Origin of the sequence: Microbulbifer weihaiensis (assembly GCF_048323715.1) — a bacterium.
In the GTDB taxonomy this organism is placed as follows: domain Bacteria; phylum Pseudomonadota; class Gammaproteobacteria; order Pseudomonadales; family Cellvibrionaceae; genus Microbulbifer.
The window spans coordinates 286,942-398,728 of sequence record NZ_JBLWFL010000004.1 but is presented as its reverse complement, the minus strand read 5'-3'; the positions used below and the strand labels follow the sequence as shown (position 1 = coordinate 398,728).

Annotated in this window: 93 protein-coding genes, 2 rRNA genes and 1 pseudogene (1 of these 96 cut by a window edge); 56 read left to right on the top strand and 40 right to left on the bottom strand. The window is 56.3% G+C overall.

Annotated features, from left to right (window positions below; all coding sequences use genetic code 11):
* Positions 1–295 precede the first annotated feature (295 nt).
* Positions 296–3,175: ribosomal RNA gene (locus tag ACNKU7_RS06375) — 23S ribosomal RNA — on the top strand.
* A 192-nt stretch (positions 3,176–3,367) separates the two neighbouring features.
* Positions 3,368–3,483: ribosomal RNA gene (gene rrf, locus ACNKU7_RS06370) — 5S ribosomal RNA — on the top strand.
* 578 nt (positions 3,484–4,061) lie between these two features.
* On the opposite strand, the gene ACNKU7_RS06365 is transcribed toward rrf, so the two are convergent.
* Entirely contained in the window at positions 4,062–5,423 is a 1,362-nt protein-coding gene (locus ACNKU7_RS06365) for a Na+/H+ antiporter NhaC family protein (RefSeq protein ID WP_418296130.1), read from the bottom strand.
* 208 nt (positions 5,424–5,631) lie between these two features.
* On the opposite strand from ACNKU7_RS06365, the gene ACNKU7_RS06360 reads away from it, so the two are divergent.
* The 7 genes from ACNKU7_RS06360 to ACNKU7_RS06330 all read left to right on the top strand — a co-directional run bounded on the left by ACNKU7_RS06360 (position 5,632) and on the right by ACNKU7_RS06330 (position 14,738).
* A complete protein-coding gene (locus ACNKU7_RS06360) occupies positions 5,632–7,008 on the top strand; it encodes an SLC13 family permease (protein WP_418296129.1) in 1,377 nt (458 codons plus the stop codon).
* A 72-nt stretch (positions 7,009–7,080) separates the two neighbouring features.
* Positions 7,081–7,959: a MaoC family dehydratase gene (locus ACNKU7_RS06355; protein WP_418296128.1), complete on the top strand. Its 879-nt coding sequence runs from the start codon at positions 7,081–7,083 to the stop codon at positions 7,957–7,959.
* A 55-nt stretch (positions 7,960–8,014) separates the two neighbouring features.
* The gene (locus tag ACNKU7_RS06350) at positions 8,015–8,683 is read left to right on the top strand and encodes a DNA-3-methyladenine glycosylase I (protein ID WP_418296127.1); all 669 of its coding nucleotides are present in this window, start codon (positions 8,015–8,017) and stop codon (positions 8,681–8,683) included.
* Positions 8,684–8,796: 113 nt separating this feature from the next.
* Positions 8,797–10,314 carry a flavin-containing monooxygenase gene (locus tag ACNKU7_RS06345; RefSeq protein ID WP_418296126.1) on the top strand — a complete coding sequence of 506 codons (1,518 nt, stop codon included), beginning with the start codon at positions 8,797–8,799 and terminating at the stop codon, positions 10,312–10,314.
* 3 nt (positions 10,315–10,317) lie between these two features.
* Complete coding sequence (locus tag ACNKU7_RS06340) at positions 10,318–11,205, top strand: dienelactone hydrolase family protein (protein ID WP_418296125.1); 888 nt, start codon at positions 10,318–10,320, stop codon at positions 11,203–11,205.
* Positions 11,206–11,595: 390 nt separating this feature from the next.
* Positions 11,596–13,986 carry a DUF305 domain-containing protein gene (locus ACNKU7_RS06335; RefSeq protein WP_418296124.1) on the top strand — a complete coding sequence of 797 codons (2,391 nt, stop codon included), beginning with the start codon at positions 11,596–11,598 and terminating at the stop codon, positions 13,984–13,986.
* Between the two features lie 110 nt (positions 13,987–14,096).
* Complete coding sequence (locus ACNKU7_RS06330) at positions 14,097–14,738, top strand: SOS response-associated peptidase family protein (RefSeq protein ID WP_418296123.1); 642 nt, start codon at positions 14,097–14,099, stop codon at positions 14,736–14,738.
* Positions 14,739–14,798: 60 nt separating this feature from the next.
* On the opposite strand, the gene ACNKU7_RS06325 is transcribed toward ACNKU7_RS06330, so the two are convergent.
* The 3 genes from ACNKU7_RS06325 to ACNKU7_RS06315 form a co-directional block, all read right to left on the bottom strand.
* Positions 14,799–14,975, bottom strand: coding sequence for a PLDc N-terminal domain-containing protein (locus tag ACNKU7_RS06325; RefSeq protein ID WP_418296122.1), 177 nt, complete (start codon positions 14,973–14,975; stop codon positions 14,799–14,801).
* A gap of 337 nt (positions 14,976–15,312) precedes the next feature.
* Positions 15,313–15,642: a hypothetical protein gene (locus tag ACNKU7_RS06320; RefSeq protein WP_418296121.1), complete on the bottom strand. Its 330-nt coding sequence runs from the start codon at positions 15,640–15,642 to the stop codon at positions 15,313–15,315.
* Positions 15,643–15,768: 126 nt separating this feature from the next.
* Entirely contained in the window at positions 15,769–16,155 is a 387-nt protein-coding gene (locus ACNKU7_RS06315; protein ID WP_418296120.1) for a DUF2750 domain-containing protein, read from the bottom strand.
* Between the two features lie 307 nt (positions 16,156–16,462).
* On the opposite strand from ACNKU7_RS06315, the gene ACNKU7_RS06310 reads away from it, so the two are divergent.
* A complete protein-coding gene (locus tag ACNKU7_RS06310; protein WP_418296119.1) occupies positions 16,463–17,425 on the top strand; it encodes a DUF4862 family protein in 963 nt (320 codons plus the stop codon).
* Between the two features lie 94 nt (positions 17,426–17,519).
* Here ACNKU7_RS06310 and ACNKU7_RS06305 read toward each other — a convergent pair whose 3' ends face one another.
* On the bottom strand, positions 17,520–18,386 hold the full coding sequence (locus ACNKU7_RS06305) for an alpha/beta hydrolase (RefSeq protein ID WP_418296118.1): 867 nt from the start codon (positions 18,384–18,386) through the stop codon (positions 17,520–17,522).
* A gap of 85 nt (positions 18,387–18,471) precedes the next feature.
* Positions 18,472–18,999 (bottom strand): GNAT family N-acetyltransferase, encoded by a 528-nt coding sequence (locus tag ACNKU7_RS06300; RefSeq protein WP_418296117.1) that lies wholly within the window; start codon positions 18,997–18,999, stop codon positions 18,472–18,474.
* A 327-nt stretch (positions 19,000–19,326) separates the two neighbouring features.
* On the opposite strand from ACNKU7_RS06300, the gene ACNKU7_RS06295 reads away from it, so the two are divergent.
* On the top strand, positions 19,327–19,725 hold the full coding sequence (locus ACNKU7_RS06295) for a GFA family protein (RefSeq protein ID WP_418296116.1): 399 nt from the start codon (positions 19,327–19,329) through the stop codon (positions 19,723–19,725).
* Between the two features lie 1,334 nt (positions 19,726–21,059).
* Positions 21,060–22,820: a S8 family serine peptidase gene (locus ACNKU7_RS06290; protein WP_418296115.1), complete on the top strand. Its 1,761-nt coding sequence runs from the start codon at positions 21,060–21,062 to the stop codon at positions 22,818–22,820.
* A gap of 100 nt (positions 22,821–22,920) precedes the next feature.
* Here the strand turns inward: ACNKU7_RS06290 and ccoG are convergent, their stop codons facing one another.
* Positions 22,921–24,330, bottom strand: coding sequence for a cytochrome c oxidase accessory protein CcoG (gene ccoG, locus ACNKU7_RS06285; RefSeq protein ID WP_418296114.1), 1,410 nt, complete (start codon positions 24,328–24,330; stop codon positions 22,921–22,923).
* A gap of 114 nt (positions 24,331–24,444) precedes the next feature.
* Between ccoG and ACNKU7_RS06280 the strand changes: the two genes are divergently transcribed.
* The 3 genes from ACNKU7_RS06280 (at position 24,445) to ACNKU7_RS06270 (ending at position 28,541) form a co-directional block, all read left to right on the top strand.
* Positions 24,445–25,851, top strand: a complete 1,407-nt coding sequence (locus ACNKU7_RS06280) for an aminotransferase-like domain-containing protein (protein ID WP_418296113.1) — start codon at positions 24,445–24,447, stop codon at positions 25,849–25,851.
* Positions 25,852–26,025: 174 nt separating this feature from the next.
* A complete protein-coding gene (locus ACNKU7_RS06275; protein ID WP_418296112.1) occupies positions 26,026–27,834 on the top strand; it encodes a cation:proton antiporter in 1,809 nt (602 codons plus the stop codon).
* A 272-nt stretch (positions 27,835–28,106) separates the two neighbouring features.
* The gene (locus tag ACNKU7_RS06270) at positions 28,107–28,541 is read left to right on the top strand and encodes a TerB family tellurite resistance protein (RefSeq protein WP_418296111.1); all 435 of its coding nucleotides are present in this window, start codon (positions 28,107–28,109) and stop codon (positions 28,539–28,541) included.
* Positions 28,542–28,625: 84 nt separating this feature from the next.
* Here the strand turns inward: ACNKU7_RS06270 and ACNKU7_RS06265 are convergent, their stop codons facing one another.
* Both ACNKU7_RS06265 and ACNKU7_RS06260 read right to left on the bottom strand, forming a co-directional pair.
* Positions 28,626–29,201 (bottom strand): NlpC/P60 family protein, encoded by a 576-nt coding sequence (locus tag ACNKU7_RS06265; RefSeq protein WP_418296110.1) that lies wholly within the window; start codon positions 29,199–29,201, stop codon positions 28,626–28,628.
* Between the two features lie 130 nt (positions 29,202–29,331).
* The gene (locus ACNKU7_RS06260; RefSeq protein ID WP_418296109.1) at positions 29,332–29,949 is read right to left on the bottom strand and encodes an SOUL family heme-binding protein; all 618 of its coding nucleotides are present in this window, start codon (positions 29,947–29,949) and stop codon (positions 29,332–29,334) included.
* A 227-nt stretch (positions 29,950–30,176) separates the two neighbouring features.
* Here ACNKU7_RS06260 and ACNKU7_RS06255 point away from each other — a divergent pair, with 227 nt between their 5' ends.
* Both ACNKU7_RS06255 and ACNKU7_RS06250 read left to right on the top strand, forming a co-directional pair.
* Positions 30,177–30,695: a BLUF domain-containing protein gene (locus ACNKU7_RS06255; protein ID WP_418296108.1), complete on the top strand. Its 519-nt coding sequence runs from the start codon at positions 30,177–30,179 to the stop codon at positions 30,693–30,695.
* Positions 30,696–30,993: 298 nt separating this feature from the next.
* Entirely contained in the window at positions 30,994–32,181 is a 1,188-nt protein-coding gene (locus ACNKU7_RS06250; protein ID WP_418296107.1) for a PilT/PilU family type 4a pilus ATPase, read from the top strand.
* Between the two features lie 111 nt (positions 32,182–32,292).
* On the opposite strand, the gene ACNKU7_RS06245 is transcribed toward ACNKU7_RS06250, so the two are convergent.
* Positions 32,293–32,973, bottom strand: coding sequence for a zinc metallopeptidase (locus ACNKU7_RS06245; RefSeq protein ID WP_418296106.1), 681 nt, complete (start codon positions 32,971–32,973; stop codon positions 32,293–32,295).
* Positions 32,974–33,202: 229 nt separating this feature from the next.
* On the opposite strand from ACNKU7_RS06245, the gene ACNKU7_RS06240 reads away from it, so the two are divergent.
* Entirely contained in the window at positions 33,203–34,132 is a 930-nt protein-coding gene (locus ACNKU7_RS06240) for an SGNH/GDSL hydrolase family protein (RefSeq protein WP_418296105.1), read from the top strand.
* Positions 34,133–34,214: 82 nt separating this feature from the next.
* On the opposite strand, the gene ACNKU7_RS06235 is transcribed toward ACNKU7_RS06240, so the two are convergent.
* Positions 34,215–35,822, bottom strand: a complete 1,608-nt coding sequence (locus tag ACNKU7_RS06235) for a thioredoxin domain-containing protein (RefSeq protein WP_418296104.1) — start codon at positions 35,820–35,822, stop codon at positions 34,215–34,217.
* A gap of 492 nt (positions 35,823–36,314) precedes the next feature.
* On the opposite strand from ACNKU7_RS06235, the gene ACNKU7_RS06230 reads away from it, so the two are divergent.
* Positions 36,315–38,246 carry a MutS-related protein gene (locus ACNKU7_RS06230; RefSeq protein ID WP_418296103.1) on the top strand — a complete coding sequence of 644 codons (1,932 nt, stop codon included), beginning with the start codon at positions 36,315–36,317 and terminating at the stop codon, positions 38,244–38,246.
* 177 nt (positions 38,247–38,423) lie between these two features.
* On the opposite strand, the gene ACNKU7_RS06225 is transcribed toward ACNKU7_RS06230, so the two are convergent.
* Together ACNKU7_RS06225 and ACNKU7_RS06220 are read right to left on the bottom strand one after the other, a co-directional pair.
* Complete coding sequence (locus tag ACNKU7_RS06225) at positions 38,424–39,380, bottom strand: glutathione S-transferase family protein (RefSeq protein WP_418296102.1); 957 nt, start codon at positions 39,378–39,380, stop codon at positions 38,424–38,426.
* A gap of 66 nt (positions 39,381–39,446) precedes the next feature.
* Entirely contained in the window at positions 39,447–39,938 is a 492-nt protein-coding gene (locus ACNKU7_RS06220) for a DoxX family protein (protein WP_418296101.1), read from the bottom strand.
* Positions 39,939–40,080: 142 nt separating this feature from the next.
* Here ACNKU7_RS06220 and ACNKU7_RS06215 point away from each other — a divergent pair, with 142 nt between their 5' ends.
* Positions 40,081–40,992, top strand: coding sequence for a LysR family transcriptional regulator (locus ACNKU7_RS06215; protein ID WP_418296100.1), 912 nt, complete (start codon positions 40,081–40,083; stop codon positions 40,990–40,992).
* Between the two features lie 51 nt (positions 40,993–41,043).
* Here ACNKU7_RS06215 and ACNKU7_RS06210 read toward each other — a convergent pair whose 3' ends face one another.
* The 6 genes from ACNKU7_RS06210 to ACNKU7_RS06185 form a co-directional block, all read right to left on the bottom strand.
* Positions 41,044–42,093: an oxidoreductase gene (locus ACNKU7_RS06210; RefSeq protein WP_418296099.1), complete on the bottom strand. Its 1,050-nt coding sequence runs from the start codon at positions 42,091–42,093 to the stop codon at positions 41,044–41,046.
* 235 nt (positions 42,094–42,328) lie between these two features.
* Positions 42,329–42,631, bottom strand: coding sequence for a hypothetical protein (locus ACNKU7_RS06205; protein WP_418296098.1), 303 nt, complete (start codon positions 42,629–42,631; stop codon positions 42,329–42,331).
* 163 nt (positions 42,632–42,794) lie between these two features.
* On the bottom strand, positions 42,795–42,962 hold the full coding sequence (locus ACNKU7_RS06200) for a hypothetical protein (RefSeq protein WP_418296097.1): 168 nt from the start codon (positions 42,960–42,962) through the stop codon (positions 42,795–42,797).
* Between the two features lie 832 nt (positions 42,963–43,794).
* Positions 43,795–45,450 (bottom strand): LTA synthase family protein, encoded by a 1,656-nt coding sequence (locus tag ACNKU7_RS06195; RefSeq protein ID WP_418296096.1) that lies wholly within the window; start codon positions 45,448–45,450, stop codon positions 43,795–43,797.
* 144 nt (positions 45,451–45,594) lie between these two features.
* Complete coding sequence (locus ACNKU7_RS06190; protein ID WP_418296095.1) at positions 45,595–45,813, bottom strand: hypothetical protein; 219 nt, start codon at positions 45,811–45,813, stop codon at positions 45,595–45,597.
* 2 nt (positions 45,814–45,815) lie between these two features.
* Positions 45,816–45,911 (bottom strand): hypothetical protein, encoded by a 96-nt coding sequence (locus tag ACNKU7_RS06185; protein ID WP_418296094.1) that lies wholly within the window; start codon positions 45,909–45,911, stop codon positions 45,816–45,818.
* 32 nt (positions 45,912–45,943) lie between these two features.
* Here ACNKU7_RS06185 and ACNKU7_RS06180 point away from each other — a divergent pair, with 32 nt between their 5' ends.
* A complete protein-coding gene (locus tag ACNKU7_RS06180) occupies positions 45,944–46,255 on the top strand; it encodes a hypothetical protein (RefSeq protein WP_418296093.1) in 312 nt (103 codons plus the stop codon).
* Positions 46,256–46,271: 16 nt separating this feature from the next.
* Here the strand turns inward: ACNKU7_RS06180 and ACNKU7_RS06175 are convergent, their stop codons facing one another.
* The 9 genes and pseudogenes from ACNKU7_RS06175 to ACNKU7_RS06135 all read right to left on the bottom strand — a co-directional run bounded on the left by ACNKU7_RS06175 (position 46,272) and on the right by ACNKU7_RS06135 (position 53,838).
* Positions 46,272–47,477, bottom strand: a complete 1,206-nt coding sequence (locus ACNKU7_RS06175; RefSeq protein WP_418296092.1) for a DUF805 domain-containing protein — start codon at positions 47,475–47,477, stop codon at positions 46,272–46,274.
* A 963-nt stretch (positions 47,478–48,440) separates the two neighbouring features.
* A pseudogene (locus ACNKU7_RS06170) lies at positions 48,441–49,019 on the bottom strand (alpha/beta hydrolase); the annotation flags it as partial.
* 21 nt (positions 49,020–49,040) lie between these two features.
* Positions 49,041–49,523 carry a YcxB family protein gene (locus tag ACNKU7_RS06165; protein WP_418296091.1) on the bottom strand — a complete coding sequence of 161 codons (483 nt, stop codon included), beginning with the start codon at positions 49,521–49,523 and terminating at the stop codon, positions 49,041–49,043.
* 108 nt (positions 49,524–49,631) lie between these two features.
* On the bottom strand, positions 49,632–50,351 hold the full coding sequence (locus ACNKU7_RS06160) for an NYN domain-containing protein (RefSeq protein ID WP_418296090.1): 720 nt from the start codon (positions 50,349–50,351) through the stop codon (positions 49,632–49,634).
* A 72-nt stretch (positions 50,352–50,423) separates the two neighbouring features.
* Entirely contained in the window at positions 50,424–51,143 is a 720-nt protein-coding gene (locus ACNKU7_RS06155; protein ID WP_418296089.1) for a methyltransferase family protein, read from the bottom strand.
* Between the two features lie 194 nt (positions 51,144–51,337).
* Positions 51,338–51,925 carry a class I SAM-dependent DNA methyltransferase gene (locus ACNKU7_RS06150; RefSeq protein WP_418296088.1) on the bottom strand — a complete coding sequence of 196 codons (588 nt, stop codon included), beginning with the start codon at positions 51,923–51,925 and terminating at the stop codon, positions 51,338–51,340.
* A gap of 21 nt (positions 51,926–51,946) precedes the next feature.
* Positions 51,947–52,177 (bottom strand): NYN domain-containing protein, encoded by a 231-nt coding sequence (locus ACNKU7_RS06145; protein ID WP_418296136.1) that lies wholly within the window; start codon positions 52,175–52,177, stop codon positions 51,947–51,949.
* A 45-nt stretch (positions 52,178–52,222) separates the two neighbouring features.
* Positions 52,223–53,005, bottom strand: a complete 783-nt coding sequence (locus tag ACNKU7_RS06140) for a hypothetical protein (protein WP_418296087.1) — start codon at positions 53,003–53,005, stop codon at positions 52,223–52,225.
* A gap of 332 nt (positions 53,006–53,337) precedes the next feature.
* Entirely contained in the window at positions 53,338–53,838 is a 501-nt protein-coding gene (locus ACNKU7_RS06135; protein WP_418296086.1) for a hypothetical protein, read from the bottom strand.
* Positions 53,839–53,931: 93 nt separating this feature from the next.
* Between ACNKU7_RS06135 and ACNKU7_RS06130 the strand changes: the two genes are divergently transcribed.
* On the top strand, positions 53,932–54,159 hold the full coding sequence (locus ACNKU7_RS06130; protein ID WP_418296085.1) for a hypothetical protein: 228 nt from the start codon (positions 53,932–53,934) through the stop codon (positions 54,157–54,159).
* A gap of 9 nt (positions 54,160–54,168) precedes the next feature.
* Here the strand turns inward: ACNKU7_RS06130 and ACNKU7_RS06125 are convergent, their stop codons facing one another.
* The 5 genes from ACNKU7_RS06125 to ACNKU7_RS06105 form a co-directional block, all read right to left on the bottom strand.
* Entirely contained in the window at positions 54,169–56,103 is a 1,935-nt protein-coding gene (locus ACNKU7_RS06125; protein WP_418296084.1) for a hypothetical protein, read from the bottom strand.
* A gap of 136 nt (positions 56,104–56,239) precedes the next feature.
* Positions 56,240–57,514, bottom strand: coding sequence for a ribonucleotide-diphosphate reductase subunit beta (locus ACNKU7_RS06120; protein WP_418296083.1), 1,275 nt, complete (start codon positions 57,512–57,514; stop codon positions 56,240–56,242).
* A 254-nt stretch (positions 57,515–57,768) separates the two neighbouring features.
* The gene (locus ACNKU7_RS06115) at positions 57,769–60,705 is read right to left on the bottom strand and encodes a ribonucleoside-diphosphate reductase subunit alpha (protein WP_418296082.1); all 2,937 of its coding nucleotides are present in this window, start codon (positions 60,703–60,705) and stop codon (positions 57,769–57,771) included.
* An 844-nt stretch (positions 60,706–61,549) separates the two neighbouring features.
* Complete coding sequence (gene argF, locus ACNKU7_RS06110) at positions 61,550–62,464, bottom strand: ornithine carbamoyltransferase (protein ID WP_418296081.1); 915 nt, start codon at positions 62,462–62,464, stop codon at positions 61,550–61,552.
* Positions 62,465–62,482: 18 nt separating this feature from the next.
* A complete protein-coding gene (locus ACNKU7_RS06105; protein ID WP_418296080.1) occupies positions 62,483–63,670 on the bottom strand; it encodes an aspartate aminotransferase family protein in 1,188 nt (395 codons plus the stop codon).
* Positions 63,671–63,906: 236 nt separating this feature from the next.
* Here ACNKU7_RS06105 and grxD point away from each other — a divergent pair, with 236 nt between their 5' ends.
* Positions 63,907–64,239, top strand: coding sequence for a Grx4 family monothiol glutaredoxin (grxD, locus tag ACNKU7_RS06100; RefSeq protein WP_418296079.1), 333 nt, complete (start codon positions 63,907–63,909; stop codon positions 64,237–64,239).
* Between the two features lie 99 nt (positions 64,240–64,338).
* On the opposite strand, the gene bfr is transcribed toward grxD, so the two are convergent.
* From bfr to ACNKU7_RS06085, 3 genes are all read right to left on the bottom strand, one after another.
* Positions 64,339–64,821 (bottom strand): bacterioferritin, encoded by a 483-nt coding sequence (bfr, locus tag ACNKU7_RS06095; RefSeq protein WP_418296078.1) that lies wholly within the window; start codon positions 64,819–64,821, stop codon positions 64,339–64,341.
* 300 nt (positions 64,822–65,121) lie between these two features.
* On the bottom strand, positions 65,122–66,441 hold the full coding sequence (locus ACNKU7_RS06090; RefSeq protein WP_418296077.1) for a DUF2254 domain-containing protein: 1,320 nt from the start codon (positions 66,439–66,441) through the stop codon (positions 65,122–65,124).
* Positions 66,442–66,625: 184 nt separating this feature from the next.
* A complete protein-coding gene (locus ACNKU7_RS06085; protein WP_105101504.1) occupies positions 66,626–66,838 on the bottom strand; it encodes a bacterioferritin-associated ferredoxin in 213 nt (70 codons plus the stop codon).
* 338 nt (positions 66,839–67,176) lie between these two features.
* On the opposite strand from ACNKU7_RS06085, the gene ACNKU7_RS06080 reads away from it, so the two are divergent.
* The 8 genes from ACNKU7_RS06080 to ACNKU7_RS06045 all read left to right on the top strand — a co-directional run bounded on the left by ACNKU7_RS06080 (position 67,177) and on the right by ACNKU7_RS06045 (position 75,482).
* Complete coding sequence (locus tag ACNKU7_RS06080; protein WP_418296076.1) at positions 67,177–67,779, top strand: peroxiredoxin; 603 nt, start codon at positions 67,177–67,179, stop codon at positions 67,777–67,779.
* Between the two features lie 372 nt (positions 67,780–68,151).
* Entirely contained in the window at positions 68,152–69,327 is a 1,176-nt protein-coding gene (locus ACNKU7_RS06075; RefSeq protein WP_418296075.1) for a serine hydrolase domain-containing protein, read from the top strand.
* Between the two features lie 228 nt (positions 69,328–69,555).
* Entirely contained in the window at positions 69,556–71,472 is a 1,917-nt protein-coding gene (gene htpG / locus ACNKU7_RS06070; protein WP_418296074.1) for a molecular chaperone HtpG, read from the top strand.
* Between the two features lie 289 nt (positions 71,473–71,761).
* Positions 71,762–72,811, top strand: a complete 1,050-nt coding sequence (locus ACNKU7_RS06065; RefSeq protein WP_418296073.1) for an NAD(P)H-dependent glycerol-3-phosphate dehydrogenase — start codon at positions 71,762–71,764, stop codon at positions 72,809–72,811.
* A gap of 48 nt (positions 72,812–72,859) precedes the next feature.
* Positions 72,860–73,138 (top strand): DUF4389 domain-containing protein, encoded by a 279-nt coding sequence (locus ACNKU7_RS06060; protein WP_418296072.1) that lies wholly within the window; start codon positions 72,860–72,862, stop codon positions 73,136–73,138.
* Between the two features lie 90 nt (positions 73,139–73,228).
* The gene (locus ACNKU7_RS06055; RefSeq protein ID WP_418296071.1) at positions 73,229–73,951 is read left to right on the top strand and encodes a DUF4389 domain-containing protein; all 723 of its coding nucleotides are present in this window, start codon (positions 73,229–73,231) and stop codon (positions 73,949–73,951) included.
* A 46-nt stretch (positions 73,952–73,997) separates the two neighbouring features.
* Positions 73,998–74,468 carry a phosphohistidine phosphatase SixA gene (gene sixA, locus ACNKU7_RS06050; RefSeq protein ID WP_418296070.1) on the top strand — a complete coding sequence of 157 codons (471 nt, stop codon included), beginning with the start codon at positions 73,998–74,000 and terminating at the stop codon, positions 74,466–74,468.
* A gap of 141 nt (positions 74,469–74,609) precedes the next feature.
* Positions 74,610–75,482 carry an alpha/beta fold hydrolase gene (locus ACNKU7_RS06045; RefSeq protein WP_418296069.1) on the top strand — a complete coding sequence of 291 codons (873 nt, stop codon included), beginning with the start codon at positions 74,610–74,612 and terminating at the stop codon, positions 75,480–75,482.
* Between the two features lie 70 nt (positions 75,483–75,552).
* Here ACNKU7_RS06045 and ACNKU7_RS06040 read toward each other — a convergent pair whose 3' ends face one another.
* Both ACNKU7_RS06040 and folE read right to left on the bottom strand, forming a co-directional pair.
* On the bottom strand, positions 75,553–75,909 hold the full coding sequence (locus ACNKU7_RS06040) for a 5-carboxymethyl-2-hydroxymuconate Delta-isomerase (RefSeq protein ID WP_418296068.1): 357 nt from the start codon (positions 75,907–75,909) through the stop codon (positions 75,553–75,555).
* Between the two features lie 69 nt (positions 75,910–75,978).
* Entirely contained in the window at positions 75,979–76,518 is a 540-nt protein-coding gene (gene folE, locus ACNKU7_RS06035; RefSeq protein WP_418296067.1) for a GTP cyclohydrolase I FolE, read from the bottom strand.
* Between the two features lie 210 nt (positions 76,519–76,728).
* Between folE and prmB the strand changes: the two genes are divergently transcribed.
* From prmB to ACNKU7_RS06010, 5 genes are all read left to right on the top strand, one after another.
* A complete protein-coding gene (gene prmB, locus ACNKU7_RS06030) occupies positions 76,729–77,661 on the top strand; it encodes a 50S ribosomal protein L3 N(5)-glutamine methyltransferase (RefSeq protein ID WP_418296066.1) in 933 nt (310 codons plus the stop codon).
* A 218-nt stretch (positions 77,662–77,879) separates the two neighbouring features.
* Entirely contained in the window at positions 77,880–78,965 is a 1,086-nt protein-coding gene (gene aroC / locus ACNKU7_RS06025) for a chorismate synthase (protein ID WP_418296065.1), read from the top strand.
* A 273-nt stretch (positions 78,966–79,238) separates the two neighbouring features.
* Positions 79,239–83,129: a hypothetical protein gene (locus ACNKU7_RS06020; RefSeq protein ID WP_418296064.1), complete on the top strand. Its 3,891-nt coding sequence runs from the start codon at positions 79,239–79,241 to the stop codon at positions 83,127–83,129.
* A 60-nt stretch (positions 83,130–83,189) separates the two neighbouring features.
* Positions 83,190–84,146 carry a SurA N-terminal domain-containing protein gene (locus ACNKU7_RS06015; RefSeq protein ID WP_418296063.1) on the top strand — a complete coding sequence of 319 codons (957 nt, stop codon included), beginning with the start codon at positions 83,190–83,192 and terminating at the stop codon, positions 84,144–84,146.
* Positions 84,147–84,229: 83 nt separating this feature from the next.
* Positions 84,230–84,940, top strand: coding sequence for an FKBP-type peptidyl-prolyl cis-trans isomerase N-terminal domain-containing protein (locus ACNKU7_RS06010; protein WP_418296062.1), 711 nt, complete (start codon positions 84,230–84,232; stop codon positions 84,938–84,940).
* Between the two features lie 118 nt (positions 84,941–85,058).
* Here the strand turns inward: ACNKU7_RS06010 and ACNKU7_RS06005 are convergent, their stop codons facing one another.
* Together ACNKU7_RS06005 and ACNKU7_RS06000 are read right to left on the bottom strand one after the other, a co-directional pair.
* Positions 85,059–85,736 carry a TIGR04219 family outer membrane beta-barrel protein gene (locus tag ACNKU7_RS06005; RefSeq protein WP_418296061.1) on the bottom strand — a complete coding sequence of 226 codons (678 nt, stop codon included), beginning with the start codon at positions 85,734–85,736 and terminating at the stop codon, positions 85,059–85,061.
* Between the two features lie 122 nt (positions 85,737–85,858).
* Complete coding sequence (locus ACNKU7_RS06000; protein WP_418296060.1) at positions 85,859–86,737, bottom strand: LysR family transcriptional regulator; 879 nt, start codon at positions 86,735–86,737, stop codon at positions 85,859–85,861.
* 166 nt (positions 86,738–86,903) lie between these two features.
* Between ACNKU7_RS06000 and leuC the strand changes: the two genes are divergently transcribed.
* The 20 genes from leuC to ACNKU7_RS05900 all read left to right on the top strand — a co-directional run.
* Positions 86,904–88,352 (top strand): 3-isopropylmalate dehydratase large subunit, encoded by a 1,449-nt coding sequence (gene leuC / locus ACNKU7_RS05995; protein WP_418296059.1) that lies wholly within the window; start codon positions 86,904–86,906, stop codon positions 88,350–88,352.
* On the top strand, positions 88,352–88,999 hold the full coding sequence (gene leuD, locus ACNKU7_RS05990) for a 3-isopropylmalate dehydratase small subunit (RefSeq protein WP_418296058.1): 648 nt from the start codon (positions 88,352–88,354) through the stop codon (positions 88,997–88,999). Before leuC ends, leuD begins: the two co-directional genes overlap by 1 nt.
* A gap of 405 nt (positions 89,000–89,404) precedes the next feature.
* The gene (gene leuB / locus ACNKU7_RS05985; protein WP_418296057.1) at positions 89,405–90,478 is read left to right on the top strand and encodes a 3-isopropylmalate dehydrogenase; all 1,074 of its coding nucleotides are present in this window, start codon (positions 89,405–89,407) and stop codon (positions 90,476–90,478) included.
* 98 nt (positions 90,479–90,576) lie between these two features.
* Positions 90,577–91,692, top strand: coding sequence for an aspartate-semialdehyde dehydrogenase (gene asd, locus ACNKU7_RS05980; RefSeq protein ID WP_418296056.1), 1,116 nt, complete (start codon positions 90,577–90,579; stop codon positions 91,690–91,692).
* A gap of 157 nt (positions 91,693–91,849) precedes the next feature.
* A complete protein-coding gene (locus ACNKU7_RS05975; RefSeq protein WP_418296055.1) occupies positions 91,850–92,845 on the top strand; it encodes an Asd/ArgC dimerization domain-containing protein in 996 nt (331 codons plus the stop codon).
* Between the two features lie 265 nt (positions 92,846–93,110).
* Positions 93,111–96,164 (top strand): FimV/HubP family polar landmark protein, encoded by a 3,054-nt coding sequence (locus tag ACNKU7_RS05970; RefSeq protein WP_418296054.1) that lies wholly within the window; start codon positions 93,111–93,113, stop codon positions 96,162–96,164.
* Between the two features lie 126 nt (positions 96,165–96,290).
* Positions 96,291–97,172 carry a tRNA pseudouridine(38-40) synthase TruA gene (gene truA, locus ACNKU7_RS05965; RefSeq protein WP_418296053.1) on the top strand — a complete coding sequence of 294 codons (882 nt, stop codon included), beginning with the start codon at positions 96,291–96,293 and terminating at the stop codon, positions 97,170–97,172.
* 164 nt (positions 97,173–97,336) lie between these two features.
* Positions 97,337–97,993, top strand: a complete 657-nt coding sequence (locus ACNKU7_RS05960) for a phosphoribosylanthranilate isomerase (protein ID WP_418296052.1) — start codon at positions 97,337–97,339, stop codon at positions 97,991–97,993.
* Entirely contained in the window at positions 97,990–99,210 is a 1,221-nt protein-coding gene (gene trpB, locus ACNKU7_RS05955; protein ID WP_418296051.1) for a tryptophan synthase subunit beta, read from the top strand. Before ACNKU7_RS05960 ends, trpB begins: the two co-directional genes overlap by 4 nt.
* A 10-nt stretch (positions 99,211–99,220) precedes the next feature.
* Positions 99,221–100,042 (top strand): tryptophan synthase subunit alpha, encoded by an 822-nt coding sequence (gene trpA, locus ACNKU7_RS05950; RefSeq protein ID WP_418296050.1) that lies wholly within the window; start codon positions 99,221–99,223, stop codon positions 100,040–100,042.
* A gap of 202 nt (positions 100,043–100,244) precedes the next feature.
* Positions 100,245–101,099: an acetyl-CoA carboxylase, carboxyltransferase subunit beta gene (accD, locus tag ACNKU7_RS05945; protein ID WP_418296049.1), complete on the top strand. Its 855-nt coding sequence runs from the start codon at positions 100,245–100,247 to the stop codon at positions 101,097–101,099.
* A gap of 90 nt (positions 101,100–101,189) precedes the next feature.
* Complete coding sequence (gene folC / locus ACNKU7_RS05940) at positions 101,190–102,461, top strand: bifunctional tetrahydrofolate synthase/dihydrofolate synthase (protein ID WP_418296048.1); 1,272 nt, start codon at positions 101,190–101,192, stop codon at positions 102,459–102,461.
* Complete coding sequence (locus ACNKU7_RS05935) at positions 102,442–103,161, top strand: SPOR domain-containing protein (RefSeq protein ID WP_418296047.1); 720 nt, start codon at positions 102,442–102,444, stop codon at positions 103,159–103,161. Before folC ends, ACNKU7_RS05935 begins: the two co-directional genes overlap by 20 nt.
* Positions 103,162–103,340: 179 nt before the next feature.
* A complete protein-coding gene (locus ACNKU7_RS05930) occupies positions 103,341–103,838 on the top strand; it encodes a CvpA family protein (protein WP_418296046.1) in 498 nt (165 codons plus the stop codon).
* Between the two features lie 69 nt (positions 103,839–103,907).
* Entirely contained in the window at positions 103,908–105,395 is a 1,488-nt protein-coding gene (purF, locus tag ACNKU7_RS05925; protein ID WP_418296045.1) for an amidophosphoribosyltransferase, read from the top strand.
* 205 nt (positions 105,396–105,600) lie between these two features.
* Positions 105,601–106,785 (top strand): O-succinylhomoserine sulfhydrylase, encoded by a 1,185-nt coding sequence (locus ACNKU7_RS05920; RefSeq protein WP_418296044.1) that lies wholly within the window; start codon positions 105,601–105,603, stop codon positions 106,783–106,785.
* A gap of 308 nt (positions 106,786–107,093) precedes the next feature.
* A complete protein-coding gene (locus ACNKU7_RS05915; RefSeq protein ID WP_418296043.1) occupies positions 107,094–108,005 on the top strand; it encodes an AAA family ATPase in 912 nt (303 codons plus the stop codon).
* Between the two features lie 13 nt (positions 108,006–108,018).
* Entirely contained in the window at positions 108,019–109,029 is a 1,011-nt protein-coding gene (locus ACNKU7_RS05910; RefSeq protein ID WP_418296042.1) for a DUF58 domain-containing protein, read from the top strand.
* Positions 109,026–111,050 carry a transglutaminase TgpA family protein gene (locus ACNKU7_RS05905; protein WP_418296041.1) on the top strand — a complete coding sequence of 675 codons (2,025 nt, stop codon included), beginning with the start codon at positions 109,026–109,028 and terminating at the stop codon, positions 111,048–111,050. Before ACNKU7_RS05910 ends, ACNKU7_RS05905 begins: the two co-directional genes overlap by 4 nt.
* A gap of 173 nt (positions 111,051–111,223) precedes the next feature.
* Positions 111,224–111,787, top strand: partial view of an MFS transporter gene (locus ACNKU7_RS05900; RefSeq protein WP_418296040.1) — the 5' portion only. It continues 690 nt past the right edge of the window; 564 of the gene's 1,254 nt are visible here — the first part of the coding sequence; the start codon lies at positions 111,224–111,226; its stop codon lies off the right edge, out of view.

Here is a 111,787-nt window from a genome sequence, read left to right as displayed (position 1 = left end):
GATCAGAAATCTGATTTCTTTAGCATATTGCTTGAGAGTTCAGCTTCCTGATTTTTACATCAGATGCTCTTTAACAAGGTAAAACAATTTGTAGTAATACACTGCAAGGCGAGGTTAAGTACTAACAATACTTAACATCAATATTGTGTGTCTCTCAAGCACACAATCCGGTGTTTGAATGCTTGGTCGCATTCAAATGCATACAACGTGCAGTTGTACTCGCTTATTGTTGTGGAAACATGACGTAAGCGTTAGTCAATGCGCGTCCAGTCGTTAGTAGTCGTTTGTGTTGTATGGTCAAGCGACTAAGCGTATACGGTGGATGCCTTGGCAGCTGGAGGCGATGAAGGACGTAGGAGCCTGCGAAAAGTCTAGGGGAGCTGGCACACAAGCTTTGATCCTGGAATGTCCGAATGGGGAAACCCACCTGTTTACAGGTATCGCATAGTGAATACATAGCTATGCGAGGCGAACCCGGGGAACTGAAACATCTAAGTACCCGGAGGAAAAGAAATCAACCGAGATTCCCTGAGTAGCGGCGAGCGAAAGGGGACTAGCCCTTAAGCTCTTTATGTCTTAGTGGAAGGATCTGGAAAGTTCCGCGATACAGGGTGATAGCCCCGTACACGAAAAGGCACATTGAGTGAAATCGAGTAGGTCGGGACACGTGTTATCTTGACTGAATATGGGGGGACCATCCTCCAAGGCTAAATACTCCCAGCTGACCGATAGTGAACCAGTACCGTGAGGGAAAGGCGAAAAGAACCCCGGAGAGGGGAGTGAAATAGAACCTGAAACCGTATACGTACAAGCAGTAGGAGCCCTTCGGGGTGACTGCGTACCTTTTGTATAATGGGTCAGCGACTTACTGTCTGTAGCAAGGTTAACCGCATAGGGGAGCCGTAGAGAAATCGAGTCTTAATAGGGCGTTTAGTTGCAGGCAGTAGACCCGAAACCCGGCGATCTATCCATGGGCAGGTTGAAGGTTGAGTAACATCAACTGGAGGACCGAACCCACAAATGTTGAAAAATTTGGGGATGACCTGTGGATCGGAGTGAAAGGCTAATCAAGCCGGGAGATAGCTGGTTCTCCTCGAAAGCTATTTAGGTAGCGCCTCGCGTCTCACCCTCGGGGGTAGAGCACTGTTTGGGCTAGGGGGTCATCCCGACTTACCAACCCCATGCAAACTCCGAATACCGAGGAGTGCAATCGCGGGAGACACACGGCGGGTGCTAACGTCCGTCGTGAAAAGGGAAACAACCCAGACCGCCAGCTAAGGTCCCAAATACCAGTTAAGTGGGAAACGATGTGGGAAGGCCCAGACAGCTAGGAGGTTGGCTTAGAAGCAGCCATCCTTTAAAGAAAGCGTAATAGCTCACTAGTCGAGTCGGCCCGCGCGGAAGATATACCGGGGCTCAAACTGGTAACCGAAGCTGCGGATGCTCTTAGGAGCATGGTAGAGGAGCGTTGTGTAAGCCGCAGAAGGTGGACTGTGAGGTCTGCTGGAGGTATCACAAGTGCGAATGCTGACATGAGTAACGACAAGGGGGGTGAAAAACCTCCCCGCCGGAAGACCAAGGGTTCCTGTCCAACGCTAATCGGGACAGGGTTAGTCGGCCCCTAAGGCGAGGGCGAAAGCCGTAGTCGATGGGAAACAGGTTAATATTCCTGTACTTGCAATTGCTGCGATGGAGTGACGGAGAAGGCTAGGCCAGCATGGCGATTGGTTGTCCATGTTTAAGGTTGTAGGCTGGGGACTTAGGCAAATCCGGGTCCCTAAGGCTGAGAGCTGATGACGAGTCTCTTTTAGAGACGAAGTGGTTGATGCCCTGCTTCCAGGAAAAACTTCTAAGCTTCAGGCAATTGCGAACCGTACTCTAAACCGACACAGGTGGTCAGGTAGAGAATACCAAGGCGCTTGAGAGAACTCTGGTGAAGGAACTAGGCAAAATGGTACCGTAACTTCGGGAGAAGGTACGCCGGTTTTGGTGATGGGACTTGCTCCCTAAGCTGAGGCCGGTCGAAGTGACCAGGTGGCTGCGACTGTTTATTAAAAACATAGCACTCTGCAAACACGTAAGTGGACGTATAGGGTGTGACGCCTGCCCGGTGCCGGAAGGTTAATTGATGGGGTTAGCATTAGCGAAGCTCTTGATCGAAGCCCCGGTAAACGGCGGCCGTAACTATAACGGTCCTAAGGTAGCGAAATTCCTTGTCGGGTAAGTTCCGACCTGCACGAATGGCGTAACGATGGCCACGCTGTCTCCACCAGAGACTCAGTGAAATTGAAATCGCTGTTAAGATGCAGTGTACCCGCGGCTAGACGGAAAGACCCCGTGAACCTTTACTACAGCTTTGCACTGAACTTTGAGCCTACTTGTGTAGGATAGGTGGGAGGCTTTGAAGCAGGAACGCCAGTTCTTGTGGAGCCATCCTTGAAATACCACCCTGGTATGTTTGAGGTTCTAACTCTGGTCCATGATCTGGATCGAGGACAGTGTATGGTGGGTAGTTTGACTGGGGCGGTCTCCTCCCAAAGAGTAACGGAGGAGTACGAAGGTGCACTCAGCATGGTCGGAAATCATGCAATGAGCATAATGGTATAAGTGCGCTTGACTGCGAGTCAGACATGACGAGCAGGTACGAAAGTAGGTCATAGTGATCCGGTGGTTCTGTATGGAAGGGCCATCGCTCAACGGATAAAAGGTACTCCGGGGATAACAGGCTGATACCGCCCAAGAGTTCACATCGACGGCGGTGTTTGGCACCTCGATGTCGGCTCATCACATCCTGGGGCTGAAGCCGGTCCCAAGGGTATGGCTGTTCGCCATTTAAAGTGGTACGCGAGCTGGGTTTAGAACGTCGTGAGACAGTTCGGTCCCTATCTGCCGTGGGCGTTGGAGATTTGAGAAGAGTTGCTCCTAGTACGAGAGGACCGGAGTGAACGAACCTCTGGTGTTCGGGTTGTCACGCCAGTGGCATTGCCCGGTAGCTATGTTCGGACGGGATAACCGCTGAAAGCATCTAAGCGGGAAGCCTCCTTCAAGATGAGATCTCCCTGACTCCTTGAGAGTCCTGAAGGGCCGTGGAAGACTACCACGTTGATAGGCTGGGTGTGGAAGCGTTGTGAGGCGTTGAGCTAACCAGTACTAATTGCCCGTGCGGCTTGACCATACAACAGAGATGGTTACTAACGATTGGGATTGTGTCCCATCGAGAGACGCGCAACTTGCGGTGTATTACTACAGATTGTTTTACCGATTTATTTGGGGTTATCGCCGGTCATCAAAATGACCGAGGCAAACAGCGATAACAGGCAGCGCCGGGCACACGCCCATAAGACCAACGCCAACCCAAGCCAGTTTGCCTGACGACAATAGAGTTGTGGAACCACCTGATCCCTTGCCGAACTCAGAAGTGAAACGCAACATCGCCGATGGTAGTGTGGGGCTTCCCCATGTGAGAGTAGGTCATCGTCAGGTTTTATTCCAAAAGCCCTGATCGCTAACGCGGTCAGGGCTTTTTTCGTTGGGCACATCCCTGTGCCCAACCCTCCGGGCAGCTTCGCTGCGTTGATTTGCTCCAGGCAAATCAATCATGGTAACCGCCGATGACCCGGGCGGCGCTCCGCTACTGTACCGCTTTCGCGGCACGGTCATGGTGATTCGAGCCTGCCGCTCTCACCCTCCGGGCAGCCTGCGGCAGTCCAAACGGCGTTGCCGTTTGTCAGCCATCTAAATAAAAAAAAGGCCACCCAAACGGGTGGCCTTTTTTATTTGGGATGCGGTGAATTACAACTGCCACACAGAGCAACGTGATTGGTCAATCAGCCGCTTGGTACAGAAACATTATCCTGAAGTTCTGAATTCCCCCTGTGCTAATGCGTAAAAGCCCTTTTTCGGCGTTAAGGAAGGTAATCAGGTGGTATAGAAAAGGGGATAAACGACGGGCCGCAAGTGTGAAAATACACAGCGGCCTGTATCACGAAGGGCGTACCAGGTACGGCTATCGATATTTGGGCATACCTGACAGATTCCACCAGGCACGCTCTGCGCCGCAGTTAATCAGCGCCGGGGCCGCTTTTAACCCGCGGCCTGAAGATGCCAAATACAATCGAAACCATCGCAACCAGTCCCAGGAGCCAGCAATACTGGATGCTGCCCGCGAGTGACAGCGGCGATACTTTTGCCAGGGATGAGGCCAGCAGTATCTGTGCTCCGTAGGGAAGTAATCCCTGTACAACACAGGAATAGATATCGAGCAGACTGGCGCTGCGGCGAGGATCCACACCGTAGCGGGATGCTATATCTTTCGCCAATGACCCGCTGAGAAGAATGGCGACGGTGTTATTTGCGGTACAGACATTAGTTATTGCAACGGTGGCGCTGATACTCAACTCACCGGCGCGAACCCGGGATGGGCCTGCCGTGTGCTCAGGGTTTTGTCGGCTGATCCGCTCAATAACACGCGAGAGCCAGTTAAGCCCCCCCTCGGTGCGCATCATGGCACCAAGTCCGCCGATCATGAGAGAGAGAATAAAGATCTCCTGCATGCCCTTGTAGCCTTCGAAGATGTCCTGGGCCAGGCGCGCAATACTGTAGTCTTCCTGCAGCCCCAAACCTACAGCGCCCGCGAGCAGGATTCCGGTGAAAAGTACGAGGAAGACATTAACACCGCAGATGGCGAGGACCAGTACCGCGATATAGGGCAGGACAGGCGCGATTCCATGGGGGACATCCGCGCCACTTCCGACATTTTCCCCTACAGACATGCCTGCGCTCTGGAAATACAGCCACGCGATCGCAATGACGGCGGCGGGCAGGGCAATCAGTAGGTTCATGCGGAACTTGTCGCGCATTGCGACGCCCTGCGTGCGGGTGGCGGCGATGGTGGTGTCGGAGATGATGGACAGGTTGTCACCAAACATGGCCCCACCTACCACCGTCCCGACGGTAACCAGGAGAGCAATGTCTGTCGTATCGGCAATCCCGACGGCGATGGGCGCGATGGCGGCCACAGTGCCCATAGAGGTGCCCATGGCTGTTGCAATAAAGGCGGTGATCAGAAACAGCCCGGGCAATATCAGCGATGGGGGAATCAGGCTGAGTCCAAGACTGACTGTGGCATCCACGCCGCCCACTGCCTTGGCGACGCTCGCAAATGCGCCGGCAAGAAGGTAGATCAGCACCATGGTAATAATGGTTGAGTCGCCAACACCCCGTACGAAGGTGTCAATTCGCTCGTTCAGGCTGCCTTTGGCAAGCAGGATTGCGAGGGCAATGGCCGGCAAAATGGCGACAGGAGCGGGCACCTGGTAAAAGGCCATGTCGGCGCCTTCCGCCTGATACCAAAGCCCTGCGCCCAGAAACAGCAGGAGGAATAGGGCAAGGGGCAGGAGGGCGAGTGGGTTGGCTCTGGACATGGGTACCGCTACTTTGTCGTGTGTTTGGCTAAAGGGCGCGGATTGTAAAAGTCCGTACCAGAAGCAATCAACGATCGATTGGTGATAAACATAGACCGCCATGGCAGGTTCGGCGCAGGGAGTCTCCGGAAAGGTGGAGCCTGGTGGCGTAAATATGGTCAAATCCACCCATCACGTTTTTACCTGCAATCGCCATGGGAAAAGAATAATGACTGTGACGCGGCAGCACTTTCTGGTTTTGGGGCCACTGCTGGCTCTGTCTTTCTACTTCTTATTGTCCTGGCTGGATATGCCCTATCTGCCTGCGGTGACTGCAGCCATAACGTTGCTCACGGTAATCTGGTGGATTACCGAAGCGCTTCCTATTCCTGCGACGTCACTGGTTCCCTTTGTCTTGCTGCCACTTTTCGGGGTGGCCGATCACAAGCTGGTGGCTTCGTCGCTGGGCAGTCACGTGATTCTTTTGCTGATGGGAGCCTTTATGCTCTCTAAAGCACTGGAAAAGAGCGGTGCCCATGAACGGCTTGCCCTGTACATGCTCAAGCTGGTGGGGGTAAACAGCGGTCGCCGCCTGGTGCTTGGATTTATGCTCGCCGCTGGCCTGCTATCCATGTGGATCTCCAATACGGCAACCACACTGATGATGTTGCCGATCGCCCTCGCCATTCTTTCCCATGCGGACAATCAGCGTCTGACCATTGCCCTGATCCTGGGCATAGCCTATGCGGCCAGCCTCGGTGGTGTGGGCAGTCCACTGGGCACGCCACCCAACGTGATCTTTATGGGGATCTACGAGGAAGTTACCGGTACTGAATTCAGCTTTCTCAGCTGGATGAAAGTCGGCTTGCCCGTTGTGTTGGTGACCCTGCCGGTTATGGCGCTGTGGCTGACCCGCAGTGTGCGCCTGGACAAGCCGATCGAACGCCCCCGCGTCGGGGAATGGCGTCCGGAAGAGGTGAGAACACTCGCGGTATTTGCCATCGCGATTTTATTCTGGGTTACACGCAATGAACCATTCGGCGGTTGGAGCCACTGGTTCGGTGTGGAGGGCGCTGGCGACAGCACTGTGGCACTAGGGGCCGTCGTGTTGATGTTCCTGGTTCCCAACGGCAAGGGTGGGCGCTTGCTCGACTGGTCTGCGGCAGAGAGTATTCCGTGGGGGATGCTGTTGCTGTTTGCCGGTGGTATCGCTATCGCAAAAGGATTCGTGGCGTCGGGGCTGAGTGACATGATGGGCGCAGGCCTCTCCTTCCTGACCACAATGCCTCTGTGGTTGATGCTGCTGGTTTTATGCCTGTCGGTGACCTTTCTCACCGAAATTACCAGTAACACTGCAACCGCTACACTCCTGATGCCGATACTGGCGGTAGCCGCCACTTCCGCAGGGTTTGATCCCATGGCGCTGATGATTCCCGCGGCAATGTGTGCAAGTTGTGCCTTTATGCTACCTGTCGCGACCGCGCCCAACGCCATCGCTTACGGCACTGGCAAAATCAGCATTCAGGATATGGCGCGGGAAGGTGCCGTGTTGAGTGTTCTGGCATCGCTGATTATTGCCGCTATCTGTGGCCTGATCTTGGTATAGTCGTCGACCTGTAAACACGCTGCGGTAGTCTTCGTGCTGGAGTTATGCCCTGAGGATATTGGGAAGTAAGTTGTGAAAGCGATTGAGTTGAATTCTGTACCGCCAATGAGCTTGCTGTATCTGCGAGCGTTGACCTCCAGGCGCGGGGCATCGGTTCCCGAGGATATGCAGGCACTAGGTGAGGTATTGCTGCAAGGCCAGCGTATAGACGAGAAACGTTTGCGGGCCTATTGCCGGGTTTGCGGCTTTACCGCGGAACAACAGGTGCCGGCCACTTATCCGTTTGTGCTGGCCGTTCCCCTGCACTTGCAGCTCCTGGTATCGGACGCCTTTCCGTGCAGTGTGCTCGGTGTGGTTCATGTTGCCAATGAAATTACCCAGTACCGTGCCATCAAACCGTCGGAAGCGCTGGACTTTCGCTGTATCCTGAGCGGCGCGAGACCTGCGCGCAGGGGGTTCGAGTTCGAACTTCTGACACAGGTTTCTGTCGCGGGCGAGCTGGTGTGGGAGTGCACTTCGACACTCCTCAGCCGGGACAAGCGCGGGGCATCCCGGGCGCGCCGCAACGAGCGGAAGCCTGACGACCCCATGACGCCGGACGCGGTCATCCCCTGGTTGGTGCCCGCTGATACGGGCCGACGTTATGCCCGGGTGTCTGGTGATAGCAACCCTATCCACCTCTATGCATTGACCGCCAAACTATTTGGTTTCCCGCGAGCAATCGCACACGGTATGTGGACCAAAGCCCGCTGCCTTGCGGAGCTGGAGGAAGCGCTGGACTCGCCATCGTTTGAGCGCGGATTCCGGGTGAGTGTGACTTTCCGGCAACCGGTATTCCTGCCTTCGAAGGTGCAGTTCGAACGTGTGGAAGAAGCGGGCTCGATCAGATTTTCCGTCAGTAAAACGACCGAGCAGAAATTGTATCTGAGCGGCCAGGTGACAGGACTTTGACGGGTGTCCATTGTCCGAAACCCGTAGCCACGCACGCATAGGACCGAGGGCAAGCATGCGCAGTTTTGACGATATTACAGAGCCGGTGATCGACCGTTTCGGAGGTATTGCCGGGCTCAAAAAGCAGCTTACCTTGCCAAAGACCGCCAAGGCCCTGCGCCAGATAGCGGACGAACTCTGGCTGTCGCAAGCATCCAGAGCGGTATTTCAGGCCGGGTTCAACTGGAAAGTAGTGGACGGGAAATGGCCAAGAATTGAGGAGATATTCCACGGTTTTAACCTCAGCTACTGTCGCTTTCTCTCCGATGAGGCCCTGGAAGAAATTTTCAAACAGGACGGGATGATCAAGCACTGGAAGAAAACCAAGTCGATACAGCGCAACGGCGAATTCTTTACGCAGCTCGCCAACGAACACGGCGGACTTGGCAATTATTTTGCTGGCTGGAACACCGGGAATTACGCCGAAAATTTACGTGCGCTGCAAAAAGGTGGTGATCGGCTCGGAGGCAAGACGGCACAGGTGTTCCTGCGCCGGATGGGCGTGGACACCCTCGTCTTTTCCAATGACATGGTGCGCGGGTTGATCAGGGAAGGTGTGGTACAAAAGACACCCTCATCGAAACGGGACTGGGCCGCGTTACAAGAGGCCATAGAGCTGTGGCAGGCGCAATCCGGTCGCAGTCTGAATGAAATTAGCCAGATACTGGCCTACTCGGTCGGTTGAAGGCGGCTGCCGCGCGAGTTAACCTCAAATCGACGTATTCATGAGTCGTGTGGCAACCTGCGTCACACTTCTGATGCACCAATCAAAAATAATAAAAATAAGAGACTATTCCTATGGATCAAATACACATTGATCTACTGATTATCGGCGCGGGCCTGTCCGGTATTGGTATGGCCTGTCATCTGAGCAAAGAGTGCCCGGAACAGGAGTTTGCCATTCTGGAGCGCCGTGAGCGGATTGGCGGAACCTGGGATTTATTTCGCTATCCGGGTATTCGGTCAGATTCCGATATGTTCAGTTTCGGTTTCAAGTTCCGCCCCTGGAACGGGTACAAGGTGCTTGCCGATGGAAGCTCCATTCGCGAGTACATTCAAGATACTGCGCGAGAGTATGGCGTGGAAGAGCGCATCCAGTTTGGTGTGGATCTGCAGGAGGCCAATTGGGACAGCGCGCGTCAGCGTTGGGTGCTCACTGGCTTTCGCGGGGAAAACCGCGAGCCCGTGACCTATACCTGCAATATTCTCGTCAGTTGTACCGGTTGTTACGACTACAGCCAGGGTCACCAGCCAGAGATTCCGGGGCTTGCTTCATTTGATGGTCAAGTGGTGCACCCGCAGCAGTGGCCTGAAGACCTGGATTACAGTGGCAAGCGGGTGGTGGTTATCGGTAGCGGCGCCACTGCGGTAACCCTGGTACCGGCACTGGCCGAATCAGCTGAGCATGTCACCATGCTGCAGCGCTCGCCCACTTACGTACTATCCGTCCCTGCTGAAGACAAGCTATCCGGCTTCCTGAAGAAGTTATTGCCTGAGCGCTGGGTATTCGGGATGGCACGCAGGCGCAACCTGTTTCTGCATCGCCTGATTTTTGACTCGGCCAAGCGCTGGCCACAATTGATCCGCAAACTCATGTTGCGTGGGGTTCGCAAAGCGCTGGCGGGGAGGTCCGATATGCGACATTTTACGCCGCAGTATCAGCCGTGGGATCAGCGTCTGTGTGCGGTACCTGACGGCGACCTGTTTGCGTCGATCAGATCTGGCAAGGCTTCTGTGGTCACCGCTCATATTGAATCGGTCACCCCAACCGGGGTGCGGCTCAAATCCGCAGAGGAAATTCAGGCGGATATCCTTGTCACTGCCACTGGCCTCAAATTACAAGTGTTCGGGGGGATGGCACTGAAGGTCGACAACGAACCGGTAGCGATCAATCGCCGGTTGACCTACAAGGGCGTGCTGATGGAAGGCGTTCCCAATATGGCATGGATCTTCGGTTATACCAATGCTGCCTGGACGCTTAAAGCGGATCTGGCTGCCGGATACCTTTGCCGGTTACTCAAGTACATGAAAACCGACGGCAAAGCGATATTCATGCCGATCGATCGCGAGGGCTGCGCCACCGACGAGTCAGTAATGGCTGCGCTGCAATCCGGTTATGTGGCAAGAGCGAATCACCTGTTGCCACGCCAGGGGCGTAAAGGGCCCTGGCGACTGCTGAACCACTATAAAAAAGACACAAAAATCTTGCTTGAAGATCCGATTGCAGATGGCGTTCTGAATTTTTACCCGCCGCTCGTCGGCCATCAACCTGTCCCTGCGGCACAGATCGCCGCGCAATCCCCTCAGGAGGTGTGAACTATGTGTGATGAGCTGAATAGTAAAGATGCGGAAGCTTATTTTCTTCGTCAGGGTATAAGCCGTCGCACTTTCGGCAGAGTCGGTTTTGGGGCGGCGCTCGCAGCGACCTTGCCATCAGCTGCGCTGGCCGAAGACATAGTCGAGCAAAAAGTCACCGTGCAAACACCTGATGGTGAAGCCGATTGCTACTTTGTTCATCCGGCGAAGGGGCAATATCCAGCGGTGATATTGTGGCCGGATATTTTCGGCATGCGTGCAGCGTTCCGGCAGATGGGCAAACGGCTTGCACAGTCCGGTTACGCTGTACTGGTGGTCAATCCCTATTATCGAACCATGAAGGGGCAGCTGGTGCCGGATACGGCTCCGGTGATTGATTCTGCGCTTCGTGAAAAAATCTGGCCGCAAGCGCGGGAACTGGCTGGCACTCTCTCGCCCGAGACCTGTGTAACGGACGGGCGCGCCTTCATTAAGTATCTCGACGCACAGGCGGCTGTGGACAGTGAGAAGAAAGCGGGTACCATGGGATATTGCATGACCGGCTCCTACACATTCCGCCTGGCCGCCGATATGCCAGCGCGTATTGGTGCTGGTGCATCTTTCCACGGGGGCGGACTGGTTACGGACAAGGCCGATAGCCCCCATCGCCTGGTACCTGAGATCAAGGCCGGGTTTCTGGTAGCGATTGCCGAGAACGACGACGAGCGGCAGCCCGAGGCAAAAACGGCGTTGCGGCAGGCGTTTGATCGCGCCGGTGTCGCTGCGGAAATCGAAGTTTATAGCGGCGCCATGCACGGCTGGTGCCCTCCAGACTCAATGGCATATAACCGCACCCAGGCCGAGCGGGCATGGGAAAGGATGCTGGTGCTGTTCCGTCAAAACCTTGTTTGAGCGGCGCCAGCCAGTAACCGGGGCGATAAGCCCCGGTTTATGAATACCGCGGCAAAGATTGATCGTGCCGGGTTCTGGCGGTATAACTTTGTCCACATGGGGTCGGAGTGGCTCCGATTTTTATCCCTTCCGGTCCAATTCTGATTTTCTGGACTATCAAGCGTTCGCTTGGATTCTGTACCCGGGGTGGTCACTGCAGTGGTGTCAGCCCTATTCAGACAAGTGCTTCAAGATGTGCATTAAGGCACTTTAAACAAGTACTGGCGATGGGCGCGCATGCAGCGCCTGTGTGCCCAAGTTGGAGCGACTCCAATGACAAGACTTCAAAGTTGTATCCGTCGGCTTATCGCAATTGGCGCGGTGAGTACGTGCACATTTAGCGGCTTGGCTGTGGCCGAAGGGGAATCGGTAGCGATTGTGCATCCCGGGGCACCGGGCGAGCCTGTGCGCGAATTGAGTGCTGCTGATGCAATAAAGATCGCGGTTATCAATTATTCCCCTGATGACGTGCGCTTTATGCAGGATATGATCCCGCATCACCACCAGGCATTGCAGATGGCAAAGCTGGTGGGGAAGCGCACCAATAACCCGGAGCTTGTGGATCTCGCCGGGCGCATCGACGTATCACAAAAGGACGAAATTGAATTTATGCAGGGGTGGCTGCGCGAACGGGGCGAAAACGTACCTTCGCCCGAGCACCACCACGGTATGCATACAAGCCACAAAATGGCAGGCATGGCCTCTCCTGAAGACATGAAGAAGCTGGCTGCCGCGTCAGGCAAGGAGTTTGACAGGCTTTTTCTCCAATTGATGATCGCTCACCATGAAGGCGCGGTAAAAATGGTGGAAGAGCTGCAGGAGCGACCAGGCTCTGCCTATGACCCTGCACTGTTTGAATTTACCTCGGATATCAATAACGACCAGACTGCTGAAGTCAAGCGGATGAGCAAGCTCCTGGCAGGGCTGTCGGCGGATCCCAGATCGGGACTGGCCGCGGGCTATGCGGACGCAGGTGAAGCTATTTTCAACTTGAAGCACGAGGGCATATTGCCGAAACCACCGGGCTTCTTTGACCCTGAAAACATCGTAGGCCTGCCACCTGAAAAGGCGGACCAAGACGCAGAGGAAGATGCTGGGAAAGACACGGAAGACGATGGAAAAGAAGCGGCTGAAGAGGAAGGAAAAGAGTGGGATCGCTGGCCATTCATGAGCTTTGCCAACACCGACATCGCATTTTTTGATGATGTGATGGTGGCTGGTAGTTACCATGGTTTCAATATCTATCGGCTGCAGGATACCGGCCTGCCCCAGCAAATCAGTTCGGTGGTGTGTCCCGGCGGGCAGGGCGATGTTTCCGTCGTCGGCAACCTGCTGATTATGTCCGTCGAACAGACCCGAGGACGACTCGACTGCGGTTTGCAGGGCGTCAGCGAAGATGTCAGCAGTGAACGATTCCGCGGACTGCGGATTTTTGATATCAGCGATCTTGAGCGCCCGGTACAAGTTGGTGCCGTGCAGACCTGCCGCGGTTCCCACACGCACTCTGTGGTATCTGGCCCCGGTAAGGATGGCAAAATCATCGTATACAACTCCGGCATTTCTTCGGTGCGGGATGAGGAAGAGATGCCGGGCTGTATCGGCGATATCCCCGGTGATAACCGCACGGCACTGTTTCGTATCGATGTAATCGAAATCCCGGTGAAAGACCCTTCAAAATCGCGAATCGTCAGCAGCCCAACAGTATTTGCCGACCCGGAAACAGGCGCCCTTGCCGGTCTCTGGCGCGGTGGGGATCACGGCGACGAAACCCAGGAAACCTACCGGACAGACCAGTGCCATGACATTACCGTATTTCCAGAGCGCAAAATTGCTGCCGGCGCCTGTTCCGGTAATGGGATACTGTTTGATATTTCAGATCCTCTGAATCCAAAGCGCATCGATGTAGTGACCGATAGCGGTTTTGCCTACTGGCACTCTGCTACCTTCAATAACGATGGTACCAAGGTGATATTCACCGATGAGTGGGGCGGCGGTGCCCGCCCGCGCTGTCGCGCCTATGACCCGCTAGACTGGGGCGCCAACGCCATCTATGACATCAGGGATGGCAAGCTCGAATTTGCCAGCTATTACAAGATGTCGGCACCGCAGAGCGATACCGAAAACTGCGTGGCTCACAACGGCTCAATCGTTCCCGTGCCTGGCCGCGATATCTTTGTGCAGGCCTGGTACCAGGGCGGTATCTCGATGATCGACTTTACCGACTCATCCAATCCCGTTGAAATCGCCTACTTTGACCGGGGGCCGATTGATGAGGAGCATCTGGTGCTCGGGGGATATTGGTCGGTCTACTGGTACAACGGAAAAATATACGGCACCGAAATATCCCGCGGTATTGACGTGTTGTCTTTGCTGCCCAGTGATTACCTGACGGCAAATGAGATTGGTGCGGCTGAGATAGCTGACCAAAACCAGTTGTTTAACCCCCAGCAGCAGTTTCCCGTTACCTGGCCAGATAAGCCAATCGTCGCCAAGGCCTATCTCGACCAGTTACAGCGCAGTCATTCCCTGCCGGAGTCCATGGCGTCGGAGCTGGCAGACGTGTTGTCAAACTCCGCTGCGCTGCTGGATGGGAGTGCCAAAGATTCAAAACTCGCAAATCGGTTGACGGTGTTGGCTTCATCAGCTGAGTTAATAAAATCAACCAATGACGATATGCAGGCTTCAAAGCGCAGTAAGGCATTGACTGAAACAGTACATGGTATCGCCAAGGCACTGAAGTAAGTTATATGGCGTGGGGTAGTGGTTATACCTCGCGCCTTTATCCACTGCTCTGGGGCGGTTCCATAAGGGCCTGAGTAAACTAGGGCCTGGATAAATACCGGATACATGGCATGTGTAGTGTTTTCGATGTCGACGATGATGCGGGTATCGAGCGATTCCTCGAAGAGTATGGTGTACATCATCCTCAGCGAATGATTTTAGGCCGGCGCCGGCGGCCTACTACGCCGGTAAGTATCGTCACGGCGCGCAGCGGTGAGCGGGCCGTGGAAAGTGCTATCTGGCATCTGTACCTGGAGAAGCAGGGCGATGATTGGAAACCGCACAAAAAATACTGGTCTATCAACAGCAACTGGAAAAAACTGGGCCAACGTCCGGAATATCGCAAGTCCCGTTGCCTGATTCCGGCTACCGCCTGGGTGGAAAGCCAGCACGGCAAGAACCCGGTGGAGTTCAGCTTTGGCGAGCCCTTCTTTTTTTGCGGGCTCTATAAAAGCTGGGGTGACATACTGAGCTGCGCCATCATCACACTCGCCGCCCATCCCGATACGGCGAAATATCACGAAAAAAGTTTTCCCATGATTGCGCCAAAAAGCCACGACTTTGTCGAGCAGTGGCTAAATGGCGGGGAAGATACCTTTCAGTTCGAGCCCTACCTGCACCCGGAAACCCGGCTCGGCACAGCCCCCCTTATGGTGCGACCGCTAAGAAAAGCCATGGGTGTTGACTATACGGCGGAGGCGCAGCGGGTTTAGGTCGTGCGTATCGGTGAAACCGGGCACGACTCACTGGCCCGGATCAAATTGCCTTGGCCGCTAGCCGCCTTTACCGCCCGGCCCAGCGAAGAACCAGATGATCAGGCCGACCACGGGTAAAATCAGGATCAACACTATCCAGAGAAGTTTCTTGAGTCCGCTCGCGGAGCTCTGCAGTACCTTGATGATCGCGTAAATATCCGCGATCAGTATGAGTAAGCCCAGAATACCTTCCATTGTTCACCTTCCTTCCTGTTCATGCTCGTGTGATGAATACCAAAGCTAGAGACTTTTGTAGAGCACGGAATGCAGTATGCAAGCGATCGCCATTAATTGGCGGCAGAATCCGTGTTTAAGCGAGCCACGCTCAAAAGCGACATGGGAACGCGTGTCGCTGTTTGCCTACGACTGGTGATCCTGCTGGCCTTCCTCTCTGTGCACAGGTTGAGCGCGCTCAATATCAGGTTGCACGCATCGTAGCCGCAGGATGGGCTCTCTGGTCGTTCAAATCGCCGGAAATTTGATGAGTCCCTACATAAGCTGCTGCGTACGACGCAGTGGAATTCCTGGGTGTTCAGAGCGCAGCGATAACGCCACCCAGCAGCAGGGTGAGGGCAATGGTCAGCAGCCCCTGAATGATGGCGATCAGGATCGCTTTCAGGAAGCCGGTGCCCAGCACCAGCATATAGGCAATCGCGGCGAGGGGAATGGTAATTAGCAGGCCGAGCTCCCGGGTCACCCCTGGAATCATGCCGGCCACAAAATGCTGGATGATCACCGCAAGCAGCAGGGCGAACAGGCAGGAAAACACGCCGGTATTGCGGGCGCCGAGCATGCCCGCCGCCATCTTGAGCGGCAGAACCAGTATCGCCACTACGATGATCAGGAGAATCAGAAATTCCATTTGCCTTCTCTCTGTGTCGCGCGTTTGTCGTGCAGGTTTGTGGTTGTCTCAGGCGGCAAGCGCTTCCCTATGGCATAGACGTGGGCGCTTACCCGGGTGCTATCTTTAACGGCAAGCCCTCACTGATCAAAAGCGCGACAGTTCATCCCGCAGGTCTTGTTGCAGGTCGTCGGGTTCGGTGATCCAGACACTCTTGTCCGCGCCGGGGAATACCCCCACTTCGATGCCATCCTTTGCCAGGCCTGGCAGCCAACGGTTCAAAAACTGGGGCAGGGGGATGCTGTGTGGCTTGAGGTCGTCTTCGGCAGAGGCATAGGCCTCGGCGAATTCGGCGCTGGGCCAGAGTGGCAGGTACTCAAAACCGCCCTGGTCTTCTGAATGCAGCTTGAGGAAGTGCTCCTCACTATTGATCAGGATCCACACTTCACGTTCTTCACCGACCACGTCCAGGAAGTATTCGAAACGGGCTTCGCAGTCCAGTTCCAGGATTGCGTTCAGGTCGTTGTTGCTCATTGTCTGTGTTACTCATGGATACTGATTGGGTAAGCTGCAAGGGTACGCCAGTCCGCAGTCGCAGCCCAATGTTTTCTAGCACCGATACAGTGGGATGGCCAGCCTGCATAGCCAGATGCTGGACGGCGAGTCGGCATGGTGATGTCGCCGCCAGCCCGCGAAGTCAGTCCGCGCATGCCTGTCTCTGGCGTGGCGCGAGGTCGGTAGTGGTAGACTTCGTGGCGGTTCGCGATCTGGTCGTTTTACTTCACTGGCCGGCGGGCTGGCCAGACGGCACTTGATCAATAGGAACAGCTAAGAGAACGCTATGGGTTATTTTGTTGGGGCATATGCTACCGCTCCTGTCACTGAATCCTGGGATCCCACACTCCAGACTGAATTCATGCACGGCCTGAAAGCCATGCCCAATGTTCGGGGCCTGGAACACCCGTTTACCGGGAAACTGCATGCAGAGGATGAAGACTGGTTTCTGGCGAATATCGACCCGCAGTGGGACTTTGTATTCACCGGCATGCCGGGGGTTATGCAGCGGCTGGGTGCTGATGCTGCATTCGGCCTGGCGTCTCCTGTCGAGGCCGGGCGGGAGGCTGCGCTGGCCTTCTATGGGCAGGCGCGTCAGGCAATCTGCAAACTCAATCGCCACCTTGGCCGGCAGGCGGTTACCGCACTCCTGATCCATGCCGCCCCGAGAGTGGCAGAAGGCCACGATCTGGATAGGGCTGCGCTGACGGATTCCTTGCGGACTCTGGCATCCTGGGATTGGGATGGCGCTGAACTGGTCCTTGAACACTGCGACGCCAAAGTGCCCGGCCAGGCCGCCGACAAAGGGTTCGGGTCACTCGAGGCTGAAATCCAGGCCGTCACGGACGCCAACCGCAACGCCACCAATCCGGTGGGCATGTGCGTCAACTGGGGGCGCTCGGCACTGGAGGCTCGAAGTGTTGACGGCCCGGTGGCGCACTTGAAGGCAATGCGCGCGGCAGGCCTATTGAGGGGCATGATGTTTTCCGGTGTGTCCGGGGAGGATAGTCCTTATGGCGTCTGGCGTGATACGCATATGCCACCGGCGCAGGCGTTCGATATTCCTGCGTTTGAGCCCAGTTCGCTACTGACTGAACGAGAGTTCCGTCGGTGTCTGGATATTGCTCAACCAGGGAACCTTGATGTGCTTGGGCTGAAGATCTCGGTGCGCCCACATAGCCTAAGCGTGGATAGGCGCTTGTCATACATTACCGGGGCGCTATCTATCATGGACGAGATAATCGGGTAAGATCGAACGAGAGGGCATCATCCTCTTGTACGAAAATCGTCGGTGAAGCGACATCGTTTCACCGCCTGCCAATTTGCGGTTTATGTACCGGAGGTTATTCAGACCAAGCTTCCCGATACATCCATCGCAAGCCTTTTGCCAGCCCTACGGGATATATCGAGAAGTGATCAGCTCCGCTGCTCACTTCGTCAATAATTTTAATACCCTGGTAATTGCGTGACCGAAGGCGTTGAACAAAGCGCTGGTGGACATCGACAAAGTCGTTGCGCGCGCCATTTTCATGAGTCTCCAGAGCGCCTGTTGCAATGAATATGTTTGCTTTCAGGGACACATGCTGTTTGGCGTACCTTTCCTCTAGCGCAAAGATCATATCATCCTTGTACCACAGAGCTGGACTGGTCAAAATGAAGCCGGAAAACAAGTGGGGCTTGGTAAGTAGTACCCAGGCACCAAATGACCCACCCAAAGAATGGCCGGACAATATCCGTCGCGTTGGATTTGCACGGTAGTTACTTTCTACGAAGGGGATTACTTCCTGTTCGATAAACCTGAGATAGTCAGGTGCGCCTCCGGTCACGTGGTGTGACCAACTTGAATCTTCAACCGGCGTAAGATCTCGAGTTCGACTGGATTTCCCGTCTTCTCCGTGAGCGAAAGATATTCCAACGATTATTGCCTTATCCATGCTGTTATAGTGCGTAACTCCCGCGGCCACCTTGAAGGTATGAGGGCCATCATTGAGGTATAGGGCTGGATATGACACGTCCCGGTTAACTTTTTTGTTGTAGCCAAAGGGGAGCTTTATGTAGATATCGTACGTTCTATCAAGGATCTTTGAGTTGATCGAAAAAACATCGCTATTATGGATGGTAAAGGTATCTGCGGTTTTGGTTGGTGTGTCAGCCGCCAAGGCACTTATAGACATTAGTTGTGCGAAAAGTAAGGCGATAAACCTGGTCATGGATGTAAACACCTTTAACGGGTGGTTAACTGTAGGCGCCGTATTCTTACGTGTTGCATTGTGATCTTTATCTACTTTGGTGGCATTAATCAGAGAAGTACTCCGTTGCCAGAATAGTATAAATCAGGTGGTCGACAAACTTTGAATCTAGCCATTCAGATTGGCGCAATGTCGCTTCGTAAGTAAATCCCAGTCTCTCAGGTATTGCACGGCTTTTGCAATTGCTTGCGGCGCAGGCAATCTGAATTTTGTTTAGCTTAAGCTCCTCGAATCCGATTCCTACCAGTCTCTCTACAGCTTTGGTAGCGATGCCTTTGCCCGTTGCGGATTTTGCCAGCCAGTAAGATATTGTTCCGATTTTGTTTGAGAAATCCAGGTTGTTGAATGCAATAACGCCACAGGTTTTTCCTGAATGTTTTATGGCGAAATACGGTAACCCTGTGGGGGAGTGCTTGATGATTGCAGATTCAACGAATAGTGATATGTCGTCAGCAGATGCAATAGAATCCAGGCAATTGATCCATTTTCTTAAGTAATTCCTGTTTTCTTCGATTACGTTATATAAATCTTGAACATGTCCATGCTCTAAACGCTCCAGAACAATTTCAGACATTGCTGATAGTCCTTTACATTTTATGCTTTGCTTCTGAGGTGGTGTCCGGTATGGAAATTATTATGTTGAAAGCAGTGGGTGTATCTATACATGCTCTTAGTATTGGCGACAATAGCCACTTATCGCTAACTTGATATGATATCAGTTGTTTGGTCTTTCCATAATTGAGCAGGTGGTGGGGTTTGATTGTTTTAGCCTGAATAGGCTCCATTCAATTTAAAAGCTATCTGAAAAAATACGGTTGTCCAGTTCCTGCAAAATCCTAGCTTGTCTATGCTGATCTAGAATGAAAATTCGCTATTAATTTCACAGTGGAGGCGAGGCTTAATGGATATCCACAAGGTACATTGCGACTGCGGATCTGTTGAATTGACCGCCAAAGGGAAGCCCAAAGTGCATGCATATTGTCATTGTGAAGACTGTAGGGAATTGCTTCAGGTTCCCTTCCACTCCGTTTTGGCCTGGGATCCAGAAAAGGTTGAAGTAACGAAGGGGCGGGAGGACCTGGTAGCATTCCAACATCCGCACAAACGAATGCAGCGCATTTTTTGTCAACACTGCGGTGACGTGCTGTACAACACCAATGCGATGGGCTGGAAGTTGATTTCCCAGTTGATGTTCCGGAAATGTAACGAGAATACTCTACCGCAAGCGTTTCAATCCAACGCGCACTTCTTCTATGACCGCCGGCTGATCGATATCGACGACCAGTTGCCGAAGCGTTAGGCGCAGTATGTTCGAGCACGATTGCCACCCAGTGGGTCTTCTACAGGTTGTGCGCCACCGAAGCGTTCGACCTGTTGCTCGGTATTCAAGTGAGTTGTCGCGCGGCGGAAGACCGTGAGATGCTGGTAATTTAAGCTCGACTGTAATCCAGGTTTGAGGTTTGATGCACTCTAAAGTAACGAGCGACCTGATTCGAATACGAATATTGCACGGTCGTTCTGATTTGAAAGTGGTGCGGCGTCTATGCAGGCTGGTGACGATTTTGGCCGGAAAGTTCTCCGCATTTTCAGGTTCGCATGAGTTGGAAATTTGGAAATTTTTTTAACAGTGCGATCAAGTTGTGGCGTCTTCGGTAAAAAAATAGTGCGCACTTTTCATTCTGGTTTTTAGACGCCGTTCCGGTCTTGATGTTTTGATTCGTACAAAGAAAGAAGAGTGGCGGTGCAATCGACTTCTTGCGTTGACAGCGCTATCAATTGGCTCCTATTGTTGGGCCGGTCAGCCAAAAGCTGGCATTTTGGTTCTCAAAAGGAACTTCAGTTTATTGTCGTCCGGCTTCGAAATAGGTGCTTCATAACGTGTATTTTGTGGGGTATCAGGGACCTGGTCTTGGTTTATAGGGCAGGCTCGTTTCGAACTGGATGGGGATGGCTGATGTAAAAATAATATCGGAGAATACTCGTGACCGATTATAAGTCTAATAATAAGTCCAATAGAAAAATCTCGAATTCGGAATGGTTGATTCTGCCCTGTGTATTCCTTTCTGTTTATTCCCCGCGAACCGGATTTGCTTTATTTGAGAGTGGGTGATTATCCTTTTGTAGGTCAAAGCCCGGTTCATTAAGTAAGGCCAGCCAGTATCGTTTTCCTGTTGTAACGGGAATCCATATTCGGTCTTTTCCCGGTCTGTGCGCTGATCCCTGTGTAATTGTTAAACGAAGTGCCTCCCGTTTTCACCCGTTTAATTCGGTTATAGCGTACGTGCCTGCTTACATTTTCAGGCTTATTGGCCTTTCAGGTTTTGCGTATATCCGTAAGAAATTAAATCGCTTCCATATAGAGTTGGTTATGTCATTGCGCCATATCGCCTGGCGTAGTGGTGCCAATTTTCGGTAGCGAGGGCATTTCCCAATTTGCGCGTTTATTTCCGGTCATCGCGATGTATCGGCTGGGTGGTTCGTGCGCTCTGAAAATGCCAAATCCAGATCTCCCATGTGCATACCGCTATGCGCAGAGGGGATGTTGTACCTGCAGTAATAGTAAAGGCCGTGATTGGTTCTGAAGTTAATCGGGGCCAATCCAGATAAATATAAATATTGATGGAGGAAACAAGAATGAAAATAACCGGAAAAACCTTGCTTGCCCTTGTGTTGGCAGGGGGTGTCCCGCTCTCTGGTAATGTGTTTGCTGCGGCGGAAATATTGTCCGTTGATGCGAGTAATGCGATTCCTGACCAGTACATTGTGGTGCTGAAAGATGATGCGCGGATGAATGCCATGAGCACCTCGCAGTTCGTTACTTCGGAGTCCAGCCGGATCGCATCGAATGTGGGTGCACCAGTATTGCATCGCTACGACAAGGCGATACTCGGGTTCTCGGTAAAGGCCACACCGGCACAGATCCAGCAGCTGGCGAAAGACAGTTCCGTTGCCTATATCGAGCAGGATCAGGTGATGTATACCTCAGCCACCCAGTCCCCGGCTACCTGGGGGCTGGATCGCATCGATCAGCGTCAACGCCCGCTGGATAATGCCTACAGCTACGATGGCAGCGGTCGCAACGTTCACGCCTACATCATCGATACCGGTATTCTCAGCTCGCACACCGAGTTTTCCGGGCGCATGGGCAACGGTTTCTCGGGTATCAATGATGGGCGGGGAACGGAAGACTGTAATGGTCACGGCACCCACGTTGCGGGGACGGTAGGTGGCAGCACCTGGGGCGTAGCCAAAGACGTTATCCTGCATCCGGTGCGGGTATTTGGCTGCTCCGGGGAAACCAGCAGTTCCATCATTATTGATGCGGTGAACTGGGTTGCCGGCAATCACGTCAAACCCGCCGTGGCCAATATGAGCCTCGGTGGTGGTGTCTCTACCGCACTCGATTCAGCAGTGCGCGGAGCGGTCAACCGGGGCGTTACCGTCGTGGTTGCCGCGGGCAACGATAATGCGAATGCCTGCAACTATTCTCCGGCCCGCGAAAGCAGTGCCATCACTTTGGCCGCCTCAACTTCGGATGACACCCGCTCGAGTTTCTCTAACTGGGGCTCCTGCGTCGATATTTTCGGTCCGGGGTCGAGCATTACCTCCGCGTGGTGGACAGGCAGTAACGCCACCAATACGATCAGTGGAACATCGATGGCGTCGCCCCACGGTGCCGGCGTAGCGGCGTTGCTGCTTGAGGAAGACCCGGGTGCCTCGCCGTCCACCATTGCCAGCCGCATGATCGGAATGTCCACGAGCGGCCAGATTACGGGGGCCAATGGTTCGCCAAACCGGCTGTTGTTTACGGATCCCAGCGGAGACGGCGGCAGTTCGTCCAGCAGTAGCGGTGGTTCTTCCGGTAGCAGTGGTGGATCGTCCAGCAGCTCCGGCGGGTCTTCCGGCGGCGGTTCCTGCAGTGCCCCGCAGTACGTAGCGGGCACCAGCTACCGCGTTGGTGATGAAGTCCAGAACCAGGGTAACGAGTACAGCTGCGATGTCGCCGGATGGTGCTCTTCTTCTGCGTCATGGGCATATGCGCCGGGCACTGGCCAACATTGGAATACGGCGTGGAGCCATGTGCGCAGTTGCGATGGCAGCAGCTCTTCTGGTGGCAGTTCGTCCGGTGGCAGTTCGTCCGGCGGTAGCTCATCGGGTGGTAGCTCCAGTGGTTCCAGCAGCTCTTCGGGCGGTTCTTCCAGCAGTTCTGGTGGTGGTTCCTGCCCGAATCTGCCGGTTTGGGCTGCCGGCAGTGTCTACACCGGCGGTGACCAGGTACAGCATAATGGCGTGCGCTACGAAGCGAACTGGTGGACTCAGGGCGATGACCCCGCCACCAATAATGGCGGTGCTGGATCCGGTAAACCGTGGACTTCTCTCGGAGCCTGTAACTAGGTTTCTGGGCGTCACGTCCTGACCGCAATGGTTGACGCCACACTCCCGCGAGTCGTGGCGTCAATCTCACAGATAACGGCCCGGCGTTCCTTCGCGCCGTTCAAAATGATCGGGTCAAGAAGGTTGTGTCCTTGGAGACGGACACCAGTTCGCCGGTAAAGGTGAAGGTGAGTTCTGTCGCAGGTTGTGTCTGATTCTGCGCGCAGACACGGTAGGGGAGCCAATAGGCGCTGTCTTCCGTGAGGTCTATCTGTGTGCGGCCAAACAGGGTGAAGTCCCCCTTCCCGGAAATGGATACTTGAATAAAACGTTGTTCCTGGCTGTATCCCTCAACCTTGACCTGATACACGTTACACACCGTGTGTTGATCCACTTTCCTGAACATGGATCCGCGATCGCGCCGTATCTCCACGAGCAGCTGGGTCGTTTCGGTGAAGCCGTACAGTACGGCAGCAAAAGCGAGTGTCATTGCCACCCCGTAGCCTGCCAGACGCGGGCGCAGCAGGCGGCTACTCATCCCGCGTAGCTGCGCTTCTGAGGCGAAGCGAACAAGTCCTTTCGGGCGGTTTAATTTCGACATGACATTGTCGCAGGCATCGATGCAGGCGCCACAATCGATGCAGGCGGCCTGCAATCCGTCCCGGATATCTATGCCGGCCGGGCATACCTGCACGCAGAGCTGGCAGTCGATGCAGTCACCGCTGCTGTCACCACCTTTGCGCTGGTGCGCGCGCGGTTCACCACGCCGCGCGTCATAGCTCACCGTCAGCGTATGGTCGTCGAACATGACCCCCTGAAAGCGGGCGTAAGGGCAGGCATGCAGGCAGATTTTTTCGCGCACCAGCCCGGCATTGAGGTAGGTGAGTCCTGCCATTATCAGAATCCAGCCGGAAACGGCTGCCGATAGATCCAGCTGCATGGCTTGCGAAAAGAGTTCGCGAACCGGAACAAAATACCCGGTGAACGTGAGTGCAGTAGCGAGTGCGAGGAATACCCACAGCAGGTGTTTGGTGGCCCTGCGAGCAAGCCTGTGTGCGGTGAGTGGTTCGAGATCCTGGCGCGCTCTTTTATTGGCCCTTCCCTCCACCAGGTCCTCTATGCGGATAAAGAGCCATGTCCAGATACTCTGAGGACAGGCGAATCCACACCAGACGCGCCCCCAGGCCACCGCGAGGAAAAACAGCAGGCATGCGCTGGCGATCAACAGGCCCGCCAGAAGCGACAGATCCCGCCAGGAGAGCGCATGGCCAAACAGGATGATCTGGTGATGCTCGAATGAAAACAGCAACAGGGGATGGCCATCGAGCTCGACCCACACCAAACCGAAGAAGAGCGCGAGGAGCGGCCAGCTGATATAGCGCCGCAGATTCTGGAACCGTCCCTCGGTCAGGCGCACATGAAATTTGCCACTGCGGGCGGGACTTTGGGCGCAACCTGAGGAAGCCGGTTTCTTATCCGTTGTCATGCCTGGATCCAGCGCTGAATCCTGGATAACGGGAATTTTCTCCATGACATCTCATCCGCTCGGTGATCAACGGCGGCAGATTACGCGCATGCACCCAATAGGTGCAGGCATAAAAAAAATAAATACAATGGGTACAGATTTTGGCTGGGAGTAGGGCTTGTGACAGAAGAATTCCGCTACCTGCGGCTGGAAGCCTGGCTTCTGCAGGGGATCAAGGCACACCGTTGGCGTGAGGGCGAGCGGCTCCCCTCTATCCGGGCCCTGTGTCGGGAGCACGACGTCTCCAAAGCCACGGTGCAGCATGCTCTGCAAAGGCTGGAAGCTCAGGGGCTGGTGGAAGCGCGGCCCAAGTCCGGCCACTTCGTCTCGCGGCAATCGTCCCCGGTAAGGCAGCCTGTCACTCGGGCCCGGATAGAGGCGCCAAGGCCGGTGACGGTCAGCGACCTGCTGCAGGACATTATGCGCAGGAGTGCAGCCTTCGATCTGTTACCACAGCACCCGCCGGGTGATTTGCCTCCGGGGATCGTGGCGCTGAACCGCTCGATCGGGCGCTCGCTCAGGCGTCAGAGCGGGCAGGACTTTCAGTACTACGACGAACCGGCCGGAAGCTTCGAGTTGCGCTCGCAGCTCGCTTTGCATATCGCCCGGCGCGGGGGGCAGGGCGAGCCGGAGGCAATCTGTATAACTTCGGGATGCCAGCATGCCCTGTTCCTTGCCCTTATGGCCTGCTGCGATCGCGGCGACGTGGTGGCGGTGGAATCGCCTGGCTTTTACGGGGTGATGCAGATTATCGAGCAGCTGGGCCTGCGGGTGGTGGAAGTGCCGGCCTCCCTTGAAACCGGGATGGATATCGATGCACTTGAAGACGTATTGAAACGCTGGAAGGTCAGGGCCTGTGTGGTTTCCCCCGCGTTCGCCACCCCGGGCGGCGCGTTGATGCCGGCGAGTGCGAAGCAAAGGTTGTTGGCGCTGGCTGAGATTCATGACCTGGCGGTAATTGAAGATGACATATATGCGGATACCGCATTGGGGGTGGTACCGGATCCGCTCAAAGCGTTAGACCGGGATGGGCGCGTGATACTTTGCAGTTCCTTTTCCAAGAGTCTGTCGCGGGATTTGAGGCTGGGCTGGATTTCCGGCGGCCGCTGGCATGCGCGCATCCTCCACCTCAAGCTGATAACGCAACTGTCCAGCAGCCGATTTGTGCAGCGTGGCGTGGCTGAGTTTATCGCCGATGGAAGCTTTTCCGCGCATTTGCGCCGGCTGCGGATTGAGCTGCGAACACGGCGAGACCGACTGATTCAGCTGCTGCATAAATGGCCGGGAAATATCCGGGTGAGTCAGCCTCAGGGCGGCCTTGCAGTTTGGGTGGAGCTGCCCGAGGGGGAGAATACGCTTTCGCTCTATGCGCTGGCGCTACAGCAGGGCGTAGTGATCACACCGGGCCCGCTGTTTTCCGCATCCGGGCAGTTCAAGAATTGCCTGCGAATCAGTTTTGCCCATCCATGGGACAAAGCCCGTGAAGAAGCTCTGAACCGGCTGTCGTCGCTGCTGGCTTCGAAGTAGAAGTGATCGGTTATCAGGCCCGCTGGCGATATAAAAACGATGCCAGCACCAGTGAAGAAGGCAGCGGTAGGTCAGGTGCCAATTTTATGCCGGCAGGGTTTGCGAGTTTCCGGCTGAATCCTCCAGGTGATACTCTGGGGCTTAAATACTTTCCGCAATCGGCTGCTCAGCACTATGGAACAAATCCTCTCGAATCCGATGGCCCTGCTGGTGATGGTGGGCATCGTGTCGATTGCGTGTCAGTACCTCGCCTTCATGCTCAAGCTGCCGGCAATCCTGCCCCTGTTACTGGCAGGACTGGCACTCGGCCCCATTACCGGGGTGCTTGATCCCGACGCACTGTTCGGTGACCTGCTTTTCCCGCTGGTTTCACTGGCGGTTGCGATTATCCTGTTTGAGGGGGCGCTCACCCTCAAGCTTTCCGATATTGCCGGGCACGGCACCATGGTGCGCAATCTGTGCACGTTGGGTGCTCTGGTGACCTGGCTGATCGCCACGCCTGCTGCACACTATATGCTCGGCATGCCGATGCAGCTGGCGGCACTTTTTGGCGCCATTGTTACGGTCACAGGGCCGACGGTCATCGTGCCAATGCTGCGTACGGTGCGTCCCAATAGCCGGATTTCAAACATCCTGCGCTGGGAGGGGATCGTGATCGATCCGATTGGCGCACTGCTGGCCGTACTTGTCTACGAATATATCGTCGCGTCGCAAAGCCCGCTTGAGCACGCACTGGTGATTTTCCTTAAGGTGCTGGCGATTGGTTTCGGGTTAGGTTCGGTGATGGGGTATTTCCTCGGCAGTATGCTGCGGCACAACTGGGTGCCGCATTACCTGCGTAATACCGCCGTGCTCACCCTGATGCTCGGTGCCTATGCCGTGTCCAACCTGATGACCCATGAATCGGGCCTGCTCACAGTCACGGTAATGGGGATCTGGATGGCCAATATGAAAGGCCTGGATGTCGATGACATTCTCGAGTTCAAGGAAACCCTCAGCGTTCTGTTGATTTCCGCGCTGTTCATTCTGCTGGCAGCACGCCTGGAATTTTCCACCCTGACCCAGCTCGGGTGGGGAGCCCTGCTGGTGCTGGGGGCGATCATGTTTGTGGCGCGGCCACTATCGGTATTCCTGTCGTCTCCCGGGGCGGGGCTGAACTGGCGCGAGCTTGCGATGCTCAGCTGGATTGCGCCACGGGGTATCGTTGCCGCTGCGGTATCCGCACTGTTTGCCCTGAAGCTGGATACGCTCGGGCTGCCCAACTCCGAACTGCTGGTGCCGATGGTGTTCCTGGTGATCATCGCCACCGTTGTGTTTCAGAGCCTCACCGCCAAGCCCGTGGCCAAGTTACTGGGCGTTCGCGCTCCCTATCCGAACGGATACCTGCTGTTTGGCGGTGGCAAGTTTGCGCGGATGCTGGCAAAAGACCTGATTGAAAAGGGTGTGCCGGTACGAATTGCCGACACCAACTGGGATGCCATACGCGAGGCGCGTATGGAAAATATCCCCACCTACTACGGCAATCCGATTTCTGAGCATGCCAGCCTGACCCTGGATCTGTCACCGATAGGCAAGGTTCTGGTGCTGTCTCCCTACAAGCAGTTGAACCCTCTGGTGACCTATCACTTCGAGCATGTGCTGGGTAAAGGTGCGGTGCTCGGGCTTGGTCAGGGTGCGCAGGAGGGGCGGGCGAGCCACCAGGTGTCGGAAGAGTATGCAAGAAAGCTGGAGCTGTTTTCAGAGAGCGCAACCTATAGTCGCCTGGCCAGTCTGGTGGCGAAAGGTGCCACTATTCGCACCACGCGGCTGACGGATGCGTTTACCATCGATGACTATAAGGAAACCTACGGCAATCGCGCCACGCGCCTCTACGCGCTGGATCCGCAGGGGAAAATCCATATGTATACGGTTTCCCACGATATTGCGCTCAAGGCAGACTGGCAGTTGGTGAGCCTAATTGCGCCGGAAGAAAGTGCGGAATAATCGGTAATCCTGCTCAGCCCGGTATACCCATCGTCACACGGGCCTCGCCGGTACGTGTCTATCCCGCCCTATGTCCGTGAAATAGCGGAACGCTATTTCAGCTTTCGATCTTTATTGGGATTTGTTATCAGCAGATTTGGGATGGTCGGCTACTATCTAAGCCGGCGATTAGCGCGTTACTTTTGCTAACGCTCGCAGTTCTCAATGGAAGCGACCGGCAGTTGGTCGTCTGCCGACAAGATAATAGATCGACAATGATGGAGAACTCACGGATGGCAATCGTGAATATGGAAAATATCAAGGCGCTGTTCAACAACGAAATCAGTGCGGAGAACAAGCGCCAGGCCCTGAAGGAACTACTGATTCTGGTGTTGGCGCGCGGCTCCCGTGCTGACCTTCACATCCACGAGAGCGAAGTGGCCACGGCGCAAAAGGTAATCAAAGTTTACACCGGTGAGGATATCAGTGCCGCAGAACTGCGCGTTGCGGCGTCATCGGAAATATTTGAAAAGGCGCCGCTAAACAAGCACGTATCGCGGGTTGCCTCGAGTATCGACGGTGCGGACCGCATTATCATCATCCATGCCCTGAAGGAAGTCTTGAAGGCAGACGGCCACGTCCGCCAGACCGAGATTGACTTCTTCAATACCATGGCCGGTGCGCTGAAGCTCAAACCCTCGGAAATTGCCGGAATATCACTCGGCTAAAGTCACCTTCAGCGCCACCTTCAGCGGCGCCCTGAAAAGGGCGCCAATTGGCACATCATCTCTCAGTAGCTGTTCACTTCCGGGTCACGCGTCGCTGCCCAGGTTCAACCGGCGCGCGCGCCAAAAGCGGTTCTTCCAGTAGTAATCGGTCATTTTAGAAATGGTCACGCCTTTCGAGGTGGAGGCGTGGAAGAATTTGCCGTCCTCGATGTAGATACCTACATGGCGATCCCTGCGGCCAGTCTTGAAGAAGACCAGATCGCCCGCGCGCAGCTGGCCGCGTTTGACCGCCTCTCCGGCAAGCGCCTGATACTCGGTTGTGCGGGGCAGCTTGATGCCCAGGTGATCCCGGTAGGTGAGATACACCAGTGCCGAGCAGTCGATGCCGCGCTTGCTCATGCCGCCAAGCTGATACCGGGTTCCTTGCCACTCCCGGTGTTGTCGGTAGAGACTGGCCCGAACGGCCCTGGCGCTTGTAGTGCTCGCTTGCTGGTGCCGTGCGCCTGCCGTTAGTGGTGCTGGGGCGGGCGACACCGCGGGAATAGGTGAAGCCTCCTGTACAGCTATTGCCGTATCTTTTTGCGCCTGCTGATACGGAGCCAGGCTACAACCGGTCGTGGTGGCGATCGCCAAGAGCAGGGAGGGCAGTCTTTTATTCATCTGGGTACAACATCACGATGGCGGCTGGCGTCGAAAACCGGTCGACGGAGGAGTTTGATTTCTTGGGTGGTACCATCGTACCGTTTTGTTCTGAACCTGGGCTGAATACCCGCTGGCTTGTAAGCGAGCCTTATTTGTACTGCACCATGATTTCGTTCCTGCGTAGGAACGGTAGCGTCCATGGCGGGTTATAGCGCGCCAGTTCCGGCCTGCCGATGGGCTTCAGGCCTTTTTCGTTGATCCAGGCTTCCAGCTCCGCGGTTTTTTGCGCGACCTTCTGTGCGCCGGTCAACCCGGAGAAACGAATCACGGCATAGCGGGTTTCCGGAATCTGGCGGAGGGTTACTGCCGCGTTATTGGGGCGGGGCAGGGTGTCCATGGTGTATTGGCTGGGCATGACGAAGGAAACACGCCAGCGTCCGCCACTTTCCTGCAGGCTCACCGGTGCGGTCATACGGATCTTTTCCGAGCTGAGTTCCATGCCCACCGGGGCGGTCATCTGGATCTTCTCGCTGCCGCCGCTCGCCGCCGTGTTGTTGCCAAAGATGTAGTTGGCCAGCAATCGGAATCCCGTACCCGATGCCTCATCCATTGAGCCCGCCACCACTACTTCGGCCACGATCCTGGGCCCGTAAGTGCGCAGCTCGAATGGCGCGGATTGCTCGGTTACAGCGTATTCGGGTTCTTCAATCGCCATCGCATATCCCGCCAGTATTGCCAGAAACGCGCCCAGAAAAAGTCGAGCCATGCCGTGCTCCATCGGTTAGGGCCAGATTCGCCTTCCAGAGTATAGGAGTCGGCAGCAGCGCTTTAGTTTCGCAGGCCATCTGGTCTTCTCTTTTTCCATTGCGCTATTCCCTGTGCACCGCTCCTTATGCTTTTCCACGAAAGCTACTTTGGTCCGGCGCACTGATCTACCGCCGGGATTCCTGCGTATGTTCCTCAATTGAATCCGGGACTTGGCAGGAAATTACGATGAATGAATTGATCAGACTGGTATATGCGAGCAAGGCGGCGTTTCGGGCAGTACCGGTCACGCAGGGGGTCGAGCCATCGGTTGCCCGTATATTGATGCAGAGCCGCCGCAACAACAGCCAGGTCAATATCGGCGGTGTGCTGTACTTCGGAGACGGGTACTTTTTTCAGGCGCTTGAGGGCGATCGCAAGGTGGTCAACCAGGCCTACCAGCGCATCGCCGCAGATCCCCGGCACCGGGAAGTGACCATTTTATCGCTGAAAACTGTGCCGGATCGGCTATTTGCCGACTGGTCCATGAAGTATGTTCCGGTCGAGCAGGCGGTGCGGGCATTTGTACGCGACCGGGGTTATCTGCGCTTTGAGCCGTTGCAGTTCCAGGAAGAGGAAGCCGAAGCCCTGATCAAGCTGTTCCACCAGCAGCGCAGCGGTGAGGCGCCGGATATTGAGAAGAAATCGGGCTGGTTTGGTTTACGTGCGTTGCTGCCCCGCAAATTTGGCGGTTCTGCCGGCAGGTAACCGGATGGAATCTGCTCATCGTCCACTTGCGGAGGCGCGGCGCTGATTAGTGGACACTTACTTCATGTTGAAGATCCTACCGTTGGTTCGCGGCAATTCGAGATTTATCGCCGCGGCAACACGGTGCCAGGTCGCCCGGGGTTTCGGCGGAACGGCGACACCCTCGACAACCCCAAGCGAGTGATTATTTTTTGCTCCTCGTATAGAGTGCGGAATTGCCCGTTTTTTCTTTGCTGCCCATCACAGTTTTGGTTAAGCTTTGCGGCCGATGATTTTCGCGCCAACAGGAACTGTATCGATGGATTTTACCGGCTATCTCCGTGTGCTCGCCAAGAATGATGGCTCTGACCTCTACCTCAGTACCGGTGCACCGCCCTGTGCCAAATTCCAGGGCGTACTCAAGCCCCTGAGCAAAGAACCCCTTGCGCCCGGCGAGATCGAGAAGATCGCCATGGAAATCATGGACGAGGAGCAGCGGGAGGAGTTCAAGCGCGAGCTGGAAATGAATCTGGCAATGACCATCCCCAATGTGGGGCGCTTCCGCATCAATATCTTCTGGCAGCGCAACCAGGTTTCCATCGTTGCACGAAATATCGTCACCGAGATCCCCAAGTTTGATGACCTGAAATTGCCGCCCATCCTCAAGGATGTGGTGATGGCCAAGCGCGGCCTGGTGTTGTTTGTTGGCGGTACCGGTTCCGGTAAATCCACCTCGCTCGCCGCGTTGATTGATCACCGCAACACCAACAGCGGTGGCCATATCATTACCATCGAGGATCCGGTGGAATATGTGCACCGCCACAAGAAGAGTGTAATTAACCAGCGCGAGGTGGGGGTGGACACCCGCAGCTTCCATGCGGCCCTGAAAAACACCCTGCGCCAGGCACCGGACGTGATCCTGATCGGCGAGATCCGCGATCGCGAGACCATGGAGCACGCCATCGCCTTTGCCGAAACCGGCCACCTGGCGATCTCCACCCTGCACGCCAACAACGCCAACCAGGCCCTCGACCGGATCGTGAACTTCTTCCCCGAAGAGCGCCGCCCACAGCTGCTGATGTCGCTGTCACAGAATATCCGCGCGTTCGTGTCCCAGCGCCTGGTGCCCACGGTGGATGGCAAGCGCTGTGCCGCGGTGGAAATCCTGCTGGGTACTCAGACCATCAATGAGCTGATCCTCAAGGGCGAGTTCCACAACATCAAGGAGATGATGGAGAAGTCGGAAAACCTCGGTATGCAGACATTCGATGGTGCGCTGTTCAGGCTTTACGTCGAAGGCCGGATCAGCCACGAAGAGGCGATCAAGAACGCAGACTCGGCCAACAACCTGCGCCTGCGCATCAAAATGTATGAAGAGGGCAAGAAGCCCAAAGTGGTGGCTGCAGAAGCGGATAGCGAGAGTGGAAAAATCGCGAAGGCAGCGGCTGGTTTCGAGCTGTCGCTGGAAGCACTGGACGAGGAAGAAGAGGAGCTGCTGAATTACTGATTGTCCTGCAGTCCATGATAAAAGGGGCCACTTGCTGGCCCCTTTTATGTTTCAAGTTTCATGTCGGAAGGGTTATTGCCTTGTCCCTCCTGCCGTCCGGATTTGTTGTCCCTAGCGAATAAACCGGATCCAGCGCCATAGCCTCAGCACATCCAGCAGTGCTCCCGCCACATAAGTCAGGGCCGCGGCCTTCAATACGCTGTTTGCCGCACCGATCAGGTTCTCCGGCAGGTAGCCTTCTTTGAGTATCGGCAGGGCTTTATTGAAGCTCGCATCAAATTCTTCCGGCAGTATCGCCACGTACATAAGCGCGGAGCTCAGCATGGTGATCACCGCGACTGCGCCCATCCACAAGGCCATCGCCGGGCTCTTGATAGCGAAAGTAAGGATGGGAGCGAAAACCAGGATGCCGGCGCCAATCCGTTTGATCTGGTGGGCGCGTGTCAGGTACCTGTCTCGCAGTTTGGAAACCGGCTCCTCTTTGCAGAACTGGATCGCGTGGCCAATTTCATGCGCCGCAACCGCCACCGCGGTTACCGATTTTCCGTGGTAAATCTCCGGGCTCAGGGCCACGATTTTTTCGCTCGGGGAGTAGTAGTTTTCGTTCGGGTTGGCCTTTACCACCTTTACCCCCTCGAGCTGGTAGCGCTCGATCAGGTGTTCGGCCAGCTCGGCACCAGAGCCGGGCATATCCGCGATTTCCTTTGAGTGCCGCCAAAGAACAAAACGTACCCAGAGTTGCGGGCCGGCAATGAGGGTGACTATGGCCAGGGCGATCAGGATGTAAGGCATGTCTCGATTTGATACTCAGGTAAGGCTGGTGGGCCCAGTCTAACGCTATTTTTACGGCATGCTACACAAGGTATTGAGCGACAGGACTGAGAGTTGAGTCCCAGACTGAAAAATCGGTCATTCGATCCGGGGGGCTACCTCGGCGCGCCATGGTACGACCGTCTAATCTTGCTCCGTTCACCGCGTTAAAAAAAATAAAGTCATAAATACGATGATCGGAGAAAACATCATGCACAAAGCCAGTCTATTTGTTTCCCTCGCTATTGCGTCCGCACTGTGCTCCATACATACCGTAGCAGCACCCGCCAAAGGCACTGCCGCCGGCGACAGTATCACCATGGGGTTTGCCGCGGACTGTACCGGCAATACGTTCTTTACTGGCGGATTTTTCTGCCTGCTGGGTGGAGATCAGCCGGAGCACAGCTGGTTTGACGGCTGGGACAGCAGCGTCAACAGTGTCCACGACAAATACAAGGCCATAGACCCGAATGTCGCGGCCAACAAAAATGCTGCCCGTTCCGGCGCCGAGATGCGCGGCGGTGGTGACAGTTTCAGCGTGCAGGCGGATCGGATCCTGGGCGAAACGCTGGTCGCGGATCATGTGGAAGTGGTGCTTGGGGGCAACGATATCTGCAATCGCGATTGTGTCGATCCGGCCAACTGTTCGGATCCGCTCCTGACCGAGAGCGAGTGGCGCGGCGCCGTGCAGGCGGGGCTCGACAAGCTGGTCAACGGCCTGCCCAGTGGTTCCACTGTCGTGCTCGGGTCGGTGCCGCGGGTGCAGGATCTGCGCGCCGCCGGTATCGCCAAACAGAGCGGTAACTGGCGCGTCAATTGCGAAAGTGTCTGGTCCACCTTCGGTATCTGCCGCATTGCAACCAACGGGGGTACCATGAACGGTGAAACGTTTGCGGTACGCAACGCCGGTATCGAGGCCGCGCAGCGCCTGTACAACGAGGTACTGCAGCAGGAGGCGTCCGCCTATAACGGCACGAATGGTGTCGAGGTGGTGGCGGAATATTCCGGCGCCAACCAGTCCAATGTGGGCACCTTCCAATTCGGTAAAAACGATATCGATGGAGGGGACTGCTTCCACCCCAGCGTGCGCGGGCAGAACACCGTGGCGAACCTGATGTGGAACGGTAACCCGGACAAATAACGCTCGGGCGGTGAACAGGGCTCCTCGCGGAGCCCTTATTTTGGTTCAGGGCAACACCGGTACCTGTCCTTATTCCCCGGCACTAGTCTGACTCATCCTCATCGCCCGTATTGTCCTGGCCTTCCGGCTGCTCGAAATAGCCCTTGTCCTGTACCACGTATTGCACCCGCTGCGGCAGCCCGTTGCGCATAAAGGTCACATCGATCATCTCGCCACTGGTGAGGGCATCCCACAGCTGGTTCTGGCCACTGTGCACCCAGCTATCGTTTACCCGCACCACCACGTCGCCTTCCTCGAAGCCCAGTGCCGTGAAAAACTCGCTGTCGGCGATGCCTTCGAGTCGCAGCAGGTTATGGCCATCCACCACGTGCTCCGCCGGGACGAACTTCTTTTCCAGTTCGGCGCGATTCTGCAATTGCTTCTCCAGCCATTCCTGACCCAGCGGCAGTACCCCGGAAGGCGGGATCAGCTTGCGGGTTTCACCGTCCGGCTGCTCAATACGTCGCATGGTTTCCTCGTCCCGCTGGGTGGTCGTGGTCTTGGGTACCCGCACATAACTGTCGTCGCCACTGTGCAGGGTTAACCGCTCCAGGTGGTCGTTCACCTGCAGGATGACATGGCGCTGGTGCACCCGCTGCAGGCTGACGCCTGGCATCAGCGTGTCGCCGGGGGAAAAGCGGCCAGCCGATGCCTCGCGGATGCGGATCAGTGCCGTGGACTGCTCGGGCTGCGAGGAGACGCTGGTGCCGTTCAGGCGCAATGGCAGATCGGTCTCGGCGATCCCGTTGGCGGACTGGCGCCAGCGGTCGGCATCGGCATGAGGGCTGGATGGATCGTGCCCCAGGCGCTGCAGCTCCTGATCAATCCACATGGCGTAGTGCTCCTGCGTACGCGGGCCTTTGACATAGAGCCCGTTCACAAACACCACCGGCACGCTCTGCAGGCCGAGGGTTCGCGCCAGCGCAGAATCAGCCGCAACCTGATCGCGGTATCGGGCTTCGTCGAGGCAGCGTGTGAACGCGTCCTGCGTATATCCCTGCTGTGATGCCAGCTGGGTGAAGACCTTGTCATCCAGAGCTTTGGCCCGGGTGTAGAGGCCGTCTGCATAGGCCCAGGGCATGCCCTGCTGGCTGGCGCAGTGCATCGCCACCGCCGCTTGCGTACCCTGGCGGTGGTAGTGCATGGGAAAGTCGAAGGGCGCCACGGCTATCCAGCCGGCGTAGCGCTCCAGTAATTCGCGCAACACCAGGTTGGTGGATGCACAGTGCACAGACTGGTAGGAACAGAACACCGCGAGGGTGACGGGGGCCGTGGGATTGCCGCGCAGGGGACGCCCGCCGGTGTCGATTGCGAGCCTGGGAGGCTGGGGGTGGGGGAGCAACCAGTCGACGGTGGCCTGCTCGCCGGTGGCGGCAGGTGAGGAGAGCCTGGCATCCACCATCGACTTCAGGGCATTGAAGCGCAGTTGGTACTCGGCCAGTGCCAGGTCGTGCCGTGCGAGGCGAATTTCTTGATCCACTTCCTGCAGGGTGATTGCGCTGTTGCCGATGCGCGCTACCACCTGGTCGCCACCGGTTTTCGGGGCGGGTACTTCCTGTACATCAGAACCGCAGGCTGTGAGCAGTGCCACCAACAGCATCGGCAGCAGCCGCAGGGCGGGGCGGCAAGGCAGAGAGTCCAGAGTATCCATGGGGTTTGGTCCGCTGGTTATTATTCTGTAGGGAGTTCTATCACAAGGCGTCCGGACTCTCTACCAAGCACTCTGCACCTCGTGCATAGCGGCGCGGAAATTAACATCAAAGTATCAATTGTAATGGTCTGAGAATCACGGACCTGAACCCGGGTCTTAAGGTTTACGCATTCGATAGTGGCATTTAGTGAGCCGGCGGCGTGAACCCATCTTCCCTGGTGTCTGGTTGGGCACTTTCAGCTTGATTCTGGCTTAATGGCATTAAATATTAGATGCAGCGCTATTTAGGTGTGAATTGATAAGTGCTCTGGCGAAGGTTGCCTTATTTATTTGAGGCAGGTATTGCCAGTTGTGATTATGAAGAAATAATTGGGGATAAATAGATGCCGCTTGCAAAAGGTATAGACTGATAAATTACCAGCAAGGTGATATAGATTGTCGGTTTTCCGTCCGTTTTGTTGGCGTTGTTCCATATGGAAATGGGGTTTTTTTATGTTGGCTGGGTTTCTTAACGGCATAGTCTCGAGAGTATTTACACGCAGATATCTTGGCGTTGCACCGAGTTTTCCCGGCGAGACACCTTCTGAGGTGTACTTTTCCAGACGGGAGTATTACCAGGGGGAGTTGGGGAAACTTATTTCGCGTTCTGAAAAACTATCAATTGCGCGCCTGGCTTCATTTTCTTGTTTGTTGTTTTTTTTATTTTCGTTTTTCCTGGGGGATTCGGAAGCTTTTGGTTTTATTGCTTTAATTGGGTTGGTGGTGGCTTCCTTGCTATTGTACGTCTTGTCTGTGTTTTTTTATTCTTCAAATAATAAGAATATTTGTTTACTTGAGAATCTCGTAAAAATAAATACTCAGGGACTTGCGAGAATTCGCAGAGATTGGGCCGCTATTGATCCGGTTTCAGAAGGTATTGAATTTGGTGGTCGGGACGTGAGTGATGATTTGGGATTGTTTGGGGAGGCTTCACTTGCTCAGCTTGTCTGCAATCATTCATCTTCACTCGGCGATCAAAGAGTGGCGGACTGGTTGGAGTTTTGCCCTACATTGGAAGTTATCCGCCTGAGGCAGAAGGCTGTCGCGGAACTTCGGTCTGACATTGACACGGTTCAAAAAATTTCGGCTGCTGGAATAAATCATAGGGAGCGGCAGCCTACCTTGAAAGCCGTGAATGATTGGCTAAAAGGTGAAGTCTTTGTTCCTAAGTCGATCAATGCAGTGGCCGCCGTCAATTGCGCCCTATTATGTTTGGCCTTGGTTATGGTCTTCCTGGAGTTAATACCATTTTTTATGGTGTTTCCTTTTTTTCTGGTTAATGTATTTCTGATTCTGTTCAGCAGGAATGCGTACTCGAAAGCCTTCTCAGAAATGGAGAGGGTCGAGCCTGGTATCCTGGTTGTTCGCGACTTGGTTAAGTTGTTGGGGGATTGCAATTTTTCTAGCGAACTACTGATAAAGGAGCATCAAAGGTTGTTCTCCGGTGATGTAAAGTCGAGCGTTGTATTGGATGATTTTCAGGCGCTTGTTCACAATAGTCGTTTGCGCTTTAACCCTATACCATATGTATTGTTTCAGCTGGTGTTCGCATGGGATGTTAGGGTTTTGCTTAAGGTTAAGGCTTGGCATTCTCGTTTTTCGAGTGACTTGACTAAATGGATAGATGCAATTTCGAATATTGAAGCTTGCAATTCAATAGCTGTGTTGAATTATGAAAACCCCGGTTGGAGTACGCCGCTTTTTTCACATGAGCCCGTAATAGATATTGTAAAGGCTGGGAATCCGCTGTTGGATCCTGAAGTTAATGTCACTAACGATATAAATATTTATCCCCCCAAAAAACTGATAATGATTACCGGGTCAAATATGGCGGGTAAAACAACGTACATGAGGACTTTAGGTTTAAATGTAAAGTTGGCATTACTTGGTGCGAATGTTTGTGCTGAAAAGATGGTCACCGCAAGGTTTGTTGTTTTGACAAGCATGCATGTCAAGGATTCATTGAAAGATGGGGTTTCATATTTCATGGCGGAGCTTGGCAGGGTTAAGGTAATCATCGATGCAGTGAGGAGGGTAAGGTATGGAGAGCCACCCGTTTTATTCCTGCTGGATGAAATCCTGAAGGGGACGAACGGGTCGGAGCGAGAGGTGGCGGTAGTCAGTATCTTGTCAGAGCTTTGTAAGTTTGGAGCATTAGGAGCTCTCACTACGCACGATGTTTCGATTGCTTCTTCAAAATGTTTAGACAAATTTACGAGCCGGATATTTTTTGAAGAAAAGTATACTGATGGATCTGGCATGTTGGATGATGGTTCAGTCTCATTCGATTACAGGGCGAAGCCTGGAATCGTCAAAAATACAAATGCCCTGAAGTTGCTTAATCTGGTGGGTGTAAGAATCTGTGAAGATAGCAGGATCGAGTGAGACAAACATCCGGGGCGTGAATTTTTTGATCCTCTTCTGCAGGGGGCGCAGTTACTGGTGTGTACTAAGAGCTGGTCGCCATTGGTTTTCGGGTAGGGTGCTTTCAGCATCTCAAAACCGCAGGGCGGGGCGGCGTAAAAAGCAGCGCCACGCCAGCCTGCCTGCGCGGGGGATGGCTTAAAGCCAGCCGGGCCCCTGCGGAACAATGCCCGTTGGATTGAGTGCTTTAATCGAATAGTAGCCGGCCTTGATATGCGCAAGGTTTACCGTACCCTGCACGCCCTCTAATGCGAGGATGCGGTGCATATAGCGATGCAGGTTTGGCATTTCCCTGAGCGTATTGCGGTTGCACTTGAACAGGCTGTAATACGCCGCATCAAAGCGCACCAGCGTGACGAACAGGCGAATGTCGGACTCGGTGAGCGTCTCCCCGAACAAAAATGCCCGGCAGTCGTCGAGCCGTGACTCCAATTCATCCAGCGCCGCGAACACACGGGTATAGGCCTCGCTGTAGGCAAATTGCGTGGTGGCAAATCCGGCCTGGTAAACACCGTTGTTCAGGTTGTCGTACAGGTAGCTGTTCAACCCATCGATATCCGCCTGCAGCTCCGCCGGATACAGGTCTGGCCCGCCGGCGGTGGGGGGGACGAGGTGCGAGAAGGCACTGTTGAACATACGCACGATATCCGCTGACTCGTTGTTGACGATGGTTCCCGTCTGCTTGTCCCACAGCACCGGCACCGTTGCGCGCCCGGTAAAATCAGGATCCGCCCGCGTGTAGAGTTCGTGCATGAAACGCGCGTCATTCAGAGGATCATTGTCGCTGCCGCTGAACCCACCGAATCCCCATCCCTGATCGGTGAGCACCGGGTTGACGACCGACACGCCGATCACTTCGGTCAGCCCCTTCAGCTGTCTCGCCATCAATGCACGGCTGGCCCAGGGACAGATATACGCCACGTACAGATGGTAGCGGCCGGGTTCCGCCCGGAATCCGCCGCGTCCGGTAATGCCGGCCGATCCATCCACCGTTACCCAGTTGCGGAAGGATGACGTCTGCCGGATAAAACGGCCGTCGTCATCCGCGTGCTGTACCGGTTGCCAGTTTTCTTTCCAGATACCATTTACCAACATGGTTTCGCCTCGTCTTGATGCAGGGTTTCGCCCCCGGAACCGGGGGCGAAAGAGGAATGGCAATGGTTAGGCCGCGCGGCCCGCAGAGAGCACCGCATCCCGGTCAACGCCTCCGGCGACCACGCTACTCAGGGCATTATCAACGGCGAGTGCACCGCCTCCCTGGATGGCCAGTGCCAGGGTCGCGCCGAACAGCGCCAGCGCGTATTCGTAACCGTTGTTAGTGAGGAAGAAGCCGTTGCTGATATGGGCACTGAAGATCGCCACCAGCATGGTGAGCGCACTCACTGCAGCGGCCGGGCGGGTCAGCAGGCCGAGCACCAGGGCGAGACCGCCAAAGAACTCCGCGCTGCCTGCGAGCAGGGCCATCAGGTAGCCGGGCGCCAGGCCGATGCTCTCCATCCACTGGCCGGTACCTTCCAGACCGTAGCCGCCGAACCAGCCGAACAGCTTCTGCGCGCCGTGGGCGGCGAGGATGATGCCCACCGGTACGCGCAGCGCCAGTACGCCCAGGCCAGCGTTTGAGTCCAAAACCTTGTTGATCAATTGCGTAGTCATAACCGTTCTCCGAGTTGTTGGGTTTGGGCGTGGTGTAGCAACCTCACCAGCTTGGAATGCAGTCTAATCACAACGTTATGACCTATAAATGTGCACCATGTTGATCTACTATCAACAAATTGTTGGGAATAGGGGGCCTCCCGTGGATCGGATAACCGTTTTGAACGCCTTTGTGGCGGTCGCCGACGAGGGCGGCTTTAGCAAGGCCGCAGACAAGCTCGGGCTGTCGAACCAGCTGGTGAGCAAATACGTCGCGCAGCTCGAGGAACACCTCAAGGTGCGCCTGTTCAACCGCACCACGCGGCGTGTGCACCTGACGGAGGAGGGCGAGCAGTGTTATCAGTTTGCGCAGCAGATTCTGGAAAGCCTCCGGGATATGGAGGGCCAGCTGGGGCAGATGCAGAGCGAAGCCCAGGGGCTGCTGCGCATCAGCGCCCCGGTGACCTTTGCCACCCGCCACCTGGCGCCAGTGATCCGGGATTTCAAAAGGGATCACCCGGCCGTCGGCATTGAGCTGCAGCTCAACGACCGCAAGGTGGATGTGGTGGAAGAGGGATTTGATGTGGCGCTGCGGATCGGCAAGCTGAAAAGCTCATCGCTGATTGCCAGGCGACTGGCACCGATACGCCTGGTGGTTTGCGCCGCACCGGAATACCTGCAGCGGGAAGGCGCACCCGAGACCCCGGAAGACTTAAACCCGGCACACTACCTGCGCTACAGCTACCTGGAAAACGGTGCGGGGGAATCCCGCCTGATGACCGCGCTGAAAAGATCCCAGCCTGCCAGTGCCGCAAGCATCTCCAGCAACAATGGCGAAATCCTGATGCAGGCCGCCATTGCCGGAGAAGGCTACGTATTGCAGCCGACGTTTATCGTTGGCGATGCGATCAAATCCGGCAGGCTCCAGGTCATCTTGCCAGAGTTTGCGCCGGAGCCGCTGGCGCTCTACGCGGTGTATCCGCACCGGAAATTACTCGCCACCAAGCTCAGGGTGTTTATTGATTTTATCAGCACCTGTTTTGGTGATCCGCCGTACTGGGATGCGTTTGATTAATTGCCGGTGGCACCAGGCCGGCAGTTGTCTGTACGGGCCTTGCCAGGCGCGCTAAACATCGCCATAAACCTTGACGGTCTGTCCACTGGCGCTGCTTTGCTGCGCCAGGTGGATCAGGCGGATATTCCACAGGGCCTGCTCTGCACTTACCGGTACTTCAGCGCCATCCAGAATCGCACTGGTCAGCTGACGATAGTAATGCTGATAGCCACCGGTTTCGGTCGCGAATGGTGTTCCCGCTTCGGCCGAGTACAGCTGGCCATGGTGCTCCGGACTCTCCTGTGCCCAGTTTGCGTGTACCGGTAGCGTTCCTGCCTTGAGGCGCTCTTCCTGCGGATCCAGGCCGTGTTTGATAAAACTCCCGGCCGTACCCTGTACCTCGAAGCGCAGGTTCGGCGCGGCGCAGAAAGGGCTGCTGCGCAGTACCGCGATATGCTCCGGGTAGTGCAGGGTCAGGTGGAAAAAATCATCCACTTCTGCCTGTGGCCGCAGTGCCTTTACCTGTGCGGTGATCGCAGAGGGTGGGCCGAACAGCTGCAGCGCCTGGTCGAGCATATGGGGCCCCAGGTCGAACAGGATGCCGCCACCCTCCACGTTGGCCTCACGCCAGCGCTTGCGCACCGCGGGGCGGAAGCGGTCGAAATGGCTTTCAAAATAGCGCACATCGCCCAGGCGACTTTCGGCAATAAGTTTCTGTACCGTGAGGAAGTCACCGTCCCAGCGGCGGTTGTGGTACACGCTCAGTACCCGCTGCTGTTGCTTGGCCAGTGCGATCAGTTCCTCTCCCTGTTCGACACGGGTCACGAACGGCTTTTCCAGCACCACATGCTTGCCCTGCTCAAGGGCGAGTCTGGCCAGGGCAAAGTGTACTGCGTTGGGGGCGGTAATGATTACCAGGTCGGCATCTGAGTCCGTCAGCAGGGTTTCTGCCTCCTTATAAACCTCGACCCCGGGGTGCTGTTGCTGCACCTGTTCGCCCTTCGAGGTGCTGACCGCGGTAAAGCGGAAGGGCGCCATGTTCAGGATAAACGGCAGGTGGAAGGTGGTGGCGGAAAAGCCATAGCCGATAAGGGCGGTTTTGATTTCAGTGGTTGCGCGCATGGCGATGTTGCCTCCAATGTCCTGCTGCTTGCGGTATGCGTCTCCAAATAATGGGATGCCTTGTGGCTCTTCGCGGCCCCTACCTGGAGACGGCTCAAACTTCCCCATTTCCTTTAGCAATAATCGCGTTCAACAGATCAGCAGTAAACAGCGATTTTGACCAGTACTGCCGGCCGCCGGGTTTGGCCACCAGGATCAGCCTCAAATCGGTTTCAATAGCCCGCTCGATATCCGGCTACAACAGCACGGTTTGCATATTGGCATTCTGTGTCTGGATACCATCGTCAACTATGGTTAACGTCACTTCGCTACCGGCACGTTTACCCCACATCTGCCGTGTTAACCACCAGACTTGCCGGAATCGAATATGCAGCTGCTCCAGGATCGCCAGGGCGATTAACGCGTAACTGGCGACTTTAGGTTGCTCGGTGAACTGCAGTAACCCTGCACCCGCCCGCCGTAAGCAGTAATGCCGGGAACAGATAGCTGGGCTTGGCGCCGTTCCCATGGGGTAAAGACTGGTCGAAACACTCGGCAAGGTATTCTCGGGATATGGTAAATTGGGTGTTAAACGGTTGCACGAGAGCCGCTGATTGTTTTGGATTGCTTGTCAGGTCTGGAATGCCTTCTCCTGATTAATCTAGATAGATCAGTTTGGGGCTTCCCCAACCCTAACAGGCTGCGTATTCAGTGTCGGTGATCTATATCCCTAGGGGCCAGGTTTCCGGCGGCTCCTGCTTGCCACAGCTCTCTGTGAGATCCAGGGGTTCGAGTGCTGTAGTGTCATCCTGGTGAGGGGCCACATCGAACTGCTCATCTTCGAGGAGGATGCCGTCCTGATGTAGCCTCTGATTGCGTGCACGCATCATTCCAGAAACTGCTCCACCGGCTGCTGCTGGTAGGGCTCAATGATACCCATAACCGCGGTTTAGCAGTAGCGCTGCTGGTCGCCGTATCGGGTCATGCAGGCATAGCGGTTGCGTGCGCGCTGCAGCCTCCGGGACGACCTTGTCGGAATTGGACAGAATGGTATCTGCGGAGCGGTATATGCTGTAGCGGAAAGCGCTGGAAGACTATAAGTGCTTCGCGCGCGCTGGCGTCCCCATCAAGCCAGCCCTCAAAGCTGTTGATGCGATATACGTCGGATCAGTCCCTTCGACGATCACTGCATCGACAACCTGTTCCTCAATCATTTGCCGGGAAATCTGGGCCTGCACTGTATAAAAGTCGTGGGTGCCGTGGCTCCCCTCATCGAGCAGAATGAACTGGTGACTCGCGGCTTTTGCCTGCAGCGTACCATAGTGGCCATAACCGCCGTGAAGGGGGAGGGCGTAGCTGTGCGCAGCTCGCCATATTGCCCTAGTGTCTCCTGGCCCCAGTTTGCGGTCATCGGTAAAAGACCTGCCTTGAGACGATCCTCCGGTGGATTGAGGCCCAATGAGGTCGCTGCGCCTTTACTTATGCGTGATCGCCGTAGGCAGGCCAAACAGCGCAGTGCCTGATCGAGCGCGTGTGGCCCGAAGACGAAAAGAATACTGCCGCAGGCGCGCTACAGCCTCATGCTTAAACTCTGGGCTGTACTTTCCGCGCTGTACTTGCTGCGCTTGGTCATGAACACTCCTTTGGCATGGTGTGCCTCTTTTAAGAAGTGTCCGCAGTAACGGGGTAGAACTCTTGTTGATCTATGGGCTACAGTGCATTTTAGATGCCTCTGCTTTTTGCTAGCTGTTTTATATACTCTTTTTCGAGAGAAGATTTTTTTGGCTCATCCATAATTGGTTTTTTCGTAAGCCTCGCCCATATATTCCATGGTATTTTATAAAATTCAATCGGCTCAAGATCTTGTAGCTTTGAGTTTTCAAATAAAAGAGAAATGTTCATTCTCTCATCGAGGCTATAGATGGAGCTTCCAGTCGGCAAAGCAGGCAGGTGGTCAGATGTAATATATATGATGCTTTCCGGGTCAAGTCTTTGTAGTTCTCTTATGTAATTAGCTAAAGCATCTGTCCGATAATAAAATTGGTTTGAAATTTTTTTGATCGCCTCAATGTTAGTATTTACCTCAATGCGATCTGGGCGATCTTTGAGGTTCCGTCTAAAGGGGATGTGGCCATACATTCCCAGAACATAGTTTATAAAAGGTTTCGCATGGCTTTCCAGTCGATGCGAAACTTTGGATAGGTTGTATCTTAATAAATCGCCATCAAATATTTGTACGTCATTAGGATTCTTCCTGAAGGATTTTGTTTCTTCAAGAAAATCGACAGAGCCAAACCCGATACTCTTGTAGGCATTTCTTGAATTGAAGTAAATTGAGCTGGTAGCTATCGTTGCAAATGCTTCATATCCTTGTTCATTTAGAGAGGAAACAAAGCTTTTCATTGGTTTTCCACCAAGAACATTAAAATCGATAGAGCCAATTTGGGCTAAAGCGGGAAGGCCTACCAATAATTCAAATTCCGCTTGTGCGGTGCCCCCGCCGTACACGGGGGATAGTGTCCTTGAAAAGGTGGCGCCATCAAGAAGATCTGAAAGTGCCGGCGCCAGTGGTGATGTTTTGAACTGGGTCCCTTTTATAAGCCGAGGGTCAATAAAACTTTCTAGTACAATATAGTGAATATTACGCAGGCTATGAATTTCCCCTGGGAATAATTGGGTTTCTGGCCAGGATTGAGCATCTCCAGATATTTCCTCAAAGAGCTTTTGATACTGATCTTCAGTCGACTTGTAGTAAAGGAAGCTGGAAATGCGTCCGTTAAGTTGTACCGTCTTTGCTTCCGAGGAGTGACGTTTGATGATGTAGGGCGAGATTATACTTGGGTTTAGTGTTAATAGAATTGTGCAGGCTGCTAATACTCTAAATATATTTTTCTGAGTGGATCCTGCGTGGCGATCTCCCTTTATATTCTTCGAGAGTAATACTGAAGATAAAACCAAAGTGCCCGCTGTCAGTAGGCTCCCGGTTATTGCTAAATGTGGCGCTGACTCGAGTAGACCGGAAAAGGAGGATATATCCGAGATCCTGGGGAGGCGACCGAGAAAAAAGAATGTCGCGTCAATCAAAATGTATAAAGAAATAATAACGATGGTCGGAGATAAAATTCGAAGAGCTTGACGTTTAATTGTTGAGCAATATAAGGATAGAGTAATTAGTATAACAATTATGGATTCTGGAACGATCGAGGAGTAAAAACTTTCTAAGCCATACCATAGTCTAGGAGCCCAAACTTTAGAGGTGAAGGTGTAAGTTCCCCAGGCGAAAATGGCAATGGATAGCGAGGCCAGACTCCCGACCCATATATTGTCAGGGTTGGGATAAAATAATGTTTTTTCCCGCATGATGATCCATTTTCTCATAAACGTGCCCTTGCAAAGTAGTTGCACTTTCTTGTCAACGCTAGTGGGTAATGGTTGGTACATAAAGTGATTCCATTTTCTCTCTCCGAGCGAGAGTTGGGCCTTCTTGATTTACTTAATTTCCGGCATCTACAGTGTGGGGTGTTATCCTTGTGTTGAAAAAATTTCCATTGGTGTCGCACCATTAAGTACTGGAAGGTTGTTTTTCGTTCCTGACTTACTTTTGCTGCTATAGCGTTTGCGCATCTCGGGGCGGAAGCGGTCGAAATGGCTTTCAAAATAGCGCATGTAGCCCAGCCGACCATCGGCAGTCAGTTTCTGTACCGTCAGGAAGTCCCCGTCCCAGCGGCGTTTGTGGTACACGCTCAGCACCCGCTGCCAATGCGGCCCTGTTCGATACGGGTCACGAAGGGCTTTTCCAGTACTGCACGCTTGCCCTGCTCAAGGGCGAGTTTGGCCAATGCACAGTGTGCGTCGTTGGGGGCGGTAATGATTGCAGGTCGGCATCGCTGTCCGTGAGCAGGGCTTCGGCATCCGCATACACGGCAACATCGGGGTGTTTCGGTCGTACTTGCTCGCCCTTCGAGGTATTGACCGCGGTGAAGCGGAAGGGCGGCAGGTTCAGGATAAACGGCAGGTGGAAGGTGGTGGCGGAAAAACCGTAGCCGATGATGGAGGTTTTGATTTCCGCGGTTTTCGGCATGTTAAGGGCTACCCTGTTTTCCTTGTAGAGCTGTCTATTATTGGTGAGTTTTCTGAAGAACTTAATGGATTCCATATTCGGCCATGCATTGTTGATCAATGATATTAATTTTTATAGATCATTTGGGCGAAGATTTGCCGCCCACTCCGCCTCTTCTTACGAACTCTATTGATTCTGCAGAGATGAAATTGTATTTCCCGGTTTCATCTTCATTCCAGCCTGAAGTGACTACTGCTAGCGCGTTACCATCTTGGTCTATCACAGGTGCACCGCTAAATCCGGCTAATGCGATCGGGTCTTTCAGGGCAATATCGTATGACGCGAACGGTTCCATACCGACAATATCTACAATTTGCGCGGGCCACATCCTCTGCAAACAGTCGGCTTCTGCATATTCACATCCGGCAATGTAGACCAGCTCTCCAATTTGGGGGGGCTGATCTCTGAAGCTCAATATTTTCGCGGGAAAGTCTGGTTGTTCGATTGTATTCAGGGCCAACACGTCGAGATTAGTGCGCCCCATTGCTGGCAGGAAGTTACCTGAAATGCCAATGGAGTTTTCAGGTTGGGTGCGGGGGTGAGCTATCCAGTGTTCTATTGCGTTATCCAGCTCTTGCGGTTCGATCTCTGGCGATACACCTCCTGAATCGCCGATCAAGTGTCTGGCGGTTAGAAGTAGTGGTTTATCATCCGGGCCTGTAACCAAGAAAGCACTCGCGCCATACAATGAAGTATGCCCTTTAAAGGACGCGGCGTTGGTTAGTACGATTTGGGGATAGTCAGTTGGTGCTGATAAGGCGAGCAGTTCGCCAGTTTTAATGGGATCAGCGTATAAAGTTTGATAAATCGTGCTAGCCAATAATCCACTGCCCACCATAAGGCTGATGAGCAGGTTAGCCAAGGCAGGCTTCCACAGGCTCTTGGCAGTGTGCGGTCGGTAATCGTCACCGAAGTTACTGCGGTGTCTATCGTGTGCCGGCAATCCGTACTGGTTTTCGCTTTTGGATCCGGGGACGCAAAGCAGCACTAATAACATTAGTAAGGAAATGTAAGGGATGAAAAGCAACACGATAAGCCACCCAGGGGCGTCAAAGTCGTGGAGCCTTTGTATGGTGGGTGCTGTCACTAAAAGTAGACCAATTACCACTGATAGGCCAGTCAGAATAATGGGTAGTATGCCCAAATCTTGCGCCCGAAGTGTATAACTTATGGCTATTGAGGTTAGTGCAGGGTAGGAAATAATCAGGAAAGGGATAATACTCAGGAAAAGATATTCTTTTCTCGGAAGTCTTCTATTCAGGCTGAGGAAAACGTTTTCATACATTGCTGCAACTCCCTCGCGTGGTTCATATTTTGTAATTGTTTTGGGGAACTTCAGGTCTGTACTCTCAAGATACACTTGACTGATGCATTAAAGCAAAAATTTGAGTTCATGCCTTTAAACATACTGCTGTGAGTGCCCTTTACATTTAATGAGTGTCTTCAGTAGGTCATTGCTACTAGTGGATTACTGTTAAAAATTGCGTTTCTGCTCGATTGCTCGCGTCTCGAAGGAGTCCGCATGTGCGTGTTTAAGACTGATGCTCTTCGAGGTGTAAGCGGTCCTAATAGGTTAGCTTGGTTGTTTATCTATTGGGTGCGGGAGATATGTATTTTAAATTAGCGGGTTAGTATTTATATGTGTTGCTTTAGGTGTCAATTAATTGCTGATTAAGTTGTTATTCTTTCATTTCGATAAATTTATGATTTTTTATCTCAGGTAAATTAAGGATAGTGAAAAAAATTCTCTAAACCTGTCGTAGTTATAATTTAGATGTCGGCTGTTTTATTGATGGTTTTTATCGTAGGAAAAGATAGGTTGAAGGAACTGCGTATAGGGACTGTGGCGGCACTTTTCGGGGATAAAAAGGGTTTGCCTGGATGTGTATAAGCCTGAACTTCAGCAGTGGAGTGGAGTGGAGTGGAGTGGGGAGGGGAGGGGAGCGAGGGAGGGATTGAAATCTCAGAGGGACATATGCTTAATTTTGAATGAGTTGAAGATATTATCCAGGTAGATGGCGTTCTTGCTAACGAAGATGATGAAAGGGAGCGGGAAAAGGCTTTCGATGAATGGATTGATAGGGGCACAAAAGATCAAGGTTGAGTTAGCGGAGTCGCTGTTGCTTAATCAAGCTTGAATTAATAGCAAGTAGATGGTGGTGGCGGTTTTGATTTCGGTGGTTGCGCGCATGGCAATGTTGCCTCCAGTGTAAAGCTGCTTGCGGTATATGTCTCCGAATACCCGGATCTACCTTACATCCTGGTAAATCCAGCGCATACCGTTTTCCATTGTTTCCAGATCTCCGGTGGCGACGAACAGGTTGGCGTTCAATGACCTGTGGTGCTGCGCATATTTTGCTTCGATATCGAAGATGATGTCGTCCTTATACCAGAGAGAAGGGCTGGTCAGAATATAGCCGGAGAACAGCTCCGGCTGCGTGAGCAGAACCCAGGCACCAAACGAGCCGCCGAGCGAGTGGCCGGACAGGATCCGGCGCGATGGGTCTGCGCGGTACTTGCCTTCCACAAACGGGATCAACTCTTCGCGAATAAACTGTAAATAGCCCGGTGCACCACCGGTGGTGTATTTGACCCAGCTGGCATCCCGCTCGGGGGTAAGGTCGCGCACGCGGCTGAACTGGCCATTCTCTCCGTGGGCAAAATCAATGCCTACGACAATGGCCCTGTTGATGCTCTTGAAATGCGTCACCCCGGTGGCGACCTTGAATGTATGTGGTGGATCGTTCAGGTATAGGATCGGATAGGACGCCTTGTTGTGTTCTTCATCGAAGTACCCCGCGGGCACCTTGATGTAAATATCATAGTCGCGGCCGGGCCTGGAGAAGGCTCAAGCTTCCCCACTGGCCTTAGCGATAATCTCGCTCACCAATTCTGCTGGAAACAGCGATTTGGACAGGTACTGCCGGCCGCCGGACCTGGCCACCAGGATCAGCCCCAGATCGGTTTCAATAACGCGCTCGATATCCGGCCACAACAGCGCGGTTTGCGCATGGGCGCTCTGTGTCTGGATGCCATTTTCATCTACGGTCAACGTCACTTCACTACCGGTACCTTTTCCCCACATCTGCCGTGTTAGCCACCAGGCGCGCCGGAAGCGAATATGCAGCAGTTCCAGAATCCCCAGCGCGACCAGCATGTAGCTCACGACCTTGGGTTGCTCGGTGAAGAACAGTAACCCTGCACCCGCGGCAAGAAGCAATGCCGGGAACAGATAGTTGGGCTTGGCGCCTTTCCCATGGGGTAACGACTGGTCGAAACACTCGGCAAGGTATTCGCGGGACAGGGTAAATTGGGTTTTAAACGGTTGCACGGGAGCCACTGGTTGTTTTCGCCTGGTTGTCAGGTTTTACCTTATACCTTCCCGGAGTGATTGTAGATAGGCCATTGCGCCTGTTACTCGACATAGATCACGATGACCCTATCCGCTCTTTTTGCTTCTCCTGATATCCCGGACCAGGTAGGACTTGCCCGAGCCCCGCTTCAATTCGAACAGATCGATGGCCCGGAACAGGCTGCTCAGATTCTTGAAGCCGTAGTTGCGGCAGTCGAAAGATGCCCGGTTGGAAATGTTGGAGCCGACGGCGCCGAGGTCGGCCCAGCCATCGTCGTCCTCGGTGGCCTCAATGGCCTGGCGCAGCAGGGTGATCAGCTTGGCATCCGATTTGATGTTCTTGGGCCTTTCGCCGCTCCCCTCCTTGACCACATCTGCTTTGTCGAGGAACAGGAACTTGGAGCAGGCATTCACGAACGGCGGCGGTGTCTTGCGCTCGCCAAACCCGAGCACCACCTTGCCCTCCGCCAGCGCCCTGGTCACCATCGGGGTAAAGTCACAGTCCGAGGAGATAAAGCACATCACGTCGATGTCTTTGGTGTACATCACATCCATCGCATCGATGACCAGCGCGATATCCGAGGCGTTCTTGCCCTTGGTCAGGTCATACTGCTGCACGGGCTGGATCGCGTGTTCGTGCAGCAGCTCTTCCCAGCCCCTGAGTGAGGGTGACTTCCAGTTGCCGTAGGCCTTGCGGATGGTGACCACGCCGTATTTGGCGACCTCGCTCAGGACATCCTCGAACTTGCCCGCCGGGGCGTTATCCGCATCTATGAATAGGGCAATCTTCTGCTTGATATCGTCCATCTTGCTTCCATGGCTATTCTTCGGTTAGGGCGATTTATGTGTCAAAAATTTGATCTGAGCCTAATTATTTTCTCAGTATATCCCGGGGATCAACCGATAGCGCACGCGTCGTGCATAGTCCTGATAGCCGGGCAATTCATCCTGTAGCGTCTGGTCTTCAAGTGCGGTTCTAATCACCGTGATGATTGTTGCCACCGCCGCAGGAATCAGTGCCCACACCGAGCCCAGCGCAAGAACAATACCGAGCAGCGGAAAAATATTTCCAGCATAACCTGGGTGCCTCACAAACCGGTACGGGCCACTGTCACACACCACGTGCCCTCGATCCGCCCGAATGCACACCACGCTGAAGAAAAAGCGGTTCTCTGTCAGTGCCCATGCCGCGAAAGCGTATCCTAGCGAGATCAAAGTGAAGCCGATCACGATGAGCCATAGCGGGAATTCGGGGGACCAGTGATAGCGATGGTCCAGCCCCGCTACTACAACCATAGGGAACACGAGACTCACCGCCATCAGCGGAGCAAGCACTTTGTCCCAGGCCTTTGCGTTGTGAAAATTTTCACTACTTTGCCGTTCGGCTATCAATCCGGGGTGTCGCTGTTCCGCCCACATGCGCCCCCCTATACCAGCGGCAAAGATCAGCAGGGAATAGAGCCACGCCTGCCACCAACCGAAATCCCCACCGCATATCAGTAAAACCAGCGGGATAAGGAGGTACACCACAACCAATCTGATCCACTGGCGAGGGGATACTGTTTGCGCTGCCTCTTCTTTCACTGGCTTTTCTGACATGTCATTCCCCAAAACTAAACGTGGGTAAGTCTTTCACCTAATGCCCATAGTGGGCGCAGCCGAAGCACAGTGTAGGCTGTCTCGCGGAGGTCGCGCTATTTTGCGGTCTGAGCGCAATAAATGGGGAGCAATCTTTGCGGGATGTTTGTTCTGGTTAGTTCGCTGGAAAATTCTTGCTCAGAGCCCACATTGTCTTATTGATAGGTGCCTGTGCCCATTACAACGTCCATACGGTTTTCGCCCGTTCCCATGGAGAAGGGTAGGGTTACCTGGATGTCGGACAGGCCTGCCTCCCTGAACGCGGCTGCGATGTCCTCGCGGGTAAATCCGGTATCTTCGTTACCGTCCTCCCTCAGCCAGTCCCACTGAACCAGGCGCCCATTGCTATTCAGTAGCTCGGCCAGCAGTCGTACTGTGTCCGTGTAGTTCGGGACAAAAGCGAGTGCGGAAGAAGCGACGATCAGGTCGAACTTGTCCTGCAGTTGCCTGTTCTTGTCGATCAGTTCCCGAGTCAGGCTGGATTGTATGGTAGTAACATTGCCCAGTTGCTTGGCCTCCAGTACGGCAAGCATTTTCCCTGCTGGATCGAGGGCGACGATGCTGCTTGCCAGTGGAGCGAGACGTTCCGTCAGCAGGCCCGTGCCGCAGCCGAAATCCAGGATTCGGGCGCCTTTGCAGTTCAGGGTGTCGGTAAGGGACCGGAAGGCGCGCTCCGAATAGCTGATGACATCGCTATTACTGTCCCATCCTTCGGCATAACTATCCCAGCTGTTGTCGGTCATTACGGGTTACTTCTCCAGTGATCAGTGCGAGCTCAGGGTCGCCGGTAGTCGGTAAAGTGAAGCTATTGGCTCATCTTTGTGTTGGGTGTTTGAACGCCAAAAGTTTGATTTGACCCCAATTATTTTGAGTGAGGGTGACTTCCAGTTGCCATAGGCCTTGCGGATGGTGACCTCCCCGTATTTGGGGACCTCGCTCAGGACATCCTCGAACTTGCCCGCCGGGGCATTATCCGCGTCGATGAATAGGGCAATCTTCTGTTTTATTTCGTCTATCTTACTTCCATGCTTGGTCTGCGGTTAGGGCAATATATGTGTCAAAACTTTACTTTGACCCGAATATTCAGTTATTAATAGTTTGCAGCTGGTTTGATTGATAATTTCCTTCGAATTTTTTACAAAATTTCTTATCCAAATTTTATTGGTTTCAAAATTAAAGCGAAAAAAATCTTCGACTGTCAAAAAAGAGGTTCCGGAGTATGATTCTACGTTTATGCTGCTTGTGGCATTTCCGTACAGGTTAATTTGGTGGGGTACTTTAGATTTTGTTTTTTTCTTTAAGGCTGGAAGTGCAGTTTTAAACCTAATTGAATAAATTTCAGAGTATACGAGAGGGGTGATGTGGGCAGTGTGGGTGGATAAGAAAGTATCAATTTCGGATTCAATTTCATTTATCTCTTCGATTGTAATGTGGTCAATTGTGTCGAGTGATCCGCTCCAATTTTTTGCGAAAGATTCTAGGTTGTAAATTGCTAATAAGGTTTCTCCGCAGGAGTCTTGCCCTATTATTGTGTTGAAACTGTCTTGACCGAGAAAAAGATGTGAGATTCTTTTTATTAGGTTGATAGTCGCTTCATTCGCAATTTTCTTATCTTCGATTTCCTTTTCTACTATTTTTTCGTTTTCAACTATTTGGTTGTACGTCAATATGACTGATATAGAGGCGGTTGCGAGGCCGATTAAAAGGGCGGCCCAGCCTAGCCGTGTTATTCTGTCAAGCTCTTTGTTCCAGGTTTTTCCTCGAATTGCGATTAGAAGAGATGTGAATGTTAGTATCGGCAATAGTATTTTTAAGTAAGGCATGATTTAAATTTCCTTATAAAATGGGTTGCGAGAAAAATGAGATAAGAATGGGGTCAGAATAAAGTTGCGGCACCTAAATTATTGATGATTCCGGGTTCCATGGCTTTTTCGCTGAGCTCTATATGCCTAGGCTTCGGGGTGCAAGTTAATTAATTATTGTAGCCATTTTTATCGCAAGTAATTCTCTATGGATTTGCGGTCCAGTGACTATGGGAAAACAAGACTGGGGTCAGGTTAACATTTTGGTGTGCGGATTCTCTGCTGCTATTAGCGCCAAAGCTTTACTCTGATCCTAATGTTTCTTTTGTGGGTCATGTCTAACAGAGATGTGCTTATTTTAATGTGGTTTTGTACGGGCCATATTTGGAGCCATAAATATCTTGATAGTCAATATGCACTTTGATCCCCATTTTTCCCAAATGCCACAGCTGCGAAATTTCTCCGAACTCAGCGTCTGTATATCCCTGTGACGTAGACACGAATGCTAAAATCCTTTCTTCATTTGGCTTTAATACTGTCTTTTTAGGTATGTTTATATATGTTTCGAATGCTTTATTTATTTTCAGGAATCGGTAAATTTTGTTGGTTGTAATATCATTTTTGGTGAATCTGGCTTCAGTAATAATCGCGGGGCCTAAGCCGACATTCACCAGTTTTATGCCAAGTTTTCCATCATAATTTATCGTTCTTATTTTTAGTATTGGTTGCGCACTCTTTGTTGCTCGAAGATCTTCTCTTTCTTGCTGGGTCTTAAAGCTGTATACAGAAAATAATAAAGCGCACAATGCAATAAGAACGCTGCTCAATCCAGTAATGATCTCTATTTTTTTCACAATACATTCCTAATGATGTGGTTGGCGTCGTATTCGGACGCATTTAACGCGGGGCATTTTGGGTGCGTAAGCTATGAGAGAAGAGCAACATTGTTGAGTAAAGGTCAGTCCTCGGCCTTTTGGTTTACTTTTGATTTTTTCGCTCAGGATGTCCTCGAAATTGTTCGCATGGGCATTGCTCACGTCGATGAAAAGAGCAATCTTCTGTTTAATTTCGCCCATCTTGAATTTTTGATTGTTCAAGGGTTGGGGCGATATATGTGTCAAAACTTCGATCTGATCCCATTTGTTATCACCCCGTTTATTATCTTATTAATATGACCACATTTGTTATGTCATTTCCTCAATTATCACTGAATTTTCTTCAATTGGAATTTCTAGACTTCTACAGCGCTTTTTAAATAGATAGTTGTGATATTTAGAGTGAATCGATTGTTTAATTCCCTTAAGTGAGAAGCCAAAAATCAGGCTTGTAGAGGAGATCAGTAGTACGAAGTATGTGTAGGTGTCTGGGATTATCTTCGATAGCTGTGGGGATAATCCTCTGGTGGTTCCGAGAGCAATGGCTAAAATGCACAATGCATAAATGAAGTTAACCAAAATTTTTGAGTCTTTATGTGCTTCCCAGTACATGTTTTTCTGTATGCTGGATATTCTTAGTTTGTTTTTCTCTAGTTCCTTTAGAGTCGATTTGTGCTGATCTTGCTCGTTAAGTAATTTTTCTGTTTCTTCCTGCTTGATTTCATTTTCGGCAATTTCAAGTGCTCGCAGTATTGATTTCTCGTTGAGGCTGTCTTCTTCACCAAGAGTTAGGTCTTTCAGTGCCTGTTGCGCATGATAGCTGCTACGCAGGAGCTGGTGGTCTCTTGGGTTAATTTTTCCTGCCGCTTCCAGTTTGTCAGCTTCGGCCAAAACTTTATGTAAGAAATCATCTGTTGGTCTGGCGGTTGCATATGCGAATGCCATTACCTCTCTTTGAGGTAAAAGAGGTGCACCAAGTGGTGCCTTTAGCCAAGCTATATTGGATATGCTGAAGTCAGTGATAACTGAAGATACTTCAGGGCTGTTCTCAATTTTTTTCCCATATTCGAAGGCTGCAGACGCGAAGCCGCTATTACTCGTAATTAGTGCTCCTTTACAGTTTTCAATTTTGTTGGGTTGAGTCCCCTTCCTAATGGCGAATATTGAGCGAACGGAATTTACATCAACTGCGCGAGCTTTAGGGTTGTTGTATAGAACCTCTTTGTTCAGGATTTCTTCAAATTTTTGTTCATCTATTTGATATTTTGTGCTGTAGGAAGGGGTTGGTTTATATGATATTCCCAGATTCTCAAGTGACTCTCTCGAATTTTCCGCGATCAATATGAGGTCAGACTTTCTTAAGCTCGATTTTCTCGCCTCATAAACTATTGACCCTCGTCCCTCTTGTGAGTCGATGTAATCTGAAGAGGACTTGATTGTATTTACTAGTTCTTCCAATGTATGAGAAAAGAAATGAACAGTTGCTCCTAGCGACGTTAGCTGAGATATGAGCTCTATTGTTGCCTGTTTGTTTATTGCGCCGTCTAGACCAAGTAACTTAAGTAAAATTGGGGTGTCTAGATAAAAGCTGACGCCATTATATGATTTTGATGAAAAATCTAGGTCGGGGCATAAAAGAGCGTTTGCGAGCATGTGCCCCTTAACTAAAAGGATAAAATTCTCAAAGTGAGTGGGAGCTGTTTGCTCTATATGTTCGATAAATTTACTTACTAAAACCAACTTCCAGTCTTTTGCATCTAGATGGTTAGGTAAGGCGGTGCCTCTTAAAAAAGACTTCAAACACGAAACTGAGAACTTAGATAAGAATAGAGTGATTGCCTCGAAGGCGTCATCATCATTTAACTCTCTCTCATATTGCTCCTTTGCGAAAGACACCAAGTTCTTTGATGTGGCGTTTATCTTTCTTTCGGCATCTGTTTTTTCTTGTAATAGGGAGGTCGTGCTGGGGAGCTCTCCAGTAACAACGAATCTTCCATGTTTTTTTTGTAGAATTCCGTCTTTTGCTAGCCGTTGTAATAGTATTTGTGTGGTTCTCGGGGGTATTTCAAGCCCGAAGAATTCCTTTATCTCTTCTGATACTTTGGAGTCGGAAATTGGAGCGTTCTCTTCACACCTACTAAGTGAGTGGATAACAAATGGTCTTAAGTATTCGAGGTAATCCTTTCCACTGTCTATATGTACTTTCAGCATAGCAAGGCTTGAAAGGGTTGTGTCTCGACTCATTATTTCTCCACGCAAAACAATTTTTGCCAAAAAAAAGCGGATGCATCTCGCGATACATCCGCTCTCAATACCTCTCTTCCTGTGAGCGACTCTTTCTTGTAGTAAATCCTTTCCTACAGTCGTGGTCTTTAGTGGTTTACCACTGCAGTGCACCACCGGTCTGGTATTCGATAACCCGTGTTTCGAAGAAGTTCTTCTCCTTGCGCAGGTCCATGATTTCGGACATCCACGGGAAGGGGTTCTGGGCGCCCGGGAACTGTTCTTTCAGGCCCAGCTGGCTGAGCCGGCGGTTGGCGATGAAGTGGAGGTATTCTTCCATCATCGCTGCGTTCATGCCGAGTACGCCGCGGGGCATGGTGTCGCGGGCGTAGGCCACTTCCAGTTCCATACCTTCCAGGATCATCTGGGTCACTTCCTGCTTGAACTCTTCGGTCCACAGGTGCGGGTTTTCCAGCTTGATCTGGTTGATCACGTCGATGCCGAAGTTCAGGTGCATGGACTCGTCGCGCAGGATGTACTGGAACTGCTCGGCAACGCCGGTCATCTTGTTGCGGCGGCCCATGGACAGGATCTGGGTGAAGCCACAGTAGAAGAAGATACCTTCGGTAACCGCGTAGAACGCGATCAGGTTGCGCAGCAGTTCCTGGTCTTTCTCTACGGTGCCGGTCTTGAAGTTGGGGTCGCTGATGGAGCCGGTGTGCGCAAGGCTCCAGGCGGCTTTCTTGGCGACGCTCGGTACTTCGCGGTACATATTGAAGACTTCGCCTTCGTCCATGCCCAGGGACTCTACACAGTACTGGTAGGCGTGGGTGTGGATGGCTTCTTCAAAGGACTGGCGCAGAATGTACTGGCGGCACTCCGGGTTGGTGATGTGGCGGTAGATGGCCAGCACCAGGTTGTTGGCTACCAGGGAGTCGGCAGTGGAGAAGTAACCCAGGGAGTATTCCACGATGCGACGCTCGTCCTCGGTCAGACCGTTGGGGTCTTTCCACATGGACACGTCTTTGTTCATGTTCACTTCCTGCGGCATCCAGTGGTTGGCACAGCCGTCGAGGTATTTCTGCCAGGCCCAGTCGTACTTGAACGGTACCAGCTGGTTCAGGTCGGCGCGGCAGTTGATGATGCGCTTCTCGTCTACCTGGATACGGGCAGCGCCCATTTCCAGTTCTTCGAGGCCCGGGGCGATGTCCAGTTCGGCAATGGCGGTACGGGCTGCTTCAACGGCGCTGCCAGCGGGTGCGCTCTGGGCCGCGGTCGGTGCCGGGGCACTGCTGGCGCTACCTGCTGCGTAGGTTGCGCCGGGTTCGGTGACTGCCTGCTGCTCGGATTGCAGCGCACCCGGCACCGGTTGCGGTTCCTGCTTTTTCTGTTCGGGTTTGGGCTGTGTTTCGAAATCGTCCCAGCTGAGCATGACTTCCCCTTTTCTTCTTTGCTGTGATTCCCCGTGCCGGTAGGGCGGGCAGGGCAATCAAAAGTGTGTGTTGTGCAGCCTGCGCCCGGCCCGGGCTTTTACTCTTGTTTTGAGTAATTCGCCCGGTGCCGGGGCGGCGCTTATGGTCTTGGTTGCGCGTGGCCGTGACGGGCACGGTGTTGCGCGGTTGCTCTCCCCCGAGAGTCTTGAATTCTGCCGCGGATCCTTATGCAAAGATCCGCGGGGTGCCAGTGTTACTGGCAGGCTTCGCAGTCCGGGTCGTCCAGGGAGCAGGCCTTGGGCACTGCAGCTGGTGCGGGCTCGGCCTGCGGGGCCGGTGCGGCGCTCGCTGCCGGGGCGCCGCCGGCGCTTACGGCGTTCAGGGTGCCGGTGGTCACGGTGGATTTTTCCGTGGAGGTGGCAGCCAGTGCGCGCAAGTAGTAGGTGGTCTTCAGACCGCGGTACCACGCCATGCGGTAGGTCAGGTCCAGCTTCTTGCCGTTGGCGCCGGCGATGTACAGGTTCAGGGACTGGGCCTGGTCGATCCACTTCTGGCGACGGCTGGCGGCGTCCACGATCCAGCGCGGCTCCACTTCAAACGCGGTGGCGTACTTGGCTTTCAGGTCGGCCGGGATGCGGTCGATCTTCTGCACGGAACCCTCGTAGTACTTGAGGTCGTTGACCATCACCTTGTCCCACAGGCCGCGGGCTTTCAGGTCGTGTACCAGGTAGGGGTTCACTACGGTGAATTCACCAGACAGGTTCGATTTCACGTACAGGTTCTGGTACGTGGGCTCGATGGACTGGGATACGCCGGTAATGTTGGCGATGGTCGCGGTCGGGGCGATCGCCATCACGTTGGAGTTGCGCATGCCCTGGCTGGCGACTTTCTCGCGTACTACGGTCCAGTCCATGGTGGAGCTGGTGTCCTGGTCGATGAACTGCTCGCCGCGGTTCTTGGCCAGGATCTCGATGGAGTCGATCGGCAGGATGCCCTGGCTCCACAGCGAACCTTCGTAGCTGGAGTAGCTGCCGCGCTCGGCCGCCAGGTCGCTGGAGGCGGAGATGGCGTAGTAGCTGATCGCTTCCATGGTGGTGTCGGCGAAGGCTACGGCTTCATCGCTGGAGTAGGAGATGCCAGCCTTGTACAGCGCGTCCTGGAAGCCCATCAGGCCCAGGCCCACCGGACGGTGACGCATATTGGACTGACGCGCGGATTCCACGGCGTAGTAGTTGATGTCGATCACGTTATCCAGCATGCGCACGGCGGTGTTCACGGTGCGGGCCAGTTTTTCCTGGTCGAGCTTGCCGTCTTCGCCGATGTGCTGGGACAGGTTTACGGAGCCCAGGTTACATACCGCGATTTCGTCGTTCGCCTTGGTGTTCAGGGTGATCTCGGTGCACAGGTTGGAGCTGTGTACCACACCGGCGTGCTGCTGCGGGCTGCGCAGGTTACAGGCGTCCTTGAAGGTGATCCAGGGGTGGCCGGTTTCAAACAGCATGCCCAGCATCTTGCGCCACAGGTCGAGCGCGCGCACTTTTTTGTGCAGCTTCAGCTTGCCTTCGGCGGCCAGTTTTTCGTAGTGGGTGAAACGCTCTTCAAACGCATCGCCGAACAGGTCGTGCAGATCCGGGCAGTCTGCCGGGGAGAAGAGGGTCCACTCCTTGTCTTCGAACACGCGCTTCATGAACAGGTCCGGCACCCAGTTGGCGGTGTTCATGTCGTGGGTACGGCGACGGTCGTCACCGGTGTTCTTGCGCAGCTCGAGGAATTCCTCGATGTCCAGGTGCCAGGTTTCCAGGTACGCACACACGGCGCCCTTGCGCTTGCCGCCCTGGTTTACTGCCACTGCGGTGTCGTTGGCCACTTTCAGGAAGGGCACAACGCCCTGGGACTTGCCGTTGGTGCCCTTGATGTAGGAACCCAGCGAACGCACCGGCGTCCAGTCGTTACCCAGGCCGCCAGCCCACTTGGACAGCATGGCGTTGTCCTGGATGGCGCCGTAGATGCCGTGCAGGTCGTCCGGCACGGTGGTCAGGTAGCAGGAGGACAGCTGCGGGCGCAGGGTACCGGCGTTGAACAGGGTCGGGGTGGAGCTCATGTAGTCGAAGGAGCTCAGCAGGTTGTAGAACTCGACCGCGCGCTCATTCGGGTTTTCTTCGTTGATGGCGAGGCCCATGGCAACGCGCATGAAGAAAATCTGCGGCAGTTCAAAACGGATTTCGTCGGAGTGCAGGAAGTAGCGGTCGTACAGGGTCTGCAGGCCGAGGTAGGTGAACTGGTGATCGCACTCTGGCTTGATGGCATCGCCCAGCATGTCGAGGTCGAAGTTGGCCAGGGCCGGGTCGAGCAGTTCCAGCTCGATACCGCGCTTCACGTAAGCGGCCAGGGCCGGCTTGTACAGGGTTTTCATTTCCTGCTGGGTGGCGGACTCGGCCACGTCGAGGAAGCGCAGGGCTTCAGCGCGCAGTTTGTCCAGCAGCAGGAATGCGGTGGCGTAGGTGTAGTTGGGCTCCTGCTCAACCAGGGTACGCGCAGTGATCACCAGTGCGGTGTTGATGTCGGTTTCGGAAACGCCGTCGTACAGGTTCTTCAGCGCTTCGGCCAGGATCAGCTCGCCGTCGACGTCGGTCAGGCCTTCGCAGGCTTCGCGAACGATGGTGCGCAGGCGCTCCATGTCCAGCGGTACCAGGCTGCCGTCTTCCATTTTTACACGGATGCTCGGGTGCTCGCCGGTGGTCTGTGCGGCGGCGGCTTTCTCTTTTTCTTTCTCGGCGCGCAGGCGGGCGTGCTCTTCACGGTAGAGAACGTAGTCGCGGGCGATCTTGTGTTCGCCGGCGCGCATCAGTTCCAGTTCGACCTGGTCCTGGATCTCTTCAATGTGGATGGTGCCACCGGAGGGCATACGGCGCTTGAAGGTGGCGCTGATGTGGGACACCAGGTCGGCCACGCGCTCGTGGATGCGGCTGGAGGCCGCAGCGGTGCCGCCTTCAACGGCGAGGAATGCTTTGGTAACGGCTACGGAGATTTTGCTGTCGTCGTAAGGAACCACAGTACCGTTGCGCTTGATCACGCGGACCTGACCGGGGGCAGTAGCAGCCAGGGTGGTGTTGCTGCTGGCCTGGTCTGCCGCCGAATCCTTGGTGGTGCCGTTTGGCACAGACTGGGAGCGCCCTGTCTCTGTGTGCATGAAAATCTCCGTAGTTTTCTGTCTGGTCGAGATCGACTTGTCTTTGGTTTTGTAATTTGGCTTGTGGCCTGAATTTTTTTCATGCGAGGCAATGCAGCCCTGGCACAAGCAACGGCGGCGGAGCCGTGGCTTCGCCTGGGTAACGCTTGTGGGGTACATCTGCTTGGTGCTTCGCTTGAGTCTGCGAGCGGCTCCGTGCCTGTCGGTAAACCTTCCCTGTGCTGTGCACAAGTGTGAGTAGGTGCCGTGGGGACCGGTTACCACAATATCTTGTGGTTCACTGCTCGGGGGAGACCGCGGGTTTTCTAGGCTAGCTTAGTCCTGAAACCCAATATGTTGGGGTGCGGCTCCGGACGACCAACAAGATAATGCGGTTGGGGGGGTAATTCAAGGCGGATAACTGTGGGGTTAGCTGTGGATAATTTGTGGGTAGGCGTTGCGCCTGAGCCATTTTCCCGTCGCTAAAGCCCGTGATTACTGGTGGGGGATAAAAAGTAACCAGTGGATAGTGCTGTGCGCAGATTTTAAGAATATTTTTTAATAGTAATCAGGTCTCAAATTAAGCCCGGCAATAACAATTTCAGGTCGCTCAATGACTGATCAATCTGGTACCTCTGGCGTAGTCATAAAGGACTAAGTCTGGCGCAGATGATCGAAAAACAACCTGTGGGCAGGTTGGCGTCATGTTCGCTGTGCGCGGATGCCGGTGATGATTTTCGCGGCGTATGCCGCCGTGCATTTGGCGTCTGCGGCGCGGCGTTTGCGGTACCTGTATATAAATAGAGCGCCCTGTATAAGGGCGCTCCCGGAAGCCGGCACCGGGGCGCCGGCGCCGCTAGACCTTTTAGTGGCCGTTTTCGAGCAGGAACTCCATCAGTGCCTTCTGGGCGTGCAGCCGGTTCTCGGCTTCGTCCCACACTACGGAGATCTTGTCGTCTTCCAGCAGTTCGCCGCTCACTTCCTCGCCCCGGTGCGCCGGCAGGCAGTGCATGAAGACGGCATCGCTGTTGGCGTGGCTCATCAGCTCGTGATCCACCAGGAAGCCTTCGAACGCTTTCATGCGGATCTGCTGCTCGGTCTCCTGGCCCATGGACGCCCACACATCGGTGGCTACCCAGTCGGCACCGCGCACGGCATCCTGCGGCTTGCGCACGATCTTCACGCGGTCCCTGGCGGTCGCGACGATGCTCTCGTCGGGGTCGTAGCCCTCCGGGCAGGCAATGCGCAGTTCGAAGTCGTACTGCAGGGCGGCATTGATGTAGGAGTGGCACATGTTGTTGCCGTCACCCACCCAGGCCACCACTTTGCCTTCCGGGCTGCCGCGGTGTTCTACATAGGTCTGCAGGTCCGCCAGCAGCTGGCACGGGTGGTAACTGTCCGACAGGGCATTGATCACCGGTACCTGGCTGTACTCGGCAAAGCGCTCGAGCACGTTGTGGCCGAAGGTGCGGATCATCACCATATCGACCATGCGCGAGATCACCCGCGCGCTGTCTTCGATCGGCTCGCCGCGGCCCAGCTGGGTATCGCGGGGCGACAGGAACAGGGCGCTGCCGCCCATCTGCGCCATGCCGGCCTCAAACGAAACCCGGGTGCGGGTAGAGGATTTCTCGAAGATCATCCCCAGCACCTTGTTGCGGAAGGGCTCGGTGGCGATGCCCTGTTTGCGCAGGGCCTTGAGTTCGATGGCGCGCTCGATAATGCCGCGCAGCTCGTCCCGGCTCAGGTCGAGGAGGGTAAGAAAGTGTCTGACTGCCATGGGTTATTCCTCCGTAAATCAGGCGGCCTGTTGGGCAAAGTCGCGCACCAGCGCGGCCACGGTTGTGGCGAGTTGGCTGCACTCCGCATCGCTCAGGGTCAGCGGCGGCAGCAAGCGCACTACATTGCCTGCAGTGACATTAATCAGCAAGCCCCGGGCGCGGGCCTGTTCTACCAGTTCGGCACAGGGGCGATCCAGTTCGATGCCGACCAGCAGGCCGAGGCCGCGGATGTCGGTGACGTGGGCGCAGTTGGCCAGTTCACTTTGCAGTTGATCCAGCAGCTGCACGCCCAGTTGCGCCGCGCGCTCGATCAGTGATTCGCGCTCCAGGGTTTCCAGTACCGCAGAGCCGGCGCGGCAGGCCAGGGGGTTGCCGCCAAAGGTAGAGCCGTGGCTGCCGGCGGTGAACAGTTCCGCCGCTTTGCCGCGGGCCAGGCAGGCGCCGATGGGGACGCCGTTACCCAGGCCCTTGGCGGTGGTGACCACGTCGGGGAGCAGGCCGTCCACATGCTGGTAGGCGAACAGTTTGCCACTGCGGCCGTTGGCGGTCTGGATTTCATCCAGCATCAGCAGCCAGTCCTGCTGGTCGCAGAGCGCGCGCAGGCGCGGCAGGTAATCGGCATCGGGGACACGGATACCGCCTTCACCCTGCACCGGCTCCAGCATGACAGCGACGATTTCACTGTGTTCGGCGGCGAGCTTTTCGATCGCGGCCACATCGTTGTAGGGCACCCGCACGAAGCCTTCGGGCAGCGGCGCAAAACCCTGCTGGACTTTGGCATTGCCGGTGGCGGTGAGGGTGGCCAGGGTGCGACCGTGGAACGCGCCTTCGGTCACGATAATTTTGGGGCAGGCGTAGCCGCGCTCGTTGCCGAGCTTGCGCGCCAGCTTTATCGCGGCCTCATTGGCTTCGGCTCCGGAATTGGAAAAGAACACATTGTCCATGCCCGACAGCCCAACCAGTTTTTCCGCCAGCTGTTCCTGGGGCGGAATGTTGTACAGGTTGGAAACGTGCAGCAGGGTCTGCGCCTGATCCTGAATCGCTTCGGTGACCGCTGGATGACAGTGGCCGAGGCCGCACACGGCGATACCGGAGATCGCGTCGAGATATCGTCGGCCTGCGTCGTCCCACACGTAGTTGCCTTCGCCCCGAACCAGGGTCAGGGTTCTGTTGCCATAATTCTGCATCAGTGCGGGTGTGGCCACTTGCTATCTCCTCTATAGGTGGGCCAAGGAAAGGAGTAAACCGCAGAAAATACGTCTCAGGTGACGCTTGACCGCAATTTCCCCGGGAAGCCGGCAATACTAGCACAGAAGTGGTGCGACACTAGCGGGACGTGCGCGGACTCGTGAATCGGGTACAATGCGCGCTTTCCCGTGACTGAGCGGCGCAGGCACAGGCCCCGCGCCGGAAACTTTCCAACCCGAGGTTAGCTTCCAATATGGATACTCTGGAGAACATCAAGCAGCAGATCGCTGATAACGACATTCTGCTCTATATGAAAGGCAGCCCCAACGCGCCCCAGTGTGGATTTTCCATGCGCGCGTCCCAGGCGCTGATGGCCTGCGGCCAGCGCTTTGCCTACGTCGACATTCTGGCTAACCCGGATATCCGTGCGGAGCTTCCCAAGTACGCCAACTGGCCGACCTTCCCGCAGCTGTGGGTGAAGGGCGAGCTGATCGGTGGCTGTGACATCATCATGGAAATGTATGAAAACGGCGAGCTGAAGACCCTGATCGACGAAGCGGCCGGCAGCGCTGCCGAAGGCGAATAATCCGTCTCAGGCTGAAATAAAAAAACCGCGGCAATAGCCGCGGTTTTTTTATGCCTGGAATTTGCAGGAGCCGGCAAGCAGTCCCTGCATAAACCGAGGTTATTCCTCGGAGGCTTTTTCCATCTGCGTCTGCAGGTAGTTCTGCAGGCCGACCTTGTCGATCAGGCTCAGCTGGGTTTCCAGCCAGTCTACGTGCTCTTCTTCCGAGTCGAGGATTTTCTGCAGCAGCTCGCGGCTGCCGTAATCGCGCACGGATTCGCAGTAGGCAATGCCGTCACGCAGATCCGGAATGGCGCGTTGCTCCAGCTTCAGGTCGCACTTGAGCATTTCCTCGGTGTTTTCACCGATCAGCAGTTTGCCCAGGTGCTGCAGGTTGGGGATGCCTTCCAGAAACAGGATGCGCTCGATGAGCCAGTCGGCGTGTTTCATTTCGTCGATGGACTCGTGGTATTCCTTGTCGGCCAATTCTTTCAGGCCCCAGTCTTTGAACATGCGCGAGTGCAGGAAGTACTGGTTGATGGCAATGAGCTCGTTGCCCAGTGCCTTGTTCAGATGTTCGATGACCTTGGGATCGCCTTTCATTGCTTTCTCCTTTCGCCCTGGAGGGACATTTTATTAATTACTGAATTCGGGTTGCGCGCCGGGCGTCTCGAAAAAACTCTCGCGAATTTCAGACGTCCCTTTTTATATCCCTAATTGTAGGGTCGCAGCAGATTGGCGAGGTGAGTTTGCGGCGCTGGAAATCGCAAGTCAAGCAAGGATTCTCGGGAAATGTGCGGGCAAAAAGCACGAAAATTAACGGGAAAGAAGCCGAAAAATGCAATGAGAACAATTGCTGTTTAGATTGTTTCGGGTTTGCGTTTGCGGGTTGCGGTTAAAGCTTTAAATAAGTCGGTTGCGCACCGCGGTGATCCTTCGCTGGATGGCGGCGGTATCGTACTTGTCATTAATCAGGTTTTCGCAGTCTTCCGCCAGGCGATCGAGGCTGTGTTTCAGTGCGCGCTTGTCCTCGTCGCGGGTGCAGATGTCAGCGAGATCCTTGAGTGCATTCAGCAAATGCAGCATCACCACGGCACTCTGGCTGCCGTACTCGCGAATTTCATCCAGCGCGGCGGCGAGTACGTCGGCAAAATCCAATTCGCTGGTGACCAGTCGCAGTTGCTGTTCGTCATCGTGGAAACAGTTGGGGAGGGGCGGGCGTTGCAGCACAACGCCGATGCCATCGATCAGCCGGTCGATACACGCATAGGCGGTGTAGGGATCGTTCACGCCGGGGGACAGGGCGCGCACCGCAATTTGTGCCAGCTGGCGGATCGAGAAAATGATGTCCTGTTCCGCGGTGGGCTGTGAACCGATCGTGACCGCGTCGCGGATGGCCGCGCCAATTTCCTCGGTATCCTGGTCGCGAGGTGGATCGAATATGCGCGCCATGCAGCTCCAGTGATTGAGGTAGGTGCCCGGATGGCATTCCAGCCGCACGCGGCAGCGGTTTTCTGTCGCCCAGTGCAGCAGCTTTTCGCGGTCGATCAACTGGACGTAGCCGCCGCACCTGGTCGCCACACGCAGGCAATCGTCCCCGAGGTTGAGCTCGCGCTCGGGGATGCGCAGGTTGCGTGGGTCGCGGCTTTCTTCGTTGGGGTAGATCAGTTCGAGGGCGTGGCGGAATTCCCGGTTGATATGGAAGGTGATGTTGTCCACCTGAATGGATTGCGCCACGTTGTGAATGAAGTAGATCAGGTAGGCGATGCAGAACAGGGCGAGCAGGATGGCAGCGCTCACCGCGAGGCTCTGGCTTTTGGCGTTGTTGTTTCCCGCATCGATGCCGCGCATGACCATCAGTGCGTAAACAAAGGTAGCGAGAAATATCCCCAGGGAAATCTGTGTGCCGCGGTCGCGAATAAAGTTGCGTACCAGGTGGGGGCCGAACTGGTTGGCGGCGAGGGTGAGGGCGACCGTGGTGATGGAAAACACTGTGCCGGCGACGGTAATCGTGCTGCCGGCAATGGTGGAGAGGAGTGACCGCGCGCTGTCGTGGTCGCGCAGTTCCAGCCAGCGGAACCCGGGCAGGTGATCGATTTGCAGTCGCTGATCCAGGGTCAGCAAGGCGAGTGCCAGCAGTATCGCGGCACCCATCATCACAGCCGGTATCAGCCAGAAGCTGGCGCGCAGGCGTTCCGTCAGGTGCAGCAGCTGCTGTTTCATGGGTTCTTCAAGGTGCTCGGGCGCGACATCGGGACGGAGTTATTGATGGACGCCATTAAAGATAGAACAGTGGCGGCGACTTGCTAGCGGGGGCTTGCTAATGGGGGTGATCAGGGGGAAGGCAGGGAAGGGCGCGATGCAGGTGCCGGGGGAAAGGTTGGCACCTGCAGGGAATCTGATCCGGTCAGGAGGCGGAGTAAAACAGTGCGCTGTTGGCCGTAGCCATCACGCCACCGGCCATGGTCTCGTCGATGATCTCCTGGGTCAGTTCGGCACAGCGGCCACACTGGGAGGAGACGCCGAGATGACGGCGCAGAGCTTTAACTGATGTAGAACCGTCGTAAACGGCTTCTTTGATCTGGCTGTCGGTAATGCCTTTACAGATACAAACGTACATCGCTGATTGCCCTGACACAAAATTAATCGAATTGGTAACGTGGGGTGGATCTTATTGGTAATGAGAATGAGTGTCAATAAGTTTCATTGACTGGTTAGTTATTAGTCTAGCGGGCTCCCGCAGGGGCGGAGGGGAAAAGCCTGACCGGCAGGTTTTGTGAGGGAGGTATCGGCGATGGCGTCTGCTATTGCCTTTATATAAAAAATTAATGGGACTGCTATGGGGCGCTGTGTATCATAGCCGGCCACTATCGATCTTTAATAAATTTATAGCCATCGGTTATAAATTGATCAATCCAACTCTAACAGCAAGTTCAATATCTCATTGAGGAGGTTCTCATGGCTGTATTGGTAGGCAAGCCCGCTCCGGACTTTACTGCTGCGGCTGTACTGGGCAGCGGCGAAATCGTTGATTCCTACAACCTGGCTGACGCCATCAAAGGCAAGAAAGCGGTTATCTTCTTCTACCCGCTGGACTTCACCTTCGTATGTCCTTCCGAGCTGATCGCCTTCGATCACCGCTTCGAAGAGTTCAAGAAGCGTGGCGTTGAGGTAATCGGTGTTTCCATCGACTCCCAGTTCTCCCACAACGCATGGCGTAACACCGCGATCAACGATGGCGGCATCGGCCCGGTCAAGTACACCCTGGTTGCTGACGTTAAGCACGAAATCTGCCAGGCCTACGACGTTGAGTCCGAAGGCGGTGTTGCTTTCCGTGGTTCCTTCCTGATCGACGAAGAAGGTGTTGTACGTCACCAGGTTGTTAACGATCTGCCGCTGGGCCGTAACGTTGACGAAATGCTGCGCATGGTTGACGCGCTGGCGTTCCACCAGGAGCACGGTGAAGTTTGCCCGGCTGGCTGGCAGGAAGGTGACAAAGGCATGAACGCTTCTCCGGAAGGCGTTGCTGCTTACCTGAGCGAGAACTCCGACAAGCTGTAAGCCTGTCGCGAATTCGGGTCGCACGGCGTGCCGTGTGACCTTCGCCTAAAAAACCGCCGAGAGGCGGTTTTTTTGTGCCAAAAAGTGCTGGGTCAGGGCGATTTGTGCACGGGGTTCACTCGAAAGTGCGCATTTGTTCCGGTTTTATTACAATGCCGCCGCGCACGGTAAAAATTTCCGTTTCTCTGAATTTTTGCCGGGGCTGCTAGTCTTAATACAGGTTTCAACAAGCGCTGCCGCGGCAGTCTGTAGTACGGCACAATGGAAATTAGCAAAGCAATTCAAAGCTCACCGGTACGCGCTCATTCGGGTGCCCGCCGGTCTTTGAGTCAGCGACTGGCTCATTCCTTCGCATGCGGCTTGGCGCTTTTTGTGATTGCCGGTGCTGCGACTGCGTGGGCGGACGGTGGCCGTGCAGACAAGAGTGTCCGTGAGGCGGGCAAGACGGTTGCCAAGAGCGTTGAAGTCAGCGCGAAGGAGTTCGACCGCTATTTTCGCCAGCTGCTGAAACAGCAGGATATCCCCGGTGCGGCCTATGTGATCGTCGACCGGGATCAGGTGGTTGCCATGAACACCTATGGTGTTCGCATGCAGGGTAAGAAGGAGCCGGTGACCACCCACACGGTGTTCCGTTTGGCCTCGGTTTCCAAGACGTTTGCCGCGAGCGCTGCCACAGTACTCGAGCACGAGCAGAAGTTCAGCTGGGCAGACAAGGTGGTGCGCTATGTGCCTGAACTCAGCTTCAAGACCCCCGCGCTTTCCATGCAATTGCAGGTACAGCACCTGCTCAGCCACTCCTCGGGGCTGACCCCGAACGCCTACGACAACTATCTGGAAGACAACCGGCCGGTGTCGAAGATCCTGCCGATGTTTTCTTCCATTGATCCCCACTGCAAGCCGGGCAAGTGCTATGGCTACCAGAACGTGCTGTTCAGCCTGATCGAAGAGGTGATCCAGAAGGCGACCGGCGTGCCCTACAGCCGCCAGCTGAAAGACCGCTTCTTTACCCCGCTGGCGATGGACGATGCTTCCCTCGGGTGGGAAAGCTTTATGGCGGCCAGCAACCGCGCGGCGCCGCATGTGCAGACTGGCCGCGGCTGGCGCCCGGTCAAGGTGGAAAAGGAATACTACCTGGCGGCTCCCGCTGCCGGGGTCAATGCCAGCATCAGCGATATGGCGCAGTGGCTGAAGGCGCAGATGGGGGCTTACCCGGAAGTGCTGTCGCCGGAGGTCATCCGCGATATGACCACCGAACGGGTCGAGACCCAGCGCCACATGCGCCACCGGATCTGGCGGGATTATATCGACCACGCCGGTTACGGCCTGGGCTGGCGGCTCTACTCGGTGGGGGATGACCGGATCATTTTCCACGGCGGCTGGGTGGCCGGGTTCCGCGCCGCGGTGGCCTACTCGGAGAAGCGCAAGGTTGGCATTGTCATCCTGATGAATGCGGAGTCCCGGGTGATTTCGGATCTCACCGCGAACTTTATCGCCGACATCATCGGCAAGGGTGCCCTGGTTCAGGCAATGGCGGCGGCCAAGAAGTAGCCGTCGCCCGGGCGGCACCGGCTTGGATAGCCTGCCGCCACCCGTTCTTCCTCTCTCCTGAGCCCTGACCGGCCCAGTGCAATCTTTCCCCGTAATCTCCCCGCCGCTGCTGATATCGGTGCTGTTGTTCGCCAATTTCTCGCCAAAATGCGTCCATCGCTTGAATTGCTTTCAGCAGGCCCAATATTGGCTGACTGATCGATGTTTTAAGTAGGGGAGAACTGATCCATGACTGTTGAGGCGCATAAAGAAAGCCACGGGTTCCAGACAGAGGCCAAGCAGCTGCTGCACCTGATGATCCACTCGCTGTACTCCAACAAGGAGATCTTCCTACGCGAGCTGGTTTCCAACGCATCCGACGCTGCAGACAAGTTGCGTTTCGAGGCGCTGTCCAAGCCCGAGCTGCTGGCGGAAGACCCGGACCTGCGTATCCGCATCGAGTTTGATAAAGATGCCGGTACCCTCAGCATCACCGATAACGGTATTGGCATGAGCCGCGATGAGGTGATCGAGAACCTGGGCACCATCGCCCGTTCCGGCACCGCGAACTTCATGCAGAACCTCACCGGGGACCAGAAAAAGGACGCGCACCTGATCGGCCAGTTCGGGGTTGGTTTCTACTCCGCGTTTATCATTGCCGACAAAGTGGACGTGTTCACCCGCCGCGCCGGTGCCGACGCCAGCCAGGGTGTGCACTGGGAGTGCAGCGGTGAAGCGGAGTACTCCGTGGAAAACATCGAGTGGCCGACCCGCGGTACCCGCGTCGTGCTGCACCTGAAAGACGATGCCAAAGAATATGCCGATGGCTGGCGCCTGCGCTCCATCATCAAGAAGTACTCCGACCACATCGCCATTCCGGTGGAGATGCTGAAGGAAGAAATGCCCTCGGCCGTAGAGGGTGAAGACCAGGCCGACAAGGCGCCGGAATTTGAAGCGGTAAACGCCGCCCAGGCACTGTGGACCCGCCCGCGCTCCGAAGTGAAATCCGAGGAGTACAAGGAGTTCTACAAGCACATTTCCCACGATTTCGACGATCCGCTTACCTGGAGCCACAACAAGGTGGAAGGCAAGCTGGATTACACCAGCCTGTTGTACATTCCCGCCCGCGCGCCGTTTGACCTGTATCAGCGCGACGCCGCCCGCGGCCTGAAGCTGTACGTACAGCGCACCTTCATCATGGATGACGCCGAGCAGTTCCTGCCGCTGTACCTGCGTTTCGTGAAGGGCGTGCTCGACTCCAACGACCTGCCGCTGAACGTGTCCCGCGAGATCCTGCAGAAGGACCAGAACACCGATGCGATCAAGAGCGCGCTGACCAAGCGTGTGCTGGATATGCTCGACAAGCTGGCGAAAAAGGATGGCGACGAGTACCAGAAGTTCTGGAACCTGTTCGGTTCTGTCATGAAAGAGGGGCCGGCGGAAGATTTCGCCAACCGGGAAAAAGTGGCCAAGCTGCTGCGCTTCTCCACCACCCACACCGACACCGACAAGCAGGATCAGTCCCTGGAAGACTACGTAGCCCGCATGAAGGACGGCCAGAAGCACATCTACTACGTGTGCGCTGACAACTTCGCCACGGCCAAGTCTTCCCCGTACCTGGAAGTGTTCCGCAAGAAGGGTATCGAGGTGCTGCTGCTCACCGACCAGGTGGACGAGTGGTTCGTTGGCCACATGCAGGACTTTGACGGCAAGCAGTTCCAGGATGTAGCCAAGGGTGCGCTGGATCTGGGCGATGCCGAGAATGAAGATGACAAGGCCGAGCGCGAAAAGGTCGAGAAAGAGGCTGGTGCCCTGGTCGAGCGCGTCAAGGAAGTGTTGAGCGAGCGCGTGGAAGATGTGCGCGCAACCACCCGCCTGGTGGATTCCCCTGCGTGTCTGGTGGCCAGCGACAACGATATGGGCATGCAGATGCGCCGTATCCTGGAGCAGGCCGGCCAGAAGCTGCCGGAGTCCAAGCCGATCTTTGAACTGAACCCAAGCCACCCGCTGGTACAGCGTCTGGACCAGGAACAGGATGAAGACCGTTTTGCGGACCTGACCAACATCCTGATGGATCAGGCCAATCTGGCGGCCGGCAATCAGCTGGCGGATCCGGCGGACTATGTGCGCCGTCTCAACACCCTGCTGCTGGAACTGAACCGCTAAGCGGGCAGTTATGCCTGTCGGGCCCCGGTATTTCCGGGGCCCGCATCACCCTCCCTCGCGGCTGGATCCCGGCCGATATATCGTTCCCGTTGAATTGAAAGCCCGTTTTTTGCCGCGTGAATCGCGCTGTCTGCACTATAGTTTGTTGGTTCTTTATTGCGCGATTTGGTGGTTATTTCACGGTATTTGTCGGTGATCTTGGCAAAAACCATGAAGAAACCTCTGGTGCCATTGGGCTGGCTGCTGCAGCCCCGTATAATCGGCCCAACTTCTCAGACAAAGATGTTTTATGACCCAGAGTGACGCTACTTCCAGCAATCCTGATTCCGTGAAATCCATTGCCATTCTCGGTGGCGGCAGCTTCGGTACGGCTATCGCCAACATTGTTGCCGGAAACGGCCACGACACCCGGCAGTGGATGCGTGACCCGGAGCGCGCGGCAGCGTGTATGGCGAACCGGGAAAACGCCTATTACCTGCCCGGTGTCGAACTGCATCCCGGGCTGCAGGTGACCAGCGACCTGGAGAAGGCCGTTGCAGGCTGCCAGATCGTATTTGTCGCCATCCCCAGTAAGTCATTCCGTGAAGTTGTGCGCCGCGCCGCGCCGATACTGGCTCCGGGAACCATCCTGATTTCCCTGACCAAGGGTATCGAGCACGACTGTTTCCACCTGATGAGCGACATCCTGCGGGAGGAGACCGAAGGCATGCGCGTGGGGGTGCTCAGTGGGCCAAACTTCGCCAAGGAAATTGTGGCGGGCCACTACACGGCGACGGTGATCGCCAGTGAACATTCCGACCTGTGCGAGACCATCCAGAAGGTTCTGCACTCCGAGACATTCCGGGTCTACTCCAGCAATGATGTGTTCGGGGTTGAGCTGGCCGGCGCGTTGAAAAACATTTACGCCATTGTCACCGGTATGGCGGTGGCGCTCGGCCGCGGACAAAACACGACCAGCCTGCTGATTACCCGCGCGCTGGCAGAAATGATGCGTTTTGCGGAGGCCATGGGGGCCGACCCGATGACCTTTATCGGGCTCGCCGGTGTCGGTGACCTGATTCTTACCTGTTCCTCTGATCTCAGCCGCAACTACCGGGTGGGCTACCTGGTGGGCAAGGGCAAGAAGCTGGAAGATGCAGTAGCTGAAATTGGCCAGGTGGCAGAGGGTGTGAACACTGTGCGCCTGATCAAGGCCAAGGCCGATGAACTCAATGTCTACATGCCCTTGGTTTCCGCAATTCACGCCATATTATTTGAAGGTACCGCGATCCCTACGGTCATCCGCGAGCTGATGTCCGGGGCGCAGACGTTCGATGTAGCTTACTCCGCCAAGCCGTGACAATCGGTCACGGCCGGGTAACCCGCTCATTTTGATTGGAATCAAACAATGAATAACGAAGCCATCAAGCACAATCTGACTTCTCCGGATCACTGGCTGCGCCTGCTCTTTATGGTGCTGTTTGTAATCCTCCTGGAAGTGGCCGGCGTGGTCATGCTTGCGACCGTCGTATTGCAATTCCTGTTCGCGATCATTTCCGGAAGCCCCAATGAAAACCTGCGCCAGCTTGGCAGCCAGATTGCTTCCTATATTTATCAGGTACTGCAGTTCCTGATTTACAACACGGAAGAAAAGCCATTTCCGTTTGCCGAATGGCCGGAAGATTGAAAAACTGCAATGCTATAGTTCAAGTCCGAACGCCGGCCGGAAAGCCGGCGTTTCCCCGCCCGTCCGCTGCCAATAATTAGGGATAAGTTCATGAGCAACGAAGAATTGAAACAGAATCTTACTTCCACCAATCAATGGGTTCGGTTGGTGTACATGGTGCTGTTCGCGGTACTGCTGGAAATCGCCGGCTTTGTCATGCTGGCGGTGGTTATTGCCCAATTCCTGTTCAACATTATTACCGGTGCCGCCAACGACAACCTTCGTCGCCTTGGGGATCAGCTGGCGACGTATATATACCAGACCCTGCAATTTCTCATTTACAACACTGAGGAAAAGCCATTTCCGTTTGCCGAGTGGCCGGAGTCTGAAGTGGATGACCTGTCCGCCTACGAAAGTGCGGAAGAGGTGGATGGCGAAGTGATCGCGGAATTCGAGGAAGTGACCGAGTCTGATATCGAGGTTGCGGACGAGGCGGAAACCAGCGACGTCATTGAGCTGGGGGCCAGTGATGTTACTGACGAACCTGCAGCAAAATCGGCAGTGGATACCGCGCCCGAGCCCAAGGCCGATACCAAGGCCGATTCCAAGGCCGATTCCAAGGCCGATACCAAGGCCGATACCAAGCCGGAGTCAGTGAAAGCGGACAAGGGCAGCGCAAAGGGCGCCCCCTCGGAAGATACGCCCGCGGACGACGCGAACGAAAAGGCACCGGCAAAGAAAGCCAAGAGCAGCAAGGTATCTACAGACAGTACAGCAAAAGCCGGCGAGGCCGATGCGGAAGATGCCCCGGAACAGAGCACCAACGACAAATAATTGGCCCCGAGATTGAAACTTATCCTGGTTGAAAGCGGAGTAGCGCGTGCTGTTATTTGTCCTGCGACATGGTAAGGCCGAGCCCTTTAGTAAAAGTGACGAAACCCGGGCGTTGACCGATCAGGGGCGCGAGGATGTGGCGGCGGTCTGCAAGGAGCGTGCTTCCGAGCTGGCACAGGTAAAAACGCTCTGGGCCAGTCCATTTGTCCGCACCCGGCAGACGGCGAAGATTGTCGCCGAAACCTTCGGCCTGGAAGTGGAAATCAACGAGAACCTGACCAGCGACACTCCATTGCAGGTCTTGCTGGATGCGCTCGGCGAAGTGGGGGAAGAGCGTTTCCCCCTGTTACTGGTCAGCCACCAGCCACTGGTTGGCAGTCTGGTAAACGGGCTCTGCGGTACCGGCAACGAGCACCCGATGGGCACCTCGTCGCTGGCGTGTCTGGAGGCCGACGTCTGGGCTACCGATTGTGCGGAGCTGCAATGGCTGCAGCACAAGCCGCAGCCGTTGTCCTGATCAGCGCCGGTCAAGGTCGCCACTGGCTGCCGCGCGGAAGCGAATTGATCAGTTCCGCTGGCGCTTGCGGCCATTGGCGTCCAGATTCGGCGCTGTCAGCATTGAGCGTCCATTCACTACCTCTTCGCCGTATCCATGTGCGTGAATAATCTCTCTGTTCCCCGGGAAATTTCCCTCGACCTCTCCGGTAACCGAATCGCTGCCCGCCAGTGGGGTAATCCACAGGGGATACCGGTGCTGGCTCTGCACGGCTGGTTGGATAATTGCGCAAGCTTTGACCGGCTGGCGCCGCTGTTGCCTGAGCTGAACCTGGTCGCCGTGGATCTCGCCGGACACGGCCAGAGCTATCACCGGCACGCGGAAGCCAATTACAACATCTGGGGCGAAATTGAGGATGTCATTGAAATGGCAGACGCGTTGGGCTGGGAGCGTTTTTCCATGCTGTCTCACTCGCGCGGCGCGGTTATTTCCATGATTGCCGCCGCGACCTTTCCCGAGCGGGTAAAGCGTCTGGCACTGATCGATGGCCTGGTGCCGCCACCGGCCGCAGACAGTGAAGCGCCAGAGATATTACGCAACGGCATTGAGCAGCGAGCGCGCTATAGAAACCGTCAGGCCAAGGTATTTGCCTCGCTGGAAATTGCAGTGGCTGCGCGCAAGAACGGACTGTTCAAGCTCTCCGACGACGCGGCCCAGCGCCTGGTGGAGCGGGGCGTGCGCAGTTGCGAGGGCGGTTACACCTGGAGCAACGATCCGCAGTTGCTGGCGAGCTCCCTGGCCAAGCTGAACAGTGCCCAGGTGGAGGCGTTTCTTGCACGAGCCACCATGCCAATCCGGTTGGCACTGGGGAAGTCCGGTATCCAGGATATGATCACGCGGGTGCGGCCGGTTGCCGAGAAGTGCGCCAATATCGAGATCCGGGAGTTTCCCGGTGGGCACCACCTGCATATGGAAGAGAGCGCCGACGCAATTGCCGAGTGGTTCAGGCCTTTCCTGATTTCAGGGGAAGAGTAGGCTCTGCCGGTGTTTTGATGTGTGTTTTTGACAGTGATGCCGCGGCAAGGAACCACCGCGGCGACAGGGGCTAGAACGGCAGTCGCTTGGAGTAGCTCGCTTTTTCCATATCCCGCACTTCTACCGAAACTTCCGCCACTTCCGGTGCCGCTTCACACAGCGCAGTGAAAATCGCGGCGCTGAGGGCTTCTTTCTGCTCGGTGGTGCGTCCTTCCAGAATTCTGACTTCCGCGTGGATAAATGCACCGGCACCGCTGTCGCGGCTGTCACCGAGTACAAACTCCCGGTAGGGCAGGGCGCGGGATTTGATCGCGCTCGGGGTAAAGAGCCCGGTATCGCACATCGCCTGGTGGCCGTTGCTGACCAGGTTGGCGATAGAAAGAGTTTCTTCCAGCTGTTGCGAGTATTCGATAACCAGGTGTGGCATCTGCGGGCTCTCCTTACTGCTGTTTTTGGCACTGGTGCCGCGGCAGTGAGCCGCCGCGGCGACAGGGGATCAACGGATGAGGGAAAGGAACTCGTTGCGGGTGGCCTGCTGGCTGCGGAAGGATCCGAGCATGGCGGAGGTCTTCATCACGGAATTCTGCTTCTCCACACCGCGCATCATCATGCACATGTGCTTCGCTTCGATGATCACGCCAACGCCGGCGGCACCGGTTACCTGCTCGATGGTTTTTGCAATTTCCACGGTCAGCTGTTCCTGGATCTGCAAACGGCGGGCAAACATGTCTACAATGCGCGCCACTTTCGACAGGCCCAGTACTTTGCCATCGGGAATGTAAGCCACGTGCGCTTTGCCGATAAACGGCAGCATGTGGTGTTCGCACAGGGAGTAAAGCTCGATGTCTTTGACCAGCACCATTTCGCTGCAGTCAGACGGAAACAGCGCATCGTTGACCACCTCTTCCACGGTTTGCTGGTAGCCGCGGGTCAGGTATTGCATGGCCTTGGCGGCGCGCAGGGGAGTGTCTTTCAGGCCCGGGCGCTCTAGGTCTTCGCCGATGGCCTCGAGGATGTGTGCGTAATGTTCTTTCATCAGTATGCTTCCAACGTCTCGCCCGAGCTGATGCGCGTGGCCTGTAAAGCCTTGTACGCAGAAACACGGGCGTTCGATCACCACACCTTATAGCCGAGGATGGCGGTGGGGCAGCCATGTCCAGGAACCCGATCCGGGGATCCAGAGGGTGCGCTACCCTAAGCCTTTGTGGCACGCTAGTAAAGCGCCAAAATTTAAGGAATATCGCCAATGATAGAGAAACGGGAGTCCAGTTTGCACGAATTGTGCACAGTGCTGGATTACATCCGCTGGGGCGCCAGTCGCTTCACTGAAGCAAAACTGTGGTTTGGTCACGGTACCGACAACGCCTGGGATGAGGCCGTCTTGCTGGTCACTCACGCGCTGCACCTGCCGGTAGACAGCAAACCGGAGATCCTCAGCGCCCGCTTGACCATGGATGAGCGCCGCGAAGTGATGGCGCTGCTGGAGCGGCGCGTGGACGAGCGCCTGCCGTCGCCGTACCTCACCAATGAGGCGTGGTTCTGCGACCTGCCATTCTATGTGGACGAGCGGGTCCTGGTGCCGCGTTCGCCCATTGGCGAGCTGATCCGCCAGGGGTTTGAGCCCTGGTTACAGCAGGAGCCCCTGGCAGTGCTGGACCTGTGCTGCGGTAGCGGCTGCATCGGCATTGCCTGTGCCGAGACTTTTGTGGACGCGCGCGTGGATGTCAGTGATATCTCCGCAGATGCAATCGAGGTGGCGCAGATCAATATCAACCGCCATCACCTGAACGAACAGGTGCGCGCGGTGCAGTCGGACCTGTTTGAGGGGCTCAAGGGCTGCAGCTACGACCTCATCGTGAGCAACCCGCCCTACGTGGACGCGCGCGATCTGGCCGAGATGCCGCCGGAGTACCACGCAGAGCCGGGACTTGCGCTGGGCTCCGGTGATGACGGCCTCGATTTCACCCGCCGCCTGCTGCTGGAGGCGGCCGATCACCTGCAGCCGGAAGGTATCCTGGTGTGTGAAGTGGGTAATAGTTGGGAAGCGCTCGAGGAGGCTTTCCAGCAGGTACCGTTTATGTGGCCGGAGCTGGAAGACGGGGGCCACGGTGTCTTTATTCTCACCCGCGAAGACCTGCTCGCCTGTCGTCCTTTTTTTGAGGCGGGTGCGGAGGGGTAGCATCTTCCCCCTATGGGCAGCGCATTGGCGGTGCCGCTGCGGGTGAAGGTTGCACAAGCCCCCACCCGCCATCGTCACCTTTGCAGGTCCAGCAGAGGTTAAAGTCGAGCGCGCGAAGTAGTTTCTTGTGTGACCAATTGAGCGCCCGGTACAAGACGGAATCCTCTATAATGGCCGGCTTTCCGCGAATAATTCACTAGAGGTAGGGAATACCGGGTATGTCGGGCAACACATTTGGCAAGCTGTTTTGCGTCACCACTTTTGGCGAGAGTCACGGCCCGGCGCTGGGCTGTATCGTCGACGGTTGCCCGCCCGGGCTGGAGATTTCCGCCGAGGAGATCCAGCTGGAGCTGGATCGCCGCAAGCCGGGCACTTCCCGCTACACCACGCAGCGCCGCGAGGCGGACGAAGTCAAAATTCTGTCCGGCGTGTTCGAGGGCAAGACCACCGGCACACCCATCGGCCTGCTGATCGAAAACACCGACCAGCGCTCCAAAGACTACGCCAATATCGCCGAGCAGATTCGCCCGGCCCACGCCGACTACACCTACTGGGCCAAATATGGCCTGCGCGATTACCGCGGTGGCGGGCGCTCCTCTGCGCGGGAGACCGCGATGCGGGTAGCCGCCGGTGCTATCGCCAAGAAGTGGTTGAAGCAACAGTTCGGTATCGAGGTGCGCGGTTACCTGTCCCAGCTCGGACCAATCAAGGTCGACAAGCTGGACTGGTCGCAGGTGGACCAGAACCCGTTCTTCTGTCCCGATGCCGATAAGGTGCCGGAGATGGAGGAGTACATGCAGGCGCTGATCAAGGAGGGTAACTCCATTGGTGCGCGCATCTCGGTGCACGCCAGCGGTGTGCCTGCGGGCCTCGGCGAGCCGATCTTTGATCGCTTGGATGCGGACCTTGCCCACGCGCTGATGAGCATCAATGCGGTCAAGGGTGTGGAGATTGGTGCTGGTTTTGCCTGTGTGGAGCAGAAGGGCACGGAGCATCGGGATGAGATTACCCCGGAAGGCTTCCAGTCCAACAACGCCGGCGGCGTGCTGGGTGGTATTTCCAGTGGGCAGGAACTGATCGCGCATATCGCGCTGAAGCCGACCTCGAGCCTGCGGATTCCAGGCCGTAGTATCGACAAACAGGGTAACCCGATCGAGGTGGTGACCAAGGGACGTCACGACCCTTGTGTGGGGATTCGCGCAACGCCGATTGCCGAAGCGATGATGGCACTTGTTTTGATTGATCACGTCATGCGCCAGCGTGCCCAGAATGGTGACGTCATTCCCTCGGTGCCTGCACTCTAACTTTTCGGGCGCAAGATTCTCTGATCTTGCGGCACCGCTCCACCTTTCTGGAAGAGCGTGGTGCCGCCAGATTTGTCGGTGGTCAGTTCCACTAGCTGCGCTCAAAGACACCAGTTATAAATTTCTGGCGGCCTCACGCTTATTCCCCCCTTTTTGGCGTTTCCCACACGCCAATCGCTTTTTCTCCTTTCCATCTCTTCTAACCTTTCGTAAGCATTTTGGGTTTTTTATAACCATTTTGTGTAATTGCAGGTCAAGGATGAGGTCCGAAATATGGCAATCACAATCAGGTCGGTGGGCCTGTCAGGTATTTACGCGGGGGTGGCTGTTGTTCTCGCGTTGGCGAGTAAGCCCTCGCCAGCAGAGCCCGGGGAAACGTTGCAAACGCCCGTAACACCGATGGAGCTTCCCGTTGAAATCGAGATTGAACTGAGCCCCGCAGGGTCGCTCAAGCAGGCGCCCCTGTGGAAAGAGCTGTACCAGATGCTCGAAAATCCTTATGAGCCTGTGGAGCGTCGCCCAGGCTTCGGGGTCACCATGCCGCCATTGAACGTATGGCCGCTAGATTACAACTTTCTCACCGGTCAGCCGCTACGACTGCGCACGTCCGATGGGGAAATCAGCTGGGATTTACCGGGGCCAATGTTCGATCCCGACGAAACGGTTGCTACTGATGAATTTAATGCTCCGACCGAGCTCCGCAGCATCATTGGCGCTCTGGTAGCCTGCCCGCTGGCAGAGCCTGTAAGCGAACATCCCTATCGCTTTGGTGGGCCCTGTGATGAGGCGCCTGATGGTTCTCTGGTTGTTTCCAATCCGAATGGGCGTGGTGTTCGTCGAAATCTGGGCTTTGAGGGAAACTTTGCAGATAGCCGCATTCCTCCCCATAGAACTGTTGTGGCGATTTCGGCGGTGAATAGTCTGGGGCAATTACTCGATGAAGATGGCGAACCTCTCACCGAGCTGGAAGCGCCGATCAATGAAGAGGACTTCTTCCGCGAAGAGGCTGATGTGGCGGGGGTTCCCGAGCCGTTGCAGGAACATGTCGGGCGGCTTGCCGCTGAGGTGTTGGGTAAGTCCCTGTTCTGGGACATGCAGGTGGGTAGTGACGGCGTACAGGCCTGTGGCAGCTGCCACTTCCACGCGGGGGTTGATAGCCGCACGCGTAACCAGTTGAACCCCGGGGTCAATGCCGGCGATATGGCATTGGAGTTCCGGGGACCCAACGAAGATGTTCAGGCCAGTGACTTTCCCTTCCACAAGAGAGTCAATCCAGATGTGGTCGGTGATGGTACTGATCCAGCCATCGTTATCAGTGACTCGAATGATGTGATGTCCTCAATGGGGGTGAGCGAATTTAAGCTCTTCAATGATATTGTTCTGGGTGCATCTGGTTTCAGTGATGCATTCAATGGCGTGCAGGCACTGTTACCCGATGACGGAACGCCGATGCCGGACCCCGTTGCCGTGTTTGATGGGCTGAGAAGGGTTGAGCCACGAAATACCCCGACCTTCCACGGCGCCGCGTTTAATTTTGATAACTTCTGGGATGGTCGCGCGCGCTTTAACTTTAATGGCGGCAGTGTATTCGGCCCGTCCGATCCACAATTCCATATTTTCATCGCCGAGGATGGCGAGCTGGTTGGTGCAACTAACGGCCATATCAATGATGAGCTGGCGGAAGAGGATCCGGAAGCGGCGGTGCAACCGGTGCGCATCAAGTTTTCCAGTCTCGGTTCCCAGGCGATGGGACCGCCCCTCAGTGAATTCGAAATGGCTTTTCTCGGCAGGAACTGGCCCAAGATCGCCAAGAAACTGTTGCAGGACGGAGTGACGCCACTGGCAAACCAGCTGGTTGCGGTGGATGACAGCCGTCTGGGACCATTCTCCAACCAGGGCGGCAGCATTTGTGATGAGCTGGGTCGCCCAACGGCAATCGACAAGCCCGGATTATGCGTGACCTATCCGGAGTTGATTGAAATTGCCTTTACTCCCGAGTTTTGGGAAGTGACTTCTGCGCATCTTGCCGGCGCCGAGTGTGATGACCCGTTCGATGCCTATTGCCTGACGGTTGTCGCCGATGCGGCAGCAGACCCGGCTGACACCAACCAATTCACACAGATGGAAGCGAACCTCAGTCTGTTCTTCGGTTTGGCGGTGCAGGCCTACGAATCATTGACGATTCCAGATGATTCACCGGCGGATCGTTTCTTCGACGCTAACCCGTTTGCCGGGCATGGTGTGGGTGAGCCGGGTGACCAGGCTGTGCTGTTCCCGACGCTGGTGCCGGACCTGATGGATGACGGGCAGATCAACGGTTCGGTGGCAGTGCCCACTACCGGTGAGTTGGTACTGATTCCTGATGATCCCTCCACTCCAGAGTACGATGGCTTTGGCCCAGATGAGCTGTATGGATTCGATATTTTTGCTGGAGCGAATCTCACTGCGGCACTGCCCGCGGGCCATGCGCGAAACCCGATCCATACCATCACCACCGAGGGCGGCCAGGAACTGCAGGTCGCGGTGGGCTCTAACCCATTTACCCGCAGTGCCAAATGCATGCTGTGTCACCTCGGCGCGGAGCAAACAGACCACAGCATTAACGTGGCTCACGGGTTGCTGAAGAATGATGCGGAGTTTGAATTTCCCACGCCACCCCAGGTAGCAGACAGCAATGCGGTTGCGATCTTCCTCGATGGGCTGTTGCCCGCACCTGAGCCCTCCGGAACCTTCAAGGCTGTGGGCGGCTTGATCCTGTCGGAAGAAATTACCGAGGGAGCTGCACAGGATGCAGTCGAGGTAGAACCTAGGAATTTCGCCACCTTCGATGATCCGGCAACGCCGTGGGACGACCGAGTGGTTGCGCAGCCGAGCAACTTCGCGTTTGGCGACCAGGGTGTCTATAACATCGGCCTGCGTCCGACGTCAGAAGACATTGGTCGTGGTGGTGACGATCCCTTCGGTTGGCCTCTGTCTCTCGCAGCGCTGACACTGAAAAACATCGGTGGGCAAACCTATGAACCTTGCGATACATCTTTTGACAGCTGCGTAATGGCGAACTTCGATCCTTTCAATCTGGAAGCGACCTTTGAAGAAACCGGGGATGGTGCGATGTTCCCGGGCACAACGCACACCCTGCAGTCGATTAACCCCGGCTTCGAACGTTCACCGAGCGATCCTCAACTGCCCGAGTACATGGTCCCTTGGATTCATGGGTTACCGGCAGGGGAATTGCACCCGCAGATCGATGAAATGGCGGGTATGGCACCAAACACCCTGACGCCTCCCAATGGTGGTCCCGGTATTGAGTTCCCTGAGGTACTGTTTGGGGCCGACCTTCATTGTGGTCGTTACGATCCCGCACTATTTGGCTCCGGTCCGCCCAACTTTGGTTGGGGGCCTGGCGATAGCAGCGATCGGGTTTGCCCGACAAACCAGTCAGGCGTCGCCGGAAATATGGACTTCCCCGTTCACGGTACCTGGCCGGTACCCAACCGCGTACTTCGCGACGGTGGTTTCAAGGCACCGCCGCTGCGGAATGTCGAGCTGACTGGCCCGTATTTCCATACCGGAAGCTACCTCACCCTTCGCCAGGTGGTGGACTTCTATATGCGAGGCGGTGACTTCCCGTTGACCAACGCTGAGAGTCGAGACCCGAACATCAACGATTTGATGCGGCAATCCTTCTCGTTTGGCCGTACCAATGCCATTGATGGAGACTTCGACGCGCTGATCAATTTTGGTTTCCTGCAAGGATATTTTGCCGATGCCTTGCCGGATACGGTGTACCGCTATGACGCGATGCCGGATACCGATCACCCGATCACACCGGAGTACGCAACGCCGGAGGATGCCAAAGTGGCACTGGTGAAATTCCTGCTTTCATTGACCGACCCGCGCGTGAAGTACGAGCGTGCGCCCTTTGACCATCCGGAGATCTTTGTGCCGATCGACGGTGCTGCGCCGGAGAATACAGGAGGTCGTGAACAATTGGTGAACCAGTCTGGTGTTCCTTGTCCCGCTGCGGGTTCTACCGGGGAGTGTTTCCGGCAGATTCCAGCGGTTGGCGCCGGCGGTAAGGCAACGCCAGTACCAGGATTTTTGGGGGTAACCAACAATCCGGCTGCCAACTGCACAACAGAAATTAGCCACTTCTGTCGTTAATCAAACCATGGCATACCCTGCGCTCCGATTGGAGCGCAGGGCCTTAAGTTTGAGGGAAACATGGAAAAGGACGGTTATCTGTGGGTAAAGGTATTAGCGCTGAGCAGTTTGCTAATTATCGTGATGTTCAATACAGCCTGCGATTCACAAAATAGAGCCAAACCGGCTGCGGACAGCATCGCCGAAGTCAATGGGGATGCAATAAGCCGCAAAGTGTTTGAGCGTATGAAGGCAAATCCTGCATTGTGGGAAAAATTTCAATCGTCGGTGAAGCATGGCAAGTCGGGAAAACTTTCCCTGGATGAATTTGCCATCGATGAGCTGATCAATATGCAACTTTTTCTACAGGAAGCGAAGACCCGTTCGCTAAAGGTGGACGAACGTGAGGTGGACAAAGCGGTGATCGCGCTTCGCCATCAATTTAATGACTTGGAACAGTTCGGTGCCTGGATACAGTCGCAGGGACTTACGGAACCCGAATTATTTGACAGCCTGCGAGCCGACTTGCTGGCGAACAAGGTAAAACTGCAGCTGGAAGAAAATGTGCAGGTTGAGGAAGCCGTGCTCAGAAAATTTTATGAGAAAAACCAGCAACTTTGGAGCGAAGCCGGGGATGTGCGACTCAGCCTGATCGCTGTGTCCCAGCGCGCAATTGCACAACGTCTCGCGCAACTGTTGCAGTCCGGAGAGCCGTTTAGCGAGCTGGCAAAGCGCTATTCCCAGGGTAGTCGGGCCGCACAAGGAGGGGACGTTGGTTGGGTCAATCACCAGCGCTTGCCTGCGGTAATGAGAGGTATCGTGAGTTCCCTTGATGTCGGACAGGTGTTTGGCCCGATCCAGCGCGGCTCGGACTTTCTGCTGGTCAAACTGGAGGAGCGGAGGGTAATGGCTGCGCCCGAGTTTCATGAGGTCAGGCAAGACGTTGAGCGTATTGCACTGCAGACGGCGAGAAAAAATGTCGTGCAGGCCTGGCTGAAGGAGCGCAGGGCCCGGTCGACCATCGTGAAACACCTGTAACCGGTAGCGACTGCCGCGGGTTGAATAAACCATATCAATCGTTTTATGCAAGTCCGCGATGAGGCGGGTAGGAGATATCAGTAATGAACATGACAAGGACGTCAGTATTGCTCGCCGCGATTAGCGCGGTTTTTCTTGGGCAGTCGATTGCGTGGGCCGGTGGGATCGAAGACCCGGAAGAGCGGCGCAGCTATGCGCTGGGGGTGGCCTTGGGTAAAAAGCTGCGCAGTGAATCGATTGAGGTCGATGTGGAGAGCTACACGCGCGGGCTCGAAGATGCGCTGTCGGGCGGCGATCTCCAATTGACGGACAGCGAGCAACAGGCTGCGATGCAGGCGTTTCAGCGTGAGCTGCGGCTCAAGCAGGCTGCGTATCGGGCGGAACAGTTTGAGAAGGCCAAGGCTTTGGCGAAGTACGACCCCAATGCCGCTTTGATCGATATTGAAGTCCTGTTTAAGCTGGATGAACGCTTGACCCGCGGTGTCTATATGGGGGACCGCTGGGTTTCTCCCGAGAAATTTACCGGCACCAGGCAGGCGGGCGCTGAATATACCCTTGACCTGCGCGCGCAAGGCCTGGGCGACAACAAACGCAAAATACTGATCAAGCCTGAGTGGACCGCGTCCGATCCCGAGATGGTGCAGGTGACCCCGGCAGAGAATGGCCAGGTTAGGATTTCCATTGCCCATGAAGGAGAAAGCCATCTGACAGTGGCCGCCAATGGTGTTTCCAAGCGGCTGCATATCAAGGCGACGGGGGATGGTGAAACGATGCTGGTCGAAGTCACCCAGTAGGGGCGCAGTCGGTAAGTAGTACCGATCGGAGTGTGCTTGTGGGCTCGCTATGGTTCACAAACAAAAAAGGCGGAACGCGTTAGCGCTCCGCCTTATTTATTGGCCTCTAGCAATCTGATTACAGGTGCAGGCTCAGACCCAGGTAGGGGCCCTTGATTTCCAGGTCTGGTTGCAGATCGTCCAGTTCCTGCACGTCCAGGCTCATCACGCGGTAGCCGGCCTCGATGGCAAAGTCGGCGGCAGGTACGAAGTCCCAGCGTACTTTGGCGGTGAGGTCGGTGTGGCTGTCACCCTTGTAGCCGGTGCCATTGCCCTGGGCGATGATGGACCAGCCGGTGAAAGGCAGATCGAATCGAGCCATGCCGTAAACCATGGGCAGTACGCCGGAGAATTCCACCGCTTCGGAGGTGTTCAGGATCTCCAGACCCAGGGAGCCGTCGTACTGGCGCGCAGTCAGGCCGATGTCCAGGTTTACCCAGTTATCCAGGATTTCGTAGTAGAGCGTCGCATCGGTATGCGTCAGATCCAGGGTGCTGCCGCTGGTGAGACCAGTGTCCGACTCGATGGCGCTGTGGGCGAGCATGATATTCGGGATCAGGGGGATCGGGTGTTCGAGGGCGGCCTGAAGAAAGGTGTGGTTGTTTTCTTCAAAGTTGTCGGTATCAATGACGTTATTCAGCTCGCCGCTGTATGACGGTTTCCAAACACCAGCGGTCGCATCGAAGCCGAGGATGGTGTCAGCGCTGGCGCTGACAGAAGCCAGGGCGGCGCAGATCGCGAGGGTAATTTTTTTCATTAGAGGTTCTCCCGTTGAATTCTGCGGCGAAGTGTACAGCTTTTTGACATCGTTTCGCCTATCCGTTGGCGATTTTGGGAACTCTTTATCTTGCCTGGCTACATTTTCCTCACTTTGAATCCCTAAAGCCCGTGCGCCTCCCTGATCAGCAGCTGTTGCAGGGCATTGGCGGCGTTGCTCAGGGTGCGGTTGCGGTGATAAATGATGCCGAGATTGCGCACAATGCTGAGTTGCGGCATGGGTAGCTCGGCCAATGTTTCATCCACCAGGGTCTTGGGCAGTACGCTCCAGCCGAGACCGACACCGGCCATCATCTTGATGGTTTCGAGGAAGTTGGTGGCGAGCTTTGCAGTCAGCTTCAGGCCGTGCGCATCAAACTCCCGCTTGATCAGCCGCCCGGTGTAGGTGTTCAGATCCGGAAGGATCGCGGGGTATCGGGCCAGGGCTGGCAGGTCCAGCTCCGGCATCTGTGCCAGCGGGTGATCCGGCGCGGCGACCACCACACAGGGGTCGGGCCAGATGATCTGGGCATTGAGACTGGGGTAATCCTTGAGCGCGAGCGTGACCACGGCAAGTTCGTATTCCCCGGCCATGAGCGCCTCATAGGCCTGCTCGGAGTCGACAAAATCGATATCGAGCGCCACGTCGGGGTAGCGGTTGCTGAATTCGCGCAGCACCGGTGGCAGATGGTGCAGACCGACGTGGTGGCTGGTGGCGATGCGCAGGCTGCCGCCGATGGTATCTCCGAGGCTTCGCAATTCGCGCTCGGCATCGCTGACTTCATTGAGGATGTGGCGGGCGCGGGGCAGCAGGGCCTTGCCGGCATTGGTGAGCTGCAGGCGCCGGCCGATGCGATCAAACAGCGGGGTGCCCAGTTGCTGTTCGAGGGAGGCGAGGCGCTTGCTCACCGCTGGCTGGGTCAGGTGCAGCTGTTCCGCCGCTTCCGATACCGAGCCCTGTTCCGATATGGCGAGAAAGGCCTTTAGCCACTGGATTTCCATGGTGTGATCGTGCCTCGATGGACGGGCTCTGGGGCCCAGGGTCGTTATCTGGAGGCTTGGGAACTTCGTATTCCAAAACCTAATGCGCCATATAATAAATATAAATTGATGTTATTCAATGCCCCCCCTAGACTCCGGCATGTTATCCATAGAGGAGATGGGGCAAATGGGCCAGCAAGATAATAAAAAGCAAACGCTTTACGACAAGCTCTGGGAAGATCATTTGGTCAAGAGCCGCGAAGACGGCACCGCACTGATTTACATTGATCGCCACCTTATTCACGAAGTCACTTCGCCCCAGGCCTTTGAAGGCCTGCGCCTGGCTGGCCGCAAGCCGTGGCGTACCGATTCAGTGGTAGCCACACCGGATCACAATGTGCCGTCCGACGCTGCGGAGCGCGCGGGTGGTATTGCAGGTATCCAGGACGAGGTTTCCCGTATCCAGGTGCAGACCCTGGATGAGAACTGCAAGGATTTCGGCATCGTCGAGTTCGGTATCAACGATCCGGGCCAGGGCATTGTGCATGTGATCGGTCCGGAAACCGGTGTCACGCTGCCGGGCATGACCGTGGTGTGCGGTGACTCCCATACCTCTACCCACGGCGCCCTGGGTGCACTGGCTCACGGTATCGGCACCTCCGAGGTGGAGCACGTCATGGCCACCCAGTGCCTGATCCAGAAAAAAATGAAGAACATGCTGGTGCGCGTGGACGGTAAGCTCGGTGCGGGCGTGACCGCGAAAGACGTGGTGTTGGCGATCATCGGCAAGATCGGCACGGCCGGCGGTACCGGCTACGCGATCGAGTTCGGTGGCGAGGTGATTCGCAACCTGTCGATGGAAGGCCGCATGACCGTGTGCAACATGGCGATTGAAGCCGGTGCCCGTGCGGGCATGGTTGCGGTTGACCAGGTCACACTGGACTACGTGAAAGGCAAGCCCTACGCACCGAAAGGCGATCAGTGGGAAATGGCGGTCGCAAACTGGAGCCGCCTGCACTCTGACGACGGTGCGCATTTCGACGCAATCGTTGAGCTGCGTGGTGAAGAAATCGAGCCGCAGGTGAGCTGGGGCACGTCCCCGGAAATGGTTGCGCCGATTAGCGCACTGGTGCCGGATCCGGCCGCAGAAAGCGACGCGACCCGCAAAGCGGGTATCGAGCGGGCGCTGGAGTATATGGGCCTGGAAGCGGGCCAGAAGATCACCGACATCCAACTCGATCGCGTGTTTATTGGCTCCTGCACCAACTCCCGCATTGAAGACCTGCGCGCAGCGGCGGCAGTGGCCAAGGGGCGCAAAAAAGCCGCAAGCGTCAAGCAGGTGCTGATCGTGCCCGGCTCTCAGTCTGTCAAGGCGCAGGCAGAGAAGGAAGGGCTGGATAAGGTATTTATAGAAGCTGGGTTCGAATGGCGCGAACCGTCCTGCTCCATGTGCCTGGCGATGAACGCAGACAAGCTGGGCCCGGGCGAGCACTGCGCTTCCACGTCCAACCGGAATTTCGAGGGGCGTCAGGGCTACGGTGGGCGCACGCACCTGGTGAGCCCGAGTATGGCGGCCGCTGCGGCGATTGCCGGTCACTTTGTTGATGTGCGTGAAATGCAGAAGGAGGCGGTTTGATGAAAGCTTTTACTCAGCATAAAGGCGTGGCCGCTCCCATGGATCGCGCCAATGTGGATACGGATCTGATTATCCCGAAGCAGTTTTTGAAGTCGATCAAGCGTAGCGGTTTTGGTCCGAATCTGTTTGACGAGCTTCGTTATCTTGACGAGGGGCAGCCGGGCCAGGATTGCAGTAACCGTCCGATCAATCCAGAGTTTCCACTGAACCATCCGCGTTATCAGGGGGCTTCGGTTCTGTTGGCTCGCAAGAACTTTGGTTGCGGTTCGAGCCGTGAGCACGCGCCCTGGGCCCTGGATGACTACGGCTTCCGCGCGGTGATTGCGCCGAGCTTCGCCGACATTTTCTTCAACAACTGCTTCAAGAATGGTCTGTTGCCGATTGTGCTGGAAGAAGAAGTTGTCGAGCAGCTGTTCCAGGAAATGTATGCCGAGGAAGGGTACGAGCTGACCATTGATCTCGAAGAGCAGGTGGTTGTGAAGCCCAATGGCGAAACCATCGCGTTTGAGGTTGATGAATTCCGCAAGTACTGCCTGTTGAATGGTTTCGATGATATCGGCCTGACGCTGGAAGATGCGGACGATATTCGCGCGTATGAAGCGAAGCGTCGCGACGAGGCGCCTTGGTTGTTCGACGCCGTGAAATAATCATTTTTAGGCACGTAGTGAGCTGGCTTTTGGGACCTGTAGATGGTTTTGTGGCGGCTCCGCTGAGAAGGAACCTTTGCCAGACACGCCGTGAATCCATCCATGGGGGCTCTTCTAAAACATCCCTGTTTTAGAAGGTCTGGCAAAGGTTCCTTCTCATCGAAGCCTTCGCTTTCAAGTAAGGAACTTCGATTCGCGCTGCCTTGGTTGTGCACTGAAATGAAAAGCGAAGGCTTCGGTACCGGGAAGCGTTCGCGAGACCGTACGCGGCCAGGACGGCCGCGTCCGAGCCCCCATGGATGGGCTTGCGGCGTGTCTCGCGGGTGCTTCCCGGTAGCGGAGCCGCCACAGGACTCCGTTATTAGGTACCACGGACTTCGCGTGGCAGAAAGAAGGAATGAAAAAATGAGCAAGAAAATCATGATCCTCCCGGGCGACGGTATTGGCCCGGAGATTGTCGAGCAAGCAGTAGCAGTACTGAAAGTTGTCGATGAAAAATTCAACCTGAAACTGGAATTCACCGATGGCCTGATCGGTGGTGCATCCATCGATGCACATGGCGAGCCGCTCACCGATGCTGAGCTGGAAAAAGCCGGCCAGTGCGATGCGGTGTTGCTGGGCGCCGTGGGTGGCCCGAAGTGGGATACCCTCGATCGCGCCATTCGCCCGGAAAAGGGCCTGCTGAAAATTCGCAGCAAGCTCGGCCTGTACGCCAACCTGCGCCCGGCCATTCTGTACCCGCAGCTGGCCGATGCTTCCTCGCTGAAGCCGGAAGTCGTATCCGGTCTCGATATCCTGATCGTGCGCGAGCTCACCGGCGGTATTTATTTTGGCGAGCCCCGCGGCATCCGCACACTGGAAAATGGCGAGAAGCAGGGCTACAACACCTACCTGTATAAAGAGTCGGAAATCGAGCGCATCGCCCGCACCGCCTTCGAAGCGGCGCAGAAGCGCGGCGGCAAGCTGTGCTCGGTGGACAAGGCCAACGTGCTTGAAGTGACCGTATTGTGGCGTGAAGTGCTGGATCGTCTGGCGCCGGAATATCCGGATGTCGAACTTTCCCATATGTACGTCGACAACGCTGCCATGCAGCTGGTGCGCGCGCCCAAGCAGTTTGACGTGATGGTGACCGGCAATATGTTCGGTGACATCCTCTCTGACGCAGCCGCCATGCTGACCGGCTCCATCGGCATGCTGCCGTCCGCCTCACTGAATGAATCCGGTTTTGGCCTGTACGAGCCCTGTCACGGCAGTGCACCGGATATCGCGGGGCAGGGAATTGCCAACCCGCTCGCTACAATTCTGTCTGCCGCCATGATGCTGCGTTACTCCCTCGACATGGGCGAGGCTGCAGATGCCATCGAGGCGGCCGTAAGTAAGGTTCTCGATCAAGGACTGCGTACCGCAGACATTTATACAGAAGGATGTAAAAAGGTCTCTACCGCGGAAATGGGCGCAGCAGTGGTGGCCGCTTTCTAGTTGCACAGCCCACCACAAGCCCATCATCCCGGCGGCTTAACAGGGCGGCATCGCTCGCGCCGGGAATTTGAAATTCACAGGATTATCAAGGTAAAGAAATGAACAAGGTAGGATTCGTAGGCTGGCGCGGTATGGTCGGCTCAGTGCTCATGGGCCGTATGCTGGAAGAAAATGACTTCGCGCATATCGCGGAGCCGGTATTTTTCTCAACCTCCAATGCGGGCGGCGAAGCCCCGGAAATCGGCAAAGATGTTGCGCCGTTGAAAGATGCTTACGACCTGGATGCGCTGGCAGAGCTCGATGCGATCGTCAGCTGTCAGGGCGGTGACTACACCAAGGAAGTGTTCGGCAAGTTGCGCGAAAAAGGCTGGGACGGCTACTGGATCGATGCGGCATCCAGTCTGCGCATGAACGACGACGCAATCATCGTGCTGGATCCTGTGAACCGCGATGTCATCGATCGCGGTATTGAATCCGGTGTAAAAAATTACATTGGTGGCAACTGCACCGTAAGCCTGATGTTGATGGGCCTTGGCGGCCTGTTCAAGGCAGGCCTGGTAGAGTGGGTTACCGCTATGACCTATCAGGCAGCCAGTGGCGCCGGTGCCAAAAACATGCGTGAGTTGATTGCGCAGATGGGCAGTATCCGCGATGGCGTTGCTGCTGAGCTGGCCGACCCGGCGAGCGCGATTCTCGAGATCGATCGCAAGGTGGCCGAGAACATGCGCAGCAGCGACTTCCCGACTGCGGAATTCGGCGCTCCGCTCGCCGGTAGCCTGCTGCCCTGGATCGACACCCAGCTGGAAACCGGGCAGAGCCGTGAAGAATGGAAAGCCCAGGTCGAGGCAAACAAGATTCTCGGCACCAGCGCCACCGTTCCGGTAGATGGTACCTGCGTGCGTATCGGGGCAATGCGCTGCCACAGTCAGGCATTTACCGTGAAACTGAAAAAAGATCTGCCGCTGGCTGAAATCGAGCAGCTGATTGGCTCGGCCAATGACTGGGTGAAGGTAGTGCCCAATGATCGAGCGGTTACCCTGCAAGAGCTGACCCCCACCGCGGTGACCGGCAAGCTGGATATCCCGGTGGGCCGCCTGCGCAAGCTGAGCATGGGGGGCGAATACCTCAATGCCTTCACCGTAGGCGACCAGCTGCTGTGGGGTGCCGCGGAGCCGCTGCGCCGCGTGCTGCTGATCTTGCTGGGCAAGCTGTAACACCCGGAACCGCCGTTTTTGTTGTCCTTTCCGCCGCCCCTTCCCGGGGCGGCTTCCCCCCGCCTCTCCCGCGAGTATAATCCCCCGCGTTTTTAGCTTGCTGCTTAAATGGCCGATGTGGCCGCCAAGCACTCAAAATTGGTCGTGAGTACAGAATATGACAGAGCCCACTCGTGAGCTGGTGATTGTCGGCGTTAATAGCACGCCGTTTAATACCCTGCTGGAAATCCTCGAAGAGCGCAAAACCATCGGCGCCGAGCAGCTCAAATTACTGGCGGAAAATGAGGCCGATGCGGATCCGCAAGTCTTTGCCAACCGCTCGATCCCGGTGCAGCCAGTCAAGGATTTTGCCTTCACTTCCGGTCAGGTGGTGCTTTTGCTGAGCAGTGGCGATGCCGCCACAGAAGCCATGGCCCAGGCTGAAAGCGCTGGTGCCTGGGTGGTGGACGCAGCGGGCCTGTCCCGCGGAGACGACAGCGTGTCGTTGATCCACCCGCTATTGAACAGCGCAGAAGTGCAGCAGCTCGAGCGCCGGGTGCTGGCGGTTCCGGGGGCCGGGGCTGCCATGATTGCCGAAGCACTGTTCCCGCTCGCGGCCCAGCTGGCGTCTGTCGAGATCGTGCTGAACCAGCCGTTGTCGGCACTGGGCAAGCACGGCGTAGACGCAGCGGCGGCGCAGACCGCGCGCATGTTCAACGGCCAGGAGCCGGAAGTCGATGAAGTGACGGGGCAGCGCCTGGCGTTTAATCAGCTCAGCTCCGCGGAAACCCTGCTGGAAAGTGGGCACAATCTTTCTGAATTGGCGCTGGTGCACGAGTTGCGCCGCCTGCTGGGTGAAGAGGTTGCGCTTGATGCGACGGTGAATACCACTTCGGTGTTTCACGGGCAGCTGGCCAACCTTTCGGTAACCCTGAAGGACGCCGTGGACCTGGAGCAGGTGCGGGGACTGCTGTCGAACGGTGCGCGCCTCGAAATGCGTGAGCGCCCATCATCGCAGGATGCCGTGGGTTGTGAAAACACACTGCTTGGGCGCCTGCGCCGGGGGTTGATCAGTCCGTATCAGGTTAAATTTTGTGCGGTATCCGACAATCTCCGCAAAGACGTAGCAATTAACTGTGTACAGATTGTCCACTTGTTGCTAAAAACCCATTGATATTTAATACTTAGCGATCATTCTGAAGGTTCCTTCTTAACTTCGTATTTTTCGCAGGACGTTGAAATGTGCGATAGAGGGCAGGGCACTGGGATGATTTTGGGGGGCGATTACTCGCCGGAGAGTGGAGTCCGTTGCCTGCGCACGGGCTCTTTTGGGTAAGTTTTGTGCAGTTGTTGCTGCACACAACTGGTATCTGCAGAGTGCAAATTGCATGCTTTTTGTGCAGATAGCAGGGTGATTCTAACAATAAAGGGAATCGGATATGCGCGTGCAAAAGCTGGCACTTGCGGTTGGTCTGGTCAGCGCACTGAGTGGCAATGGGGCTCTGGCACTCGGTCTCGGTGAGATCAAGGTGAACTCTACGCTGAATCAGCCGCTCAACGCTGAAATCAAGCTGCTGCAAACTCGCGGCCTGGCAGATAGCGAGATCAAAGTGCGTCTCGCGAGTGCGGAAGATTTTGACCGCGCCGGAGTGGATCGCGCTTATCTTCTGACTGAGCTGCGCTTCGATGTGGACTACTCGGGAAGCCAACCGGTCATCCGTATTTCCAGTCGTGCCCCCATTCGTGAACCTTTCCTGAATTTCCTGGTTGAAACCCGCTGGCCGAGTGGCCGCCTGCTGCGGGAATACACCCTGCTGATGGACCTGCCGGCGTTCTCCACCAATACCGCGGCCCAGCCAGTGCGTGCGGCAGAGCGCGAGCGCCAGCAAGTGCGTCGCGATACGCCAGTACAGCAACCGCTGAAGCCGACCGTGCAGCGCACGCCGGAGCCGGTACAGGCGCCGGTCGAAGAGACCGCCCCGGCCCCTGCTGAGCCGACCCCGGCTCAGCCCGAGCCACAGGCTCAGGCACAGACGCAGTCGCCTGCGGAAATATTCAACGAACCAGAATTCGAGCCCGCTGCTGACACCGGCAGCCGGGTATATGGCCCGGTTGAGGCCAACAAGACCCTGTGGGAAATTGCCCGCGACAGTCGCGAAAGCCGCGAGGTGTCCGTCCAGCAGACCATGCTGGCGATTCAGCGTCTCAACCCGGAAGCATTCATCAATAACAATATCAACCTGTTGAAGAAAGGTGCGGTATTGCGCCTGCCTACAACAGAGGAAGTGCGCACGCTCAGCCGCACCGAAGCCGTTTCCGAAGTGGCGACCCAGAATGACGCCTGGCGCGAGCGTGTTGGCGACAGCGCACTCGGTGCGCCGCTGGACGGCCGCGCGGCAACTGAAACTGCTGCTGAATCCGAAACCGTTGAAGGCCGTGTTTCCCTGGCTGCACCGGGCGATAACGAGTCTGTGCTGTCGGGCAGCGGAAGCGGCGCAAGCGATAGCGATGCGCTGGAAGGCGAGCTGACGGTCACCGAGGAAGAACTGGATAAGTCCCAGCTGGAGAAAGCTGAGCTGCAGGAGCGTATTGGCGAGCTCAACGAGCAGATCGATACCATGGAACGCCTGGTCGACGTTTCCAATGAAGAGCTGCGTGCGGTACAGGATGCCGCGGCGCAAACCGACGAAATGTCCGATGCCGGTGTTCTGGACGAGTCGGGCGCATTGTCCGACGAGATGACCGCTGAAGAACTGGGGCTGGACGCTGAAGCAGAAGAGCTGGCGCCTGTCGGCGAAGCCGAAGAGGTTGATGCTGCGGCCGAAGCAGAGGTTGCAGCCCCGGCCGTAGAAGAACCGGAAGCCGACGCAGAGCGCAACCGTGTCGTGGTGCAGACCAAGTCCGAGCCCACACTGGTCGAGCGCCTGATGGACAATATCCAGCTGATCGGCATTGGCGCCGGTGCGTTGCTGGTGGGTATTTTCGGGTTTATCACCTGGCGTCGACGCAAGGAAGAAGAGGAGGCCATCCGCCAGGTTGAGGCGGAAATGGCTGCAGATCGCGCCGCAGCTGAAGCGGACGGCAGCGAGGACGAGCTGGATCATCTCTCCGCGGTTGAAGAGATGGAAGCGGATAGCAGCTTCGATCTGGATCAGCTGGGCGAAGTTGAAACCGGGGATCCGGTGGCCGAGGCGGAAATTCACCTTTCCCTGGGCCAGTACCCGGAAGCGGAGAGCAAGTTGCTGTCCGGACTGAATGTCGCACCGGGCAATATTGATGCGCGCCTGATGTTGCTGGAGGTTTACGCCCAGCAGCAAAACGCCGTGAATTTCGATGACCATTATCGCCAGCTGCTGAGCTACAGCGATGGCCCTGCGGCGGATCGCGCTGCGCGCCTGCGTGAAACCATCGCGGGTGCGGGCCCATTTGAGGCTCCGGAATTGGACTTCTCCAGTGAATCCCTGGAAGCTGCGCAGCTGGATGACCTCGGGGCGGATCTTGGAAACAGTCTGGACGATAGTTTCGAAGACAGCTTCGAAGACGGTTTCGATGTCGAGGCTTCCTTTGATGATCTCGAGGAATTTTCCAGCGCTGACCAGACAGTAGTGGCCGGTGATGTTGAGCTGGACGGTGATGATGACCTCGCTCTGCTGGACGACCTGAATCTGGAGTTGGGTTCCGATTTCGGTTCTGCTTCCGGTGACAGCGCCGCAGAAGCGGAGAGCGATGAGTTTTCCCTGGATCTGGAGCTCGGCGATGACCTGGAGTTGGATTCCGCACCTGCAGTGGCCGGTTCCGAAGGGCAAGCGCTGGATACCGATGACGGTGACGACTTCAACCTCGATGATTTGATGGCCGGTGGTGAACTCGACCTTGACGGGCTGGAGCTCGACAGTGAGTTCACTTCCGAGTCAGAGGCGTCAGCCACTGTTGCATCAGGCGAAGAAGAGCCTGGTGGTCTCGAGTTTGACCTCGATCTGTCGCCGATGGACGATTCGGAAGAGTTGAGCCTGGATTCCGGGCAGGGTGGCGTAGAGCAGTCAGCCGAATTGTCTCTCGAAGCGGATGACGATCTGGATAGCTTTGGCGGTGACTTTGATGGCCTGGACCTGGATTCCATTGACCTTGGCGACCTGGATCTCGGCACTGATCTGGAGGGCGACACGGATGTGGCGGTTGAGGCGGCACCAGCGCAAAGCGTTGCCGAGCAGCGCGCACCTGTAGAGTTGGCCTCAGCCCAGCCTGTCGGCCAGGCGGCGCAGCGGGATGACGAAGGTTTCGAGGATCTGAGTTTTGACCTGGAAGGCGACCTGGATTCTGAGTTGAACCTGCTTGAGGGTGGGGATGAAGTCAGCACCAAGCTCGAGCTGGCCCAGGCTTACCTCGATATGGGTGATAAAGACGGCGCCCGTGAAATCCTCGGCGAGGTCGTTGAGGAGGCTGCCGGTGAGCAGCAGCAGCGCGCGAAAGAGCTCCTGGAGCGCATGGCCTGATTTTCCAGTCGTTTACGACAACACTATTGACCCCGCACTTTTGCGGGGTCTTTTCTTTTTGGTTGGCCGTACTTCTAAGCTTGAATTCAGATCAGTAGTCAAAGGCCTGAAGAATCAGCGATAACGATGCATACACGCTACGAATATAAGCCCAACGGGGAAGTCCCCGCCGGTGAGGCGCTGCCCGAGGGCCTGCGTCGCATTGCCCTTGGGGTCGAGTATTGCGGCACCCGCTTGCGCGGGTTCCAGAAACAGAAACACGACCGTTTGACCGTGCAGGAAACCCTCGAGCAGGCGCTGTCCAAAGTCGCCGCAGAGCCGGTTACGCTGGTTTGTGCGGGGCGCACTGACGCCGGGGTTCACGCTACCGGGCAGGTAATCCATTTCGACACCCGGGCGATACGGCCGACAAAGGCGTGGGTTCAGGGGGTCAATACGCAGATGCCGTTTGATGTGCGGGTACACTGGGCCCGGGAAATGCCGGCCCAGTTTCACGCGCGCTTTTCGGCCATGCGCCGAACCTACCGCTACCTGATTCACAGTGCGCCCACGCGCTCAGCGCAGGCGTCGGCCGAAGTGACCTGGACCGAGCGCAGCCTGGATCTAGGTGCGATGCGCGCTGGTGCTGCGCATTTGGTTGGCGAGCACGACTTCAGCAGTTTTCGCGCTGCCCAGTGCCAGGCCAAATCGCCAGTGCGCAGGCTGATACAGCTGGATATTGGCCGGGTTGGCCAGCTGATCGTTCTCGAGGTGAGTGCCACCGCGTTCCTGCATCACATGGTGCGCAATATCGCCGGGGTATTGATGGCGGTGGGGCGGGGTGACCAGTCGCCGGACTGGGTGCGAGCCGTGCTGGAGGCAAGGGATCGCGGTGCCGCCAGTGTCACGGCGCCGCCCCACGGTCTGTACCTGGTGGATGTGGAGTACCCGGGGGAGTTTACGCTGCCCGCCAGTGAGCCAGGTCCCTTGCTGGTGCCCCTGCCGCTGGGTGGCCTGCCGCAGCCTTGAGGGTTAAATTCTGTGGTCGCGCAGCGAGAGGCTGACTCCTGCGTTTCGCCAGCCCCGGCGATCTGCTAGTATCCCGTGCTCCCTGATCATGTCTGCTGTCGGGCCGTAAAAGCAAAGGCATTTGTGACTGATGCCGGTCTGGCAGTCTCTGCGGTTGACGGACTATGCGCGTAAAAATCTGCGGAATCACTTCTATCGAAGATGCCCTGCTAGCGGTTGATGCCGGTGCGGATGCGCTCGGCCTGGTGTTCTATCCGCCGAGTCCCCGCAACGTGGCGGTAGAGCAGGCGGCTGAGATTGCCCGAGCGGTGTCTCCCTTCGTGGTGCTTACCGGACTGTTTGTGGATGCACATCCCCAGCAGGTGGAGCAGGTGCTTGCTCAGGTGCCGCTCAACCTGCTGCAGTTTCATGGCGACGAGGCAGCGCCTTACTGCCGCCAATTTCACCGCCCTTATATCAAAGCCATCCGCATGAGGCCCGAGCTGAATCCGGTGGAAGCCATGGCGGCCTACCCGGACGCCCGCGGAGTCCTGCTGGATGCCTACCGCAAAGGGGTACCCGGGGGCACGGGCGATACCTTTGACTGGCAGCGGGTTCCCCAGGCGGGAGCCCGCAATAACCGGCATATCATACTCGCCGGGGGGTTGACCCCGGACAATGTGGCAGAGGCAGTCCTCGCAGCGCGGCCGCAGGCCGTGGATGTCAGTGGTGGCGTGGAGTCCGCACCGGGGTGCAAGGATCCACAAAAGGTTCGCGCGTTTATTCGCGCCGCGCGCTCTGCCGTTGCCGCACAGAATTTACACAAGGAGTTTGAGCAGTGAGTAAACCCAATTCGCCCATCGACTATGGCGCTTACCCTGATGCCCGCGGGCATTTTGGCGAGTTCGGCGGACGCTTCGTGTCCGAGACGCTGATCAGTGCCCTGGACGAACTGCAGGAAATGTATCAGCGCCTGAAAGATGATCCGCAGTTCCAAGCGGATTTCGATAACGACCTGGCCCATTACGTCGGTCGACCGTCGCCCCTGTATCTGGCGGAGCGCCTGACCAAGGCGGCCGGCGGTGCGCGTATCTGGCTCAAGCGGGAAGATCTGAATCACACCGGGGCACACAAGGTGAATAACACCGTAGGGCAGGCGCTGCTGGCCAAGCACAGTGGCAAGTCCCGGGTGATCGCCGAGACCGGTGCCGGGCAGCACGGTGTCGCCACGGCGACTGTGGCGGCGCGCCTCGGCCTCAAATGCGTGGTGTACATGGGTGCGGAGGACGTCAAGCGCCAGTCCCCCAATGTCTACCGCATGAAACTGCTGGGCGCAGAAGTTGTGCCGGTGCAGTCGGGTTCCAAGACCCTGAAAGACGCCATGAATGAAGCCATGCGCGATTGGGTTACCAACGTGGACGATACCTTTTACATCATCGGTACCGTTGCCGGCCCGCATCCATACCCGCAGCTGGTGCGGGATTTCAACTCTGTTATCGGGCGGGAAGCGCGACGCCAGAGCCTGGAGCAGTTCGGCCAGTTGCCGGACGCTCTGGTGGCCTGCGTGGGTGGCGGTTCCAACGCCATTGGCCTGTTTCACCCGTTCCTGGCGGATGAGTCTGTGAAAATGTACGGGGTCGAGGCGGGCGGTGAAGGCATTGAAACCGGTCATCACGCGGCACCGTTGAATAAGGGTGTGCCTGGCGTCCTGCATGGCAACCGCACCTACCTGATGGAAGATGAAGACGGCCAGATCATCGAGACGCACTCTGTGTCTGCCGGTCTCGATTACCCCGGGGTTGGCCCGGAACACGCGTGGTTGAAAGATATCGGACGCGTGGAGTATGTCGCCGCCAACGACGACGAAGCGCTTGCCGCATTCCGCCAGCTCACCCGTACCGAGGGCATCCTTCCCGCGCTGGAGTCCAGCCATGCGGTGGCCTACGCCCTGAAGCTGGCTGCGACCATGTCGCCGGAGCAGAACATTGTGGTCAACCTGTCCGGTCGTGGTGACAAGGACATTTTCACCGTGGCCGCCATCGACGGTATCGAAGTCTAGGAGTGACGCCGTGATTCAGGAAAATAAACAGGAAAACCGAATCGACCGCCGCTTTGCCCAGCTGCGCAGCGAAGGTCGCAAGGCGCTGGTCACCTACATCGTGGCGGGTGATGGCGGGCTCGATAATACCGTTGGGCTGATGCACCAGCTGGTGGCGAGCGGTGCCGACCTGATCGAGTTGGGCGTGCCATTCTCTGACCCGATGGCGGAAGGTCCAGTGATTCAGAAGGGCCACGAGCGGGCCCTGGAAAACAAGGCTTCGTTGCGCAAGTGCCTGGCGCTGGTGAAGGAGTTTCGCAGTCGCGATGCCGATACCCCGGTGATTCTCATGGGGTATGCCAACCCGATCGTGAGGATGGGGATGGAGGCTTTTGCCGATGGGCTTCAGGACGCCGGCGCCGACGGCGCGCTTACCGTGGACCTGCCCGCAGAAGAGGCGGGCCCGCTGAACGAGCTGTTGCGGCTGCGCAACCTGCGCAACATCTTCCTGCTGACGCCGACCACGAGCGATGCGCGCATTGAGCAGATCACCCGTCTGGCCAGTGGCTTTGTCTACTATGTGTCGCTGAAGGGCGTGACCGGGGCTGGTCACCTGGACCTGGATTCGGTGCGGGAAAACCTGGCGCGCATTCGCCGCCATACCGACTTGCCGCTGTGCGTGGGTTTCGGGATCAAGGATGGGGCTTCCGCGAAAGCGGTCAGTGCCGAGGGCGACGGCGCGGTTGTGGGCAGCGTGCTCGTGGCTGCGATCGGCGAGTCCGCTGACGGCGCCGCGGCCAAGGATCGCATTGGTACCATGGTTGCCGAAATGCGTGCGGCGCTCGATCGCTGAGCGTCGCGGTTCGGTGAGTGGGCCTGTGGCCAGAAAGCCCCAAATTGCGGCTTAACTGGCCAGCAGCGAAACCTGTTAAAGTGGTTTAATTCGCGGTTTAAGAATTATTGGTCACTTACTATGTGTCTGGCCGCAGGGTGAACGAATATTTGGATTCGTTCACCGGGCATAAGACGGCCAAGCATTGGATATTGGAAACAGAATGAGCTGGTTAGAAAAGATTGTTCCTGCGGTGATTCGCACCGAGCGCCGCACTGGCGCGAGCAAGGTTCCTGAAGGTGTCTGGAAAAAGTGTGTCAAATGTGACGCAACTCTTTACCGCCCCGAACTCGAGCGGAACCTGGATGTGTGTCCGAAGTGCGACCACCATTTCCGTATCGGCGCGCGCAAGCGCCTGGATATGTTCCTCGACCCGGATCACCGGGAAGAGCTGGCGACGGATGTTGAGCCAGTTGACCGTCTCAAGTTCAAAGACGTCAAGAAGTACAAGGATCGTCTGACCCAGGCGCAGAAGGCGACCGGCGAAAAAGACGCCCTGATCGCCATGCAGGGCCTGCTGGAAGGCAAGCCCGTGGTGGCGGTGGCCTTTGAATTCGCTTTCCACGGCGGTTCCATGGGCTATGTGGTGGGGGAGAAATTTACCCGTGCTGCCCAGCGTGCGCTGGATGAAAACATTCCCCTGGTCTGCTTCTCCGCAACCGGCGGTGCGCGGATGCAGGAGGCCCTGATCTCCCTGATGCAGATGGCAAAAACTTCGGCGGTGCTGGAGAAAATGCGGATGGCTGGCGTGCCCTACATTTCCATCATGACCGACCCGGTCTACGGTGGGGTGTCTGCGTCACTGGCGCTGCTCGGCGATATCAACGCCGCCGAGCCCGGTGCTCGCGCCGGTTTTGCCGGTCCGAACATTATCGAGCAGACCATTCGCCAGAAGCTGCCAAAGGGCTTCCAGCGTGCGGAGTTCCTGCTGGATCACGGCGCCATCGACATGATCATTCCGCGCCACGACATGCGCAATACCGTGAGTCGCCTGCTGGGTAAGCTCACCAACAACTGATGTTCTGCGATGCCCCGCGTTGCGCGGGGCTCGTTCCCGCCCCGTTTCACGACTAAAATCCCTTCTCTTTTCACTATTCGACCGATACCCATGCGCGACCTGCAATCCTGGCTAGCACGGCTGGAACAGCTGCACCCCACAGAAATTGAACTGGGACTCGAACGGGTTTCCAGCGTTGCCCGCGAGCTCGATGTCACTGAGCCAGCCAGGCGTGTGATTACCGTTGGCGGAACCAATGGCAAGGGTAGCTGCGTGCGTACCCTGGAGGCATTGCTGACTGCCGGTGGCCACACGACGGGAGCCTACAGTTCCCCCCATTTGCTGCGGTTTAACGAGCGTGTCCGGATCGGGGCGGAGGAAGTCAGTGACGAGCAGCTGATCGAGGCTTTCGAGGCGGTAGAGCGGGCTCGGGGTGACACCAGCCTGACCTATTTTGAGTTCACCACGCTTGCCGCGTTTTGGCTGTTCAAGCAGGCGGGCGTCGAGTTCGCGCTGTTGGAAGTCGGCCTTGGTGGTCGTCTGGATGCCGTAAACCTGGTGGATGCGGATATCGCCGTTATCACCAGTGTGGCAGTGGATCACGAGGCGTGGCTGGGGAGTGACCGTGAGTCCATCGGTCGTGAAAAAGCGGGCATCCTGCGCGCGGGCAAGACCTTCATCTGCGCCGACCCTCTGCCGCCGGCATCCGTGGTGGATGCGGCGCGGGATCTGGGCTGCGACAGCTATTTTATTGGTCATCAGTTCAGCCTGGGGCAGGGGCAATTTGAGCTTTCCGCGCAACCGGCGTTGAAATTCGGCGTGCCTGAAATCCACCTGCCGCTACCCAGTGTGGCGGCGGCGTTGACCGCGCTGGCGATTGCGGGCGAACTGCCGGGTGTTGAGCAGGCCTGTGCGGTGCTCGCGGAGCTGCGTATGCCGGGGCGCTGCCAGCAGGTGCAGTGGCGGGGGCGGGATCTGGTGCTGGATGTCGGGCACAATCCGGCGGCAGCGGAGTACCTGGCGGCCTGGCTGAAAAAGCATCCGGTGCGCGGTCGCACCCTGGCCCTAGTCGCGGCGATGGCGGACAAGGATATTGAAGGCCTTTGTGCACCGCTTTCGTCGATGGTCGATCACTGGTGTCCGGCGCTGCTGCCTGGGAACCCGCGCGCGGCGGGCTGCGAGCAGCTGCTGCAAGGTTTATCGGCTTCCGGGGTGCCGTCGGCGAGAATCAGCGATGGCTGTTTGCCCGTCAGTGAGAGCCTGTTGTCGCTCCACGGCGGACTGGAAGAGGGAGACAGGTTGCTTGTCTTCGGTTCTTTCTTTACCGTTGCGGAAGTACTGGGCTTTATACGAGACGACAGTGATGGCCAGCCGGGACAGTGACTCGAATACATTTTCCAATGGGGGTAAGCCGCGCAGGCGCCTCAACGACGGGGTAAAACAGCGTATTGTCGGTGCACTGGTGCTGGCGGCGCTGGCAGTCATTTTTTTGCCGTCCCTGTTTGACCGCGAAGGTACGCGCTATATCGATGTGACCAGCAAGATCCCGCCGGCCCCCGCGATCCAGCCGATCACCATTGCGGAGCCTGCCCCGGTGAAGGATGTGGCGCCCGCGCCTCCGGTGAATGAGGTGTTCCAGCCGGAATTCGCTGAACAGCCGGGCCCTGCGCCGGATCCGGCGGAGCCACTGGCTAAGGTGGCTGACACCCAGGCGGATACTCCCCCGGCAACATCCAAACCCGCCGCCAAGGCTGTCGACACCGTCAAGGTGGCCGAGACTTCGCCGCCAATCCCGCAGGGCAACCCCAAGCAGGAGCAGGTCAGCCTGGATAAGCAGGGGCTGCCCGAAGGGTGGGTGGTTCAGGTCGCCGCATATAGGGACGCCGACAGTGCCGACCGGATGCGCGGGAAGCTGCTGGATGCCGGGTTCCGTGCATTTACCCGCGCGGTAGAAACACCCAAGGGACGCTTTGTGCGTGTGTTCGTCGGTCCCAAGCTGTCCAAGGCCGATGCGAAATCCGACAAGGGCAAGCTGGATAAACTCCTCAATACCCAGACGCTGGTATTGCAATACAAGGTTTGAGCCTGCTGTGCCCGATATGGCGGGGCTGACCGGCCGGCCGCCAGCGGCTTTCTTGGGGGCAACTGGCCGGTAACGCATCTGCCAATCGTGTTTGGAAGGGTGAACTGCTTCACGGGCTCCGGTCGGTACGTTAGAATGCGCGCTCTTCGCGGCAGCCGCCGCGTAGCAGGTAGGGTTGAATGAACTGGGCTGACTGGACCATTCTGGCAATCGTCGCCATTTCCACGCTGATCGGCATGAGCCGAGGCTTCGTGCGCGAAGTACTGTCGCTACTTACCTGGGTGGCGGCCTTTGTGGTGGCAATGATGTTTCGGGATCAGCTGGCGCCACTGCTTTCCAACCTGGTCGATACACCTTCGCTGCAGGCCATCGCTGCCTTTGCCATCCTGTTCATTTTTACCCTGTTGGCCGGAGCCGGCCTGAATATGACCTTGTCTGCCTTTGTCGAGGCAACCGGCCTTTCCGGTACGGATCGGGTTTTGGGTATGGTGTTCGGGCTGTTCCGCGGCTGCATTATTGTATTGGCGCTACTGATCTTCGCCCCGGCACTGGTGCCAGTGGAAGAAGACGGCTGGTGGAAGGAGTCGAGGCTCATTCCACACTTTCTCGAATTTGAAGGTCGCGCGCGCGAAGCGGCGGGCGGGATCAAGGATTTCTTCGCAGGGCAGCTGGACTGATTTTCTCGCTGCGGTATGTAGTGTGAAGTATCACCTTATTTTCTCGATATGACTGGGGTTATCTGAAGTATGTGTGGCATCGTTGGAATCGTTGGCAAGAGTGACGTCAATCTGCAGTTATATGACGCACTTACCATGCTGCAGCACCGGGGCCAGGATGCTGCCGGCATCGTCACCTGTGACGGCGACCGCCTGAACCAGCAGAAGGCGAATGGCCTGGTGCGCGATGTGTTCCGCGCACGCCACATGCAGCGTCTTACTGGTAACTTCGGCATCGGTCATGTGCGCTACCCCACCGCCGGCAGTTCCGGCCCGGCACTGGCGCAGCCGTTCTATGTAAACTCCCCCTACGGCATCGCCATGGCCCACAATGGCAACCTCACCAATGTGAAAGAGGTGAGCGAGGAAATCTTCCAGCAAGACCTTCGCCACATCAATACCGACTCCGATTCTGAAGTCCTGCTCAACGTTTTCGCCCACGAATTGCACAAACTGCACAAGCTGCAGCCCAAGGCTGAAGACATCTTTACCGCCATGCGCGCGGTACACAAGCGTGTGCGTGGCGGCTATGCGTGTGTAGCGATGATCGTTGGCTACGGCATTGTTGCTTTCCGCGATCCCAACGGTATTCGCCCGCTGGTCTACGGCAAGCGTGAAACGGAAAACGGCCCGGAGTATATGGTGGCATCCGAGTCCGTGGCGCTGGACGTGCTGGGTTACACCCTGGTGCGTGACGTGGCACCGGGTGAGTGCATCTACATCGAAGTCGACGGCACCGTGCATTCCGAGCAATGTGCAGAGAATCCGCAGCTGCGTCCGTGCATTTTCGAACACGTTTATTTTGCCCGTCCGGATTCCATCATGGATGGTATCTCCGTGCACAAGGCGCGCCTGCGCCAGGGCGAGCACCTGGCTGAGAAAATCCTGCGCGAGCGCCCGGAGCACGACATTGACGTGGTTATCCCGATCCCGGATTCCTCCCGTTCTGCAGGGCAGATGGTGGCGCACCGCCTGGGTGTGAAATTCCGTGAAGGCCTGGTGAAGAACCGCTATATCGGTCGTACGTTCATCATGCCGGGCCAGAAGCAGCGCAAGAAGTCCGTGCGCCAGAAGTTGAACCCGATCGAGCTGGAGTTCCGCGGCAAGAATGTGCTGCTGGTGGACGATTCCATCGTGCGTGGCACTACCTGTAAGCAGATCATCCAGATGGCCCGCGATGCGGGTGCCAACAAGGTGTACTTCGCGTCTGCGGCACCGGCGGTGAAATACCCGAACGTGTACGGTATCGATATGCCTTCCGCCACTGAGCTGGTTGCCCACGGCCGCACCACTGAGGAAGTGCGCGAGGAAATCGGTGCTGACTGGCTGATTTACCAGGAGCTGCAAGACCTGATCGTTTCTTCTGGTGAGGGCAATACTGAAATCAAGCAGTTTGAGAATTCGGTCTTCGACGGTGAGTACATCACTGGCGACGTCACCGAGGAATACCTCCACAGCCTGCACGCAGCGCGCAATGACAATGCCAAGGAAAGCAGTGGTAATCAGAGCTCGATGTAACGCTCTGGATAGATTGCATCCCTAACTGTCGGCCCGCCATTTGGTGGGCCGATTTGTTTTGGCCTCGCGAAAATGAATCTCCGTCACTTTGTTTCCGCTTTTGAGCGTTTTACTCGGGAGCATTAAATCTCTTCTATTCAGCGTTGCGTCGATTCTTCGGTTAAGATTACCGCCTCTATTCACACAGACCCGGGACGGTTAATCCATGTTTGAAGACGACGGCTACGCACTGGAAACTCTGGCAGTACGTGCAGGCCAGAGCCGGTCGGCGGAGGGCGAGCACTCCGAACCCATTTTCACCACTTCCAGTTACGTCTTTCCCTCTGCGGCCGAAGCCGCCGCGCGCTTTTCCGGGGAGTCTCCCGGTAACGTCTACTCGCGTTACACCAACCCCACCGTGCGTATGTTCGAAGAGCGCATCGCCGCGATGGAGGGCGGGGAAGCCGCCGTTGCCACGGCTAGCGGTATGGCCGCCATTCTCAGCCTGTGCATGGCGCTGCTGAAAAGCGGCGATAAAGTGATTTGCTCCCGCAGTGTGTTCGGCACCACCACCGCACTGTTTACCCGCTATATGGTTAAATTCGGCGTCAAGGTAACCTTTGTTGACCTCACCGATTTCCAGGCGTGGAAAGATGCGCTGGATGGCGATACCAAGCTGCTGTTCATGGAAACCCCGTCCAACCCACTGTGTGAAGTTGCTGATATTCGCGCCATGGCTGACCTGGCCCACAGCGCCGGTGCCCAGCTGGTGGTCGACAACTGCTTCTGTACTCCGGCCCTGCAGCAACCGCTGGCGCTCGGTGCGGATATCGTCGTCCACTCCGCCACCAAGTTCCTTGACGGCCAGGGCCGTTGTGTCGGTGGCGTGGTGGTGGGCAAGAAGGAGGTGATGGACGAAGTCGTCATCTTCCTGCGCACCTGTGGCCCGAGCATGAGTCCATTCAATGCCTGGGTGTTCCTGAAAGGCCTGGAAACCCTCAAGTTGCGTATGCAGGCCCACTGCACCACCGCACTGGATATCGCCTGGTGGCTCAACGAGCAACCGGCGGTGGAGAAGGTCAATTTCGTTGGCCTGCCGAGCCACCCGGGGCACCAGCTGGCGGCGGCGCAGCAGAAAGGGTTTGGCGCGGTGTTCAGTTTTACCGTCAAGGGCGGTCGCGAAGCGGCGTGGAAGGTGATCGATGCCTGCAGGATTTTCTCCGTAACCGCCAACCTCGGTGATGCCAAGAGCACGATCGTGCACCCGGCAACCACCACCCACGGCCGTCTCAGTGAGGAAGACAAGGCGCGGGCGGGTATCACGGAAAACCTGATCCGGATTTCTGCCGGCCTGGAGAATGTCGAGGATCTGAAGGCAGATCTGGCGAGAGGCTTGTCGGCGCTCGTATAAAAGGGTCACAATGGCACGGATTGCAACCAAGTAAGTAGGCTTTGCTCAGGCTGGGCCTATCATTAGTTATTCGTTCGGGGCTAAGGGCTAGGCTCTCCGAACCTCGAATTGAACGCTCTGCCTGCGGGGAAAGTTTTCGGAACCTTTTGCGACATGGATGACGCGGAAGAGCCCCATGGATGGGTTAAGGAGGCGCGCCTGGTGCGTGTCCCGAAAACTCTCCCCGCAGGCAGTGCCGCCACTGTGCTTTCTGGAGATACTTCCATTAGGCGGCAGGGGAAGAAAAACCGAGCAGTAATGGATTTGCCGTGCAGAAAATTATCTCCGCTATTGTTGCCGATATCGGCAAAGTACTCCTGGGAAAAGAGCACCAGGTAAAACTGGCGCTGGCCTGCCTCCTGGCGCGAGGCCACCTGTTGATCGAAGACCTGCCGGGTATGGGTAAAACCACCCTGGCTCACGCGTTGGCCCAGGTGCTTGGCCTCTCCTACAAGCGGGTGCAGTTCACCAGCGATATGCTCCCCGCCGATATCCTCGGCGTGAGTATTTTCGAGCGCGAAACCAGCCAGTTCCGTTTCCACGAAGGCCCGGTGTTCAGCCAGCTGCTGCTGGCCGATGAGATCAACCGCTCCTCCCCGAAAACCCAGAGCGCACTGCTCGAAGCGATGGAAGAGCGCCAGGTCAGTATCGACGGCGAGACCCGTCAGCTGCCGGAACCCTTCTTCGTCATTGCCACCCAGAACCCGCTGCAACAGTCCGGCACTTTCGTACTGCCAGAATCCCAGCTCGACCGCTTCCTGATGCGCATCAGCCTTGGCTATCCTACCCGGGAAGCTGAGCGCGCACTGTTCCAGGGCGTGGATCCGCGAGCGCAGTTGGCGCAGCTGAAACCCCGCATAAACATCGAAGGGTTGAAAAAACTACAGTCCCTCGTTAGCCAGGTAAAAGCATCGGATTCCCTGCTCGACTACCTGGAGCGCCTAGTGCAGCACAGCCGCCAGAGCGCCGAATGTCCAGTGGGGTTATCCCCCCGCGGTGCGCTGGCCCTGCTGCATGCTGCCCGTGCCTGGGCCCTTATCCACGGCCGTGGCCACCTGTTGCCGGAAGACCTGCAGGCCGTACTGCCGGCAGTGGCCGGCCATCGCCTGCAAAGCGATGGCACCGACGGTACCCAACTTGTGGAGCGGATGATGCACCAGGTCGACATCATTGCCGCCTGAGGCGAACAGCGGTATGTCTTCCCAATCATCTTCGACAAACAGCCGCTGGTGGCAGAGCGCGCGCTGGCGGGAACGGGGCCAGCGCTGGCTCAGCCGGCGATTGCCTCCGGCGCAGAGCGTTACCCTGGATCACCGCAAGCTGTTCGTTTTGCCCACCGGCGCTGGGCTCGCATTCCTGTTGGTCATCACGCTTTTGTGGTTGCTCGGCACCAACTATGAAAACAATCTCGTATTCGCCCTGGCGTTCTTGTTGGTGGGCTTGCTGGCCATCATGCCGGTGCATACCTTTGCCAACCTGGCCGGGTTGAAACTGCAGCTGCTGGACGTTGAACCGGTATTTGCCGGCGATTTCGGCCAGGCCAAAATCCGGCTGACGAAAACGGGCAAGCGTAACCACGAGCGGATCCGGCTGCATTGGCCTCCGGAAGAGGGCGTGACGGTCGATGTGGACGACAGTGTAGAAGGTGAAGGCGAAGTGCGCATCAGCATGCCGGTAGTTCAGCGCGGGCGCGTGAAAGCGCCGCGAGTGCGCGTCGACAGCCGCTTTCCCCTCGGCGTGTTCCAGTGCTGGAGTTGGGTGGATCTGGATGTGGAATTCCTGGTTTACCCGCAGCCCAAATCGGCAGGCCCCTTGCCAATTGGCGCCAGTGTCGGCGAAGGCGAACAGCAGCAACAGCTGGCGGCCGGTGGCGACGACTTTATCGGCCTGAAAACATACCGGCCCGGAGATTCGCTCCGCCATGTCGCGTGGAAGCAATTCGCCGGCGGCCGAGACCTCAACAGCAAGGAATATGCGACCGGCAGCGATACTCGCCTGTGGCTCGATTGGGATCTGCTTGCCGGGCGGGATATTGAAACCCGTCTCAGCAATCTCTGCGCCTGGGTACTGGAGGCCGAGCGTGCGCAACTGCCCTATGGCTTGCGCCTCCCGGGCCATACGATTGCGCCGGGAATGGGCCGGGCGCACAAACAGAAGGTGTTGGGCATCCTGGCACTCTTTCCGGTGCACGGAGTGAGCCAGTGAGCGTGGCGAGCAGTCAGTTGCACACCCTGCTGCCGCGCGAGAGCCTGTTGTGGATTTTTGCCGCGCAGTTTGTGGTGCTGCTGCCCCAGTTTGCGCACTTGCCCCTGTGGTTGGTCGGTGCCTGGTGCCTGGCGGTTTACTGGCGCCTGGAAGTGTTTCGCGGGCGCCGGGAAATACCGGGGCGCCTGGTCAAATTGATCGCGGTTATCCTCGCCGTCGCCGGGTTGGCGCTTACTTACCGGCGATGGTTCGCCCTGGAGCCGATGGTGGCCCTGCTGGCGGTGTCTTTCACGCTCAAGAATATCGAGCTGGTGAGTCGCCGGGACGCGCTGCTCAGCCTGATGCTGGCTTATTTCCTGGCCGCGACACTGTTTGTGTTCGAGCAGACGATCCCTTACGCCTTGTATGGGTTGCTCTGCGTAGTCGTCATCACGGCGGCGCTTGTCGCGCAGCAGGGGCGCGGCAGCGCTCGGCCCCGGCGGGCACTGGGAATGTCGGCCAGATTGCTGGCGCAGGCCGTTCCGGTCATGCTGCTGTTGTTTCTGGTCATCCCGCGTATCGGACCGCTGTGGGCGGTGCCACAGAACGCCGCCAAGGCGACAACGGGCATCAGTGATTCCATGAGCCCCGGTGAATTCAGCCAGTTGTCCAAGTCGGCCAAGCCAGCGCTGCGCATCGCCTTCGATGGCTCGGTACCGCCCCCGGAGCAGCGCTACTGGCGGGGGTTGGTGTACACCCACTTCGATGGCCGGCGCTGGAGTGAGCCCGGCTTGAATGAGGGGTTTTCAGGCTGGGGACGGGGGCGCCGGGGACGGATGCACGCGGCAGATGACAACGCGACGTTGCCCGCGGTCGGCCCGCGCTATCGTTACCGGATCATCCAGGAGCCGACACAATCTCCCTGGCTGTTTGCCCTGGCGCGGCCCGATTCGGAAACCCGCGGGGTGTGGGAAACGCCCGACGATACCCTGATCTACAAAATGCCGGTGGCCAACCGTTTGGCCTATGAGGTGCGTTCCTGGCCGCGCGAGGGTATTTCCGCAAACGATCCGCTGGATCGCCGGGAGATGCGCCGCAACCTGCAGTTGCCCTCCAGCGGTAACCCGCTTGCGCGGCAGTGGGCGGCGGAGCGGCGTGCGCAGGGGTTGCAGCCGGAGCAGATATCCCAGGCGCTGCTTGATCTTTACCAGCAGCGTTTCACCTATACCTTGCGCCCGCCCGAGCTGGGCGCCGACTCGGTGGATGAATTCCTGTTCGGCACGCGCGAGGGATTCTGCGAACACTTTGCCAGCAGTTATGTCTTTACCATGCGCGCAGCGGGTGTCCCTGCGCGGGTGGTTGCCGGATACCAGGGCGGGGAGTGGGTGGAGCAGGAGGAGTATCTCCTGGTGCGCGAGTACGACGCTCATGCCTGGGCCGAAATCTGGCTGCCTGAACGGGGCTGGGTGCGCGTGGATCCTACTGCCGCCGTCTCCCCCGAACGGATTCGCGACGGCCTGCAATCCGCGGCAGCGGATGAATTTATGGAGGACGCCTTGTTGCCACTGCATAAATTCGGCCTGGTTTCGCGCCTGCGGCTGCAATGGGACATGATCAACTACCGCTGGTATGAAACTGTGGTGAGCTTCGACAATGAGCGGCAGCAGGGTGTGTTGCAGCGGCTGTTAGGTGAGATTTCGCCGCTGCGCCTGGCGCTGTTTGTGGCGGCACCGATTGCGCTCGCGCTGGTGGTGTTGCTGTTTTGGCTGAATATTTCCAGCCGCGGCCCGCGCATCCCGGCTGTTAGCCGCCTGTACCTGCGCTTTTGCCGGCGGATGGCGCGCGCTGGGCTGGCGCGGAATCCTGGCGAAACGCCCGGTGAGTTCGCTCGCCGGGTGGCACGGGAGCAGCCGCGGCTGGGGCCCATGGCAGCGCATATCACTGCAGCGTATGAAAAAGCCGCGTACGGCGGTGATCCTGCGGCTGAGAAGCAGTTGCGTCGATTGGTGCGGCGTTTCTGGCCGATGCGCATGGTGCGCTGAGGTGAATGGTGTGCTGAGGTGAAAGGCGCACTCAGTTGAATGGCGCGCATTCGCGGTGACTCTGTGGGACAATTGCCGCCCCGATGTCCCGGGCCGTGGGCCCATCGCGCTAAAAGTTGGGATGAAGCTGCCCATTCTACCGAGTGCAGCGCCCGGCAATTCCGGAATCTGTAATGGCATTTCCCGCACTGGCTAAACGGCTGCGAACATTTCTCCTTGGCTACAGTGGCACCTCTCTGGCTACCGGTTTGCAGGTGGTCTTGCTGCCGTGGATTGCCGTTTCCCTGATGGATCTGCCTGCACTGCAACTCGGCTGGGTGCAGGCCTCGGTGCTGTTGCCGAACCTGCTGTTCCTGCTGTTCGGCGGCGCACTGGCGGACCGCTTTGATTCCGCTCGGGTTGCCGCGCTGTCCTGTATCGGACTTGCGCTGTGCCACGCCTGCCTTGCCTTTTTCCTGTTGGCACATGTGCCGAGTCTGCCGCTACTGCTGGCGTATGGCATGAGCCTCGGCGTATGCGCGGCATTTCTGCAACCGGCACGCGACAATCTGGTCCAGCGCTGCGCGCGGCCGGCAGACGGCGGGGCCATGCGGGTCAGCGAGAGCCGGGTGCAGCACACCGTAACCTGGATGATGCTGGCCCAGTACGGTGGCCAGGCCGTAGGCATGGTGCTGGCGAGCCGGTTTGACCAGTGGGGGGCGGAGCTGCTGCTATTGATCCAGATCACCGTGCTGTGC

Coding starts and splice junctions, on each gene's coding strand:
- ACNKU7_RS06160 (WP_418296090.1), bottom strand. CDS start 50,351: ATGGACGATATCAAGCAGAAGATTGCCCTATTCATAGATGCGGATAAC.
- ACNKU7_RS06005 (WP_418296061.1), bottom strand. CDS start 85,736: ATGAAAAAAATTACCCTCGCGATCTGCGCCGCCCTGGCTTCTGTCAGC.
- ACNKU7_RS06240 (WP_418296105.1), top strand. CDS start 33,203: ATGCACAAAGCCAGTCTATTTGTTTCCCTCGCTATTGCGTCCGCACTG.
- ACNKU7_RS05930 (WP_418296046.1), top strand. CDS start 103,341: ATGAACTGGGCTGACTGGACCATTCTGGCAATCGTCGCCATTTCCACG.
- ACNKU7_RS05960 (WP_418296052.1), top strand. CDS start 97,337: ATGCGCGTAAAAATCTGCGGAATCACTTCTATCGAAGATGCCCTGCTA.
- purF (WP_418296045.1), top strand. CDS start 103,908: ATGTGTGGCATCGTTGGAATCGTTGGCAAGAGTGACGTCAATCTGCAG.
- leuD (WP_418296058.1), top strand. CDS start 88,352: ATGAAAGCTTTTACTCAGCATAAAGGCGTGGCCGCTCCCATGGATCGC.
- ACNKU7_RS06250 (WP_418296107.1), top strand. CDS start 30,994: ATGGATTTTACCGGCTATCTCCGTGTGCTCGCCAAGAATGATGGCTCT.
- leuB (WP_418296057.1), top strand. CDS start 89,405: ATGAGCAAGAAAATCATGATCCTCCCGGGCGACGGTATTGGCCCGGAG.
- folC (WP_418296048.1), top strand. CDS start 101,190: ATGCGCGACCTGCAATCCTGGCTAGCACGGCTGGAACAGCTGCACCCC.
- ACNKU7_RS06290 (WP_418296115.1), top strand. CDS start 21,060: ATGAAAATAACCGGAAAAACCTTGCTTGCCCTTGTGTTGGCAGGGGGT.
- ACNKU7_RS06140 (WP_418296087.1), bottom strand. CDS start 53,005: ATGCCTTACTTAAAAATACTATTGCCGATACTAACATTCACATCTCTT.
- ACNKU7_RS06350 (WP_418296127.1), top strand. CDS start 8,015: ATGCGCAGTTTTGACGATATTACAGAGCCGGTGATCGACCGTTTCGGA.
- ACNKU7_RS06345 (WP_418296126.1), top strand. CDS start 8,797: ATGGATCAAATACACATTGATCTACTGATTATCGGCGCGGGCCTGTCC.
- ACNKU7_RS06220 (WP_418296101.1), bottom strand. CDS start 39,938: ATGACTACGCAATTGATCAACAAGGTTTTGGACTCAAACGCTGGCCTG.
- asd (WP_418296056.1), top strand. CDS start 90,577: ATGAACAAGGTAGGATTCGTAGGCTGGCGCGGTATGGTCGGCTCAGTG.
- ACNKU7_RS06230 (WP_418296103.1), top strand. CDS start 36,315: ATGTTGGCTGGGTTTCTTAACGGCATAGTCTCGAGAGTATTTACACGC.
- truA (WP_418296053.1), top strand. CDS start 96,291: ATGCATACACGCTACGAATATAAGCCCAACGGGGAAGTCCCCGCCGGT.
- ACNKU7_RS06125 (WP_418296084.1), bottom strand. CDS start 56,103: ATGAGTCGAGACACAACCCTTTCAAGCCTTGCTATGCTGAAAGTACAT.
- ACNKU7_RS06315 (WP_418296120.1), bottom strand. CDS start 16,155: ATGAGCAACAACGACCTGAACGCAATCCTGGAACTGGACTGCGAAGCC.
- ACNKU7_RS06255 (WP_418296108.1), top strand. CDS start 30,177: ATGAATGAATTGATCAGACTGGTATATGCGAGCAAGGCGGCGTTTCGG.
- ACNKU7_RS06020 (WP_418296064.1), top strand. CDS start 79,239: ATGGCAATCACAATCAGGTCGGTGGGCCTGTCAGGTATTTACGCGGGG.
- ACNKU7_RS06275 (WP_418296112.1), top strand. CDS start 26,026: ATGGAACAAATCCTCTCGAATCCGATGGCCCTGCTGGTGATGGTGGGC.
- ACNKU7_RS06365 (WP_418296130.1), bottom strand. CDS start 5,423: ATGTCCAGAGCCAACCCACTCGCCCTCCTGCCCCTTGCCCTATTCCTC.
- ACNKU7_RS06175 (WP_418296092.1), bottom strand. CDS start 47,477: ATGTATGAAAACGTTTTCCTCAGCCTGAATAGAAGACTTCCGAGAAAA.
- ACNKU7_RS06325 (WP_418296122.1), bottom strand. CDS start 14,975: ATGGAAGGTATTCTGGGCTTACTCATACTGATCGCGGATATTTACGCG.
- ACNKU7_RS06155 (WP_418296089.1), bottom strand. CDS start 51,143: ATGTCAGAAAAGCCAGTGAAAGAAGAGGCAGCGCAAACAGTATCCCCT.
- ACNKU7_RS06200 (WP_418296097.1), bottom strand. CDS start 42,962: ATGATGCGTGCACGCAATCAGAGGCTACATCAGGACGGCATCCTCCTC.
- htpG (WP_418296074.1), top strand. CDS start 69,556: ATGACTGTTGAGGCGCATAAAGAAAGCCACGGGTTCCAGACAGAGGCC.
- ACNKU7_RS06310 (WP_418296119.1), top strand. CDS start 16,463: ATGGGTTATTTTGTTGGGGCATATGCTACCGCTCCTGTCACTGAATCC.
- ACNKU7_RS06305 (WP_418296118.1), bottom strand. CDS start 18,386: ATGACCAGGTTTATCGCCTTACTTTTCGCACAACTAATGTCTATAAGT.
- ACNKU7_RS06080 (WP_418296076.1), top strand. CDS start 67,177: ATGGCTGTATTGGTAGGCAAGCCCGCTCCGGACTTTACTGCTGCGGCT.
- ACNKU7_RS06270 (WP_418296111.1), top strand. CDS start 28,107: ATGGCAATCGTGAATATGGAAAATATCAAGGCGCTGTTCAACAACGAA.
- ACNKU7_RS06320 (WP_418296121.1), bottom strand. CDS start 15,642: ATGGAATTTCTGATTCTCCTGATCATCGTAGTGGCGATACTGGTTCTG.
- ACNKU7_RS06225 (WP_418296102.1), bottom strand. CDS start 39,380: ATGTTGGTAAATGGTATCTGGAAAGAAAACTGGCAACCGGTACAGCAC.
- folE (WP_418296067.1), bottom strand. CDS start 76,518: ATGAAAGAACATTACGCACACATCCTCGAGGCCATCGGCGAAGACCTA.
- accD (WP_418296049.1), top strand. CDS start 100,245: ATGAGCTGGTTAGAAAAGATTGTTCCTGCGGTGATTCGCACCGAGCGC.
- ACNKU7_RS05970 (WP_418296054.1), top strand. CDS start 93,111: ATGCGCGTGCAAAAGCTGGCACTTGCGGTTGGTCTGGTCAGCGCACTG.
- bfr (WP_418296078.1), bottom strand. CDS start 64,821: ATGAAAGGCGATCCCAAGGTCATCGAACATCTGAACAAGGCACTGGGC.
- ACNKU7_RS06055 (WP_418296071.1), top strand. CDS start 73,229: ATGAGCAACGAAGAATTGAAACAGAATCTTACTTCCACCAATCAATGG.
- ACNKU7_RS06040 (WP_418296068.1), bottom strand. CDS start 75,909: ATGCCACACCTGGTTATCGAATACTCGCAACAGCTGGAAGAAACTCTT.
- ACNKU7_RS06360 (WP_418296129.1), top strand. CDS start 5,632: ATGACTGTGACGCGGCAGCACTTTCTGGTTTTGGGGCCACTGCTGGCT.
- ACNKU7_RS06065 (WP_418296073.1), top strand. CDS start 71,762: ATGACCCAGAGTGACGCTACTTCCAGCAATCCTGATTCCGTGAAATCC.
- ACNKU7_RS06210 (WP_418296099.1), bottom strand. CDS start 42,093: ATGCGCGCAACCACTGAAATCAAAACCGCCCTTATCGGCTATGGCTTT.
- ACNKU7_RS06295 (WP_418296116.1), top strand. CDS start 19,327: ATGGATATCCACAAGGTACATTGCGACTGCGGATCTGTTGAATTGACC.
- ACNKU7_RS06000 (WP_418296060.1), bottom strand. CDS start 86,737: ATGGAAATCCAGTGGCTAAAGGCCTTTCTCGCCATATCGGAACAGGGC.
- ACNKU7_RS06015 (WP_418296063.1), top strand. CDS start 83,190: ATGGAAAAGGACGGTTATCTGTGGGTAAAGGTATTAGCGCTGAGCAGT.
- ACNKU7_RS05910 (WP_418296042.1), top strand. CDS start 108,019: ATGTCTTCCCAATCATCTTCGACAAACAGCCGCTGGTGGCAGAGCGCG.
- ACNKU7_RS06085 (WP_105101504.1), bottom strand. CDS start 66,838: ATGTACGTTTGTATCTGTAAAGGCATTACCGACAGCCAGATCAAAGAA.
- ACNKU7_RS06090 (WP_418296077.1), bottom strand. CDS start 66,441: ATGAAACAGCAGCTGCTGCACCTGACGGAACGCCTGCGCGCCAGCTTC.
- ACNKU7_RS06235 (WP_418296104.1), bottom strand. CDS start 35,822: ATGGATACTCTGGACTCTCTGCCTTGCCGCCCCGCCCTGCGGCTGCTG.
- ACNKU7_RS06150 (WP_418296088.1), bottom strand. CDS start 51,925: ATGACCGACAACAGCTGGGATAGTTATGCCGAAGGATGGGACAGTAAT.
- ACNKU7_RS06245 (WP_418296106.1), bottom strand. CDS start 32,973: ATGCCTTACATCCTGATCGCCCTGGCCATAGTCACCCTCATTGCCGGC.
- ccoG (WP_418296114.1), bottom strand. CDS start 24,330: ATGGAGAAAATTCCCGTTATCCAGGATTCAGCGCTGGATCCAGGCATG.
- grxD (WP_418296079.1), top strand. CDS start 63,907: ATGGATACTCTGGAGAACATCAAGCAGCAGATCGCTGATAACGACATT.
- ACNKU7_RS06195 (WP_418296096.1), bottom strand. CDS start 45,450: ATGAGAAAATGGATCATCATGCGGGAAAAAACATTATTTTATCCCAAC.
- ACNKU7_RS06260 (WP_418296109.1), bottom strand. CDS start 29,949: ATGGCTCGACTTTTTCTGGGCGCGTTTCTGGCAATACTGGCGGGATAT.
- ACNKU7_RS05935 (WP_418296047.1), top strand. CDS start 102,442: ATGGCCAGCCGGGACAGTGACTCGAATACATTTTCCAATGGGGGTAAG.
- argF (WP_418296081.1), bottom strand. CDS start 62,464: ATGGCAGTCAGACACTTTCTTACCCTCCTCGACCTGAGCCGGGACGAG.
- prmB (WP_418296066.1), top strand. CDS start 76,729: ATGATAGAGAAACGGGAGTCCAGTTTGCACGAATTGTGCACAGTGCTG.
- leuC (WP_418296059.1), top strand. CDS start 86,904: ATGGGCCAGCAAGATAATAAAAAGCAAACGCTTTACGACAAGCTCTGG.
- aroC (WP_418296065.1), top strand. CDS start 77,880: ATGTCGGGCAACACATTTGGCAAGCTGTTTTGCGTCACCACTTTTGGC.
- ACNKU7_RS05975 (WP_418296055.1), top strand. CDS start 91,850: ATGACAGAGCCCACTCGTGAGCTGGTGATTGTCGGCGTTAATAGCACG.
- ACNKU7_RS06120 (WP_418296083.1), bottom strand. CDS start 57,514: ATGCTCAGCTGGGACGATTTCGAAACACAGCCCAAACCCGAACAGAAA.
- ACNKU7_RS06060 (WP_418296072.1), top strand. CDS start 72,860: ATGAATAACGAAGCCATCAAGCACAATCTGACTTCTCCGGATCACTGG.
- ACNKU7_RS06340 (WP_418296125.1), top strand. CDS start 10,318: ATGTGTGATGAGCTGAATAGTAAAGATGCGGAAGCTTATTTTCTTCGT.
- ACNKU7_RS06010 (WP_418296062.1), top strand. CDS start 84,230: ATGAACATGACAAGGACGTCAGTATTGCTCGCCGCGATTAGCGCGGTT.
- ACNKU7_RS06115 (WP_418296082.1), bottom strand. CDS start 60,705: ATGCACACAGAGACAGGGCGCTCCCAGTCTGTGCCAAACGGCACCACC.
- ACNKU7_RS06265 (WP_418296110.1), bottom strand. CDS start 29,201: ATGAATAAAAGACTGCCCTCCCTGCTCTTGGCGATCGCCACCACGACC.
- ACNKU7_RS06330 (WP_418296123.1), top strand. CDS start 14,097: ATGTGTAGTGTTTTCGATGTCGACGATGATGCGGGTATCGAGCGATTC.
- ACNKU7_RS05920 (WP_418296044.1), top strand. CDS start 105,601: ATGTTTGAAGACGACGGCTACGCACTGGAAACTCTGGCAGTACGTGCA.
- ACNKU7_RS06300 (WP_418296117.1), bottom strand. CDS start 18,999: ATGTCTGAAATTGTTCTGGAGCGTTTAGAGCATGGACATGTTCAAGAT.